Below are 115,343 nucleotides of genomic sequence, written 5' to 3'. Positions count from 1 at the left end.
ATTACGGAAATAAATGGAGCGAATAAATTTCCCCGGGTCGGTTTGCGCCGGGCAATCCTGACTACAGGGGGCATCGTGACATAATAAACAGCGGGAAGCCTCTTTTATTGCTAATAATGGGGTAAAAGCAGGCGTGAGCTCATCCAGATAATTTTGTTGTGGCATATTTTCTTCCTTAATGCTTGAGTAAATTAAGGCAAACCGTTAATAACAAAATATAAAAAGTGAAAGGCTATTCTTAAGGCTAAGCACTGCAGGAAGAGTATTCTGTGAAAGGATTCACAAATAGAAGATAGTTTGAGGGAAATGCTGACGGGCAGCATTAATCCCTTATCTTGAAATGGTAACTATTATCAAAATATTAGCTATTCTCAAACGCTAATATAAAGGCAAATGCGTTATCGATAAAAAACTAAGTAAATAACCATACCGAAGGATAAGCACCCGCATCCAGCATAAACCAGTACGTAAGACCAAAATTGCAGCGGCTCTTGATTGCGATAAGCGAAAACCGGTTCGCGCGCATTCTTTTTAATTTTATCTACGGCTCCCGAGCGCCAGCCTTTCCAGGCTTCACGAAAACAAAACACGGGAATGAGCAGAAAGGCCAACACGACGAAAAGGGTTTGTACATCCATGCTTATTTTCCTTGTTTCTTTTGTAATTCGAGCAGTTGTTCAGGCGTGACTGCCGGATATCCCTGTGCATCGTCCGGTACCTGATGCATGGTAGGGATAGGGACCAGTGGGCCTAAAAAGCGGGGTTCACGTTTAAAAATGTAGAGATCGGCAAGTGCACCAAAACGGGCACCAAATTCACGTACCCGCACGGTGAGCATATCTTTTGGCGAAGGTACGGCGTAGCACTGGGCCTGGATACCCATATGGAGCGCAATAAACAAGGCACGCTCACAGTGGAATCGCTGGGTAATAATGATGAAATCGTTGGTATCGAACACCTTACGGGTGCGCACGATGGAGTCGAGCGTTCGGAACCCGGCGTAATCAAGCACGATGTCAGCGGGATCGACGCCTGCGGCAATCAGATCTTTACGCATCGTCATGGGTTCGTTGTAGCTTTGCTGCGCGTTGTCGCCGCTTAACAGCAGATAGTTTACCTTCCCGCTGTTATAGGCGTTCAATGCGCCCTGAATGCGGTAGCGGTAATACTGATTGATGACGCCGGTGCGGTAATACTTCGCCGTGCCCAGAACCACACCTACCTGGCGGTAGGGTAAATCCTGCAGTTCGTCGTAAATGTAGGGAGCAGTCTTCCAGCTCATCCACCGATCGAGTCCAAGCACAGTCAAAAGCAGCAAGCCTAGCAGGACTAACAGGCTGTAAAACACGCGCTTTAACATGCAGAAAACTCGTTATTTGGATGGAATTTCAATCAGGCTACTTTACCCGAAGACGTAGCGCAAGAAACAGCAATCTGATTGAGGGGATTTTAGTCACTGTTGCCCGATGACGTTACGCCATCGGGCAACACGACTTAGTCGAGTAGCACGCGCTCTATATTGTCGCAGCCCAGTGCTTTCAGCGTGGCAGACGTCGCATCCCACTGAATTAACGGCGCATCGGCTTTTTCAGCCAGCACGGCGCGTTGGATATCTGGATAATCATAACCATTCAGATTCAACAGGTTCAACGCGCCTTGCAGTGGTGGCAGGGTTGGGTTAAAAGCAGCATTTTCAGCATAGCTGCCGCTAAAAATACGACCATCTTTACACTCCAGCGCCACGCCGCTTGGGGATTTGCTGTACGGCATATGACATCTGTTGGCAGCGGTGATTGCTGCCTGGGTCAACGCATCGCCCTGCAGTGCGAAGCCGTGATCCTGATCGTCCATCAGCAGCGTTTTAATCTCCAGATCTTTCGGGCCGAAGGCATCTGGCAGATAATCGCGCAGCACGTGTGGCGCACGTCCCGGCAGATGAATACGTAAATCCAGTCCGCTGTTTAGTTCGTTCATAAACTGGCGACAGTGGCCGCACGGCGTGTAGTTGACGGTGATGGCGGCGAGCCCTTTTTCACCGCGCAGCCAGGCGTGGCTGATAGCGCTTTGCTCGGCATGAACAGTTTGCTGCATGGTCGCGCCCAGGAACTCCATGTTCCCACCGAAGTACCAGTTGCCGCTGATGCCGCGAGAAATAGCCCCAACGTTGAAATTGGACAGTGGAGTACGCGCGCAGGCCGCAGCCAGCGGCAGCAGAGCGAATGCCAGCGCGTCTTCGTCCAGTCCCGATTCGCGTTTCAGCAAAGAGACCTGCTCAGCAGTCAGCATGGCGGGGAAATGCGCATCCGCCAGAACAGGGGCCAGGGCTGATTGCAAGTTATCCGCGAGTTGGGCAAAAGCAGTTTGAAAACGTGGATGCATGGCGATGCCTCATAACAATGTAATGGAATTGTAGTTTACGGACCTGTTATGGCTTTATATGTGATCTAAATCCCATTACGTATGCAACTTATGAAACTTAAATGAAAAATGTGCAACGCATCGCAAATAAATAGCTAAAAAATGAAGGTTAACCCACCACCGCCAGAATAATCGGGAACAGGAATGGGGCAACCAACGAGGTGATAATGCCGCAAATAACCAGCGCCAGAGAGCTAAACGCGCCTTCCTGGTAGTCCAGTTCTGCACAGCGTGCGGTACCCAGGGCGTGCGACGCGGTGCCCATTGCCAGCCCCCGAGCGGCCTTGGTGCGAATGCGCATCGCATTAAGCAACGTATGACCAAATACTGCCCCGAGGATACCGACAAAAATAACGCATACGGCGCTGATAGCCGGAATGCCGCCAATACTGCCTCCCACGGCCATAGCGATAGGCGTGGTGACCGATTTTGGCATGATAGACGCGGCAATTTGCGGTGATGCGCCCATCAACAAAGCGATTGTCGTACCTGTTACCATCGCCACAACGCTCCCGGCAAAACAGATAGCAATGATTGATTTCCAGCGGGCGCGAATTTGGTGCAACTGTTCGTATAACGGATAGGCCAGCGCGACCACGGCAGGTTGCAGTAAATCGTTCAGTACTTCGCTGCCTTTGAAATAGTGATCGTAGGGAATGCCGGTCAGCAGCAGAATGGGAATAATCACCACCATGGCAACCAGCAGCGGGTTCAATAGCGGCATTTTAAATCGTGCAGCCAGCTTACGTGCGCCAAAAAATACCGCCAGCGTAAGAGGTAACGACCACCAGATATACGACATCATTCTTTTGACCCTTTTTGCCCAACGATTTTGCGTTCACCGTGCACAATGTGCGAGCTCCAACTCACCACCAGGAAAACGACCAGCGTACTGATGGTACAGGACACCACTACCGGACCAAATTGTGCGCGGAGCAGGTCAAAGTACTGCATGATCCCCACACCAATCGGGACAAACAGCAGGGCCATATAACGAATCAGCACGTAGCAGCCAGGGTTAACCCATTTTGCCGGTAACACCTGCAAAGCCAGTAAGACAAACAGAATCAGCATGCCGATAATGCTGCCCGGAATGGTGATAGGAAGTAGCGACGCAAGAAAAATACCTGCGTAGAGGCAGGCATAAATCAGGACGAATGCGCGCAAATATTGCCAGATAACGTTCAGTGCTTTGCTCATAGTTGAAACCCTTGACGAGACTGATTCATCATACAATTAAACTTAAAAACGTGCTACCGATCACATCATGAATTCTAAGCATAGAGGAAATAGATATCTGGAACATCGGGCGATGGCCCTAACTCTCCGCGCTAAGCCTGTGCCAGATAATACAAAAAACGATTCAGGGCGGTAGTAGGTGTTTCGTTGTTGCGCCAGAATACGCCGACGCTGCCTTTTTGTTCAATCTTCGGCAGATTCAGAATAGCCAACTGCCCCTGGGCGGCATACCGTTGTGCCAGACGCAAAGAAAGAATAGAGATCATATCGCTACTTTGCAGCAGGTTGGTACTGACGTTGATCGACGCCGATTCAATGATGTTTTCCGGCAACATGACGCCGTTATCAACCAGCGCGTTATCAATGCTTATCCGGATAGGGGTTCCTGTTGGCCAGACAATCCAGCGCCAGTTCGCCAGATCGTGCCAGGTGAGCAAGGGATATTTTGCCAAGGGATGATCGGGACGGGCGACGAAACAGACCGGCTCGGTATACAGCACCTGGTAATTGAGCGGCAACTGAAGCGCCCGGCCACCGACGCGACCGACGACGACATCCACCGAACCCGCGAGCAGATCGTGCAGCAGCGGGGTCATCACTTTCTCTTCGATATTAAGGTTCAGGGTTGGCAACTCTTTGAGCAAACCCAGTATTGCCAGTGAAACGCAGTCGGTCGCTACGGGTGAGCAGCCAATCTTCAGACTTCCCACCAGGCCGCCTTGCTTAAAACGGGCGATTTCATATTGCGAACGTTCCATATCATTGAGCAGGCGTTGGGCATGCTGCAGTAACAGCTTGCCGCCTTCGGAAGGACGCAAGCCTTTGCTGTGACGTTCAAAGAGGGTGATGCCAATCTCATCTTCGAGCTGTGATAACCATTTTGACAACGCTGGCTGGGTGATATTCATCATCCGTGCGACGTGAGTCAGATTTCCCTGTTCGCCCAGCGCGATAAGCGTTTGCAGGTGTTGCAACTTAAGTTTCTGCGCCCAATTTGCCATTTGCTATAACCTCCAGGTTATGCCTCTGCATGAAAAGCCATTGTACATTTCATCTCCAAACATACAAAGTCGCAACATACCTAAAACAAAACAGACATCTACTCTACCTGCACTGAGGCATTCACTATGACTCATCAACGTGATCTACAAGCACTGATCGATTCCGCTCCCGTCGGTAAGACCCAGTGGCGCGTTATCATTTGCTGTTTTCTGGTCGTCATGCTCGACGGATTTGATACCGCAGCTATTGGCTTTATCGCTCCCGACATTCGTACTCACTGGCAGCTGACTGCCGGCGATCTGGCGCCGTTGTTTGGCGCAGGCCTGTTGGGGCTAACCGCTGGCGCATTGCTCTGCGGCCCATTGTCTGACCGTTTTGGCCGTAAACGGGTGATTGAACTCTGCGTGGCGCTGTTCGGCGCCCTGAGCCTGATTTCGGCTTTTTCTCCCGATCTACAAACGCTGGTTATTTTGCGCTTTCTTACCGGGTTAGGTCTGGGCGGCGCGATGCCAAATACCATCACCATGACGTCAGAGTACCTGCCAGCGCGGCGGCGTGGCGCGCTGGTGACCATGATGTTTTGTGGATTTACCCTGGGGTCGGCGATGGGTGGAATTGTGAGCGCGCAACTGGTGCCGGTTATTGGCTGGCACGGCATTCTGGTGCTGGGAGGCGTTCTACCACTCATGCTGTTTGTGGCTCTGCTGTTTGCGCTACCGGAATCCCCGCGCTGGCAGGTTCGTCGCCAACTGCCGCAAAACGTGATTGCCAGAACCGTTAGCGCCATCACCCGGGAACGTTATGACACTACCCATTTTTATCTCAACGAGGACACAGCGATTGCTAAAGGAAGCATTCGCCAGCTGTTCGTCGGGCGACAGCTGCCCATTACCCTGATGCTATGGGTAGTGTTCTTTATGAGCTTGCTGATTATTTATCTGCTCTCCAGTTGGATGCCAACGCTGTTAAACCATCGTGGAATTGATCTGCAGCATGCCTCATGGGTAACCGCCGCCTTCCAGATTGGAGGAACGCTGGGGGCGCTGGCGCTGGGCATGCTGATGGATAAATACAATCCTTTCCGCGTGCTGGCCGTGAGTTATGCACTGGGCGCAGTGTGCATCGTCATGATTGGCCTGAGCGAGAACGGTCTGTGGTTGATGGCTCTGGCTATTTTTGGCACCGGCATTGGTATCAGCGGTTCTCAGGTTGGTCTAAATGCGTTAACCGCCACGCTATATCCGACACAAAGCCGGGCGACGGGCGTCAGCTGGTCTAATGCGGTGGGGCGCTGCGGCGCGATTGTCGGCTCGCTTTCTGGCGGCGTGATGATGGCGATGAATTTCTCATTCGATAACCTGTTTTTCATTATTGCCGTCCCGGCGGCCATCAGCGCGGTGATGCTTACGCTGCTGACGGTTGTTATCCGCCAGTCGGCCTCTGCCTCAAATACTCTGCCTCGCGCAGGTGTTGTGAATGAATAAGGAGAATCCCTATGTCTGAACTGAATCAGGATGTTAAGAACAGCCGTCAGCAGTTTTACCAGCATATTTCCGGGCAGAATCTGACCCCTCTGTGGGAGTCGCTGCACCGCCTGGTGCCGCCAACCCCGAACGCACATTGCGCGCCTGCGTACTGGAACTATCAGGAGATCCGCCCTCTGCTGTTAGAAAGTGGCGATCTGATTGGCGCGAAAGAGGCGATTCGCCGCGTGCTGGTGCTGGAAAACCCAATGTTGCGCGGACAGTCTTCAATCACCCCAACGCTGTACGCAGGATTGCAGTTAATTATGCCGGGCGAGGTTGCGCCGAGTCACCGCCACAACCAGTCTGCACTGCGCTTTATTGTCGAAGGGAAAGGGGCATTTACCGCCGTGGATGGCGAGCGCACCCAGATGCATGAAGGCGATTTTATTCTGACGCCGCAGTGGCGCTGGCACGATCACGGCAACCCGGGCAGTGAACCGGTGGTGTGGCTGGACGGTCTGGATTTGCCGCTGGTGAACCTGCTGGGCTGCGGCTTTGCGGAAGACTACCCGGAAGATCAGCAGCCGGTCACGCGCCAGGAAGGGGATTACTTACCGCGCTACGCGGCCAATATGTTGCCGCTGCGTCATCAGAAGGGTAACTCATCGCCGATTTTTAACTATCGCTACGATCGCAGCCGTGAAGCGCTACATGACCTGACCCGTATGGGCGACGCCGATGAGTGGGACGGTTACAAGATGCGTTACGTCAACCCGGTAACCGGCGGTTATCCCATGCCTTCGATGGGAACCTTCCTGCAACTGTTGCCGCAGGGCTTTTCCTCACGAATGGCGCGTACCACTGACAGCACTATCTATCACGTGGTGGAAGGAAGTGGGCAGGTCACCATCGGTAACGAGACCTTCAACTTTTCGCCAAAAGATATTTTTGTGGTGCCGACCTGGCACGGCGTGTCGTTCCAGACCCACGAAGATACCGTCTTATTCAGTTTTTCGGACAGACCGGTTCAGGAAGCGCTGGGGCTGTTCCGTGAAGCACGCTATTAATTTGGGAGAGAGAAAATGACGCAATATGTATTCGAACCACAAGCGCCTGTTACCGTTCCGGTGGTTGGTAGTGATGAACAATTTCCCGTACGCCGCGTTTATTGTGTGGGCCGTAACTATGCCGCTCATGCGCGTGAAATGGGCTTTGATCCGGATCGCGAACCCCCGTTCTTCTTCTGTAAACCTGCTGATGCGATAGTCCCGGTGGCAGCTGGTCAGATCCTTGAACTGCCGTACCCATCGCAGACCGATAACTATCACTATGAGATAGAGCTGGTGGTGGCGATTGGTAAAAAGGGCAGCGATATTCCGCTGGAAAAAGCGCACGAATATATCTGGGGCTATGCCACCGGTCTGGATATGACCCGCCGTGACCGGCAGATGGAGATGCGTCAGATGGGGCGTCCATGGGAAATCGGCAAAGCGTTTGATCTCTCCGCGCCCATCGCGCCGTTGCATAAAGCCAGCGAAAGTGTGGATGTTAACCATGCGCCAATCTGGTTGCAGGTCAACGGCGACGATCACCAGCGTAGCGATATTCGCCACCTCATCTGGTCTGTGAATGAAACCATCAGCTATCTGTCAGGCTTTTTCGAACTGCAGCCAGGCGATCTGATCTACACCGGTACACCCGAAGGCGTAGGGGCGGTAGTGAAAGGGGATGTGATCACCGGAAACGTAGACGGTTTAACCCCCATCGCCGTGAAGATTGTCTGAGGTGGATAATGAAGCTGTACAGTTTCTTTAATAGCTCCGCGTCATATCGTGTACGCATTGCGCTGGCGCTGAAGGGGCTCGATTACCAGACGGTGGGCGTCAATATTCGCATTGGTCAGCAGAACGAACTGGCCTACCGGCGAATGAATGCGGTGGGACTGGTGCCGACGCTGGTGACCGATGACGGAGAATCACTCGGGCAGTCTCTGGCGATAACCGACTGGCTGGATGGCCACTTTCCACAGTCGCCGCTGCTGCCCGCCGATTTCCCGGCGCGTAGTAAGGTGCTGGAAATCGTTTATGCCATCGCCTGCGATATTCACCCTGTAAACAATCTACGGGTGCTGCGCTACCTGAGCGAAGAGCTAAAGGTCAGTGAAGAAGATAAAAAACGCTGGTATGCCCACTGGATCCAGCAAGGGTTAAGCGCGGTGGAACAGATGTTGCGCCAGAGTCACTCGGGGACGTTTTGCGTGGGGGACGCACCGACGCTGGCGGATTGCTGTCTGATCCCGCAGTGGGCAAACGCGTTGCGGATGGGTTGCGATCTGAGCGGATATCCACGCTGTAAGGCGGTATATGATGCCTGTACCCAGCTTCCGGCGTTTATCGCCGCCGCGCCCGAGAATCAACAAGACAAAATTCCAGCCTGATAAGGAGAACGACAATGGCTAAAGTGACACGCGCAATTATCGTGGGTGGCGGGATTGGCGGCGCGGCGACCGCGCTATCGCTGGCCCGTCAGGGCATTAAAGTGATGTTGCTGGAGAAAGCGCACGAAATTGGTGAAATTGGCGCGGGTATTCAGCTCGGGCCGAATGCATTCTCTGCTCTGGACAGCCTTGGCGTGGGGGAAGTTGCCCGTCAACGCGCCGTTTTTACCGACCACATCACGATGATGGATGCGGTAAATGCGAAAGAGGTAGTACGGATAGAAACCGGGCAGGCGTTCCGCGATCACTTTGGCGGTCCTTATGCGGTTATCCATCGGGTTGATATTCACGCCAGCGTTTGGGAAGCGGCACTGGTGCATCCTAACGTTGAGTATCGCACTTCAACTAACGTGGTTGATATTCGCCAGACAGAGAATGACGTGACGGTATTTGACGAGCACGGCAACAGCTGGACGGCAGATATTCTGGTGGGCTGTGACGGTGTAAAATCGGTTGTTCGTCAGTCTCTGATTGGCGATGCTCCGCGGGTTACCGGGCACGTGGTCTATCGCGCCGTGATTGATTGCGATGATATGCCGGAAGATTTGCGCATTAACGCGCCGGTATTGTGGGCCGGACCGCATTGTCATCTGGTGCACTATCCACTGCGCGGCGGCAAACAGTACAACCTGGTGGTGACCTTCCACAGTCGTCAGCAGGAAGAGTGGGGGGTGAAGGATGGTAGCAAAGAGGAAGTGCTCTCCTATTTTGCGGGTATTCATCCACGCCCTCGTCAGATGCTGGATAAACCGACGTCATGGCGGCGCTGGTCAACCGCCGATCGTGAGCCGGTAGAGAAATGGGGAACCGACCGCATCACGCTGGTGGGAGATGCCGCGCACCCGGTGGCGCAATATATGGCGCAAGGAGCCTGTATGGCGCTGGAAGATGCTGTCACGCTAGGTAAAGCGTTACAGCAGTGTGACGGCGATGCGGCTGATGCCTTCGCGCTGTATGAGTCGGTGCGTATTCCGCGTACCGCACGCATCGTCTGGTCAACCCGCGAAATGGGACGCGTCTACCATGCCGCAGGCGTCGAGCGTCAGGTGCGTAATCTGTTGTGGAAAGACAAGTCGCTGGCGGAATTTTATCGCGGTATGGAGTGGTTATACGGCTGGAAAGAAGATAACTGCCTGCTGCCACGCTGAGCCTCTTTAATCTCCCGAACGGAGGCGCTACCATAGCGCCTCTTTTTTTGCGGGTGACGATATGCGTGTTTTACTGGCGCCGATGGAAGGCGTGCTCGACTCACTGGTGCGCGAGCTGCTGACTGAAGTGAATGATTACGATCTGTGCATCACCGAGTTTGTGCGCGTGGTGGATCAGCTCCTGCCGGCAAAAGTATTTCATCGACTCTGCCCGGAACTGCTTAACAACAGCCGGACGCCATCCGGCACGTTGGTTCGCATTCAGCTGTTGGGGCAGTACCCGCAGTGGCTGGCGGAGAATGCGGCGCGTGCGGTAGAACTGGGATCGTACGGTGTCGATCTGAACTGTGGTTGTCCGTCGAAGCTGGTGAATGGCAGCGGCGGTGGCGCAACGTTACTGAAAGATCCTGAGCTTATCTACCGGGGCGCAAAAGCTATGCGCGAGGCGGTCCCGGCTCATCTCCCGGTGACGGTGAAAGTGCGTCTGGGCTGGGATAACAGCGATCGGCAGTTTGAAATTGCCGATGCCGTGCAGCAGGCTGGCGCCAGCGAACTGGCGGTGCATGGTCGAACCAAGGAACAGGGCTATAAGGCAGAACATATTAACTGGCAGGCGATTGGCGAGATCCGCCAGCGACTGACTATTCCGGTTATCGCGAATGGCGAAATCTGGGACTGGCAGAGCGCCCAGGATTGTATGGCCATCAGCGGATGCGATGCGGTGATGATCGGACGTGGCGCATTAAATATTCCAAACCTGAGCCGCGTGGTGAAATACAACGAACCGCGTATGCCGTGGCCTGATGTCGTGACGCTGTTGCAAAAATATACCCGTCTTGAAAAGCAGGGGGACACCGGGCTGTATCATGTAGCGCGGATTAAGCAGTGGTTAGGGTATCTGCGAAAAGAATATTCAGAGGCAACCGCGCTGTTTCAGGAAATTCGTGCGTTAAACAATTCGCCGGATATCGCGCGTGCGATTCAGGCTATTACCCTTTGAACACAGCTGATGCGCCAGACCGGATTAAATGCTAATGCCTTATCCGGGCTGGCTGATAGGCAGCAATATCAAAAAATCATCTTAAACACGCCTGTTACCACCAACAGTCCAATCAGAAAAATAATCAGAATAACCCACAGCAGAATTTTCATTAACTTTCCTTTTTTTGGTAAGTTCAGATTGAGTATAGGAAAGTATTAATCATTCTGCTTGGAGGCGCTGTTATGCTGGTTTACGTGCGCTGAGCAGAAACACCATCGGCCGCTCTTTTTCTTCATCTAACGCTGGGTTTTCAGCAATCTGTTGCGCGGAAGGTCCCCATTCATCGACACAAACGATGTCGAATCCGGCCCCAATCAGCGCATTAATCCAGGTCGCCAGCTTACGGTGCTGTTTTTTGACGCCCTCAGCAAACCAGTTACTGATGCGCTCACCTTCCTGCTGATAATGATTAATCGGCCAGGAGAGTTGCCCGGTTTTATCTTTGATCCAGCCCTGGTTAAGCGGTGCGGTATAAATTGGATGCTCAGCAGAGAAAACCAACATACCTCCCGGTGTTAATGACTGGTAAATGGTTACGAATAATCGTTCTATATCGTGCAAATAGTGCAGGGCAAGCGAGCTATAAACCAGATCAAAGGAATTTCGGGACAAGGTAAGCGTTTCGAGATCTTCACGCTGATAAACGATGCCATTACCCTGCGTCATGCTGTGCGCCTGAGTTAACATTTTTTGTGAAATATCCAGTCCCATTACACTGGCAGCCTGATTATCGCGTGCGTAGCGGCAAAACCAGCCATATCCACAGCCCAAATCAAGAATGTTTTTGCCTTGAAGAGAGGGGAGCATCGCTTGTATTGTCGGCCATTCTGGCGCGCCGTCGAGCCCCTTTACTGAACGATCCAGCGTGGCATATCCGGCAAAGAACTCAGGATCGTCATAGATATTCTGTGACATAAAATCTCCATCCATTAATTATTAAAACTATTTAACCTATATTATTCGCGAGGTGTATATTTTTCTGATTTTATATTTTTATTGCCAAAGATGTATTGCCACGCGTAACTAAAAAAGCAAAAGCCACAAGTCGTAATCTCTGCACATCTTTTCTTACCTGTATATCTCCATGAATCGTAATTCTGTGTTTATCACCACGGCATTGTTGCCGCTTATTGTTCTGATGGCAGGCTGTGCGCCTATGCATGATGACCGCCAGTCTCTGTCACAGCAGACCCCTGCTGCGAATGTCGATACCACATTGCCTGCCGCGTTAAAAAATGGCTGGCCGGACAGCCAGTGGTGGAGGGCATATCACGACCCACAACTTAATGCGTTGATTGACAGCACGTTGCGAAATTCTCCTGATATGCAGGTAGCGGAACAGCGCATTCAACTGGCGGAGGCGCAGGCTAAGGCTGTGGAAGCACAGGATGGCCCGGAGATCGACTTCTCCGCAGACGTTGAGCGTCAGAGAATGTCAGCTGAGGGGCTGATGGGACCGTTTGCCATTACCGATCCGGCCGCCGGAACAACAGGACCGTGGTACACCAATGGAACCCTTGGTTTAACCGCTGGCTGGAATCTGGATCTGTGGGGTAAAAATCGGGCTGAAGTGACGGCGCGTATTGGGGCCGTTAAGGCACGTGAGGCTGAGCGCGAGCAAACCCGGCAGCTGCTGGCGAGCGGTGTCTCCCGCCTTTACTGGGAATGGCAGACGCAGGCGGCGCTGAAAACCGTACTGACGCAAATCGAAAACGAGCAGCAAAATGTGATAACCGTCGATCGTCAGCTGTATCAAAACGGTCTAACTTCTTCAGTGGAAGGCGTTGAAACTGATATTGATTCCAGCAAAACAGAGCAGCAGTTGAATGATGTCAGCGGTAAAATGAAGGTGATTGAAGCACGGCTGAGCGCGCTGACCAATGCCCAGTCCACTGCCCTGAAGCTCCATTCGACCCCACTGCCCGCGGTCGAAAGCCAGCTCCCGTCACAATTGGGTTACTCGCTACTGGCCCGTCGCCCGGATTTACAGGCGGCGCACTGGTACATTGAATCATCGCTGAGCAGCATTGATGCGGCGAAAGCGGCGTTTTATCCCGATGTGAATCTGATGGCATTTTTACAACAGGATGCGTTACATCTGAGTGACCTGTTCCGCCATTCCGCGCAGCAAATGGGCGTAACCGCCGGGCTGACACTGCCTATCTTTGACAGCGGCAGGCTGAACGCGAATCTCGATATTACGAAAGCGCAAAGCAATCTGACGGTGGCGAATTACAACAAAGCGGTGGTGGATGCGGTGAATGACGTGGCACGTGCCGCATCGCAGGTAGAAACATTAGCGCAGAAAAATCAGCATCAGCAGCAGATTGAACATGACGCTCAGCGCGTAGTGGGGCTGGCTCAGGCACGCTTTAATGCGGGTATTATTGCGGGCTCCAGGGTCAGCGAGGCAAAGATCCCGGCATTACGTGAGCAGTGCAACGGTCTGCTTTTGCAAGGCCAATGGCTGGATGCCTCAATTCAGTTGACCAGTGCGCTGGGCGGCGGTTATCACGCGTCCTGATTAATCGGCCCGACGGTGTTCCGCTGTCGGGCCATCTTCATTGCGCTTTACGCGTGCTTCGCCGTTTCATCCACCAGCGGACGCCCGCGACAATCCCGATAACCAGCACCAGCCAGATGCCATGCTTGATATGCTGGTCAAGGCTGTGCAGCCACGGCGCTATCACTTCACCACCGATGTAGCCCAGAGTAGTAAATAACGATGCCCAGACAAACGCGCCAAGAATATTTAGCGGTAAAAAGATCTTCGGCGGCAGGTGACTGGCGCCAATCAGTAAGGGACCAATAACGCGAAAGCCGTACATAAAGCGCGTACCGACCACAAACAGGTAAGGACGTCGCTGGATCATCTTCTGTGCGTAATCAATTTTCGCCTGGTGGCGCGAGAAACGCTGCAAAATTTTGCCGCCAAAACGACGTCCGAGTAAATAAAGCAACTGATCGCCAATCATCCCGCCCAGCGCGACCGAGAGTACCACCAGGGGAAATTTCAGGACGCCCTGATGCGCCGCAACGCCGCCTAACAGGGTAATGGTTTCGCCTTCCGCCAGACTGCCGATGATTAACGCAGCATAGCCGTATTGCGCAACATAATGATTTATATCCATACGATTGTATGACCTCCACTACTAATAGCATACACCCTATGATTATTTGATGCCGGAAAAGCCGCGTAGTAGCGCTTAAGGTCGCTCAGCTCTCCAATGCATGATGGCGCTTCGCTTATCATGCCTACGCCTGAACAAACTTTTTACCCGGCGCTTCGGTATTTTTTCTGTGTACATAAAATAATCAAAAGCTGAATTATACTTGAAGTGTTGAGGTCCGGAGCTGACAACAAGGGGGCGGTATGAACCATGTCTGGGGGCTGTTTTCCCATCCCGATCGTGAAATGCACGTGATCAACAGCGAAAACGAAAGCGTTTCGCATCACTATACCCACCATGTACTGCTGATGGCGGCAATCCCGGTGGTTTGCGCGTTTATCGGTACTACACAAATCGGCTGGAATTTTGGCGATGGCAATATCCTGAAGCTATCTCTGTTGACCGGATTTGCGATGGCAATTCTGTTTTACGGGGTGATGCTGGCGGGCGTCGCCGTTATGGGGCGGGTTATCTGGTGGATGGCGCGTAATTACCCGCAGCGCCCGTCGCTGGCGCATTGTATGGTTTTTGCAGGATATGTCGCGACGCCGCTGTTTTTAAGCGGACTGGTCGCACTTTATCCGCTGGTCTGGCTGTGCGCATTGGTGGGGACCATCGCGTTGTTTTACACCGGCTATTTACTTTATCTCGGCATACCGACATTCCTGAATATCACACGCGAGGAAGGGTTAAGTTTTTCCAGTTCGACGCTGGCGATCGGTGTGTTGGTGCTGGAAGTTCTACTGGCTATTACGGTAATCCTGTGGGGTTACGGCTACCGATTATTCTGACGGATAAACCTGTCTGCGCTGCGTTGTTGACGTAAAAGTCAGCAACGCAGCATTTCGAGACGATTCTCCTGTGGCGGCAAACCTGCCGGATCGCTATGATGCCTGAGCTAGCTTGAGATAATACTTAGTCTCTGGCGGTGTGCGTTGTGACGTGCGTGAACCATTATCAGAAATCTCATCATGCTGAAATTCCGAGTTTCATTATTAAGCCTTGCCCTGGTGCTGGCCGTTCCTTTTGCACCCCAAGCCGTGGCGAAAACGGCAACTACCGCAGCGGCTTCTCAACCTGAGATAGCGTCCGGTAGCGCGATGATTGTTGATCTGAATACCAACAAAGTTATCTATTCGAACCACCCGGACCTTGTGCGTCCGATTGCGTCGATTACCAAATTAATGACCGCGATGGTGGTGCTTGATGCACGACTGCCGTTGGATGAGAAACTGAAAGTTGATATCAGTCAGACACCGGAAATGAAAGGCATCTACTCTCGTGTGCGACTGAACAGTGAAATTAGCCGTAAAGACATGCTACTGCTGGCGCTGATGTCGTCAGAAAACCGTGCGGCAGCCAGTCTGGCGCACCATTACCCTGGCGGTTATAACGCGTTTATTAAAGCCATGAATGCCAAAGCGAAAGCGCTCGGCATGACTCAGACACGCTTTGTGGAACCAACCGGCTTATCGATTCATAACGTCTCGACAGCTCGTGATTTAACCAAGCTGCTGATCGCCAGCAAGCAGTATCCGCTGATTGGCCAGTTAAGCACTACGCGTGAAGATATGGCGACCTTTGCCAACCCGGCTTATACGCTGCCATTCCGTAACACCAACCATCTGGTATACCGCGATAACTGGAATATTCAGTTAACCAAAACCGGATTTACCAATGCGGCAGGCCACTGTCTGGTGATGCGCACCGTGATCAATAACAAACCGGTGGCGCTGGTGGTGATGGATGCGTTCGGTAAATATACCCACTTTGCCGATGCCAGCCGTTTACGCACCTGGATTGAAACCGGCAAGGTGATGCCGGTTCCGGCGGCAGCGCTGAGCTACAAAAAGCAAAAAGCGGCGCAGATGGCGGCGGCAGGTTCAGCTACGGGTGAGCAAACCGCGCAAAACGATTAAACCGTAGGCTGGCCAAGCGAAGCGCCCCCGGCAACGTGCCCGATGGCGCTTACGCTTATCGGGCCTACGATTCTTTCCAGAACTTTTGCTTACTCGTTTTACCAATACCCGGATTCATACTGTTGGTGGGGTCATTCTCGCGGTAAAAACGGGTTAATGTTTCCGGTGCTTTATACAGATGTCCGACGTTATGCTCTGCCGGATACTGTGCTCCGCGCTCGTGCAGAAGCTCCAGCATCTGCTCTTTTAGCGCATGTGCATCCACGCCTTTTTTCACGATGTAATCCTGATGGAATACATAGCACATAAAGTGACCGTAATAGAGCTTATGCACCAGTTGACTGTCGATTTCTGGCGGCAGATGCTCATACCATTCGGTGTCGTTACGACGCAGCGCGATATCCAGCGCCAGAATATCTTCTACTTCATCGGCATGTACGGCCTGATAACGAATCGCCGCGCCAGCCGCCGCAAAGCGATGCAAAAACGCCTTGCTGCCTTCTTCTGGGGTACAGGCAAAGAAGTCGCCTTCAGCGGTTTTGAAATACTCGCTGAGCCAGTTTTGCGCTTCAGCCACGCCGCCACCGGCCATTTTTAACAGCAGGTGATGCTCGTACTTATCGCGCCAGCTTTTCATGCGTGCCGGTAAGTGGCTGGGGAACAAATGACCAAATTTCTGCATTGCCCGGTCGGTGAAATGCGGACGGAAAATTTTCACTTTTTCCAGCATCGCATCGGTGCGACCTTTCAGGGTGAAAAAGAACGGCATTTTGTCGGTGCCGAGCTTGTAGATCATCAGAAACGTATCTTTGCCATATTGCTCGGCGATGTCGTAAATATCGCGGTGCATATATTCACCAGCGACCGGCAGGTGCTCGAATTTTGCCAGAATATGACGGCGGATTTCCGTCAGCACTTCAGGCTGATTGGTACCGATGTAAAAGACCTGCTGATTTTTTTCGGCTTCGAAGGTGTCCAGACGCACGGCGAAAACCGCGAGCTTACCTGCACAACCGGATGATTCAAACAAGCGATCCGGATCGGCGTTATAGCGGGCGGGCGTGTCCGCCTCAATATCTCTGACGCGGGTGACATAGTCGTGATCGTGCGCGTGTCGCCCGTCGTGGCGGACATCGTCATCTTTAATCCGCTCGTCATCAAGTTTGCTCAGGATCTGTTCCGGGGTCTGGCCCAGCTCGATACCCAGATGGTTGACCAGCTGCAATTTACCTTGTTCGTCAATACGCGCAAACAGCGACATCTCGGTATATGCCGGGCCGCGCTGTACCAGCGAGCCGCCGGAGTTGTTGCAAATGCCGCCAATTACCGAAGCGCCAATACAGGATGACCCGATCACAGAATGTGGCTCACGGCCAAACGGTTTGAGCGCCTTTTCCAGCGAATACAACGTTGTACCGGGATAAGCCAGCACTTGTTCGCCTTTGCCGATGACGTGCAGTTTATCCAGGCGCAGGGTGCTGATAATGACAATTTCGCGGTCGTAATCATTTCCGCTCGGCGTAGAGCCTTCGGTCAGGCCGGTATTGGCGGCCTGCATCAGGATAATTTTATCTGCGGCGACGCAAGCATTGAGAACGCGCCACAGCTCTAAAAGCGAGCCGGGGAACACAACGGCGAGCGCTTCGCCCTGGCCGGAGCGGAATCCCTTGCGATAGCGGGCTGTTTTAGCAGGTTCAGTGAGCAGGTGAGAATGACCAACCAGACGGGTCAGTTCATTCAGGAAAGCTTTATTATCTGTTGTAATGGAAGACATTCTCCACTCCTTGTGGTGGGACTCAATATCAGGAACAAGCATAGCGCTTTGTATGACAATACGCTTTCTCATTCATATTGTCTCTGGTTCGTCTTCTAATGATTTGCGCTGGTTTTGAAAATTAGGAGAATAACCTTAGCTTTCTTTATCGCTCCCGTTTAGTCTTACGGCAAACTGCGGTTTTTGTTATATTTTCGCTGCCTCGTCGGGAAAAAATAAAGAGAGAATCAACATGAAATGGCTATGTTCTGTAGGTGTCGCGGTGAGTCTGGCGTTGCAACCAGCGCAGGCGGACACGCTGTTTGGTAACCATCCTCTGACGCCAGAAGCGCGGGATGCATTCGTTACCGATTTACTTAAACAGATGACCGTGGATGAGAAAATTGGGCAACTACGCTTGATAAGCGTCGGGCCTGATAACCCGAAAGAAGCCATCCGCGAGATGATCAAAGACGGGCAGGTTGGGGCAATTTTTAACACCGTCACGCGCCAGGATATCCGCAAAATGCAGGATCAGGTGATGGAACTCAGCCGCCTGAAAATTCCTCTCTTTTTTGCCTACGACGTATTGCACGGCCAACGTACCGTGTTCCCGATAAGTCTCGGCCTGGCGTCCTCTTTTAATCTCGATGCGGTCAGAACCGTTGGCCGTATTTCCGCGTATGAAGCTGCCGATGATGGTCTGAATATGACCTGGGCGCCGATGGTCGATGTCTCTCGCGATCCGCGTTGGGGCCGTGCTTCAGAAGGTTTTGGTGAAGACACGTATTTAACGGCTACGATGGGGAAAACCATGGTTGAAGCGATGCAGGGTAAAAGCCCGGCGGATCGCTATTCGGTGATGACCAGCGTCAAGCACTTCGCCGCTTATGGCGCGGTTGAAGGTGGCAAGGAATATAACACCGTCGATATGAGCCCACAGCGTCTGTTCAACGACTATATGCCGCCGTATAAAGCCGGGCTGGACGCTGGTAGCGGTGCGGTAATGGTAGGACTTAATTCGCTAAACGGTACGCCTGCAACCTCAGCTGCATGGCTGCTCAAAGACGTGCTGCGTGATGAATGGGGCTTTAAGGGTATTACCGTTTCCGATCACGGCGCGATTAAGGAGCTGATTAAGCACGGTACTGCCTCCGATCCTGAAGATGCGGTGCGTGTGGCGATCAAGTCCGGCATCAATATGAGTATGAGCGATGAGTATTACAGCAAATATCTTCCGGGCTTGATTAAATCCGGCAAAGTGACAATGGCGGAGCTGGATGACGCCGCGCGCCACGTGCTGAACGTGAAATATGATATGGGGCTGTTTAACGACCCGTACAGTCATCTGGGGGCCAAAGAATCTGACCCACAGGACACCAACGCGGAAAGCCGTTTGCACCGTAAAGAGGCGCGTGAAGTAGCGCGAGAAAGCCTGGTGCTGCTGAAAAACCGTCTGGAAACGTTGCCGCTGAAAAAATCCGCCACCGTGGCAGTCGTCGGTCCGTTGGCCGACAGCAAGCGTGATGTGATGGGCAGTTGGTCCGCTGCCGGTGTTGCCGATCAGTCGGTAACGGTACTGACGGGGATTAAAAATGCCGTCGGCGATCAGGGCAAAGTGCTGTACGCCAAAGGGGCGAATATCACCAACGACAAAGGCATTGTCGATTTCCTCAATCTATATGAAGAGGCGGTGAAGGTTGACCCGCGCTCGCCTCAGGCGATGATCGATGAAGCCGTGAACGCAGCGAAGCAGTCTGACGTGGTGGTTGCGGTAGTCGGCGAAGCGCAGGGTATGGCGCATGAAGCTTCCAGCCGCACCGATATCACTATTCCACAGAGTCAGCGTGACCTGATTGCCGCGCTGAAAGCCACCGGTAAACCTCTGGTTCTGGTACTGATGAACGGACGTCCGCTGGCGTTGGTTAAAGAAGATCAACAGGCCGATGCGATCCTCGAAACCTGGTTTGCCGGGACGGAAGGTGGTAACGCCATCGCCGATGTGCTGTTTGGTGATTACAACCCTTCAGGCAAGCTGCCGATGTCTTTCCCGCGCTCTGTCGGACAGATCCCGGTCTATTACAGCCATCTCAATACCGGTCGCCCGTATAATGCGGACAAGCCGAACAAGTACACGTCGCGCTACTTTGATGAAGCGAATGGTCCGTTGTATCCCTTTGGTTATGGCCTGAGCTACACCACGTTCACGGTTTCTGATGTGAAGCTCTCTTCTCCAACGATGAAGCGTGACGGGACCGTGACGGCCAGCGTGCAGGTGACCAACACCGGCAAGCGCGAAGGTGCGACGGTGATTCAGATGTACTTGCAGGACGTGACCGCTTCCATGAGTCGTCCGGTAAAACAGCTGAAAGGTTTTGAGAAAGTGAATCTTAAGCCGGGTGAAACCCAGACCGTCAGCTTCCCGATTGACATTGACGCGCTGAAGTTCTGGAATCAGCGTATGCAATACGATGCAGAACCGGGCAAGTTTAACGTTTTCATCGGCGTGGATTCCGCCAGAGTGAAGCAGGGCGAATTTGAACTGCTGTAATTGATTAGCGAGTAAAGGCCGGGTTTCCGGCCTTTATCTTTAGACGTACGCGCCGCGTCTGCTTCTTATTTCTCATCACGTTATTGCTAACGAATCCCTCTCTTACTCCCCAATTGCCAGGTTAAGCCCTGATTTTTCGACTATGCTTTTTCCTCAAGTCTCTGAAAAGGGCTGCAAAAGGATGAGGAGTACAGCATGATAATCTCAAAAGTATCGGTGGGGTCGCTGGCGCTGTTAGCTGCGATAAGCCTACCCTTACAGGCCGCGTCACCCGTCACGGTCGGTTCAAAAATAGATACCGAAGGGGCGCTGCTCGGCAACATTATTTTGCAGGTGCTCGAAAGCCATGGCGTGAAAACCGTCAATAAAATACAGCTTGGTACCACCCCAGTGGTTCGTGGGGCAATCACCTCCGGTGAGCTGGATATTTATCCGGAATATACCGGTAATGGCGCATTCTTTTTTAAAGATGAAAATGATCCCGCGTGGAAAAATGCGCAGGCTGGATTCGACAAAGTGAAAAAGCTGGATGCGGAGCAAAATAAGCTGGTCTGGCTAACCCCTGCACCCGCCAACAACACCTGGACCATTGCAGTACGCCAGGATGTCGCGCAAAAGAACAAACTTGAGTCCCTTGCTGATTTAGGCCGTTACCTGAAGGACGGAGGAACGTTCAAACTTGCCGCCTCTGCGGAATTCATCGAACGGGCTGACGCGCTGCCAGCGTTTGAAAAAGCCTATGATTTCAAACTGAATCAAAATCAGCTGTTGTCGCTGGCTGGGGGGGATACCGCGGTGACGATTAAAGCGGCGGCGCAGCAGACTTCTGGAGTCAATGCGGCGATGGCTTATGGCACTGATGGCCCAGTTGCGGCGCTCGGTCTGCAAACTTTAAGCGATCCAAAAGGTGTCCAGCCCATTTATGCGCCAGCACCCGTCGTACGTGAATCTGTGCTGAAAGACTATCCGCAAATGGGAGAGTGGCTACAGCCGGTTTTTGCCAGTCTGGATGAAAAAACGTTGCAGCAGCTGAATGCCAGTATTGCCGTGGAGGGGCTGGATGCGAAAAAAGTCGCAGCAGATTACCTGAAGCAAAAAGGATGGGTGAAGTAACGGCGTTTGCAGCGGGTGGGTGTTTTGTCGAATATTTCAGTCAATCGGGTGCTGTTGTTGCTGGTGCTTCTTACTTTCGCGGCGGCAGCGCTACCTTTCATTAGCTATGCCCCTAATCGTCTGGTGTCCGGCGAAGGTCGTCAACTCTGGGATATCAGCTCCGACACGGCATGGGGATTGGCGGTGGCCTGTTTGCTGCTGTGTCTTCTGAGCGTTGTACCGGGAAGGTCCGGCAATATATTGGCGCTTATCGTTTGCCAACTGTTGGTGATCGCCGCGCTGGTAACCGCAGGTACAACGGCAACGTATCTGGCGAAGACGGGGAGTCCGCTGGCCAGAACCAGTCTGGGCAGTGGATTCTGGTTGGGCGTGGGGCTGATACTGCTGGCCGCCAGTGACGCTATTCGTCGCATCACCGCTCAGGCACTGTGGCGTTGGGCGCTGCATGCTCAAATATTCATTGTGCCGCTGGTGCTTTTGTTCTCCGGCACGTTTAACGATCTTTCTCTGCTTAAAGAATATGCCAACCGCCAGGATGTCTTCAACGACGCGCTGGCGCAACATTTGACGATTCTGTTCGCTACCGTGATGCCCGCGCTGCTTATTGGTGTGCCACTGGGCATCTGGTGTGCTTTCTCTGTCGCCCGTCAGGGGCCGGTATTTGCACTACTAAATATCATCCAGACCATTCCCTCCGTCGCGCTGTTTGGCCTGTTAATTGCGCCGCTTGCCGGGTTGGTGAAGCACTTTCCTTTATTGGGCAAGTTCGGTGTCGCGGGAACCGGTATGACGCCTGCGCTTATTGCGTTGGTGCTGTATGCGTTGTTACCGCTGGTACGTGGCGTTGTGGCTGGGTTGAATCAGGTACCGCGGGATGTACTGGAAAGCGCTCGAGCGATGGGAATGAACACTTTCCAGCGATTTGTCTCGGTGCAGTTCCCGCTGGCATTGCCGGTCTTCTTACGCAGTTTACGGGTAGTGATGGTGCAAACCGTGGGAATGGCGGTGATTGCTGCGCTGATTGGAGCAGGGGGATTTGGCGCGCTGGTCTTTCAGGGATTGCTCAGTAGCGCCGTCGATTTAGTGCTGTTGGGCGTGATCCCAGTCGTTGTGCTGGCAGTGTTGATTGATGCGCTGTTTGATTTAGGTCTCGCGCTGCTAAAGGTATCGAATAATGATTGAATTTCGCCACGTCAGTAAAACCTATGGTCAGCAAAAAGCCGTTGATGACCTTAACCTGCATTTAGGGGAGGGCAGCTTTTCGGTGTTAATCGGCACGTCAGGTTCGGGGAAGTCCACCACGCTAAAGATGATCAATCGGCTGGTTGAACACGACAGCGGGCAGATCCGCTTTGCCGGAGAAGAAATTCGTAGCCTGCCGGTGCTGGAGCTACGACGGCGCATGGGGTACGCGATTCAGTCTATTGGCTTGTTTCCCCACTGGACCGTCGCGCAGAACATCGCCACCGTACCGCAACTGCAAAAGTGGTCGCGCTCACGTATTGATGACCGAACAGATGAACTGATGGCGCTGCTGGGTCTTGAGGAAAGTTTGCGCCACCGTTATCCGCATCAGCTTTCCGGCGGACAGCAGCAGCGGGTCGGGGTTGCGCGTGCGCTTGCGGCAGATCCGCAGGTGCTATTGATGGATGAGCCTTTTGGCGCGCTGGACCCGGTCACCCGCGGTGCGCTGCAGCAGGAGATGACGCGTATTCACCGTCTGCTCGGGCGTACCATTGTGCTGGTGACGCATGATATCGACGAGGCGCTAAGGCTGGCGGAGCATCTGGTGCTGATGGATGCAGGAAAGGTCGTGCAGCAAGGCACGCCGCTGTCGATGCTCACTGCGCCAGCGAATGATTTCGTACAAACCTTTTTTGGCCGCAGTGAACTGGGCGTACGTCTGTTGTCGCTGCGTACGGTAGGCGATTTTATCCGTCGAGGAGAACACTCAGACGGCGAGCCGCTGGTGGATGAGATGACGCTTCGTGATGCGTTATCGGTGTTCGTGGCGCGCGGTTGCGACGTTTTACCGGTCGTGACGCTGCAGGGGTTACCCTGCGGAACGCTCCATTTTCGCGATTTGCTTTCGGAGATGCCGACCCGTGAAACGTCTTGCTGATCCACTGCTGTGGCTTGTTACGTTGTTTCTGATCCTGTTGGTTGGATTGCCTCACAGTCAGACCCTGTTTAGTTCGCTGTTTCCTGAGTTGCCACGTCCCGTGTATCAGCAGGAAAGTTTTACGGCGCTGGCTTTGAGCCATTTTACACTGGTGGGGATCTCAAGCCTTATCGCCGTATTGATTGGCGTTGGGGCGGGAATTGCGGTAACCCGGCCCTGGGGCGCGGAATTCAGGCCGGTAGTGGAAACGATTGCCGCCGTGGGGCAGACCTTTCCGCCAGTTGCAGTGTTGGCGATCGCCGTACCAGTGATGGGGTTTGGTCCTGAACCGGCAATTATTGCGCTGATCCTGTATGGGGTATTACCGATCTTGCAGGCAACCCTGGCGGGACTCGGCGGTATTTCTCCCAGCGTGATTGAGGTAGCCAGCGGAATGGGCATGAGTCAGGGGCAGCGGCTGCGTAAAGTAGAGTTACCGCTGGCCGCCCCGGTTATTCTGGCCGGGATTCGCACGTCGGTGATTATTAATATAGGCACCGCAACCATCGCCTCAACCGTTGGAGCGAACACGCTGGGTACGCCGATTATTATCGGGCTGAGTGGGTTCAATACCGCCTATGTGATTCAGGGGGCGCTGTTGGTCGCGCTGGCAGCGGTAATTGTTGACCGCGGTTTTGAGAAATTAGCGAGACATCTTACCCGGCACGTAAAATAAAGGTATAACCTGCCAGCATGACACCGCCGATACCGCCGATGGCCATCAGCAGGAAGAGGGTAATGACACCGATTTTAGCTGCGCTCATTATGCACTCCTTATGTGAATCCAAGGATTGTACACGTTTGTTAATAGAATATTAAATACCGAGTGGATAAATATCGTGACCCAACGCGCGCCATTCATTCAGCTGTTGTTGCTGAGCGGGCGTTTGGTTCTCGCCGCACCAGACAAGCAAGGTGCGACCTTCAAACAGCTCCGGTCGCAGTTGGTTCAGCGAATGAGCAAGGACGTCGATGCGCCACCCCTGCTGGCTGGCGACCCAACCTTCCAGCCATAAGCGGGTCGTATCCTGAATGTTCCAGCCAACCACCAGAGCATCTTTGCCCTGTTTCTTGCGTGCTGAGGCAAGACAAATCGCGATGTAGTTGATCAGTACGCCGTCGAGGATCCCCAGTAACGCCTGGAGGATCGGCTGCTGACATTGCAGACGTCGGCGTAACGGAATGAATAAATGGGTGTTGAGCGTTTGTGCGGGATAATCCTGACCACGCTCTTTGATCCACAGTCTGAGGCTATGCAGATTATTACTTTGCAAATAGCTCAACAGCGTCTCTTGTTGTTCACGCCAACCGTTATGCACATCAATGCTCTCATTGCTGAGCAACATTTTAACCTTGCTGACCTGGACACCGTTGTTGATCCAGCGTTTTATCTCACGGATCCTGTCGATATCCGCGTCGTTAAACAGGCGATGTCCGCCGTCTGTCCGTTGCGGTTTCAGTAATCCGTAACGCCTCTGCCACGCGCGTAAAGTGACAGGGTTGATATCACAAAGCAAAGCCACTTCACCTATTGTGTAAAGCGCCATCGTCGTCTCACTTATGCTTGCGAGGTCCCAGTTTTACTTTAGACGCTCTTTTGCGAACCAGGTAGTTTTGCCTGTTTTTTGATCAATAAATGGGTGAGTTTGTAGTCATGCTCGCGCTTTCGAGTGATCGTTCTCACAAATTCCTTTTTTTTTGCAACACTTCAAAGAAAGTTACGCGCAGCCCATGTATGTTACGCGCTTTTAAGAGATGTGTGGTTGGCGGGTATGTACGAGTTTAATCTGGTGTTGCTGCTGCTTCAGCAGATGTGCGTGTTTCTCGTTATCGCGTGGCTCATGAGCAAAACGCGTTTGTTTATTCCGCTGATGCAGGTGACTATCCGGCTGCCGCACAAACTGCTTTGCTACGTTACCTTTTCCATTTTCTGCATTTTGGGCACCTATTTCGGGCTGCACATTGATGACTCCATTGCGAATACTCGCGCTATTGGTGCGGTAATGGGCGGGCTGCTTGGCGGCCCTGTGGTTGGCGGCTTAGTCGGTCTGACCGGTGGTTTACATCGTTATTCAATGGGCGGCATGACGGCGCTTAGCTGCATGATCTCGACCATTGTGGAAGGGTTGCTCGGCGGACTGGTGCACAGCGTGCTCACCCGTCGTGGTCGTACCGATAAAGTATTCAGCCCGCTGACGGCGGGCGCCATTACCTTTGTTGCTGAACTGGTGCAGATGTTGATCATCTTATTGATCGCCAGGCCGTTTGATGATGCCTATCGACTGGTCAGCAATATTGCCGCGCCTATGATGGTGACCAATACTGTCGGCGCCGCCTTATTTATGCGTATTTTGCTCGATAAACGGGCGATGTTTGAAAAATATACCTCCGCTTTTTCCGCCACCGCGCTCAAAGTTGCCGCTTCAACGGAAGGGATTTTGCGCCAGGGGTTCAACGAGGTTAACAGCATGAAGGTTGCTCAGGTGCTGTATGAAGAGCTGGATATCGGTGCGGTGGCGATTACCGATCGTGAGAAACTGCTGGCATTTACCGGTATTGGTGACGACCATCATCTGCCGGGCAAACCTATCTCTTCCTCGTACACCCAGCGGGCGATTGAAACCGGAGAGGTGGTTTATGCCGACGGCAATGAAGTCCCTTATCGCTGCTCTTTGCATCCGCAATGCAAATTAGGTTCGACGCTGGTGATCCCTCTGCGGGGTGAAAACCAGCGGGTGATGGGGACCATCAAACTGTATGAAGCCAAAAACCGTCTCTTTAGCTCAATCAACCGCACGCTGGGGGAAGGGATCGCCCAACTGCTTTCGGCGCAGATTCTGGCTGGACAGTATGAGCGGCAAAAAGCGATGCTCACGCAGTCGGAAATAAAACTCCTGCACGCCCAGGTCAATCCCCATTTTCTGTTTAATGCGCTCAACACCATCAAAGCTGTGATCCGACGTGATAGCGAGCAGGCCAGCCAACTGGTGCAGTATCTGTCGACGTTCTTTCGTAAAAATTTAAAACGCCCGTCGGAAATTGTGACGCTGGCCGATGAAATTGAACACGTTAATGCTTATCTGCAAATTGAAAAGGCACGGTTCCAATCGCGTCTTCAGGTGACCTTGACGGTGCCAGAAGAACTTTCGCATCAGCAATTACCCGCTTTTACTCTGCAACCCATCGTGGAGAATGCTATCAAACACGGTACTTCTCAGTTATTAGATACCGGTGAAGTATCGATTACCGCCCGTCGAGAAGGGCAATATCTGATGCTGGATATCGAAGACAATGCCGGGCTGTATCAGCCAACATCAGAAGCCAGTGGACTGGGTATGAATCTGGTCGATAAACGACTGCGCGAGCGGTTTGGCGATGATTTTGGCATCAGCGTAGCGTGTGAACCTGACCGCTTTACCCGAATCACTTTACGACTTCCTCTGGAGGAACTGGCATGATCAAAGTGCTAATTGTCGATGACGAACCGTTAGCCCGGGAGAATCTGCGGATCCTGTTGCAGGAGCAAAGCGACATCGAGATTGTCGGCGAATGTTCGAATGCGGTGGAAGCCATTGGCGCGGTACATAAATTGCGTCCGGATGTTCTGTTCCTTGATATTCAGATGCCGCGAATCAGCGGCCTGGAAATGGTTGGCATGCTTGATCCCGAGCATCGTCCGTACATTGTTTTTCTGACCGCCTTTGATGAGTATGCGGTGAAAGCCTTTGAAGAACATGCGTTTGATTATCTGCTCAAACCGATCGAAGAAGCTCGACTGGAAAAAACGCTGATCCGTTTGCGTCAGGAGCGCACGAAGCAGGATGTATCACTCCTGCCAGAAAATCAGCAGGCGCTGAAGTTTATTCCGTGCAGCGGCCACAGCCGAATTTATTTGCTGCAAATGGATGACGTGGCGTTTATCAGCAGCCGTATGAGTGGCGTATATGTGACCAGCAGTGATGGTAAAGAAGGCTTCACTGAGCTGACGCTCAGGACGCTGGAGAGCCGTACTCCTCTGCTGCGTTGTCATAGACAATATCTGGTAAATATGGCGCAATTGCAGGAGATCCGTCTGGAAGACAACGGCCAGGCGGAACTGATTTTGCGTAACGGGCTGACCGTTCCGGTGAGTCGTCGTTATCTTAAAAGTCTAAAAGAGGCGATTGGACTGTAAAACTGATACACTGCGCGCCATTGCATCACCGACTGTTGAAGGCTCTATGCTAAGTAACGATATTCTTCGTAGCCTGCGCTACACCCTGAAAGCGAACAATAACGACATGGTGCGTATTCTTGCGCTTGCTGACATGGAATCCATCTCCGCAAATTTCGATACCTGGACGACAAAAGAAGATGAAGACGGGTTTGTTCGCTGCCCGGATATCATTCTCTCCGGTTTTTTAAACGGTCTGATTTATCATCTGCGTGGTAAAGATGATTCTGCACCGGAACTGGCGCTTGAGCGTCGTGTTAACAATAATACGGTGCTGAAAAAACTGCGTATCGCTTTTTCACTGAAAACCGATGATATTCTGGCAATTATGACCGAGCAGAAATTCCGTGTGTCGATGCCGGAAATTACCGCCATGATGCGCGCGCCGGACCATAAGAATTATCGCGAATGCGGCGATCAGTTCCTGCGTTATTTTCTGCGTGGTTTAACGTCGCGAGAGCATAAAAAGAAAGCGTAAAGCAGCGCTGGCGACCACGATCAAAATCGGGTCGCCGATGCTTTACTTCACTTCTTTAAAACCCGCCGATTCCATTACCGTTTGCATTTGCTTCATGCTGATGTTTTTATCGGCGTTTTCAGATAGTTTCATCCCTGAAATGGCCTGCAACGCTTTTATATCAACTTTTTCCATATCGATAGTGACATTTTCTTGCGCGTAGGTATCTGAATAGGTGAGTTTTTCTTCTATACCAGTAATGTTTTGATATTTGGCGCTTAATGCGTCGAATACTTTTGCTGCTTCTTCTTTATTGCTGGCACCGACTGACGCATAGCTGATTTTACTTTCAGAGATTTGCTTCAGGACCTTATCACCTTTATAGGTGTAAGAGACAGTGATATCCGAACCGTTGAGGTTGGCATTAAATGTTTTTGTCTCTACTTTATCACCGCATCCTGCCAGGGAAAAAAACACAACCGATACCACGGCGAGAGTGAAAAATTTATGTAACGCTTTCATGTAAAACTCCATTTCATGAATATCGGATGTTAAACAATAACCTCCACGAATCTGGTAAGCCCGGACTATCTTGATCCCAGTGCAGTATAGAATAAATCTAATATTAACAACTGAGCAGTCCGAAAATGGATTAAGGGTTAAGATTAGAGGAAGCACTCACGTAGCAAAAAAAAAGCGCTGCGGTTGCAGCGCTTGAGATACTTGACTTACTTCACCTGTTGGCCTGGTTTTGCACCTTCATCCGGGCTTAACAGGAAGATATCTTTCCCGCCAGGACCTGCGGCCATTACCATCCCTTCAGAAATGCCGAAGCGCATCTTACGAGGAGCCAGGTTAGCAACCATAATGGTCTGGCGGCCAATCAGGGTTTGTGGATCCGGATACGCAGAACGAATACCAGAGAAGACGTTTCGTTTCTCACCACCGAGATCCAGCGTCAGACGCAGCAGTTTGTCGGAACCTTCCACGAATTCGGCGTTTTCAATCAACGCTACGCGCAGGTCAACTTTGGCGAAATCGTCAAAGGTGATGGTTTCCTGAATCGGGTCATCCGCCAGCGGACCGGTTACTGGTGCGGCAGCGGCTTTCACTTCTTCTTTCGACGCTTCCACCAGCGCTTCAACTTGTTTCATGTCGATGCGATTGTACAGCGCTTTAAAGGTGTTGACCTTGTGACCGAGCAGTGGCTGCTCAATGGCATCCCAGCTCAGTTCGCAGTTAAGGAACGCTTCCACACGTTCAGCAAGCGTTGGCAGAACCGGCTTCAGGTAGGTCATCAGCACACGGAACAGGTTAATGCCCATGGAGCAAATTGCCTGCAGGTCGGCATCGCGGCCTTCCTGTTTAGCCACAACCCACGGTGCTTGTTCGTCAACGTAGCGGTTTGCCACGTCGGCCAGCGCCATGATTTCACGAATAGCTTTACCAAATTCACGGCTTTCCCATGCTTCGCCGATCACTGCTGCGGCGTCGGTGAAGGTTTTATACAGCGCCGGGTCGGCCAGCTCAGTCGCCAGAATGCCGTCAAAACGCTTAGCAATAAAGCCTGCATTACGGGATGCCAGGTTGACTACTTTGTTGACGATATCGGCATTAACGCGCTGGACAAAGTCCTCCAGGTTCAGGTCGATGTCATCAATACGTGAAGATAGTTTCGCCGTGTAGTAATAGCGCAGACTGTCGGCATCGAAGTGCTTCAGCCAGGTGCTTGCCTTAATGAAGGTGCCACGAGATTTAGACATCTTCGCGCCGTTCACCGTCACATAACCGTGGACAAACAGGTTGGTCGGCTTACGGAAGTTACTGCCTTCCAGCATGGCAGGCCAGAACAGGCTGTGGAAGTAAACGATATCCTTACCGATGAAGTGATACAGCTCGGCGTCGGAATCTTTCTTCCAGTATTCATCAAAGCTGGTGGTGTCACCGCGCTTATCGCACAGGTTTTTGAATGAACCCATATAGCCAATTGGCGCGTCCAGCCAGACGTAGAAGTATTTGCCAGGCGCATTCGGGATTTCAAAACCGAAGTACGGGGAATCGCGGGAAATATCCCACTGTTGCAGGCCGGATTCGAACCATTCCTGCATTTTGTTGGCGACCTGCTCCTGTAACGCGCCGCTGCGCGTCCACGCCTGCAGCATTTCGCTGAATGACGGCAGATCAAAGAAGAAGTGTTCGGAGTCACGCATCACCGGCGTCGCGCCAGACACAACGGATTTCGGCTCGATAAGTTCGGTCGGGCTGTAGGTTGCGCCGCAGACTTCACAGTTATCGCCGTACTGATCCGGAGACTTACATTTCGGGCAGGTGCCTTTAACAAAACGATCCGGCAGGAACATGCCTTTTTCCGGATCGTAAAGCTGGGAGATTGTACGGTTCTTAATAAAACCGTTTTCCTTCAGGCGCGTGTAAATCAGCTCAGACAGCTCACGGTTCTCTTCGCTGTGCGTCGAGTGGTAGTTGTCATAGCTGATGTCAAAACCTGCAAAATCAGTCTGATGCTCCTGACTCATTTCACCGATCATCTGCTCTGGCGTGATCCCAAGCTGCTGTGCTTTCAGCATGATTGGCGTACCGTGTGCGTCGTCCGCGCAGATGAAGTTAACCTGGTGGCCGCGCATTCGCTGGTAACGGACCCAGACATCAGCCTGGATGTGCTCCAGCATATGGCCGAGGTGGATTGAGCCGTTGGCGTACGGCAGCGCGCACGTTACCAGAATTTTCTTCGCGACTTGAGTCATAGTGGGCAATTACTTCTTTTGTAGTGAAAAGGGCTTTGATAGTACCAAAATGGTAATTACTGCGCCAAGCGATAAGGGCATTTATCCGTAAATGAATAATTGTTGCGGTTGGAGTAAACTACCTGGTGACTATTGTATATTCAGAACAACAAAAAGGAGTCGGGATGAACGCACAATCCCAGGCCAAATCACCAGAGACCCTGCGCGCCATGGTTGCCGGGACGCTGGCGAATTTTCAGCATTCAACCCTGAAGCATAATCTGACGACGCTTAAAGCGTTGCACCACGTCGCCTGGATGGATGACACGTTGCACGTTGAGCTGGTCATGCCGTTCGTTTGGCATAGCGCGTTTGAGGACTTAAAAGAGCAATGTAGCGCCGATCTGCTGCGTATTACCGGCGCGAAAGCGATCGACTGGAAACTGTCGCATAACATCGCGACGCTGAAACGCGTGAAAAATCAGCCAGGTATTAATGGTGTGAAAAACATCATCGCCGTCAGTTCAGGTAAAGGTGGCGTGGGTAAATCCTCTACCGCCGTGAACCTGGCGCTGGCGCTGGCTGCAGAAGGGGCGAAGGTGGGGATTCTGGACGCCGATATTTATGGTCCGTCTATCCCGACAATGCTTGGCGCGGAAAACCAGCGTCCAACCTCGCCAGATGGTACCCACATGGCGCCGATCATGTCTCATGGTCTGGCAACGAACTCCATTGGTTATCTGGTCACTGACGATAACGCGATGGTGTGGCGCGGACCGATGGCCAGTAAAGCGCTGTTGCAGATGTTGCAGGAAACCTTATGGCCGGATCTTGATTATCTGGTACTGGATATGCCGCCGGGCACTGGTGACATCCAGTTGACGCTGGCGCAGAACATTCCGGTAACGGGCGCGGTTGTTGTCACTACGCCGCAGGATATCGCGCTGATCGATGCGAAAAAAGGCATTGTGATGTTCGAAAAAGTCGAAGTGCCGGTATTGGGTATTGTTGAGAATATGAGTATGCATATTTGCAGCAACTGTGGTCACCATGAGCCAATCTTTGGCACCGGTGGCGCGCAGAAACTGGCCGAGCAGTACCACACCCAACTGCTGGGACAAATGCCGCTGCATATTTCTCTGCGTGAAGACCTCGATCGCGGTACGCCGACGGTTATCAGCCGTCCAGACAGCGAATTTACCGCCATTTACCGCGACCTTGCAGGGCGTGTGGCGGCACAGCTGTATTGGCAGGGAGAAGTTATTCCGGGCGAGATTGCTTTCCGCGCGGTGTAATTTATAGCGTTACAGATATTCACCGCATTAATGTATTATTGATGCGGTGAATATATTAAATTTAAAAATATTACGATATTGTTCATTCTGTGTTTATAATTCATACCTTTTTCCGAATAAATCATCTCAATGCATCATTGTAATTGATCAAATCTATCTCATTAATCTACAATTTCAATTGGATCAAACAGGGTAGTTAACCCATAATTCACAGTGCAGGCAGTTTGTATGCTGTTTTCCACCCATTACAGGAATAATGAACACAATGAAGAAAAGTTTATTCTTGGGAGTTATTACTCTGGCTTATGGAATGAGTTTGCAGGCTTTGGCTTCTGATACAATCGATGGAAAGCTAACAATCATCGGGCATATTGTTGAGTCCACATGCCATATCGATATGACAGGTGGCGAGCCTCAAAATGATTGCCAGTCAGATGCGGCTCGATTGACGGCTGGAAACGACAAACCAAACTACCAAGGGGTCAATACGAAACGTGTGATGTTACCGGGTGATACGACACGGCAAATAGTGCTCAATACCTACGATTAATGACCTCAGAATGAATCTTGTCAAACGGCAGTTTTACCCAGCGTAATACTGCCGCTTCTTTAATTTTTCCTTCTATTACATTTGCTTTCCGTTATTTATTATTATCGTCAATTACTTAAATATGTATTATCTAATTCTTGAATAATGCTTAGTGAAATTTGCTTTAAATCAAATAAAACATCATTTCACATTGCGGTAAAATTATTCTCGTGACATTTTGATTTCGAAGTTGTTAAAAGGATGTGTTTATTAAAATTAATAAGGAATGACCTATGAAAAGATCCATTATTTTTTCGGCAATGTTACCATTTTTATCTGTCGGAATGGCGCATGCTGCGGATATCACTGATGAGGGACAGTTAATCATTCAAGCGACTGTAGAAGGGTCTTCTTGTCATTTTAATTCCAATGGTGGTGACTCGGCAATTATTGACATGGGTACAATTTCAACTTCTGATGTGTATAAAATTGGTATCGGAGCTATTAGCAATACAAAAGTTTGGAATACCGATGCAGATTCAATTGAAATTATTTGTCCGTCTACGGTAGAGTTAAAAAATATTACCTTTTCACCAACTAAATTCTCGGAACATCCGGGACTATTACAGGATGATGGGGACGATACTACCGGCGTAGGGTTCGCTGTTGATTTTTATAACACCACCACGAGTTTCGTTAATATCAACGAGAAACACCAGGTTGTGGATGTTAGCGGGTTGAAAGGTGAGTCCATTGGAAATGAAGGTGTCAAGTACACCTTAAAATTTGATGCCCGATGGGCACGACTGGCTCAGGTTGTTAACGCTGGCGATGTAAAATCTACGATAAAATTTACTGTTGAAACTGATTAATTCTAAATGGCTATATTGTCGGGATGACTCGACAATATAGCGCTATCAATAAGGTAGTGTATTATGAAACGGATTTTACTTTCAGGCCTGATAGCATTGACGCTCCCGGCACACGCTGATATCGTGATTTATGGCACCCGTGTTATATATCCGGCAGAGAAAAAAGAGATTATCGTTCAGTTGATGAATGAGAGTACCAGGGCATCACTGGTACAATCCTGGATTGATGATGGCGATACTACATTACCTCCGGAAAAAATAGATGTACCATTTTTGCTGACTCCGCCAGTTATCCGTGTTAAAGGTAATTCAGGGCAGCAAATAAAAATCAAAAAAATTGCCAATAACTTACCAAGTGATAAAGAAAGTCTTTTTTATTTTAATGTGCTGGATATACCCCCAAATACAAATAATCAAGATGGGAAGAATACGCTAAAATTTGCCATGCAGAACAGATTGAAATTGCTGTACCGACCTAAGAGCGTCGAGTCAGTCACACAAAATAGTATTAAAAAGTTAAGTTTTTCTCGCAGCAACGGTGGGCTAAATTTAAATAATGCTACTGCGAATTGGATTACCATTCCCAAGATTGAAGCGAACAGAAATCAGCTAAATGGTAAAACTATTTTATTACCACCGTTATCCAGTCAACTGCTCCAACTGAGAAATAATGGTAGCAATCAGTATGTTGTGACCATTATTGATGATCGCGGTAATTATGTTAGCGATACGCTCAGAGTTAAATAATATGAGGTGTGGCCATGTTAAGGATAACTCCACTTGCTTCCACGATATTTTTTCTGTTGTTCTCGGGTCAGCTATTTGCTGAAGAAGAAACATTTGATACCCATTTTATGATGGGGGGATTAAAGGGTGAAAAGGTCAGTGATTTTAGATTTGATGGTGAAAAACCGATTTCTGGAACCTATGATCTAGATATCTATCTTAACAACCAATGGCGTGGAAAATATGAGTTGAATGTCAAAGATGAACCTGATGACACGTGTTTGACATGGGATCTCATTCATCGTTTTGGGATTAAGTCTGAAGGGATTAAAGTCGATAAAGAAGCACAATGTGTGCCTTTAAAAACTGCACTTAAAGGGGGAACTTCGACTTTTGATGTGAGCCGATTTCGCCTTGATCTCAATGTCCCGCAGGCTTTTGTCAATGAACTTGAATACGGTTACGTCGAGCCTGAAAACTGGGACCGGGGGATTAATGCGCTGTATACTTCCTATTATGTGAGCCAATACTATAGCGATTATAAAGACTCCGGTAAGAGTAAAAATACTTTTGCTCGTTTTAATAGCGGGTTGAATTTATTTGGTTGGCAACTACATTCTGATGCCAGTTACAATAAGACTGATGATAGTAATGGTGAGTGGAAGAGTAATACGCTTTATCTGGAGCGCGGCATCCCGGAAATATTGGGCACATTGCGCGCGGGTGATATGTACACATCATCAGATATTTTTGATACCGTTCGGTTTTGCGGGGTGCGCTTGTATCGCGATATGCAGATGCTGCCGAACTCAAAACAGAATTTTACGCCGTTAGTTCAAGGGATTGCACAAAGTAATGCCCTTGTCACTATTGAACAAAATGGTTTTGTTGTCTATCAAAAAGAGGTACCGCCGGGCCCCTTCTCGATTGCCGATTTGCAGTTAGCAGGCGGCGGGTCGGACCTCGACGTTAGCGTGAAAGAAGCGGATGGTACCGTTACGACCTATCTGGTTCCTTATTCGTCTGTACCTAATATGTTACAGCCTGGCGTGTCTAAGTATGATTTTGTCGCGGGTCGCAGCCATATTGAAGGCGCCAGCAACCAAAGTGATTTCGTTCAGGCCAGTTATCAGTATGGCTTTAATAATCTATTAACGCTGTATGGCGGTACAATGCTGGGGGATAACTATAATGCTTTTACGCTGGGAACTGGCTGGAATACGCGCATTGGTGCTGTTTCTTTTGACGCCACGCAGTCACATAGTAAACAGGATAATGGTGACATTTTTGATGGCCAGAGTTACCAGGTTGCGTGGAATAAATATCTTACGCAGACAGGGACGCGATTTAGTTTAGCGGCATACCGATATTCTTCTCGTGACTATCGTACATTTAACGATCACGTATGGGCGAATAACAAAAACAGTTATCATCGTGATGAAAATGATGTCTACGATATTGCTGATTATTATCAGTATGATTTCGGTCGTAAAAACAGTTTTACAGCCAACATCAATCAGTCGCTTCCTGAGGGGGGGGGAGCCGTATCGCTAAGCACATTATGGCGTGACTACTGGGGACGTAGCGGTAGTAATAAAGATTATCAACTGAGCTACACCAATAGTTGGCAACGGATTAGCTATACGCTTTCTGCTAGCCAAACCTACGATGAAGATCATAATGAAGATAAACGTTTCAACATCTTTATCTCCATACCCTTTAACTGGGGAGATGGCATATCCACGCCACGGCGACAGGTATATCTCTCGAACTCGACCACATTTGATGATGATGGTTTCGCATCAAATAATACCGGTATCAGTGGGATTGCAGGCGATCGCGATCAATTTAACTATGGTTTAAACCTGAGCCATCAGCGACAAGACAGCGAAACCAGCGCTGGGGCAAACGTTACGTGGCGTGCTCCTGTTGCAACGGTTAACGGTAGTTATAGTCAATCTACAAAATATAAACAAAGCAGTGGCAGCATCTCCGGTGGGGTTGTGGCGTGGGCTGGTGGTATAAACCTGGCAAACCACCTTTCTGAGACTTTCGCCATCATAAATGCCCCCGGACTTGAAGGTGCTTATATCAATGGGCAGAAATATCGGGAGACCAACAGTAAAGGTACGGTGGTATATGATGGGATGAGTGCGTACCGTGAGAATATGCTGACACTGGATGTCTCTAATACCAATAGTGAAACAGAATTACAGGGTAACCGTAAAAGTGTTGCGCCATATCGTGGGGCAGTGGTCAAAGCGCAATTTGATACCGACCAGCGTAAGCCCTGGTATTTTAAAGCACTGCGACCGGATGGTTCCCCATTAACCTTTGGTTATGAAGTGGAAAGCGAACAGGGCGAAAATATTGGTCTGGTTGGGCAAGGCAGTATGTTGTTTATTCGTACTAATGACGTACCTGCAAAAATAAAAGTTGCCATTGATAAACAACAAGGACGTTACTGCACAATCTCCTTCAATCAGGAAATTGATGTCAGTAAGACATACTCATGTCAATAAAAGGATAATGATGATGAGATGGATACTGTTAACGGTATTAACATTATGCTCTTTTTGGGCACAGGCTGATAAATGTGATTTTGTTCCTCCGCCAAATATTACGGGAGCATATTCTTTCACCCCAGATTCGATGTCCGGTGTACTTGATGGTAGCGTTTTTGCTTCTGGCCAGGATGGCACTGTTGTACTGGACTGTAAGTCACAGGAGAGGGCATGGTTGAAGGCCGCAATGGGGTAATGACTCCAACTTATTGATAGTGTTTTATGTTCAGATAATGCCCGATGACTTTGTCATGCAGCTCCACCGATTTTGAGAACGACAGCGACTTCCGTCCCAGCCGTGCCAGGTGCTGCCTCAGATTCAGGTTATGCCGCTCAATTCGCTGCGTATATCGCTTGCTGATTACGTGCAGCTTTCCCTTCAGGCGGGATTCATACAGCGGCCAGCCATCCGTCATCCATATCACCACGTCAAAGGGTGACAGCAGGCTCATAAGACGCCCCAGCGTCGCCATAGTGCGTTCACCGAATACGTGCGCAACAACCGTCTTCCGGAGCCTGTCATACGCGTAAAACAGCCAGCGCTGGCGCGATTTAGCCCCGACGTATCCCCACTGTTCGTCCATTTCCGCGCAGACGATGACGTCACTGCCCGGCTGTATGCGCGAGGTTACCGACTGCGGCCTGAGTTTTTTAAATGGCGGAAAATCGTGTTGAGGCCAACGCCCATAATGCGGGCGGTTGCCCGGCATCCAACGCCATTCATGGCCATATCAATGATTTTCTGGTGCGTACCGGGTTGAGAAGCGGTGTAAGTGAACTGCAGTTGCCATGTTTTACGGCAGTGAGAGCAGAGATAGCGCTGATGTCCGGCGGTGCTTTTGCCGTTACGCACCACCCCGTCAGTAGCTGAACAGGAGGGACAGCTGATAGAAACAGAAGCCACTGGAGCACCTCAAAAACACCATCATACACTAAATCAGTAAGTTGGCAGCATCACCCGCAATGGCCATCTTGCATAGCAGTGAATATGCTTTTAAGGTAGGCAGTCAATATTATATTGTTTCCTTTTCAGTGAGTTATCAAGCAAAGGATATTGTTGCAAATAAAGCAAAGTATACATTGTCAGATTTTTTTGACATGGCGGGTTTAGTACTGAACTATTCAATTGTTGCGGCCCCAGACCGCGGGGCCGCAACGATCATCGCCCCTGGTGCGACTATCCCTCTCGTTACTGAGTTGAGCCTTGAATACTGTCAGGGAAATAAGGATAACTGTAGTTCAAAAAAATTAAATTATAATTTAAATGTTACGATTATGGTCGATATCACAACCTGCTATTTTGGTAATCAGGAAATTGATCTGGGGAGGATAAATATTAATGATCTTGATAAGAAAGAATTTGAGCTTCACCCGGTAATATTCACCTGTCAGGCAAGTGGGGCCGGGAATCTGAAGTTTACGCCTGTTAATCTATTATTTTATTTTGAACCGATGAGTCCGTTGGCGGAGGATTCGATAACCCTGACCAACGATTATGGTACTGCGGCGAATAGCGCAGGGTCGGTAGGATTTCAGTTATCAATGGACGGTTCAACCAGTATTGGCTATGGCAGAAGTAACCTGTATCGTTCTGACACTGTGAAAGGGAATACAGTACCAATCAATATTTACGCCCGCACCAGAACGTATGCAGGGAAAGTCACTGCGGGAGAAACAATGAGTCGGGTAAAGGTCGTTATTGACTATAATTAAAAAGTAAGCAAAGCAGGAAATTCACGCACCCAACTATACTGGGTGCGTTTATTTTACCGGTGATAAAAAATCTCGCCATCGTAAGCTTTAATGATCTTAGCATCGGCATCATTGACCAGCACATACGCGCCGCCCATGTAGGTCCAGTGGGTGCCTGCCGTCGGCGCGGGCAGATTGCGTAGATTCCACTGTTTAATGGTGTATTCTTCGGTGAGATACAGTGGTGGGACCTTGTCACCGGGTTTGAAATGGGTGAAGTCAGCAATAAAGCTGCTCAGTTCATATTTATCGATACCGGTGGGGGCAGCTGTTGCGGTTGGCGCGGCCCAGACGACGCTGCTTGCAAGCAGAAGTGCACCCAGCAACATTTTATTCTTCATACCCATCCTCTCTACCTCTTCGGGTCATCAAAATCAGTCATGTATCATTCCTGGCATACCGGATGTCTGACAAGCACTATTTTGTGATCACTCCAGTCATTTCGTAAAAAGTGTAAATGAAAGTACAGAATTGCAGCAACCTTGACCAGTAGTTTCACTGTGGGGGCGGGTAGTACGCCAATTTACATCGCTAAGCACAGGCAGTATCCTGTTACTGAAACCAGCATATTACGTTTGTGTTTCAACGACTCGGGGTGCCCTTCCTGGTGAAGGCTGAGAAATACCCGTACCACCTGATCTGGATAATGCCAGCGTAGTCCTGGCGATTATCCAAGATAAGAATCAAAGACTTATCTGCGATTTTCGAACCGTTTTGTTTAGCCGATCACATTGAGGCTCACGAAATGGGACACAAAACCATACGTCACACCATCACTCGCAACGGGATTTATTACGCTCGCTTTCGCCTGCCGGGTAATAGATATTTTCGCAAGTCTCTGGAGACTGACAGCTACGCCCAGGCTCATTTGCTGATGTCTTTTGCTTTTCCTGTAATTCCGCTGGTTCAACGTGGAAGCATCAACCCGGGCTTGTTTGCGGATCGCCTGTCTGAATTCAGTTGCCATCTAAAGCAACAGAACGAAAACTGGTTAATGCAGCAATTTCTTAATGACAACTTCAGTAAACACCAACCGCTGGCTGTACAGGAATATCGAGAGGTGGTCGCCTCAACCATCGTTACAATGCGAGAAGAGCAGGCCGAACCAAAAGAAGTGTTAACGCTGGCTGGCGCGTGGAATATGTACAAAAAGGAGAAGGCTAAGAACTGGACGAAGGCAATTTCACAGGCCAATGAGCGCTTTATGGAAGTCATGTTGATTGTCCTCGGTGCATCAACAGACGTAACGACGATAACCAAGCAGGACATCAAGCAAGTGATGGAAGTTGTTGAAAACTTGCCAAAGCGTGTTGTACAGCCTTATCGGACGATGACTGTTCAGCAATTGATCGAATGTGATGATGTGCCGCCTGAAGATTTGGTTGGAGCTGAGTCTATCCACAAACATTTGAAAATTTATAAATCGCTGTTCAAAACCTTCCTCACTGACAACAAAGATATTCTGGAAAAGTCTCCGACTGATGGAGTGGTGGCTGCGCCGTCCAAAGCGAGATTTGGCGCATACAGTGCAACAGAAATGAGAAAGTTTGTGGGTTGGGCGCTCAAGCAGCCTGACGGCTGGGAGAAGTGGGTCACCTTGTTGTTGGCATACACCGGAGCCAGAAGGGGAGAGATCGCCAAACTGGAGAAATCGCAGATCAAGTATGACGAGGACAGTCAGCGGCATTATCTCCTGATAGCAGAAGGTGGACAGGGGAAAACCGAGAATGCAACGCGACAAGTTGCGATCCACCCCAAACTGATCGAGTGGGGTTTCCTCGATTTCGTTAATCGTCAGTGGAAAGAGAAAATATTCTCGCCAGTGTCTGGTAAGAACATGCCGAAGATCGGCAAAGTGTTAGCTGACGTTCGCGACCAGCTTGGTATTCCATACCTTGATGATTACGGACAGCGCCGCTTGGTGCATAGTTTCAGGCACACAATGATCTCAGCTTGTTTAGCTGGCTGGGTTGGTAACCTGGCGCACTTGCAACAAGTGGTAGGACATGAGAAAAGCGGTTCAGGGATTACCAGACGCTATTTGCACACTTTTCCTTTACGTTCAGTTTGTTACGTGATTGATGGTTTGGACTGGTTAAATTGAGGTGATATTCGTAATAGGGTTGAATAAATAGAGAAAATCATGTTGTTACCTCATTGACTGGAGATATAATGACCATATTGTCATCTTGAGGAACATAAGCATGGCTGCTCGTTCTAACCTTGTAAATTTAGATGCACTGATTAAGCGTGCTGATTTAGGTTTAAAGATCCAAGATAATTCTTCATTTGAAACTCTAAACAGTATTCCTGCAAGAGAATTGAAATCAGGAAATGGAATTGCAGCGCTTCTGAGGAAACCAGATTTCCAACGTGAAACAAATCATTGGGGGCCTGAGCAGGTTGTATCGCTGCTCGAATGCTACATAAATGGTGATTTGATACCTTCCGTTATTCTTTGGCGATCATCAACCAATCTTTTTGTGATCGATGGTGGTCACCGTTTAAGTGCATTACGTGCCTGGGTTGAAGATGATTATGGCGACGGTCATATATCTCATCAACTTTTTGGGCATGATATTCCTCGTGAGCAACGCCGCGCTGCTGATAGAACGAGGAAGCTTGTGAGGGACAGGGTCGGCAGTTGGGAATATTATCAGAAGCTGCTTGCCGATGATGCTTCATTGACCGAGGAACAACAGAGAAGAATCAGTGTACTAACATCCCGTGGCATCTCAGTCCAATGGGTAGTTGGCGATGTAGATAAGGCTGAAACCTCATTTTTTAACATCAATATGAAGGGTACTCCTCTTGATGCTATCGAAGAGATGCTTCTAAAGAATCGCAAGAAAAGTATTCCAATAGCAACCCGAGCAATTATTCGTGCTGGTAGAGGTCATCGCTACTGGTCGGAGTTTGATCAGGGTATTGCCCTGCAACTTGAAGATAAATCTGCAAAGCTGCATCGTTTGCTCTTCGAACCAGAGGTTGATCGCCCGATTAAAACTCTTGATCTTCCTTTAGGCGGTTCTAGAGGAGTCAGGACAGCGATCCAAGTTTTGAAAGATTTTTTACTGATCACTGATTGTAACCAGAATGGTGTTTTGAAAAAAATCGAAGATTATCCTGATGATGTTTCGGGCACCGATACATTAAGAATCCTTTCCAAAGCCACAACATTGAGCAATAGAATTACAGGCAATGGGGATGGTAGCCTGGGGCTGCATCCAGCGATTTATTTTTATGGTCCGACTGGAATCCACTCAACGCCTATGTTTTTAGGAACCGTGCTACTGGTAGCAAAACAACTCTCCAACAATAACGGTCAATTCTTTAAAGACTTCATAACAATCAGGTCTAGGCTTGAGAGAATAATGATCGAATTTAAGGACTTGATCGCAATGATAGTACAAAAACCAGGCAGCAATGTCCGAGTGACTCGCTACTGTGATTTTTTAAATGCGGTGATCAAATCACTCAAGCAGGGAGAGAATATTGATGAGAGTAAGCTCATCGAACTGGCCGAATTGGAGGGGAGAATTCTCTCTGGCGATTTTAAGAGAACTTCTGCAAAAATCAGCGATGAACAAAAAAGTAAGGTGTTCATTGACGTGGCTCTGCGCAACGCTCTGAAATGTCCGATTTGCCAAGGTTACCTTGATACTGAAAAATCAGTTTCTTATGATCATATCGTACGTGTCCGTGAAGGTGGTGATGGTAACTCTGACAATGTACAGTTGACACATCCCTACTGTAACCAGTCAGTGAAGTGTTGAAATTACGTTTCACTTTTCATTCTCATTTGTATCGAACGTTTTTGAGAAAGGGCAGGATTGCGAGCGAGTCACCAACGTGAACAAGTAAATGCTGTTTTCGTAAGTGCAAAGTCTCTTCCCGCCCTTTAACTCTTGATCGTCGGGGTTGCTCATGGTGATTTTTCCTGCATGAGTCGCCAGCGGCAGCAGAGTTAGCACACACCACAATGTAAACAGTCTCTTCATCATCATGTCCTCAATAATTGCCTTGCGATTTGCGAAGCAAAACCGTAAACGGTCGTTAATAATCGATGGTCTGGAATACGTCTTCGACATCCTTTTCCATGATCCCACAATACGCCAATGTGACTGCCTGCGATGAATGCCCGTACAGCTTAGTGAGTGTTGGCAGACTTACCCCACGTTTCAGAGCGTGGTAGCCTAAGTTCTTGCGGGGGCTGTGGGCGGCAATGTGAAGGTTGAGCATATCCCCGGCCTCTTTAAACTTGGCTGAGACCGTCACACGGCTGATCGGTTTTCCTTTAGCCCGGTTGCTGTCCACTTCAAATAGATATTCATGACCGGGATTGTCAGCACGACGTTGTGCTACCAGTTCAAGCGCTTTGGCAGTCAGCATGATCGAGCGGATTTTCCCTGTCTTCTGTTCCTTCAGGTTCAACACGTTCCCTTCGATGTGATTGAAGTCGGCATAACGTAACCTGAGGGCATCACCAACTCGCGCCGCTGTCTGGTTCAGGAATACCCACAAATCACCGTAAATCGGGCTTGTATTGTGTTTACGTAGCAGAGACTCAACCTCGGCGATCTTCTCTTTGTCTCTGACTGGCTCGACTCTCTTCATTTCGTCCCTCACTGTTATCTCGTTTTGTAAGTTACAAGGAGAATATTGATCGTAATATGATCATTGTAAAGGTTTTTTTATATTCTTATTCACTCACTCCCGCTCGAAAGAAAACGAAAGTTGGGGCCAATTTACAGGTTCCAGTGTCGGAAAATATCTCAGCGTATGGGCTGATGTGCTAGGCGTGGCTGAGAGTGTGTCAATAAAAATGAACCATTATTTCAAAATGTCGCAAGGTAACTCTTTGCACACACACCACAGATGCATAGAACGTGCATAAAGGATGCATAAGACAGCGTTTAGACACTTCTTTGACGTTTATCCACAATGCAATCTATAAGAATCAATGGGTTGCTATATTACACTTTCACATTGTGTAAGTTAGGGGGCATGCCCGTCACCAGTCCACAACATCATCCACCAACGGGCGATTTTCTCCCGGTCAGGCCGTCACCGTTCGTACCTTTTCCCACACTAGCGCAAGCAGTCCCACCAATAGCCCCGTATGCTCTACCATTACCCGTTGTCGGGTTAGCAACCTTGTTGCTAATCGCCATAGGCGATACCAGAAGCCTGTAGCGGCGTTATCTCCACACAATCGTGACTTGGCTCACCGATAGAACAGCGCCCCACTGAGAGGCTCTCACAGGCCTATAAATGGAGGGTTTTCAGTTGTTTCTACGAAGAAACTTTATTTTTTCGGTATGGAAGGGTGGATCGGTGATTGTGTTTAGCCACACCCTGAGTGACAGATTTGACTAGGCCGTGCCATTACTGGCTTTGTTATGTATCCGATACCATAACTGTCACTACATCCGACAGGCGGAGCCATGATGCAAGGTCGGATTAATGACAAAATTTGGTTGATTAACGACTTATTTCCGGGGATTTATTTTCATTATTCCTTGGTGATAAACAAGCCTGTACATACCAAAGGATGATGTGGTTAAGGATTAACCAACCCTGGACACTGATGACCACACACCCTGGACATGGGTGTCCAACGATATAATAAAGAACTAAATAATAAAGATCTCTTAAAACCTAAGATCTAGATCTTTTAAAAGATCTTAGTAAAAAGGCTTGTTTTTTGGTTTCGTTGGTGCAGGGCTGAGTGGTCGAACATGGCAAGGTGTCTTCTGTCAGAGGGGGAGTGTCTTCTACTGGAGGGGGGGGTGTCTTCTGAGAGACGTAGTATAAGAGCATCATAAAAACATTAATAAAAACACCTATAAGATCTTAAAAGAATTTAAGGTCAAAGGCCGGGTGAACTGGTGTTCACTGGTGTGTTTAAAGAATTAGCAGGCAAGCCTGCATGATACATCTGTGGCTATGCCACTTCAGATTTGTGTGTGGTAATAAGCTATGCCTGTGAACAGTCACACCTTATAACCCTCATTACCCATTCTGTGATAACCCCACCCATCAACAGACCTTTGGTCTGTCTCTGTGTGTGGATATCCCAATCATGGATTCGGGTAACTCTAAGGCTCCGCCAGCATGTGTGGGAGACAAGCGCTAGCGCATCAGTCAATGTGGATCGAGCATGGCGCAGAGGAGCTAGAAACGCGACGTAACTCCCCCCTTGGTGGGGCGGCGCGAGTATTTGTGAGGAATGCAGTGATAACCGTTGCAGAGAAGCTCTCAGGGCCATCCTGAGCAATTTTTGTGGTGTAGGTAATATGGTGGTACTACCGGAGCGGTATGACCTCTCAAAATGGCTTACAGAGGCTTTTTTAGAATTAGGTAAGTTGCTTGGTGATTAGGTAGTTGCCTGGTGGAATGTCCTTGACAAATGGTATTGATACGCGTATAAGACAGTCCTGCTCTTAATATTTACAAAAATTATATTGACTTCTTCATAAGAATAAAAACAAAAATTGACAAAGGAGTGTTTAACTGTTAATATATACATACTGAATGAATAAATACTAACCTGAATAAAAGGAGACCAATTGAGAACAGCTGCCATCGACTTTCAAGTCGCAACTGCCGAAGAAATCTATAACGCCTTAGTCCATAAGATCACCACCACCTCCGCGCTTTACAGCTTCCAAAATCGTGTTGGAACAAATAAGAGAAACACCAGGAAAGCTCTACAGATGCTCCGCCAGTACAAATTGGAGCAGAGGCGGAATGCTCGTTACCGCCAAGCAATAAAAACCATTCTCAAGCCTGTAAATCCCCGTATAGCCGCAGGGGAAGAGGTAACTGATATCTTCTCAGATGTCATCAATGGGTATATCTGCCTGTACCGTGATCGCGTGGGAATTGCCCTGCATGAGAAACAGGTATTAGCGCTTATTCTCTCCGAGGCTCGCGAAGACCTTAAGAAGTATGGTATTGACCCTGAGAAACACCGCTAACCCTCGTTTTTAACACCCGTTGGCAGCAACGCCACCAAACGAAATCGCCGCAAACACGGCTTCTTACTCCTGATCGCCATCCGCGATAGCAGGAGCGATGACTTTTATGCATTCGGAGGGAATTTTGAGATGAAACTGTCACTAGACGATGAAACATACGCAATTCTACGTGAAGAATCGGATCGTTTGGGGATGCCTGTTCCTAGGATGATCCGCAACATGTGCCAGAACCTGGCGAAACACATTCAGAAACGCAACGAAAAACAGACGAACCCACAGGGAGAGAACAATGACCGAGACAGTAAAAACTAAGCTCTACGAATCTTTACCGCAGCCGAATGAAGACAAACCGATTACCATCGACACTTTTTCTTACTGGTCGATACCTGTCGCCCGTATCAAGCGCTTTAATGGTGTACAAAACAGCCCTGAGATCATGGCTGTCTACAGTCATCTGCTTGGGTGGAAGAAGACGACAGGGGTGATCCGTCCTTCCCAACAGTACATTGCGGATTGCTGTTGCATGGGCCTTTCAACCGTTCAGAAGAAGGTCAAACTTTTGGTGAAAATGGGGTGGATTACTGCAACCTTATTCCGCAAACCTGGAAGCAAAGAAATTTCTTACACTGACTATACCGTAAAAGATCCTGACGTCATTTTGACTGAACTTAATGCGGGAAAATCACAGCAAGGTGAGGCTGTTGTTACCATCGCAAAAAATCAGAAAGTTAAAAGCGGTAAGAATGAACAAAAGCCTGATGTGTTGGAGTCTGGCGTGGTGAAACCTGCCGCACCTGTAGCTGAACAGCGATCTGGATTTTCAAAATATGAACCTGTGTCTGATTATTCAGAGGAAGATTTCTCAATGGAATCAATTCCTTTTTGATGATGGAGGATTGAATTGTGTGAGCAAGTAGCTGGTGACAGCCAAACCGCTAACGGCTTTCAAACCGTGAAAAGCGATAAACTAAAGCGTCTTTTCAAAAATCGACGCAGGGATGAATCGATCCTTAAAACCGCAAAGACTCTTCTTGTGCACGGCATGGCTTCTGGCAGAGTTGCCCTAATCCTCAGACTCGATCCTGAATTTGTTGCTGAATTAGCTAAGACCTGGAATCCACGTTTCCGAAGAGTGAAACATACCAGCCAGCACGCAACGGGGGTCACTGTACGTCAGTATTTCGAATCCGGCGCGATGCTCGAAAACATCTGCGCTGATCTGCAATTGCCGCTGTTTACAGTTGTGCGCTACCTGTCTAATGAAGGTATCCCACTCGCTGAGATTATGGCTCGTTTCCCGGAGGAAACTGATCCGTTGGTTGTTGAGTACAGAAAAACTCTCAGCCGTCACGCACACCGCAAGCAGAAAGCGCCCCGCCTGCACTGACACCCACCAGTGGGTTAACGGTTGCTGTTAATCGCCCTGCGATGCATTAGGCCGCTATAGCACCGAAGGTGTCTCGCATTTGCGAGAGTGCTTCGCACCATGACACTTAGCGGTGAATCATGGATTCATCACTTTGTGATCGGATTATTAACACGCAATACCCTATCTTGAATACTTATCGCTGATCCCCGTATTGGCAATGGTCGCCCATTGTCTGTTGTCCGGGATTGGCTTGTTCCATAATTTGCTTTGGAGACACCACAATGACACTGGACAGCATTAAAAATGCTCTGTTTGCCGCCATGCTCGGCATGACACCAGAAGAGCACACCCTACAGAAGGCGCGGGAAAACCTCGCAAGCGTCACCTCTGGATTTCTGAGGAAAAATCCCGAATATCTCCGAGGGCGATTTGCCGAAGGCAAACCCGCTAACGGGTTGGAATGCCTCAAAGCTCCTACAGACTCACCAGTTAATAAAACGACTGATAAAAAAAGCAACAAAACAAAAATTATCAAGATGTTGGGTGCTGATGCTGGAGTTTTCAAACCTCATGATATCGATCCTGATGCGCTCGAAAGAGCACAGGTCGCTTGTCGAAGACTGGTCGCTGATGATCCGGAACGTTATGGGCATATTATCAAACCGCAGGGGGTTTAATGGCACAAAGTGTTTTGACCAAGCGTCAAACCTCCAAAGGAGGCAAGAATGGCTAACATTATAGTGACGAAAACCATCAACATGGTGGAATGGTCCGTAGATAAAACATCCTACGGTAAGGCACTCAAGGCCATTAAGAGCCTGAAAGCAGCCCAGGAGAAGCCCGCTAAAGCGCTGGAGGCGGCGAAGAAACGCACTGCCCAGAGTGAAGGCAAGGCTGCTTTAGCAGCGGCAAAGGCCCATACAACCAGAATAAAGCAGCAACAACGTCTGGTTGCGGAGCAACAAAAACAGGCACAAGTGCAGGCAAAAATTGCCAATCAGGAACTGGCCCACAATAAAAAAATGGCGGCATTGTCTGCGAAGAATGCAGCGCAGGCGCTGACTCAGGATGAGGCCCGTGCACGTCAGGACCTCCGTCTGAGCCGTATCAGTGAGAGGATTCGGGCAGCGGCAGCCAGTCGTGCGGTAATGTACAACCCCAATATGGGAGGCACAGCACCAGAGCCAGGATTAGCAACAGCACAGACAGCAGCCATGAACCGGGGCCATAAACGGATCTCCGATGATATTGTAGCCGCGAAACGCCGTATTGCTGTTGAAGAGAAACGCGAAGCGGCATTAAAGCGGGAGGTCGTTTATTACAATGCTCTTCGCAAATCGGCCTTAACCCTGGCTAATGTAAACGGGGCTGATATAGCAACACGGTATAAGGCGATCAGTGCTGCAAAAGAAGCTCTAAAAGCCCAGAAAGAAGAGCGCTACACGGTAGAAGAGACCCGCTTCGAAATGGCCCGTATAACATCGGAATTACGCAAGCAGGCTCGACTGCAACAGCGTATCACCCGTGAACAGAAAGCCGCAGGTGTTCGTGCTGGCCGTGTTCGTACTGAGAGGCTGACAGGGCGCGGTATAGGTGGTGGGATTGTTGCCGGAGGTGCAATCGGTGGAGCAACACTGATCGGCAGCATGGGAGTTGCCCGTGTTGGTCAGACGCTTCAGGGAAGCCTTGAGCGCTCTCGTGATATTAAAAAACTAGAGCAATATGGTCTGGGGCAATTAGAGTTCGCAGCTATCCAGGATTTAGCTATGAGCAGGGCGGGTTATTCGCTAAGCGCTGATAAACTGGCTGATCTGAACAAGGATACGACAGAAAAAGCCGGAGAATTGCTGAATACCGGTTCTTTCAAACGCAACAAGAAGACAGGTGAAGTAACTTTCTCTGGCGGTGGTGAGTTTGCCGATATCATTAATAATGTGTTGAAATCCACTAACGGGAACCAGAAGGTAGCCCAGAAAGTGATTGGCGAGATTCAGACCATGAACTTTCCTGAATTCATACTGTACCTGAAACAGTTGCAGAAAACATTCAAATGGACTGATAACGCAGTTCGTCACCTCTCTGAGGCAGTTAATGATGGTTCGGTCTTCCTCGAAGTATTCAATGATGAAGGGCATGGGGTTATTGATCGCATGCGTCAACTGGCCTCTGAGGGTTGGACCTTGTCTGATGCACAGCAGTCCAATCTCGACAAACTGGCAGAATTAGGTGCTGAGTACAACCGAGTGCAAACCAGCCTCGCTGACCACTTCAGCGCCTCATTCGTTGAGGGGCTGGGACAATATGCTACCAATACGGACACTCTACGACAGAGCATGACGGGCCTTATCCCTATCGCTGACAATCTTGGACAGTCGTTAGGTGAGTTGACCACCAACATCTTAGCCTGGGCCAGCAGCATTGGTGAAGAGCTAAGGAAGGGGTCAACGTTACCGGATGCCGTTTACAACACCACAGTAGACGAGGGAGGCAATGCCGCCGCCGAGTGGGTAAAAGAGAATATAGGCTTCGACCCTCGCACTGTAGGCCAGACACTTAAGCAGATTTATCCGTGGCTTGACAGCTCTTCGCCTAACAATATTGGCACAGGCACTGCCTGGGACGGGTTAGCGTTGAATGTTCCAGGCCTGAACTATCAGGGCCAGCAATCGCAACCATTACTAAAACCGACATTCTCAATCCCCACAATTGCGGATACTGCAACACGAGGACCGATCCCTGTCAGTGTTACAGGGACAGCAGACCTCAGCCTGCATCAGGATGTTGACATCAATATCAATGACGGGGCAGTGAAAGGTCTTATTGATGCAAAAATCCGAGAGAATGAAGTCTACAATACGAACCTTATTCTCGGGGTCCCTCAGTAACGTTATCAGATTTAACGGTAACCATCTGATTTTTCGTCAATATCGTCAAGTCTTTGTTGCAAAAGTAAATTGTTCATGGTAAAATAGTTCATAAGGGGAATTACTACTGACAATTGTTTTCCCTTTCCTTGTTATATCAAAGTGGCTGTGTGATCTGGTCTTGATTCTCCGGTTTCAAATGCCGGAACAGGAATCAAGATGAACGGTAACGTTCACCCTAACGGGCCTTGGTGTTCACCACGCGGCCCTTTTCTAAATACAGCCAATAATCCGCAACCTCTGGTCACTATGTGATGAATCCATGATTCACCGCCGGATGATCGACTCTCACGGGAAGGTTTTAGCCAGCCGCTGGTTGTATTCAGAAAAGCAAGAAGTAACAGCATCCAGATTTCTCCGATCCCGGATCGGGGTTTGCCAAAGTCCCGTCCTCCTCGTCGGGCTGTCACGTTGGACACTAAACAACATCAGGTGGCAACGTTTTTGGGTCTCCTTGCCCATCTTTGGAGCGTTGCCACCTCCTCATTCCTGCCCGCAATTAGCGGGTGCTAAAACCCTATTCGAAAGGCTGGCCCTGTCGCCGTTTACGGCTCAAGCAGGCGCTGGCCTTTTGTTTACATAGCTATGTGAAATTTAACGGGAGTTAATCATATGAAAATGGCAATAACAGAACGTTCTTACAATTCGGTGATCGCGTATGCAGTCGATCCAAACTTTGACCGCAAGACAATTACTGTCGATTTGGCAGTAGAAGTTCAGCCGGGTAGCTGCATTACCAGTGCCGGGACTACATATGTCTCTGGGGATGATTGCCTGCTGGTTCTTAGCCACCACAGGGCGGCAGATGATGCTCATGTCATCGTTGCTGATCGCGGTGTGTACATCAAACAGGACACCATCATCGCTGTTATGGGCGCGACCGCTGGCGTTAATGCTGTTGCAGCACTAACTAAAACAGGTGCAATCCGTACCAGCGCACCGGACACAGAATAATAAGGAGAAAAACAAATGGGATTATCAACCAATTTCAGCTTTGCTGATTACACCAACACTTTTGTAAACGTGGAAGCAAAGAATACACTGCTCTCAACGCTTAACGTTTTCAGTGACCGCCAGACTTCCATGAGTCCAAAGGTGAGCCTTGATATCATTGATGAAGTTGCCCAGAAGGTGGCAAGCTCTGTCAATCGTTATGGTTCCGAGTGGTCAGCTATTCCCAAGCGTAGTGCCAGCAATCACCTGATTGAAGCGCCGCTTTATGCTTATCAGGACCGTATTACTGCTGCTGACGTGCAACCTTACCGAAAACCAGGTTCAAACCTGCAAATGTCTGTGATGGACGCTGTGACAGCCTCTGCTCTCGCAATGCATGATAAGTAAATGCGTACCAAGGAAAAGATTTTCGCTGACGCACTTTTCCGAAATACTGTTGAAGCAACTTACACCCAGCAACCGATTATTTCGTGGGAAGATGAATTTGGTTACCAACAGGCGACCGGAACTATCAAAACTAACGTTAGCTCTGGTGACCCGCTTCGTAGCCTGGATGACGCTGTGACTGCTGCTAAAGTGCGTATGGGGGGGCTGGCTGGTCAGCTTGATGGTTTTATCCTGTTCGCTGGTAGCAACGTCTATCGCGGCATCAAATATCACCCTGATATCCGTCAGAATGTTCAGTTTGGTGTGCTCGACCGAGATGTGCTGTTTAACAAAGAGGTGCTTCCGGCATTCTCAACATTCATCATCGAGAATGTTCGCGTAGTGGAAGTCACTGATCAGGCACTTTATGGAATTGGCCCGGATGAATCCTTCCTGGTTCCGCGCTTCAGCAAGCCGCTATCTTCTGAAATCGCATTACCTTTCGGTTATGTAGCAACAGCAACCAGCCGAAATCTTGATCTGGCCTTTGCTGATCCGGTTGATTTCCGTATCTGGAGTGTGCAGGACAAGTTTAAGAACGTTGAGCTATTCGCGGAAAGCTCAATTTTGCCTGTGGTGTACCGTCCAGACTTTGTGACCAAACTGACGAACGACGCAGCTTAACGATCAGTAAGCAGTTATTGGGGACGCATTGTCCCCGCTGCTGGCGAGGCAAAGGAAAGGAGATACATATGAAATTAGCTTTGATCGGTACTGGCAACATGCCGCTGATGCAGTGGATTCTGGACGGTAAAGGCGATGATTCGATCATCAACATGTCTGCATTAGCACGCAGGCTTGGGTGTAGCAGGTCAAGCCTGTTGGACCGGATTCAAACCTACGGATTCGACAGCGCCGTGAAGTTTTACCTGAATGAACAGCGACAACGAAAAATCAAAACCAAATGAGGCTGGGGTAACCCGGCCTTTTTTGTATCTGAAATTCACCTACAGTTATAAAAGCCTGTGGGATACATTTTGGGACCCAAACTGGGACACATGATGATTTTTAGCCGAAAACATCGATTGCAAAGGGGTTGTGTCTTAGGCTTTCCGCTGGCATGATCCTGATTAGGGATTAACGGAACGTTAATCGCAAGTTTTTGATTTTGAAGTACATGACTCGGGGTGCCCTTCTGGTGAAGGCTGAGAAATACCCGTACCACCTGATCTGGATAATGCCAGCGTAGGGAAGTCTGACACTGTCCGTGTCCCTTCTTCGCGCGGGCAGGAGCTGAACCATGCAGCCTGACCTGCACAGCCGCGCGCTCGCGGCTCACACTTTGCACCAATTTAGAACCCTATCCCCGCTCACACACTGTATGACCAATGAGGTCGTGCAAAGCTTTACTGCCAATACATTACTGGCACTGGGCGCATCGCCGGCGATGGTGATCGAACCTGAAGAAGCCAGCCAATTCGCCGCTATTGCCAGTGCATTGCTGGTTAATGTCGGCACCTTAACTCAGGAGCGGGCCACGGCGATGCGCGCCGCCGTTGAGCGGGCTTATCATGCTAAAACCCCGTGGACGCTCGATCCCGTTGCCGTAGGCGCGCTTGAGTTTCGCCGCCGCTTTTGTCTGGATTTACTGTCGCTACAGCCTGCTGCTATTCGTGGCAACGCTTCGGAAATACTTGCTCTCGCCGGCATGAACGGTGGGGGACGCGGCGTGGATACAACCGATACAGCTGTCGCTGCGCTTCCGGCAGCGCAGGCGCTGGCTCGTCAGATTGGGACCATTGTCGTGGTTACCGGCGAAGTGGATTACGTCACCGATGGTCAGCGTACCGTTGGCGTGGACGGCGGCGACCCGTTAATGACTTGCGTGGTGGGCACCGGATGCGCGCTATCAGCGGTTGTTGCAGCCAGTTGTGCCTTGCGTGGTGACCGACTTGATAACGTCGCCTCCGCCTGTAGCTGGATGAAACAGGCCGGGCAAATCGCCACCGAGCAATCAAACGGACCGGGCAGCTTTGTCCCGGCATTTCTCGACGCCCTCTATAACCTGAACGCCCAGGAGTAAGCATGAAACGGATTAACGCATTAACGATCGCCGGAACCGATCCAAGTGGTGGCGCGGGTATTCAGGCCGATTTAAAAACCTTCTCGGCGCTGGGCGCATACGGCTGTTCCGTTATTACGGCGTTGGTGGCGCAAAATACGCGCGGGGTGCAGTCGGTGTATCGTATTGAACCTGACTTTGTCGCTGCGCAGCTGGACTCTGTGTTGAGTGATGTGCGTATCGACACCACAAAAATTGGTATGTTGGCGGAGACGGATATTGTTGAAGCGGTCGCCGAACGTTTGCGTCGCCATCGGGTACAAAATGTGGTGCTGGACACGGTGATGTTGGCAAAAAGCGGCGATCCGTTGCTGTCACCCTCGGCGGTAGAAACGCTGCGTACCCGTTTGCTGCCACAGGTTTCGATTATCACCCCTAATTTACCCGAAGCTGCTGCACTGCTCGGGGCATCGCATGCCCAGACTGAGCAGGAGATGTTAGAGCAGGGAAGAGCGCTACGGGCGCTGGGTTGCGAGGCGGTGTTGATGAAGGGCGGTCATCTGGATGACGCGCAAAGCCCCGACTGGCTCTTTACTCGCGAAGGCGAGCAGCGTTTTACCGCGCCGAGGGTGATGACCAAAAATACCCATGGCACCGGCTGTACGCTATCGGCGGCGTTGGCAGCCCTGCGTCCGCGCCATAACAACTGGGCCGATACCGTACAGGAAGCCAAACTGTGGCTTTCAGCGGCGCTGGCACAGGCAGACACGCTGGAAGTTGGCGAGGGAATTGGTCCGGTGCATCATTTTCACGCGTGGTGGTAATGGGTATACTGGCTGCAGAAACGGCGGCCAGGGAAAAGATAAATGGAACAAGCGCATACCCAGCTTATCGCACAACTGAATGAACGTATTTCAGCGGCGGATAACACGCCGCTGTATATGAAATTTGCGCAGACGGTGAAGAATGCTGTGCGCAGTGGGATCCTGGAGCACGGCAATATCCTGCCCGGCGAGCGCGACCTCAGCCAGTTGACCGGCGTTTCTCGGATTACGGTACGCAAGGCGATGCAGGCCCTGGAAGAAGAGGGGGTAGTAACACGTGCCCGCGGTTACGGAACGCAAATCAACAATATCTTCGAGTATTCGCTCAAAGAAGCGCGCGGTTTTTCTCAGCAGGTGGTGTTGCGCGGTAAAAAACCGGATACGTTGTGGGTTAACAAAAGAATTGTACCTTGCCCGGAAGAGGTGGCACAGCAGTTGGCAGTTGTCACAGGAAGTGATGTCTTTCTGCTCAAACGCATTCGTTACGTTGACGAAGACGCAGTATCTATTGAAGAGTCTTGGGTACCCGCACATCTAATTCATGATGTGGATGCCATTGGTGTTTCTCTGTATGACTATTTTCGTAGCCAGCATATTTTCCCACAGCGTACGCGCTCACGCGTTAGCGCCAGAATGCCGGATGCAGAGTTCCAGGCGCACATTCAAATGGATAGTAAAGTGCCGGTACTGGTGATCAAGCAGGTAGCGCTTGACCAGCAGCAACGGCCTATTGAATACAGCATCAGTTACTGTCGTAGCGATCTATACGTTTTTGTGTGCGAGGAGTAGCGCCTCGCGTGATGGGGCGCAATCGCCGCCACGATGCCCAACTACCCAGGACGCCACCGCGTTACCTAACAGCACTGAGTCGGCCAGCGTCCAGCCAGACGCTAGTCCGGCCAGCATGCCACCGGCGTGGCTGTCTCCTGCGCCGATAGTATCAATGACCGCCGTTGCAAATGCCGGTACGCAGCCGGATGTCTGTGCGCTGAAATACCATGCGCCGTCTTTATCGTGACGCACGACCACTGGTGCGGTGAAACGCTGCACCCATTCTACGCCAAAACCTTCCACATCCTGACTCAATGCAAATCGCTCGGCAGCAATTTCCGCCTCCTGACGATTAAGTGACACCAGCGGACGGCAGGCCATAATTCGTACCAGTAAGGGCTCAGGAATGTCGCCGATGCGCGGACCAAAATCGATAAACGGTGTCACCTCTTCCAGACCTTCCAGCCACTGCACCAGCAATTCACCGCACGGGGACGCTAGCTGATAACCCGAGAGATACACCAGGCTATGACGCGGGATATCCAGCTGTGCCAGCCAGGCGGCATTCCACTGATTCTCAACGCCGCTAAAGGACATAAAGGTACGTTCGCCATCCGGTTCCACCAGCGCCAGACACCAGCCGTTATCGCCTTCGGCGTTGTCGATCAGGCTGTGCAGCCCCTCTTTTGCCATCCGATTGCGGATAATGTCGGCCCACACCCCCTGACCCAGCGGTAACGCATTACTGGCGTCGATACCTAAACGCTTGAGCGCTACGGCAATATTGAGTGCGCAGCCGCCAACGTTCACGCCTTGCTGTTTGAGTTCGATATCACAGCCTCGCCAGGGGAGGGCATACGCATCGGCAATGACATCAATCACCGCTGCACCCACCACCGTTACTGGCCGCTGTGTTCGTAACTGCGAGAGAAGTTGTTGCAGGCGCATGGTGCTCATAGCGCCTCCCGCTGCTCACGCAGTCGTATTAACCCGTTGGCGTAGCGGGTAAAGTCCAGCTCATTAACCGCATCCAACTCCTGCTTCAATGCCGGGTCAATCGCGTCGACGCCGTGCAGCGCGCCACAAATGGCGGTTGCCATCGCTCCGATGGTATCGGTATCGCCGCCGAGGTTCGCGCACAGAATGGCGCAGCGGTTGGGATCGGTCTGCGCCAGTTCGACCATCGCGATGGCGCAAGGCACAGACTCAATGGTGCTGGTTCCTGCCCCCACAACCTGATACAACTGCTCGCTGGCGGACTCAATGCCGTCGGCGTTACGGACGATTTTCAGCGCCATCTCAAGGCGTGCAGAGAGAGAGGCGCTAAAGGTAGTGATCCGCTTTTGCTGCGCATGCAGGGCAATGGCAGGCAGCGCATCAACAATCTCTGACCATGTTCCTCCGTCGATGGCGCGCGATACCGCCCACGCGACGACAACGGCTCCCGCGATAGCCAGATCCGATTTATGCGTCGGGCTGGAGGCCAGTGCCACATCATCGATAAAGGCATCAAGATTGCGAGCGGGTAGCAGGCATCCCAGTGGCGAAACGCGCATTGCCGCACCGTTGGTCACGCCATTATTCTCCAGTTCGGCGACAGGTTTGCCGTCGCGAATGGCTTTGAGCGCAATTTTTGAGGTCGGGCCGAGCACGTTTTTATTAAAGGCATCAAAACGCTCTGCCCAGGCCAGAATATTGCGACCAATAACGTCGGGTACAATCTCTCCGTCGCACTCAAGCAGGGCATCTGCCAGACACAGCGCCATAGACGTGTCATCAGTAAACTCTGCCTGGTTAAAGTAGCAGGCGGCATTATTTTCCGCCGGACCAGGCAAAAAACTGTCGATCCAACCGAAATGGGCTTTAACCCGGGTTCTTGGCCACAGTTCCGACGGCATACCCATCGCATCCCCTAACGCCTGCCCATAAAGAGCACCGAGAATACGTTCTGCTTTCATTTTACTTCCCCTTGTTTCAACGCTACATCGCGATCGTCCACCTTAATGGCGGTGATTTCTTTGTCAGATTCGCGAAAGAAAATCATAAACATCACGGCAATGACGGCAATCATGACCGCGCCAAATCCCCACATGCCAGCCCAGTTAAAGGTGAGACCATTAACCGGTTCCTGGTAAGCAAACATTTTTTCCATCATCACGCCGCCCAGACGGTAACCGAGCAGGCTGCCGAATCCCTGACAGCAGAGGGTGATAAGCCCTTGCGCTGCGGTGCGCATGTGAACCGGCGCTTTTTTATCGACATAGATGTAGGCCGTGACGTAATAGAAGTCGTAACTGACACCGTGCAGCAGAATGCCGAGAAACAGCAGGGCGTAAGTGAAATATTCTTCCGCACCACCGTAAACGAAAAATCCGTAGCGGATCGCCGCAGTAATAAGACCAAGCAATAATACCTTTTTAATGCCAAAACGTTTGGTGAAAAACGGTAGTGCCAGCATAAAGAATATTTCAGAGAACTGGCCCAGCGTCATCCAACCGGTGGCGTTTTTCATTCCGACTTCTGTCAGGTAGCCGTTGGCGAAGATGTAATAGAACGCCAGTGGCATCGCAAACAGGAAAGAACAAAAGAAAAAGACGAGGAAATTTTTATCGCGCAGCAGGATCAGCGCATCCAGACCCAGCATGACTTTGAAATCCATTTTGCCGGTACTTTTTGGCGGCGTATCCGGTAAGAAGAACGCAAAGACGCCCAACAGTGCAGAGCTTCCGGCAGTGATCAGCAGAGGAATATTGGTGGGTGAAATGTCGCTATAGCCAAGCATTTGCGGTAAGAAACCGCAGGCCAAACCAGAGGCAATCCAGCCGATGGTTCCCATCACTCGGATGCGCGGGAAATCACGCTCAACGTCCGGTACGTTGGCAAAAGCAATACTGTTAGTCAGCGCAATCGTCGGCATATAGGTCAACGAATAGGCCAGTAACAGCGGGAAGAACCCGCTGAAGGTGGTTTGCTGGGCGGCGAAGTACATCAGAATAGCGCCGACGAACATCAACACCGCCAGCACTTTTTGCGCGGAGAAAAAGCGGTCAGTGATTGAACCGACCAGAATGGGCGACAGGATCGCGGCGATCGCGGTACAGGCGTAGGACCAGCCGATCTCCCCGGCGCTAAAGCCGCTTTTACTCAGCCACAGCCACAGCGGTACAAACCAGGCGCCCCAGATAAACCACTCTACAAACATCATGAACGACAGCTTAACTGTAGTTTTCATCTTTAAATCCTTCATGACAGGTAAGGTACGCATTGATAGTACCATCAGATAATACCTTTAAAATACCTTTGAGGTCTAAATTTGACCGCCTTAACATTATTTCTTCCTGAATCGAGCCAGCAGAAGTTGCTGAAAAGTGCGCTAAAGATGGAAAAAAAGCGCAGTCGGTACCAGGCTTAATGCTGCCCGCAAAAAGGCGGGTCAGGACAATCCACATTCCGGTTTCAAATCGGAAATTACGGGAGCATAGCTATGACTGATATTGCGCAGTTGCTTGGCAAAGACGCCGACAACCTTTTACAGCATCGTTGTATGACCATTCCTTCTGATCAACTTTACCTGCCTGGACATGATTACGTCGACCGTGTGATGGTGGATAACAATCGGCCGCCTGCCGTGCTGCGTAACATGCAGACGCTGTATAACACGGGGCGACTGGCCGGGACAGGGTATCTGTCGATTCTACCGGTGGACCAGGGGGTAGAGCACTCCGCTGGCGCATCGTTTGCGGCTAACCCGCTGTACTTTGATCCGAAGAATATTGTGGAGCTGGCTATCGAAGCAGGGTGCAACTGCGTGGCATCGACCTATGGCGTGCTGGCTTCTGTCTCCCGCCGCTACGCGCACCGTATCCCGTTCCTCGTTAAAATTAACCACAACGAAACGCTGAGTTATCCGAATACGTTCGACCAGACGCTGTATGCCAGCGTAGAGCAGGCGTTCAATATGGGCGCGGTTGCGGTAGGGGCAACAATCTATTTCGGTTCTGAGGAATCTCGCCGCCAGATTGAAGAGATTTCTGCAGCGTTTGAGCGCGCCCATGAGCTGGGTATGGTTACCGTGTTGTGGGCGTACTTGCGTAACTCCGCGTTTAAAAAAGATGGTGTGGATTACCATGTTTCCGCCGATTTAACCGGGCAGGCTAACCATCTGGCGGCCACTATCGGGGCGGATATCGTTAAGCAGAAAATGGCGGAAAATAACGGTGGGTATAAAGCGGTTAATTTTGGCTACACCGACGATCGCGTCTACACCAAGTTGACCAGCGAAAATCCAATTGACCTGGTACGTTATCAACTGGCGAACTGTTATATGGGGCGCGCCGGGTTAATTAACTCCGGCGGCGCGGCTGGCGGCGAAACCGATCTCAGTGATGCGGTACGTACGGCGGTGATTAACAAACGAGCAGGCGGCATGGGGCTGATTCTTGGACGCAAAGCATTCAAGAAAACCATGGCCGACGGCGTTAAGCTGATTAACGCCGTGCAGGATGTTTATCTGGACAGCAAAGTTACCATCGCCTGATTATAGCCGGGGTGTCGTTGTGTTAGCGCAACAGTGGACAACCCGGCGGCAGTCTGCAACGTAACGCCTCAGGCAGGATTTCAATATGAAACTCCTGTCCGCTGAGCGGTTCGCCGTCAAGATTAAAGGTAATTTCGTGTGGGGCGCGGATATCAAACCACGATGATGCGCCCTCGATGATGTTAGGGTTGTCTTCGGATTGCGTTAACGCCGAAAGCAGCCCTGGCAACAGTTCTTCGCCGGTAAAAATGCGCAGTTGCAACAGACCATCGTTGATCAGCGCCGTTGGGCAAAGCTGTTGCCCGCCACCAGCCTGACGACCATTACCGATACCAATCACCAGCGCCTTACCCTGCCAGTGAAAATCTTCCCCACGAATATCGCAGACGTCGGGTTTGAGCGTATCCATGCGCATTAATCCGTGGATAAAGTATGATACGCCACCCAACGCAGCTTTGAGTTTTTCCGGCGTCTCGGTAGTGATGCGTGTGCCGAAGCCGCCGGTCGCCATGTTGATAAAACAGGTTTTATCATTGACCTGCACCATATCGATCGCTGTCGCATTTGCGGCGATAGCCAGCTTTAACGCCTTATCGAGGTCGTCGGGTATCCCCACGCTGGTGGCAAAATCATTTGCCGTTCCCAACGGTAAAATACCCAGCGCCGGAATATTGTCGCCCTGCGACTGGATCAGCGCCGTCGAAACTTCGTTGATGGTGCCGTCGCCGCCGCCGGCAATCACCGTTTCAACGCCTAGCTGACGAGCTTCATCAACGTAGCGTTGGGCATCGCCTTTTTCCCAGGTCACGCGAACATGGATTTCCACGCCTTCATCGCGAAGCTTCGCAATGGCATCACGCAGGGGGAGATTATCAGCACTTTTTCCATTGAGGATCAGTAAACTGGCAGGGAACGCTATCATCCGTTTGCCTCACTTTTTTTCGTTTTAACAAGTGTATGCCAGGAAAGTGTTTATGGCGTAAGAACTGACTGAAAGCGCAGGCGAAGAGATAAAAAAAGCCGCAGAGCGCGGCTTTTCAGATTGGGCAGACGTTACTGCGGGAACCACTGATCGCTGATTTTCTGGTACGTGCCGTCAGCTTTGATTGCCGCCAGCGCGCTGTTCAGTTTTTCCAGCAGGGCTTTGTTATCCGGGCGAACCGCGATGCCAAGGCCAGTACCGAAGTATTGCGGGTCGGTTACTTTGTCAGTGGCTACGCCTAACTGCGGGTTGGTTTTCAGCCACTCGTTAACCACAGCAGTATCGCCAAATACGCCATCAATACGGCCATTTTTCAGGTCGATAATCGCATTCTGATAGCTATCGTAGGCCACGGTTTTCACCTCAGGATGTTTATCCTGCAGGTATTTCTGATGGGTGGTGCCGTTTTCCATACCGATGCGCTTACCTTTCAGGTCGGCAAAGGTTTTATAGGTGTCTTTTTTCGCAATCACCAGCGCGGAGTTGGCATAGTAAGGCTGAGTAAATGCAACCTGCTTGCTACGCTCAGGTGTGATATCCATTCCGGAAATAACCGCATCATATTTCTTGAATTTCAGCGCGGGGATCAGGCTATCGAAAGCGTGATTGGTGAAAGTACATTCTACCTGCATTTGTTTGCACAGCGCCGTTGCCAGGTCGATGTCAAAACCGACAATCTTATTGCTGGCGTCCAGTGATTCAAATGGCGGATACGTGGCTGATACACCGAAACTAATTTTATCAGCAGCTGAGGCGCCAGCGGCGAAAGTAGCAAGTAATGCGGCCAGTACTAACTTTTTCATGGTGGAACTCCCGTCTGTCAATCTTATGATTATTTACCGTGTCTGCGGCGTGGATTAACAATGCCATTTAATGAATTTGTATGCAATAAAAATGATTAAATATTTTTAATGGCATAAAAAAAGACGGACAATTTAGGTTGTTGTCCGTCTTTATTATTTTGCTTTATGCATATTTGCTGGATGGCGGTGCTAGCACCTTATCCGGCCTACAAAAGGTGCATGAACCGTAGGCCTGATAAGCGTAGCGCCATCAGGCATATGCTTAATTCCGATGTTCAAACGCCAGCGCTTTACGCTCTATTAAGCGCATCATCAGCGTCAGCAAGCCGTTGACGATCAGGTAAATCACACCCGCCGCACCGAAGACCATAACGTCGTATGTGCGGCCATATAGCAGTTGGCTATAGCCCATGACTTCCATCAGGGTGATGGTGTAAGCCAGTGAGGTACTTTTAAATACCAGCACCACTTCGTTGGAATACGAGGAGAGGGCGCGTTTAAAAGCGTACGGCAACAGAATCGCCAGCGTATCCTTTTTGCTCATCCCCAATGCACCGCAGGACTGCCACTGGCCTTCCGGGATTGCACGGATAGCGCCGTAGAACAGTTGCGTAGTGTAGGCCGCACTGTTTAACGACAGCGCAATTAAGGCGCATAACCAGGGTTCAGAGAGCAGATGCCACAGTACCGGATATTCTTGCAATGCCGGAAACTGTCCTGGTCCGTAGTAGATCAGGAAGATTTGCACCAGCAGCGGTGTACCGGTGAACAGCGTGATATAAGCGCGAACCAGCCACACCAGTACCGGCGTTTTCAGCGTCAGGATGACGGTGAAGATCAGCGCCAGTACCAGAGCAACCACGATGGAGGCGACCGTCAGCGTCAGGCTTGTATGCAGCCCTTTCAACAATTCAGGTAAATACTCAAGCATCAGCCTGGTCTCCGCTCAAAACGTGTCGCGCGCAGGTCAATGCGTTTGAGAATGTACTGACTCACCAGCGTAATCACCAGGTAAATAGCGGCCGCCACAATGTACCAGGTAAACGGCTCCTGGGTACGGGTAGCGATGCTCTTGGTTTGCAGCATCAGATCGTTCACGCTGATAAGGCTGACCAGCGCGGTATCTTTCAGCAATACCAGCCACTGGTTACCCAGTCCCGGTAAGGCATGACGCCACATCTGCGGCATCACCAGACGAAAGAAGATCGCGGCTTTAGACAAACCTAACGCCTGACCTGACTCCCATTGCCCGAGTGGCACGGCCTTCAGCGCGCCACGCAGCGTTTGCGACGCGTAAGCGGCATACAGCAATGACAGTGCAATGACACCGCACAGGAACGGGCTGACGTCGAAGTTTTCGATCTGCATCTGAACCGGGATTTGTACAAACCCGAGATTGATCGTAAAGCCATCGGCCAGCGTCAGCAGCAGTTGTGAGGAGCCGAAATAGATAAACAGAACCACCAGAATTTCTGGCAGACCGCGCAGGATGGTGACCAGGGCCGAGCCCGCCCATGCCACCGGGCGCCATTTTACTGACTCCCAGACGGCAAAAAACATGGCGAGTGCAAGGCCAATAATCAGCGCACAAACGGCAAGGCCGACGGTCATCCCGGCGGCGCTTGCTAAAGGAAAAAATTCATTCATCAAATATTACTTCTGGAACCATTTGTTGTAGATGGTCTCGTAAGTCCCATCTTTCTTCACTTTTTCCAGCGCAGCGTTAAATTTCTGCTGCAGCTCGGTATTGCCCTGGCGCACAGCGATGCCCAGACCAGTACCGAAGTAATCTTTATCCGTGACTTTGTCGCCAACCGCGGCCAGTTTTGGATTGTCTTTCAGCCACTCTGTTACTACTGCGGTATCACCAAAGACGCCGTCAATACGACCGTTTTGCAGATCGAGTTTGGCATTCTGATAGCTGTCATACGGCACGGTAGTCACTTCCGGATGTTTATCCATGATGAATTTCTGGTGCGTCGTCCCGTTTTGAACGCCGACTTTTTTGCCTTTCAACTGATCAATGCTGGTGTATTTACCCTGTTGGCCAACAAACAGCGCAGAGTTGTCGTAGTAAGGGGTGGTGAACAGAACCTGTTTTTCACGCTCAGGCGTGATGTCCATACCGGCCATCACCGCGTCAAAACGACGGAATTTCAGGCTCGGGATCAGGCTGTCGAAGGCCTGATTGGTGAAGGTACAGGTAGCGTCAATCTCTTTACACAGCGCATTCGCCAGATCAACGTCAAACCCTACGATCTTGTTGTTAGCATCGATCGATTCAAACGGAGGATAAGACGCTTCGGTGGCGAAACGAATGGTTTGGGCTGCGGTAGCGGAAAGGCTAAAACCTGCGATTAGCGCGGCAATCAGAACTTTTTTCATTGTATTGTCCCGAATCTTAGTGAGAAAGATAGTTTTTAAACGCTTCGGTTTGCGGGTTGGCAAAGCAGCTCGCATCCCCAAACTCGACGATATGACCGTTTTCCATGTACACCACGCGACTGGCCGTTTTACGAGCAACTTCCACTTCGTGGGTGACGATCACCTGAGTAATATTGGTTTCCGCCAGCTCACGAATGATGCTGACGATTTGGGCGGTGATTTCCGGGTCAAGCGCTGCGGTAGGCTCATCAAACAGCAGCACCTGTGGTTCCATCATCAACGCGCGGGCAATGGCCACACGCTGCTGCTGGCCGCCGGACAGATGCAGTGGATAGCGATCGCTGTACGGCTTCAGACGCAGTCGTTCCAGCAGTTTCTCGGCACGCGCCATCGCTTGCTCTTTTGTCAGACCCAGTACGCGGCAGGGCGCTTCAATCAGGTTCTGCACCACCGTGAGATGCGGCCAAAGATTATATTGCTGAAAGACCATGCCGACGTTTTGACGCAGATCCCGAATGGCTTTATCTGACGGAGTTTTCGTGAAGTCGAAACGGTTACCCGCAATAGAGAGCGTGCCCGAGCGCGGCATCTCAAGCAGGTTGAGTACGCGCAGTAGCGAGCTTTTCCCGGCTCCACTTGGGCCAAGTAACACCAGTGTTTCACCCTGAGGGCAATCCAGCGTGATATCGAACAGCGCCTGATGCGCGCCGTAGAAGCAGTTAATGCCGTTTAATTGAATACTCATTGACACTCGATACTGGCAGTCTGATAGCTATTGAAGCCGCAGATACTACCTTTGACAGAATAGTTATGCAATATTTATGCGTTAAAAGTTAAATGCAAACCGCATTCTTCTCTAAACATAGCACAAAATAGCGGGGCCACCAGTGGGCAAGAATAATTGTCGGCATTCTATGCAGAATGCCAGACAATTAATGGGGGTTATGATTTGGGCGAGTAAATGGCGCGATTAACGGTTTTCGACAGACTGGCGCAACGTCCCGGCTGGCGCGTGTACGCTGCCGCCCAGATAGCGGACATCATCAACGACCCAGCACTGGCCTTCGCGGATCATCAGCACTTCATCACGCCAGCTCTGGTCACCCTGTTTCAGCTCTACGCGTAGCGGAATGTTGCGTGCATCACTATTTGGAATAGTCGATGCGCTGGCGACGCTGGCACTGTCCGGTAACGTAGCCCGACTGGAGAACGGATCGCTGTTAAACAGGTCGCGGTGTGCGTTATCGCGGCTGGCATCGTTCAGCAGTTTAGCCAGGTTGTCGCTAAGGTATGGACGAAGTGGGGTAAGATCATTGTTTCGATGCTGAATACGGTAATCATAGAATTGTTGAGCCACGCTGTCTGGCCCGCCTTCTACGCATGAACCGCTACGCGTGCCGTTATCTTTATAGACCGGCGTCACGGTCGTACAGGCGCTGAGAAGTAGTGCAAATGGAACCAGCAGAGAGAGTTTCGAGTAGCGCATAATGATTTCCTTATTAGCTTTCTACTATTAGTGTTCTACGTTGATAGAATATATCCTTTCAATGATAGTGGATCGGTTCGATAATGCTTTTGAGATCGTGCTCTTAGCGCAAAAAGGAGATTAACCATGCAGTTTTCGACTACCCCTACGCTGGAAGGGCAGAGCATCGTGGAATACTGCGGTGTTGTGACTGGCGAAGCCATTTTAGGCGCGAATATCTTCCGCGATTTTTTCGCCGGCATTCGCGATATTGTCGGCGGTCGCTCCGGCGCGTATGAAAAAGAGCTGCGTAAAGCGCGTGAAATTGCTTTCCAGGAGCTGGGCGAACAGGCCAAAGCGCTGGGTGCTGATGCAGTGGTCGGTATTGATATTGATTACGAAACCGTGGGCAAAGACGGCAGTATGCTGATGGTGAGCGTCAGCGGTACCGCGGTGAAAACTCGCCGATGAAGCGTCTGTTGTGTCTGCTGGCATTTACGCTGTTGCTGGTGGGATGTGCTGGCGAAAAAGGGATTGTCGACAAAGACGGGTATCAGTTAGATACCCGCCGTCAGGCACAGGCTGCTTATCCACGCATTAAAGTGCTGGTTATCCATTACACGGCCGATGATTTTGACTCTTCTCTGGCTACGCTGACCGATAAAAACGTCAGCTCGCACTATTTGATCCCGGCTGTGCCGCCGCTCTACCACGGCAAACCGCGTATCTGGCAACTGGTGCCGGAAAAAGATCTGGCCTGGCATGCGGGGATTAGCTTCTGGCGTGGCGCTACGCGTATTAACGATACCTCAATTGGCATTGAGCTGGAAAACCGCGGCTGGCAAAAATCGGCAGGGATAAAATATTTTGCGCCGTTTGAGCCCGCGCAGATTCAGGCGCTGATCCCATTGGCGAAAGATATTATCGCCCGCTACGACATAAAACCGCAGAACGTGGTAGCCCATGCGGACATCGCGCCGCAACGTAAGGACGATCCTGGACCGCTTTTCCCATGGAAAGTGCTGGCCGAACAGGGAATTGGCGCGTGGCCGGACACTCAGCGCGTAGCGTTTTATCTTGCCGGGCGAGCACCTCATACGCCGGTAGCAACCGAATCTTTACTCGATCTGCTGTCGCGTTACGGCTATGAGATAAAATCTGATATGACGCCGCGCGAACAGCAGCGGGTGATTATGGCCTTCCAGATGCACTTCCGCCCGACGCTGTGGAACGGCGTGGCGGATGCGGAAACTCAGGCGATTGCCGAAGCGTTACTGGAAAAATACGGGCAGGGTTAACGCAGAACACCAATGCCCGATGGTGCTTAGCTTATCAGGCCTACGGCTAATTTAGGCTGGATTTTGTAGGCCGGATAAGGCGCTTGCGCCGCCATCCGGCAATGGTTAACGCGGCAGCTTACCGTGGTCGCGCAGCCAGGCCGCGGTACGTTCAATCCCTGCATCCAGCGTCACAATGGGCTGATAACCCAACTCTTCCTGAGCGCGGGTAGTATCCAGCGTAAAATCAAAATTTAGCTTCGAGACGCCGTAATGCGTCAGCTTTGGCTCTTTTGCCGATTTATTGCCTAAGCGCTCCATGCTGCGGGCAATCATGTCCAGCATCGGGTAGGGAACGGAGCGGATCCGACAATCAATATTCAGCTCGTCGATGAGTTTCTGCACAATGCTGCGCAGAGTGCGATGCTCGCCGTTGGTAATGTTGTACGCGCGACCTGACGGCAGCTTATCGCAGGCTTGCTGACTTGCCAGCCACATCGCGTGCACTGCATTTTCGTAGTAGGTCATATCTACCAGCGCACTTCCGCCGTGCGGCAACAGGATGCTGCCATAGTGGTACATCATATGGGCCAGGCGCGGGATAAAGACCTTATCGTGTGGTCCGAACAGGCTTTGCGGACGCAATACCGTAAAACGCGTCTGCGGGTTGGCCTGCGCCAGCAACGCGATCACGTCTTCGCCAGCTGCTTTGCTGCGGGCAAATTCATTGGCGAAGCGGTGCGGACGAAAGTCCTCTTTGATATCGCGATGGTGGTGATAATCAAAATAGAGCGACGGCGAGGAGATATGAATGAAGTTGCGAACGCCCCAGGCCACGGCCCACTCGCCCAGACGGCGAGTTGCGCGAACGTTGGCCAGATCGAAGGCTTCCTGAGTTCCCCACGGTGAGGTAAAACTGGAGCAGTGCCACAGCGTGTCGATGCCGGCAAGCATTACTTTTGCTTGCGAAGAAACCAGTTCGGTCAAATCCGCATGCACAAATTCTGCGCCCATTTTCTCCAGCAGCTTGCCCATCGCTTCGTTGCGACCGGTGGCTCTGACGCTGACGCCTTTGCTGCATAAAAACTCAACCGCGTTTCGGCCCAAGCCGCTGGTGGCTCCGGTAACCAGTACCTTCATATCAATCCACTGTGTTTAAAAAACGTCGTGCGCATTCTTCCGTGAAATACGCCTGTATGCAATGGGAAACATGAAAGAATACAGGCTCTTTTTATCATTAGTCTGTGATTTGTTCTGCAAGTTTGGCTATACGCTTCGCCATCCCCCTGAAAATGAACAGGTGCGCGGGGATCATCAACAGCCAGTAGAAGAGTCCAGGCATACCGTGCGGATGCCACCAGGCGCGTACATCAATGCGTCGATGATCGCCTTTATCTTCCAGTGTGAAGCTCAGGCGACCCAATCCCGGCGCTTTCATCCCAAACAGCAGCGTCAGCTGTTTCTCCGGCTCAACGATGATGACTTTCCAGCTATCAACGGTGTCGCCAACTTGCAATAGTGGGTGTTCGGGACGACCTTTTGCCAGCTTATGGCCGACCAGCAGGTCCAAGGCCGCGCGCGTCTTCCATAGAATATTGCCAAAGAAATAGCCTTCTTTGCCGCCGAGTCGATTCACTACCTGCCACAGTGCTTTTTTGCTGGCGGCGGTTTCAACGCTAAAGCCAGCTTGTTTGGCGAAATAGCCATATTCTGGACGCCAGCGGGCAAACGCCTGCGCGTCGTAACCCCAGTCGCTGGAGTTGACCAGCTTTTCTTCTTCCTTCAACGTACTGCGCACCGCGTCATCAAAGGCAATCAGCTTTTGCGGGATCAGCGCACGTAGTTTGGTGTCATCGGCCAGCAGGTCGTGTTTTAAGCCCTGGATCAGCGCCTTGGCCGTGGTTGGCGGCACTGACGTAATGACGTTTAAAAACCAGACCGAAATCCAGCGGGTAGGGAAGGGGATGGGGATGAGCAGGCGATGTTTACCGCTGACCGCCATAAAATGCTCGAACTGTTCCTGATAGCTCAACACCTGCGGGCCGGCTGCTTCGAGTACGCGGTGATGTTGCGTGGGATGATCCAACAACGCCACCAGGTAGTACATCAAATTCACCAGCGCGATAGGTGTGGTGCGCGAACGTACCCAGCGCGGAGGGGTGAGTACCGGCAGGTTGTAGACCATGTCGCGCATCACTTCAAAGGCAGCGGAACCTGCCCCCACGATAATGCCCGCACGCAATTCCGTCATTGGCACGCCTGATTCACGCAGAGTATCTGCGGTTATCTGTCGCGCACGCAGATGATCGGATTGTTCATGCCGGGGAGCCTGTAATGAGCTCAGGAAAATAAGCTGTTTGATTGGTGTATTACGCAGTGCATCGCGGACGTTCATCGCCACCTGACGTTCGTGGGCGATAAAATCACCGCCTTCACCCATACCATGGACCAGGTAATAAACCGTATCAACACCCGCCAGCAGCGGGGGGAGGTTATCTGGCCAATTCAAATCGACCTTATGGCAACTGACGTTGGCCAGTTGCTGCTTTTCCAGTCGTTCAATGCGACGTGCCGCAGCCAATACCTGATGCCCTTGCTGACTGAGCGCCTGTACCAAATGTTGACCAATGTAGCCACTGGCGCCAAGAACCAAAATCCGTTGCGGCACGCCCATCTCCTTATTGGGTTAAAAAAGCGCGCCAGTGGGCGACGACTTCAGCAAGTTGTTCACGTGATACGTCCAGATGCATCACCAGGCGCACAATCGGGGAGGCGTTAATCAGCACACCCTGCGCTTTCATATATTCACCCAGCGCGGCCGCGTGCTGTTCGCCAACGCGAACAAACAGCATGTTGGTGTCGTGGCGCATGACGTCCGCCCCTGCTTCGCGCAGTTGCTCCGCCATCCAGGCGGCGTTGTCATGGTCTTCCTGCAAACGCGCCACGTTATTTTTCAGCGCATACAGTCCGGCCGCCGCCAAAATACCCGCCTGGCGCATTCCGCCGCCGGTCATTTTGCGCCAGCGAATGGCACGCTTGATGTACTCGTGGCTGCCGACCAGCAGCGAGCCTACCGGCGTTCCCAGACCTTTGGAAAGACAAATGGTGAACGAGTCGCAGTATTGCGTGACATCTTTAAGCTCACAGCCATAGGCGACGATGGCGTTAAAAATACGCGCGCCGTCGACGTGCAGGGCAAGATTGCGCTCCCGGGTGAATTCCCAGGCCTCTTTCAGATACTCGCGCGGCAGCACTTTTCCGTTATGCGTGTTTTCCAGACTGAGCAGACGGGTGCGGGCAAAATGGATATCGTCTGCTTTGATTTTTGCTGCCACTTTGTCCAGTGGCAGGGAGCCATCCGGCGCGGCATCGATGGGTTGCGGTTGAATGCTGCCGAGCACCGCTGCGCCACCCGCTTCGTAGAGATAGTTATGCGCGCCCTGACCGGCGATATACTCTTCGCCGCGCTGACAATGGCTGAGCAGTGCAACCAGGTTCGCCTGAGTGCCGGTAGGTAAGAAAATGGCGGCTTCTTTGCCAGAAAGCTCGGCCGCGTATTGCTGGAGGGCATTAACGGTAGGATCATCACCGTAGACGTCGTCCCCGACCGGGGCGGCCATCATCTCTTCGAGCATGGCGCGACTGGGTCGGGTGACAGTATCACTGCGTAAATCAATCACGGGCATTCCTTTTTAAGTGAGGTAATGCCCTCTGTTTTACCTGAGCCAGTTAGTTTTCGCTAGTTCGATCACTTCATCACCGCGTCCGCTGATGATTGCGCGCAGCATATACAGGCTAAAACCTTTGGCTTGTTCGAGCTTGATCTGCGGCGGGATCGCCAGCTCTTCTTTCGCCACCACCACATCGACCAGCACCGGACCGTCAATTGACATCGCCCTTTGCAGCGCCTCATCAACCTCTGAAGATTTCTCCACGCGAATGCCCGTGATGCCACAGGCCTCGGCAATCCGCGCGAAATTCGTGTCGTGCAGTTCGGTGCCGTCAGTCAGATAACCACCAGCTTTCATCTCCATCGCCACAAATCCCAGCACGCTGTTGTTGAAGACAATAATCTTCACCGGTAACTTCATTTGTACCACCGACAGAAAATCGCCCATCAGCATGCTAAAGCCGCCGTCACCGCACATTGCCACAACCTGACGTCCTGGTTCGGTCGCTTGTGCGCCGAGTGCCTGCGGCATGGCATTAGCCATCGACCCGTGGTTAAACGATCCGAGCAGGCGACGTTTGCCGTTCATTTTCAGATAGCGTGCTGCCCACACCGTTGGCGTGCCAACGTCGCAGGTAAAGATGGCATCGTCAGCGGCAAAGTGGCTGATCTGTTGCGCCAGATATTGCGGGTGAATGGCTTTATCGCTGGGTTTGGCTAAATCATCCAGCCCTTTGCGCGCCTCGCGGTAGTGCTCCAGTGCTTTGTCCAGGAACTGCCGCTCGGTTTTCTCTTCCACCAGAGGTAGTAGGGCACGTAACGTGGATTTAATATCGCCTACCAGCGCCATATCAACTTTACTGTGCGCGCCAATACTCGCCGGATTGATATCAATCTGAATAATTTTGGCGTCGGTGGGGTAGAACGGGCGATAGGGGAACTGGGTGCCGAGCAGGATCAGCGTGTCGGCATTCATCATGGTATGGAAGCCGGATGAAAAGCCAATCAGCCCGGTCATACCCACGTCATAGGGGTTATCGTACTCAACATGCTCTTTCCCGCGCAGAGCGTGCACGATCGGGGCTTTGATTTTAGCCGCAAACTCAACCAGCTCTTTATGCGCACCGGCGCAGCCGCTGCCGCACATCAGGGCGATGTTGCTGGAGTAGCGCAGCAGTTGCGCCAGTTTTCTCAGCTCTTCCTCTTCCGGGGTGACTACCGGGAGCGGCGCATGATACCAATGCGTGGTGGCGCTTTCAGGGGCGGGCTTCAGCGCCACGTCACCGGGTAATACCACCACGGAGACGCCACGGTTGAGCACCGCTTTACGCATAGCTATAGCCAGCACCTGGGGGATCTGCTCAGGGCTGGAGACCAGCTCGCAATAGTGGCTACATTCACGGAACAACTCCTGCGGGTGGGTCTCCTGAAAATAACCGCTGCCTATCTCACTGGAGGGAATATGCGCGGCAATCGCCAGCACCGGGACATGGTTGCGGTGGCAATCAAACAGGCCGTTAATCAGGTGCAGGTTTCCCGGTCCGCATGAGCCGGCACAGACGGCCAGCTCACCGGTCAGTTGGGCTTCTGCGCCTGCGGCAAAAGCGGCAACCTCTTCATGGCGGGTTGGCATCCAGTCAATCGTGCCCATACGATTCAGACTGTCACTAAGGCCATTGAGCGAGTCTCCCGTCACACCCCAAATACGTTTAACGCCAGCTTGTTCGAGTGTTTTAGCAATAAAAGCGGCAACCGTTTGTTTCATGGTTTTCCTTCTCCTCTAATGTGATACCGGTTACAAGTTTAGATGAAGATAATCGTTATGCTTCTCATTACCCCTTATTTCCGGCAGGTTTCATTTAATCTGTATTAAGCGTAGTTTGTTATTGGACATGGTGAAACAAGGAATAAATTCAAATGGTTATAAAACTATTAAATACAGTTAACCGGATACTGGCTCACGAAGATTTTGGCAAGTTTTTGTTACGCCTTGCCGTCGGTGGGCTGATGCTGTTTCATGGGCTGCATAAACTGTTTGCTGGTATTGATGGCATCAGCGGTATGTTGATAGCGAAAGGTTTCCCGGGCTTTATTGCGTACGGCGTTCTGCTGGGAGAGGTTGTAGCGCCGTGTCTGATTATTCTAGGCATCCTGACGCGTCCGGCAGCGTTGGGGCTGGCGTTTACGATGGTTGTGGCATGGCTGATGGTCGGGATGGGCGAAACCTGGACACTGGATAAAACCGGTGCATGGGCGATTGAAAGTCTGGTGTATTTCTTCATCGGTGCGCTGGCCGTGGCGTTTTTGGGGGCGGGGCGTTACTCCGTTGCAGGAAATTCTGCCTGGCGATAGTTACCATTTGAGAGTCAATACCGAGGCGGGGGGCGCTAACGGTTTGCCCGCCTCGTCGTTCAATCTGTCGCTAATCTATATGTCATCACTGTTCCATGGTTTGTGCCGACGTCTCAGCGCTCGCTGCGTCAATGCCCTTGCCATCGCGGCGCCTATTTCAGCACTGACAACCAGTCCCTGAATAAACGGACGATCGTGCATCAACCACGGCAGCCCGCCAAAAGCGATGCGATTGCGGGCGTTTTCCGGCGCTTGCAGCGTGTAATCTTCGCCGATGTCCGGGATCTCATCGCCACAGGCCAGCAGTTGATGGCGTAGCGTTGGGAAAGGGATATCTTTGCTCTGCAATGCCCGTTGCCCTCGGGCATCAATAAACACATCGAATTCGCTGCGTCGACCGTGGTGGTAAATTACCGTCATTTCCTGCTCATTCGTACGCTCATAATCCGCACCAAGTGTGAGGATCTCAATCAGCCCGGCGTCGTGCAGCGCCAGCAGTCGGCGGACTGATTCAGACGGGATTGCCGCATAATTATCGATAAACACGCGCGCCAGTCCTTGCTTAAAGCGCTTTTCATCAGGCGGATCAAGATGTGGGACGATCTCTTCGATTACCTCGTGTAGCCGCAGCAGGGTATAGCGCCACGCGACGGTACGCTGTTCCTGTTTGTTACGTTCAACTTCAATCAGGTTGCGCTTCGCCCATTCAAAAGGTTCGTGCTCAAGCCTGTCGGCAAAGTAGGCCTCGGGGAATGTATCGGCGTTGAGCGTCTCAAGTGCTATCTCTTGGCTCCATTGCGGGGCTGCATCTTGCAGTTGTTGTACAATAATCCGGAAAATGCGGTCCAGTAATCTTTTTTGCCCATAGACAATGACGTCTTCAATTGCTTCAGGCGTTGCGATATTCAACGATTCATAGGGCAGAGGGCAGTAAAAATCCGCTTCAGGCAGCACACCGTTGCGCGACATTAGGGTCAGCTTCAGGCTTTGGCTGTCGGATTTACAGATAAACTGGAGTGCGTTATCAGCCCCGGTGGTGAAGGCACCGTGTTGGCAGGCCACGGCCATCGCTGCGTCAATCGCGCTGAGCGAGGTGCCGAGAATTCCTACCCGGCAAGCGCTAATCTGGACGTCCATCAGACCGGTCCACGGGCTGGGGAAAAACTTCCGTGTCTGTACATCCGTTTCAGGCCACAGATGACCGGTGGCGATAGCGGCGAAGTCCACCTCGACAGGCTGTAAAGCATGATTGATCCACAGAGAGACCCCATTCGGGGTCGCTTGCAGGTCGGTGACTTTGCTTAATTCGTTTATGCTAATCGCGAAGCCTGAGCCTCGCGCTTTCTCGACGATAGCGAATAAACGATCGCGATAATAGTCACCGAGGATCACGCGGGGCAAAAATTGCCGTTCATGCAAAGAATTACGTTCAATCCGAAACTGCGCCAGATAGTCATCACTTTGATTCTGTAGCCACGTCAGATAACTGATATAAATCGGTGGGATCTCTATGCTGGCTATATTTGCCAGCATGAAGTCTGCGTTGTTGTCGCTGTTATAAGGCATGCCAACGCCCGCCTGTTCAGCTTGCTCATAAAGCTCTATTTCCAGCGGTTCACCGCGCTCAACCAGGGCATGAAACGTATAAATGCCGGTGGGACCGACGCCGACAATGGCCACTTTTTTCATGGGGATCCTTGTAGAAAGTTCGACGTGGTAGTCGGAGATTATGCTTAATCTGCGAAGTGTAAGTGTGGTCGATAATTTACGGGGGGAAGGAGGTATTTTGCCGGGGAGAGTGAAAATATCAGAATTTTGTAGCGCCTGAGAGCATAAAAAAAGGCCACCCGGTACAGCCAGGCAGCCTTTTGCACATCAGATACCGGCCAATTACGCCAGCACTAAATCACCCTGCGGATGGCAGGAACAGGCCAGCACATAACCTTCAGCGATTTCTGTGTCGGTCAGCGTCATGGTGCTGCTGACCGTGTAGTTACCGTCAACCACTTTGGTTTTGCAGCAGCCGCAAACGCCTGCACGGCATGCGGCGACAACCAGAACCTTGTTGCTTTCCAGCGCTTCCAGCAGCGTACTGCCCACCGGCGCATAGAACTCTTTCGCCGGCTGTAGCTTAGTAAACTTCAGACCACTGGTGGCGGCTTCGGCAACAGGTGTGAAGAACTGCTCTTTAAAGAAGCGCGTCACACCCAGTGCTTTGACTTCTTTCTCGACCAGATCCATATACGGTGCCGGGCCACAGGTCATCACGGTACGCGAGGTCAGATCCGGTACGCTTTTCAGCAGTTCGGTAGTCAGTCGGCCAGAAACAAAACCTTCGGTGGCATTGTTTTCAGCAACTAATGTCACCGGATATTCACGCCACTCGTCGGCAAAAATGACATCTTGCGGCGAGCGAACGTTAAAGATTACCTGTACATCCGCTTGCGGGCGGTACTTTGCCAACCAGCGACGCATTGACATGATTGGCGTAACGCCACAGCCTGCGGCCAGCATCAGGAACTTGTCTTCCGCTTTATCTTCACAGGTGAACTCACCCATGGCATCGGACAGCCAGATATAGTCGCCGCGCTTCACGTCGCGGGTTAGCCACTGTGAGCCTGCACCATCGTCAATCCGGCGGATGGTCAACGTAATGTACTCGCTAACGCCCGGCGTTGAGGAAATGGTGTAAGCACGCAGCGTATCCGCTGAATTACGTACGCTGACCAGTGCATACTGCCCGGCGCGGTAAGGATAATAATCGTGGCACAGCAACGAAATTGTCCATACATCCGGCGTTTCCTGATGGATGTGGTGAACCTGCATCCGCCATGGGCACTGATGAGTTGGCATTGTCATTCTTTACTCCTTACGCGCTCAGCAGTTGCTTCATGTCTTCTTCAACGGTGGTCACGGAACGCAGACCAAATTTCTCGTTGAGAACTGCCAGCAAATCCGGTGTGAAGAAACCAGGCGCAGTCGGGCCAGTGACGATGTTTTTCACGCCCAGAGACAGCAGGGTCAGCAGAATAACAATCGCTTTCTGTTCGAACCAGGAGAGCACCAGAGACAGCGGCAGATCGTTCACGCCACAGCCCAGTTTCTCTGCCAGGGTGACCGCCAGGATAATGGCAGAGTAGGCATCGTTACACTGACCGGCATCGACCAGACGCGGCAGACCTTCGATATCGCCGAATTCCAGTTTGTTGAAACGGTATTTACCGCAAGCAAGGGTCAGAATCAGGCAGTCGTCTGGTACGCTGGTGGCGAAGTCGGTGAAGTAGTTACGTTCACCACGTGCGCCGTCACAACCGCCAACCAGGAAGATGTGACGCAGTTTTTCGCGGCTCACCAGGTCGATCAGGGTATCAGCAGCGCCCAGCAGGGTCTGACGACCGAAACCTACGGTGATCAGGTGCGGAATTTCACTGTACGGGAAGCCAGCCATCTGCTGCGCCTGTGCGATAACCGGACCGAAATCGTCACCTTCAAGGTGGCTCACGCCCGGCCAGCCGACGATGCTACGGGTCCAGATACGGTCGTCGTAGGCGCCAACGGTTGGGTCGATGATGCAGTTAGAAGTCATCACGATTGGGCCAGGGAAGCGGGCGAATTCAACCTGCTGGTTCTGCCAGCCGCTGCCGTAGTTACCGATTAGGTGTTTGAACTTACGCAGTTCCGGATAGCCGTGTGCTGGCAGCATTTCACCGTGGGTATAAACGTTAACACCGGTGCCTTCAGTCTGCTCAAGCAGGTTGTACAAATCTTTCAGGTCGTGACCGGAGATCAGGATGCACTTACCTTCGGTTGCTTTTACGTTGACCTGAGTCGGGGTCGGGTGACCGTATTTAGTGGTTTCACCGGCGTCCAGAATGCTCATCACTTTGAAGTTCATCTGACCGATTTCCATTGAACACTCCAGCAGAGCGTTCATATCGGAAGGCCAGGTACCCAGCCACGCCATGATTTTGTGGTACTGAGCATAGATATCGTTGTCGTACTGACCAAGAACGTGGGCGTGCTCCATGTAAGCTGCCGCACCTTTCAGGCCGTACAGACACAGCAGACGCAGGCCGAGGATATTATCGCCGATGGTCGCTTTGTCTTTATTCGGGGTGAATTCAGCGGCCTGACGTTGCAGGTCGCCCAGATCGTCGCTGACCAGTTGCAGATCGGCCATCGGGTTGGTGACAGCTGCGTTCGCGTCGATGTTCAGGCATTGTGCTTTCAGGGCGTCGCGCATGGCGATAGCTTCACGGGCATAGCCAACAATACGCGGGGAATCGAAGTTTACGTTAGTCAGCGTGGAGAAGAACGCACGCGGCGCAAAGTTATCAACCTCATGGTCGATGATGCCGTATTCACGTGCTTTAACAGCCCATGCAGACAGACCTTGTAGGGAAGCAATCAGCAGATCCTGCAAATCGGAGGTTTCAGCCGTTTTACCGCACATACCCTGCGCGTAAGAGCAGCCGTTTCCTGCCGGAGTACGGATGGTTTGTTCACATTGCACACAAAACATGGTCACACCTTTTAAAGTTATATTTAATATACATGTTTAAGATTATGCCTGTGCGCGTAGGGATAAAAGGGATTTCTGCTACTACTTGCAGGGAGATTGATTTAGCGCAATTTTGGCGGTAGCTGACTACCGCCAGAGAGGTATTTGCCCGGGCGTCAGGCGGAGAAAAACGCCATCAGCAGAGGCACTAACAGACTCAAAATAAAGCCGTGGACGATGGCTGCCGGGACCATTTCCAGGCCGCCGCTGCGTTGTAAAACGGGCAGGGTGAAATCCATTGATGTCGCGCCGCATAATCCCAGTGCGGTAGAGCGGCTGCGGCCCACCATTCCTGGAATCAACATAATGGCGATCAGTTCACGGGCCAGGTCGTTAAAGAAGGCGGCACTACCAATTACGGGTCCGAACGATTCGGTCAACAGAATACCGGACAGGGAATACCAGCCAAAACCTGATGCCATCGCCAGCGCGGTTTTCAGCGGCAGACCGAGGATCAATGCATTGATAACCCCCGCCAGCATCGAACTGGCGACGACGACGACGGCCACGATCATCCCCCGACGGTTTAGCACAATTTGCTTTAAGGTCATACCGCTGTTGCGCAGTTGGATCCCCACCAGGAACAGTAAAAAGATTAACGTATATTCGCTGGCTTCGGTGGCATGCTGCAGAATGGAAAGCCCAGTGAGGCCGAGCAGGAAACCGATGACGACGACGCCGCAAAGCTGGAGCGACGCAAGCGCCATTGCAATTCGCGAGGGGAGCTTTTCTTGCTTGTGGTTGTGTCTCCAGGGCAGCGAACGCTCCAGCCAGAACAGCGCCGCAATATTACACAGTATAATGACCGTCACGCTGACTGCAGAATAATGAAGAATAGCTAACAGGTTGCTGGCGAGATTATCCAGAAACGCCAGGCTAATACCCATAAAAAAGAGAATAAGGTAGACGATCCAGCTCAACAGGCGATTGATAAGTTGTAATGCAGTCCTGTGCCGGAGCGGAATAAGGTAGCCCACAATAAGGGGAACCAGAATGATTAACAGCCCTGAAAACATGAAAACCAGATCCTTGCTGAGAAGTAAGACGAAATGCGCTAGCACACACTACTCAAAGCAAAGAGGGGAGTAAAGTTGCAAATAAAAGGAAATATAGAGAGGATAAAAAAGACCTGACTTGCGCCAGGCCTTTTTTGTTAGCGATTAATCGCGTTTTTCCAGCAGAGTGCGGTAAATAAGGCCGCCGAGTACCCCACCGATAATCGGCATAACCCAGAAGAACCACAATTGTTGCAATGCCCAGCCGCCCTGGAAAATGGCTACTGCGGTACTACGTGCCGGGTTTACGGAGGTGTTGGTGACTGGAATACTAATCAAGTGGATCAGAGTTAACGCCAGACCAATTGCGATAGGTGCAAAACCTGCCGGAGCATGTTTATCGGTCGCGCCGTGGATCACTAATAAGAAGCCTGCGGTCAGAATAATTTCAATGACGACGGCAGAAAGCATGGAATAACCGCCTGGTGAATGTTCACCAAAGCCGTTTGATGCAAAACCACTGGCCGTTGCATCAAAACCCGCTTTACCGCTGGCAATAAGATACAGTGCCGCTGCTGCAACAATACCGCCTACAACCTGAGCAATAACGTAACCAATAACATCTTTTGCCGGGAAACGACCGCCAGCCCATAAACCGAAGGTTACCGCCGGGTTAAAATGCCCACCTGAAATATGACCCACGGCGAATGCCATGGTTAATACGGTCAGGCCGAATGCCAGCGCGACACCGGCAAATCCAATTCCCAATTCCGGGAATGCGGCTGCCAGCACTGCACTACCGCACCCACCAAAAACGAGCCAAAACGTACCGAAGAATTCAGCTGCTAATTTCCTGAACATAACCACCTCAATTAAAAGTTCCGGGTTCGTATTCCTTGCCCGGTAATTCATCGCTAAAAGGGACGATGATGAAAGAGCGGGTATTTTAGAAAAAAATATCATCCCTTCGCCAGTTAAATTGATGAAAAAATTTGATTTAAGGCAATATGTTGCGATTCCTTTTTGAATCTTGGGTGAATGAAGCATAGTCCAATTAGCGAAAGGACGATGATTAAGTTCTGAAATTATATTCAGGAGAAAACATAAGAAGAATATTCTTATTTTTTTTGCTTTTGCGATTCACGCCAGATTGATATCGGGTGTCCTGAGCCTCCGCTTGCCGTTATACTCCTGATAACTTGAAGGAAAAAGTTAGCATTTCCGGAGGCTATATGATTCTCGAACGCGTTGAGATTGTTGGATTTCGTGGTATTAACCGTCTGTCGTTGATGCTGGAGCAGAGCAACGTGCTGATTGGGGAGAACGCGTGGGGTAAATCCAGTCTGCTGGATGCCTTAACCCTGCTGCTGTCGCCGGAGCCAGACTTGTATCATTTTGTCCGCGAGGATTTCTGGTTCCCGCCGGGCGACATACAGGGCCGGGAACACCACCTGCACATTATCCTGACGTTTCGTGAATCCCAACCGGGGCGTCACCGGGTACGTCGCTATCGCCCTCTGGAAGCCAGCTGGACGCCGTGCCAGGATGGCTATCACCGCATTTTTTATCGTCTGGAAGGCGAGTGTGCGGATGACGGTAGCGTTCTGACATTGCGCAGTTTTCTTGACGGCGACGGCCATCCATTACCTCTCGATGACATTAACGATCAGGCGCGGCATCTTGTGCGCCTGATGCCGGTACTGCGTCTGCGCGACGCGCGATTTATGCGCCGGATCCGCAACGGTACCGTGCCGGATTCGGCGGACGTCGAAGTCACCGCCCGCCAACTGGATTTTCTGGCGCGTGAGCTGGCTACCCGACCGCAAAATCTGACCGACGGACAGATCCGCCAGGGGTTATCGGCCATGGTGCAGTTGTTGGAGCACTATTTTTCCGAGCAAGGGGCTGGCCAGTCCCGCTACCGTCTGATGCGCCGTCGCTCCAATAACGAACAACGGAGCTGGCGCTATCTGGACATTATTAACCGCATGATTGATAAACCCGGCGGACGTACGCACCGGGTTATTCTGTTGGGCCTGTTTTCGACCCTGTTGCAGGCCAAAGGCACGCTGAGGCTGGATAAAGACGCCCGACCTTTATTGCTGGTGGAAGATCCGGAAACGCGTTTACATCCCATCATGCTGTCGGTGGCCTGGCACTTGTTGAATTTACTGCCTCTGCAGCGAGTGGCGACAACCAATTCCGGTGAGCTGTTGTCCCTTACGCCCGTGGAACATGTTGTTCGTCTGGTTCGTGAATCATCCCGCGTCGCCGCCTGGCGGCTGGGGCCGGGTGGGATCAGTGCAGAAGATGGTCGGCGAATCGCATTTCATATTCGTTTTAATCGTGCGTCATCGTTGTTTGCCCGCTGCTGGTTGCTGGTAGAAGGCGAAACGGAAACCTGGGTTATTAACGAACTGGCCCGTCAGTGCGGACATCACTTTGATGCAGAAGGGATTAAAGTTATTGAATTCGCCCAGTCCGGCCTTAAGCCGCTGGTTAAATTCGCCCGCCGGATGGGTATCGAGTGGCATGTGCTGGTCGATGGTGATGAAGCCGGGAAAAAGTATGCGGCCACGGTACGTAGCTTATTGAATGACGACAGAGAGGAAGAGCGTGAGCATTTGACCATGCTCCCCGCGCTGGATATGGAACACTTTATGTATCGCCAAGGGTTTGCTGACGTCTTTCACCGGGTGGCGCAAATCCCGGAGAACGTGCCCATGAATATGCGCAAAATTATCTCCAAGGCGATACATCGTTCGTCAAAACCGGATTTAGCCATTGAGGTAGCGATGGAAGCCGGGCGGCGCGGCGTTGACGCAGTGCCAACGCTGCTGCGAAAAATGTTTTCCCGCGTGCTGTGGCTGGCACGCGGCAGAGCGGATTAGTGGCGAAACATCGACGACAGCTGCGAATGGATGCTGTCCAGTAGCTGATAGCGGCGGCGGTATTCTGCGCGTTTTTTGCTGGCAATATCCGCCTCGCTTTTTCGCGCCAGCGTGCGCGGAATATGATAGTACCCGTGTCTGTCGCACTCGCCACCAACCGATTCCCAAAATGCGTTGTAGTCGGAATGAATTACCTTATTTTTGTCGTGGTAGCGTTGGCTGCGAAAGATATGCTGTTCATTGCTGACTGCCATAACATTATCGATATTCAATCGCTCTGCTAACCGGCAAATGGCTTCCATTACAATACGTTTTGGGAATATCCCGTGACAAGACTTGGTCGCTTTTTGGATTGCTTCGTGAGGAAGTTGCGCATTGCCCTGCACACCGCCAATAAATAATGTACTTGTGCCATTATATTCGCAGAACGTAAACGTCATTTTAGTCAGTACGTCGCCGTCGCCATTTTGCACCTGAATAGTGCTCTCTCCCTCTTTATCCAGCACCGGGAACATCATCATGGTTACGGTAAATATATCGCCATCTTTGCCTTCAATTTGCGCCAGTTGTAAGCCGTCATTGCTTAATAAGGCGTTAAATTCTGCGGGTAAAAATGCATGGCGGATAACATTATAATGAAAACGCACCGCGTCTAAACGCATTTTACGGGTGAAGTTTGCGGCAAGGTAAGGACGATGCAAACGCACCGGCAATCGGGGTTGGTGGGATAGCAGGTTTTCAAGATCCGGCCATTGGGACAGTTCTGTCATCCATTCCTGGGTGAGGCGAGGTATCAAGAGTGAGCGCCAGATAAACTTACGACGAAAGCTCCGCTTATCCCAGCAATGTGCGGGACGTAAATGACCGCTGCTCAGGCTGTAAAAAAGACCAAAGCTGGTGACGGGTTTGGTGGAAAGAAAAGTGCTTTCAGTTAGTTGACTCATAATATAAATCCGATTGATACCCTGGTACTAATTTCAGCACAGCGGATCTTAACCATTCATCAATAACTCTGTTATTCTTGCGCTTTTCAACGGCGATTTATTTAACGTTGATGTTTAGCACTCCACTCTGGTGGACGTATTGGGGGAATTGGGACATTTATGAAGCTCAAGGGAAAAATCAAAAAACGCTATTTTCTGTTCGCCATCATCCTTATTGTGGCGGTAATTGCACTTTGGCGAACGCTTAATGCGCCTTTACCTCAGTATCAAACATTAATTGTTCGTCCGGGCGATCTGCAGCAAAGCGTGCTGGCTACCGGTAAACTGGATGCGCTGCGTAAAGTTGACGTCGGGGCGCAGGTCAGCGGGCAGTTAAAAACGCTGTCGGTCGCGATTGGCGATAAAGTCAAAAAAGATCAGTTGCTCGGCGTAATCGATCCTGAACAGGCGCAAAACCAAATCAAAGAGGTTGAAGCGACGCTAATGGAATTGCGCGCCCAGCGTTTACAGGCAGAAGCTGAGTGGAAACTGGCGCGGGTAACGCTTTCCCGTCAGCAACAGCTGGCAAAAACCCAGGCCGTTTCACAGCAGGATCTCGACACGGCGGCCACCGAAATGGCGGTCAAACAGGCGCAAATTGGCGCAATTGACGCGCAAATTAAACGTAATCAGGCTTCTCTCGATACGGCAAAAACCAACCTTGATTACACCCGCATTGTCGCGCCAATGGCAGGCGAAGTAACGCAAATTACTACCCTACAAGGGCAAACCGTTATTGCCGCTCAGCAGGCACCTAATATTCTGACGCTGGCGGATATGAGCACCATGCTGGTAAAAGCGCAGGTTTCTGAGGCTGATGTAATTCACCTGCAACCTGGGCAAAAAGCCTGGTTTACCGTACTGGGCGATCCGCAGACACGCTACGAAGGCACGCTGAAAGATGTTCTTCCGACGCCAGAGAAAGTGAATGATGCGATTTTCTACTATGCCCGCTTCGAAGTTCCCAATCCGAAAGGGATCCTGCGTCTGGATATGACCGCGCAGGTCCATATCCAGCTCACTGATGTCAAAAATGTTCTGACGATCCCGCTGTCGGCACTGGGCGATCCTATTGGTAACAACCGCTATAACGTCAGGCTACTGCGTAACGGCGAAACCCGCGAACGTGAAGTGGTTATCGGCGCGCGGAATGACACCGATGTGGAGATCGTGAAAGGGCTGGAAGAGGGTGATGAAGTCATTACCGGCGAGGGCAACGCTGGAGCTGCAAAATGACAGCATTGCTTGAACTGAGCCATATCCGCCGCAGCTATCCCTCAGGTGAAGGCCAGGTTGAGGTGTTGAAGGACGTATCCTTGAGCATTCAGGCCGGGGAAATGGTGGCGATTGTCGGGGCGTCGGGTTCGGGTAAATCGACGCTGATGAACATTCTCGGCTGTCTGGACAAACCTACCAGCGGTACGTATCGGGTTGCCGGACGGGATGTCTCCACGCTGGATAGCGATGCGCTGGCACAGCTGCGCCGTGAGCATTTCGGCTTTATCTTCCAGCGCTATCATTTGCTGTCACATTTAACCGCGGCGCAAAATGTCGAGGTGCCTGCGGTCTACGCTGGCACCGAGCGTAAGCAGCGCCTGGCGCGTGCGCAGGAATTACTCCAGCGGCTGGGTCTGGGCGACAGGGTTGATTATCAACCTTCTCAACTTTCCGGTGGTCAGCAGCAGCGGGTCAGTATCGCACGTGCACTGATGAACGGGGGACAGGTTATTCTTGCCGACGAACCCACCGGTGCACTGGATAGCCATTCCGGCGAAGAGGTGATGGCGATTTTGCATCAGCTGCGCGATCGCGGACACACGGTAATTATCGTCACGCACGACCCGCAGGTTGCCGCACAGGCCGAGCGGGTCATTGAAATTCGTGACGGCGAGATTGTGCGCAATCCGCCGCCACAGAAACCCTCTGGCGGACGCGATATCGCGGAGCCAACGGTGAAAACGGCATCCGGCTGGAGCCAGTTTGTCAGCGGTTTTCGTGAAGCGCTTACCATGGCCTGGCTGGCAATGGCTGCGAATAAGATGCGAACGCTACTGACCATGCTTGGGATCATCATCGGTATTGCTTCTGTGGTGTCGATCGTGGTGGTAGGCGATGCGGCTAAACAACTGGTTCTGGCAGATATTCGCGCTATTGGTACTAACACCATTGATATCTATCCTGGCAAAGATTTCGGCGACGACGATCCGCAATATCAACAGGCATTGAAGTATGACGATTTGACGGCGCTACAGAAGCAGCCCTGGGTCAGTTCGGTAACACCTGCAGTATCGAAGAACCTGCGGTTACGCTATGGCAATATCGACGTTGCTGCCAGTGCTAACGGCGTGAGCGGCGACTATTTCAACGTCTATGGCATGACATTTAGCGAAGGGACCACCTTTAACGCCGAGCAACTGGCGGGGCGCGCTCAGGTGGTGGTGCTCGACAGTAATACCCGGCGCCAGTTGTTCCCCAATAAAGCGAAAGTTGTCGGCGAAGTCGTGCTGGTGGGAAATATGCCGACCACGGTAATTGGCGTTGCAGAAGAGAAACAGTCGATGTTCGGCAGTAGCAAGATCCTGCGGGTCTGGCTGCCCTACAGCACCATGTCCGGACGAATTATGGGGCAGTCGTGGCTGAACTCGATCACCGTGCGAGTAAAGGATGGTTTTGACAGTGCCCAGGCCGAACAGCAACTGACCCGACTGTTGACGTTGCGCCACGGTAAGAAGGATTTCTTCACCTGGAATATGGACGGTGTCTTGAAAACCGCTGAAAAGACCACACGTACATTACAACTCTTCCTGACGCTGGTGGCGGTGATTTCGCTGGTGGTTGGTGGGATTGGCGTGATGAATATTATGCTGGTTTCGGTAACCGAACGAACGCGTGAGATTGGCATTCGTATGGCGGTAGGCGCGCGTGCCAGTGATGTGCTGCAACAGTTCTTAATTGAAGCGGTGTTAGTGTGTCTGGTTGGCGGCGCGTTGGGCATTAGCCTGTCGATGCTGATCGCCTTTACACTTCAGCTATTCCTGCCGGGCTGGGAAATTGGATTCTCACCCGTCGCGCTGTTGACGGCGTTCCTGTGTTCGACTGCAACCGGGGTGTTGTTTGGCTGGCTACCGGCGCGGAATGCGGCACGTCTGGATCCAGTAGATGCTCTGGCGCGGGAATAATGCCACAGAGATAAAAATGCCAGCCGCAAAGGCTGGCATTTTGACTGCGGGATGTACACAATGAGACAGAAGAGCTATGCGACAGCTTCTGCTTCAATGACAGGCACGATGACACTGGCATGATTGCCTTTTGGCCCCTGGTGGACATCAAACTGGACAGACTGTCCGGCTTTTAGCGTTCTGTAACCATCCATCTGAATGGTGGAATAATGGGCGAAAATATCTTCGCCGCCGCCTTCGGGGCAAATGAAACCAAACCCTTTGGCGTTGTTGAACCACTTAACAGTACCCGTTTCCATACTTCGACATCCTTCGTAAATCTTATATAAGTAAGATGGAATGAACCGGTGGCGGAGTGGGGGCTGTTCAAAACCTCGCCAACTCTCGAAACTACAATTTAGAGAAATCAGGCGGGGCGTCAAGCGCCAGGCAGACAGAATAGGGTAAAAATGCATCAAAATTTGAAGCAGTTAACGCTATTGTCGGTTATGTGACAGATGTCGCGGATGGCACTAATAGATGATAGTTATCTAATACTTGAGGTAGATTGATTGTGCGCATAGGCTGCTTGTCAGCGGCAAGATTTTCTGCCGGAAACCGTAACTGAAGATGACGACTGACAATGGGTAAGACGAACGACTGGCTGGATTTCGATCTGCTGGCGGAAGACAAATTGCGCGACGCGCTAAAACCGCCATCTATGTATAAAGTGATATTAGTCAATGATGATTACACTCCGATGGAGTTTGTTATTGACGTGTTACAAAAATTCTTTTCTTATGATGTAGAACGTGCAACGCAACTGATGCTTGCAGTTCACTATCAAGGCAAAGCGATTTGCGGCGTGTTTACTGCCGAAGTGGCTGAAACCAAAGTAGCGATGGTGAACAAATATGCGAGGGAGAACGAGCATCCGTTGCTGTGTACGCTGGAAAAAGCCTGAATGCAGGCATAAACATTGGGGGAGGTGCCTATGCTCAATCAAGAACTGGAACTCAGTTTAAACATGGCTTTCGCCAGAGCGCGCGAGCACCGACATGAGTTTATGACCGTCGAGCACTTGTTACTGGCGTTGCTCAGTAACCCGTCGGCCCGCGAAGCGCTGGAAGCGTGTTCTGTGGATCTGGTGGCGCTCCGTCAGGAACTCGAAGCCTTCATTGAACAGACCACACCTGTATTGCCTGCCAGTGAGGAAGAGCGCGACACGCAGCCGACGTTGAGTTTTCAGCGTGTACTGCAACGTGCGGTCTTTCATGTTCAGTCCTCCGGACGCAATGAAGTTACCGGCGCAAATGTGCTGGTTGCTATCTTCAGCGAGCAGGAATCTCAGGCGGCTTATCTGCTGCGTAAGCATGAAGTAAGTCGTCTTGATGTGGTGAATTTTATCTCTCATGGCACGCGTAAAGATGAACCCAGCCAGTCTTCTGACTCTGGGAATCAGCCAAATAACGAAGAGCAAGCTGGCGGGGAGGACCGTATGGAGAACTTCACGACTAACCTTAACCAGCTTGCCCGAGTGGGCGGAATTGATCCGCTCATTGGCCGGGACAAAGAGCTGGAGCGCGCCATTCAGGTACTGTGCCGTCGCAGAAAAAACAACCCGCTGTTGGTGGGAGAGTCTGGTGTCGGTAAAACCGCCATTGCCGAAGGCCTCGCCTGGCGTATCGTCCAGGGTGATGTGCCTGAAATCATGGCTGATTGTACCCTTTACTCCCTGGATATCGGCTCGCTGTTGGCTGGCACCAAATATCGCGGTGATTTTGAGAAACGCTTTAAGGCGCTGCTGAAACAGCTGGAACAGGATACTAACAGCATTCTGTTTATCGATGAGATCCACACCATTATCGGTGCGGGTGCGGCATCGGGCGGCCAGGTGGATGCGGCTAACCTGATCAAGCCGCTGCTCTCCAGCGGTAAGATCCGTGTTATAGGCTCCACAACCTATCAGGAATTCAGCAATATCTTTGAAAAGGACCGTGCGTTAGCGCGCCGTTTCCAGAAAATCGATGTCACTGAACCATCGGTAGAAGAGACCGTGCAGATAATCAATGGTCTGAAGCCGAAATACGAAGCACACCATGACGTCCGCTATACCGCCAAAGCGGTGCGTGCAGCGGTCGAACTGGCGGTGAAATACATTAACGATCGTCATCTGCCGGATAAAGCGATTGACGTGATTGATGAGGCGGGCGCGCGTGCGCGTCTGATGCCGGTCAGTAAGCGCAAGAAAACCGTCAACGTGGCGGATATTGAGTCCGTAGTGGCCCGCATTGCGCGGATCCCGGAGAAGAGCGTATCGCAGAGCGATCGCGACACGCTGAAAAACTTGGGCAACCGTTTGAAAATGCTGGTATTCGGACAGGATAAAGCCATTGAGGCGCTGACTGAAGCGATCAAAATGAGCCGTGCCGGTCTGGGACATGAGCATAAGCCGGTCGGTTCGTTCCTGTTTGCCGGACCAACTGGCGTCGGTAAGACCGAAGTCACGGTGCAGCTCTCCAAAGCCCTCGGCATTGAACTGCTGCGTTTTGATATGTCCGAGTATATGGAACGCCACACGGTCAGCCGTCTGATTGGTGCGCCTCCAGGATATGTCGGTTTTGACCAGGGCGGTTTGCTGACTGATGCTGTTATTAAGCATCCGCATGCGGTACTGCTGCTGGATGAAATCGAAAAAGCGCACCCGGATGTCTTTAACCTGTTGCTGCAGGTGATGGATAACGGCACGCTGACCGACAATAACGGGCGTAAAGCGGATTTCCGCAACGTGGTGCTGGTCATGACCACCAACGCTGGTGTACGTGAAACTGAGCGTAAATCGATTGGGTTGATTCATCAGGACAACAGTACTGATGCGATGGGCGAAATCAAAAAAGTGTTTACGCCGGAATTCCGTAACCGTCTCGACAACATTATCTGGTTCGATCATCTCTCTACCGAGGTGATTCATCAGGTTGTTGATAAGTTTATCGTCGAGCTTCAGGTTCAGCTGGATCAGAAAGGTGTCTCTCTTGAAGTGAGTCAGGAAGCTCGTGACTGGCTGGCAGAGAAAGGCTATGACCGCGCAATGGGCGCACGCCCAATGACGCGTGTTGTCCAGGATAACCTGAAAAAACCATTGGCTAACGAACTTCTGTTCGGTTCGCTTGTGGATGGCGGTCAGGTGACCGTTGCGCTGGATAAAGAGAAAAATGAGCTGACCTATGGTTTCCAGAGTGCACAAAAGCACAAGCCAGAAGCAGCACATTAATCTTTAATCACCTAATGAGCCGGGCGTAATGCCCGGTTTTTTTTCGCCTGAAAGTAAAGATTTGAATTGGGGAGATTCGGAGAGTTTAAACGGCAGGCAAAAAATAAGCCTGCGTAAGGGAGATTACGCAGGCTAAGGAGGTGGTTCCTGGTACAGCTAGCATTTATGGGTTATGTTTTTCAGCGGAGGGGATAATACCCTTAATGAACGAAACGGTATGTGATCGATTTCTAAGAATCTTCCGAACGCTGAAAAATAACCGTAATTAACTACTTAGCATGCGGGTTTCGTGTGGACTCGCTGGCAAAATTACGCATCAACAATGCATAATTCAGATCGATATCCTCTGGTACAGGCATCCACACGGTGTAACCATCGCCCGGCGCAACTGGCATGGCTTCGCCTTTCGCGTTTTCCATCTGCTCGAGAGTAAAGTTGATGTTGCCCTGTGGGGTCATCAGCTCCAGGCTGTCGCCGACGGTGAATTTGTTTTTTACCTGCACGGCCGCCAGTTCACCTTTACGTTCGCCGGTGAATTCGCCGACAAACTGCTGACGCTCGGAAACAGAGAAGCCGTATTCGTAGTTTTGATAGTCGTCATGTGTATGGCGGCGCAGGAACCCTTCGGTGTAACCACGATGCGCCAGGCCTTCCAGCGTTTCCAGCAGTTGCGGGTCGAACGGTTTACCGGCTGCGGCATCATCAATGGCTTTACGATAGACCTGCGCGGTACGTGCACAGTAATAGTACGACTTGGTGCGGCCTTCGATCTTCAGGGAATGCACGCCCATCTGCGTCAGGCGCTCAACGTGGGCAATGGCACGCAAATCCTTCGAGTTCATGATGTAAGTGCCGTGTTCGTCTTCGAATGCGGTCATGTACTCACCCGGGCGCTGGGCTTCCTCAATCATAAAGACTTTGTCTGTTGGTGCGCCAATACCCAGCGTGGGTTCGACGTTTTGTACCGGGATAGGCTCGTACTTATGCACGATATTGCCCACTACATCTTCTTTCCCTTCCTGCACGTTGTATTCCCAGCGGCAGGCATTGGTACAGGTACCCTGGTTTGGGTCACGCTTGTTGATGTAGCCAGAGAGCAGGCAACGGCCGGAGTAGGCCATGCACAGCGCGCCGTGAACGAAGATCTCAAGCTCCATATCCGGCACCTGGGTGCGGATCTCTTCAATCTCTTCCAGCGACAGCTCACGGGAGAGGATCACGCGGGTCAGCCCCATCTGCTTCCAGAACTTCACCGTCGCCCAGTTTACGGCGTTAGCCTGTACCGAAAGGTGAATGTCCATGTCAGGGAAGTTTTCGCGCACCAGCATAATCAGACCAGGGTCTGACATGATCAGTGCATCCGGCCCCATTTCCACCACCGGTTTCAGATCACGAATGAAGGTCTTCAGCTTGGCATTATGTGGGGCAATGTTAACCACCACATAGAATTTTTTACCCAGTTCATGGGCTTCATTAATACCGAGCTGCAGGTTTTCGTGGTTGAATTCGTTGTTGCGTACGCGCAGTGAGTAACGCGGTTGGCCCGCATACACAGCGTCTGCGCCATAGGCGAAAGCGTAACGCATGTTTTTCAGCGTTCCCGCCGGGGAAAGGAGTTCCGGTTTAAACATAATTTTCTCGTTCTGATGACAGGTCAGACTCGCCTCACTCAATGAGGCGGTTAGGGGAGTGCCCCCATATTAAGGGCGGGCATTGTAGCGCTGCAGGGAAGGCAGGTAAAGAAAAACGCCGGGCGACAGCGTTGCGTTACCCGGCTGAGCGAGTAATTATCAGGTCTTATCTTTTATCGTCTGACTGACACCATTGGTCTTAACCGAAGTAATACCGGTCTCGCGTGACTGTTCATTCGCATACAGTTGACCGCTACCAATAATCTGGTGGTTTGCAGCTTTCAGGTTGAAATGTAATTTTCCATTAGCCGCTGTTTTTTTCTCATAACGCTCATCCAGAGGGCTGTTAGCCTGGACAGATGCGATCCCTTTTTCCGCAGCGCTTTTGGTAGTGTAAAGCTCACTGGTAAGGATTATTTCCCCGTTCCCAGCTTTAAGAACAAAGCGGTACTGATCATCGCTACTCTTACTTAATTCAAACCAACCAGCCATATGAACTCCTTGATTAAAAGTTTTAGATCAAACAGTTATTGACGACAGTGTTGTCAGAAAGAGTATGAGCGATATTTGGAGAGTTGCTAGTCACCAGGGCCCCATGAAGCAGCGGGCCCTGAAGGGCAGGAGTGTTTAAGCAATTCGGCAGGCGTCGGCTTCCCAGCGATACCCCACGCCATAGACCGCGCGGATAAACGACTGCTCAGCATCCAGCGACTCCAGCTTGCGTCGCAGGTTCTTAATATGGCTGTCGATGGTGCGGTCGGTAACGACGCGATAATCGTCATAGAGATGGTTAAGCAATTGTTCTCGGGAGAATACTTTTCCCGGCTCATGTGACAACGTTTTAAGTAAGCGGAATTCAGCGGGTGTTAAATCGAGCATCTTCCCACGCCAGGAGGCCTGAAAACGGCCTTCATCGACGATAAGCGGGCTTTCTGCATCCATTTGTTGTAGTTCGCGCTGCGGTTTGCATCGGCGCAGGATCGTTTTAACACGCGCGACGACTTCGCGCGGGCTGTACGGTTTACAAATATAATCATCTGCACCGATCTCCAGCCCCAGCAGGCGATCAATCTCTTCGATTTTAGCGGTTACCATCATGATGGGGACTTCTGAGAAGCGGCGGATTTCCCGACACAGGGTCAGACCATCGGTACCGGGCAGCATCAGATCCAACAAGATCAGGTCGGGCGGTGTTTGGCGCACGTAAGGCAGAACCAGGTCGCCGTGACTGATGAGCGTAGGAGCGTAGCTCGCTGCCCGCAGGTAGTCGATGAGCAGTTGCCCCAGCTTGGGTTCGTCTTCCACGATCAGAATACGCGGCGTGTTTTCATCAATGGGTAACTCAGTCATACATCTCTCTGTAAATCGCGTTCCAGCGGTAACTCTACTGTAATGCTAACCCCACCAAAAGGCGAATGGGCGGCGCGGATCAGACCATTATGCGCTTGTACGATATTGACGCAAATCGCCAGCCCCAGTCCGGAACCTCCGCTGGCGCGGTTACGCGAGCCTTCGGTGCGATAAAATCGTTCAAACAGCTTCTGTAACTGCTCGTCACTTACGCCGGGAGCGGAATCTGCGAAGGTTAATAACACCATACGTTCGCGTTGTTCGGCGCTGATGTGCAGCCCGCCACCGCTGTCGGTATAACGCAGACTGTTTTCCAGCAGATTGTTGAACAACTGCATCAGACGATCCCTGTCGCCAAATACCGTCATGCTGTCCGGGAGCGAGAGTTGAAGCGTTAGTCCACGACTGGCAAAGCGTTCACGAAATGCGCCGCTTGCCACCTCAAGCAGCGGGATAAGATCCAGCGATGATTTCTGATAGGCCAGCGCACCTTCATCTGACATGGAGAGCTGATGAAGGTCGTCAACCAGTTTGGTGAGCGTACCCACTTCAGCCTGCAAAGAGGCAACGGAGTCGGGCGTGAACTGGCGGACACCATCCTGAATGGCCTCCAGTTCACCGCGCAACACCGCCAACGGCGTGCGCAGTTCGTGAGAAATGTCGGCCATAAAGTCACGACGCATCTGCTGGTTTTTTTCCAACGTACTGGCGAGCTGGTTGAAGTCCTGCGCCAGCTTGCCTAGCTCATCCGTACTGGTTGGCGTAACGCGAGTGGTGAAATCGCCCGCCGCCAGTTTGTGCGTGCCTTCCACCAACCGTTTAACCGGGGCCAGCAGGCTGCGCGCCAGCGTAAACGTTGCCAGCGCAGCCAGGATCGTGGAGAGCGCGACGATAAGCCAGCTGGAACGTCTTTGCTGCATGTCGAAATTGATATCGGTATTACGCGTTAAACGCTCCACCGGAGAGGCAATCACAGCACCCACTTCGCTACCGTTGACGCGGATGGGATGGCGCATACCGTCGCGGGGGACAGGAGCCCGCGGGCCGACCAGTACGTGGGCATTTTGATCGACAACCCAAAACTGTGTACGCCAGCCGTGTGGCGGCATGCCTGGACCCGGTTTATCATCGTCGTTGTCGTGTTCAAAAGAGCGCAGGATCTGGAAAACGAAACGATCGTTATTGCGTAAGAATCGCCAGTTGCCGTGCTGCGCGTACTGCTCGCTTAACGCGTCGCTGAGCATTTGCAGCCGCTGTTCGTTACCGTGCTTAATATAGTCGATAAAACCGCGTTCGAAGCTTATGCGTACGGCCCAGTGCATGCTGATCAGCAACACAATGCAGGTGGCGAAAATCGCCAGAAACAGTTTGCCGGTGATACCGGGCCGCCAGAACTTCATCAGATGCTCCTTTTGCGTCGTGAAATCACCGCATTGGTTTGCGTGTCGTTCGGCACGCGGGCAAAAATAATGGCGGGCAGCGCAATAATGAATGCAATGCACAACCAGGTATACATAAAGACGCTATGCGTACTACCGCTGTCGATGGCGATATGCTGCTGGCCAAACATGCCTAACAGCAGGCCCGCGATGGTCACCCCGATACTCATCGACAGCTGCATGATCATCGACAGCAAGCTGTTGCCGCTGCTGGCGAGATCGTCAGGCAGATCTTTTAATGTCAGGGTATTCATGGATGAAAAGCGCGTTGAGTTGACCATTCCCTGTAAAAACAGCACGAAGGGCAGGGCGTAATACCAGCCCAGCAGTGCCGTGGTCATTAGCAACAGACTGACCAGCGACAGGCCAAGCGTGGTGGTAATCAGTACGCGACGGTAACCAAAGCGGTTAACGACCTGCACCACAATGCGCTTCATGCCCATACTGCCCAGCACCATCGGGATCATCATCAGTCCGGCATGAAACGGTGAAAAACCGAGGCCAATCTGTAAAAACACCGGCGTCATAAACGGCAGCATACCGCTGCCGATGCGTCCGGCAAAACTGCCGAACAGACCTAGCGAGAAGGTCGATGTGCGAAACAGATTCAGGCTAAACAGCGCGCGGGGATTTCGATGGGCGTGTTTCAGATACAGCGCAATAGCCAGCACCCCGCAGATGACCAACGCCGCCAGCGTGATACTGGAGAGTCCGGTTCCTTTGCTGCCATCGAGCGCCAGCGTCAGAACCGCCATACCGACCGCCAGCATCGCGAATCCGGAGAGGTCGAAGCGTCGGGTTTGCATGGTGTAGTTGGGCATCAACATTAACGTCGCTATCGCGCCGACAATGCCTACCGGAATGTTAATCAAAAAGATCCAGTGCCAGGAGGCGTATTCAACCAGAATTCCGCCTAACGCTGGGCCCAGCAGCGGGCCGATTTGACCGGGTAAAGTGACAAACGTCATCGCCGCCATATATTGCTCACGCGGGACGATTTTCATCACCGTCAGCCTGCCGACTGGCACCATCATCGCACCGCCAACGCCTTGTAAGACGCGCGCCATCACCAGCTCGTTGAGCGTGCTGGACCCGGCGCAAAACAGCGAACCAAGCGTAAACAGGATAATGGCGGTGAAGAAGATATTACGCACGCCAACTTTGTCCGCCAGCCATCCGCTGGCGGGCAGCATCACGGCAACGGTTAGCACATATGACACTATGACCATATGCATGTGTAACGGGCTTTCCCCGAGGCTTGCCGCCATCGAGGGAAGCGCGGTATTAACGATGGTGGTATCCAGCGACTGCATAAAAAAACCAAATGCCACAATCCAAAGTTGCCAGCGGGTGCTGTCGGGAAGTTCTGTCATAACTCTGCTACCGGTTTGCTGTTTTTACGCGAAAAACGCAGACGCAGACGGTCGAAAAAGAGATAGACCACAGGCGTGGTGTACAGCGTCAGGAGCTGGCTCACGACCAGCCCACCGACAATGGTTATCCCCAACGGCTGGCGCAGCTCAGAGCCATCCCCTGCGGATAACACTAACGGCAGTGCGCCAAATAACGCCGCCAGCGTGGTCATCATGATTGGGCGAAAGCGCAACAGGCAGGCCTGGAAAATAGCTTCTTCCGGCTGCAGCTTACCGTTTCTCTGCGCTTCCAGTGCAAAATCGACCATCATGATGGCGTTTTTCTTCACAATTCCAATTAATAGCATGATCCCTATCAGGGCGATTAGGCTGAATGGGGCATTGAACAGCTCCAGCGCCAGCAAAGCCCCGACCCCTGCCGAAGGTAGCGTGGAGAGAATGGTCAGCGGATGTACATAGCTTTCATACAGCATACCCAGCACGATATAGACGGTGGCGATGGCGGCGATAATCAGGATCACCTGCGAGTTCATAGTGTCCTGAAATACCTGGGCGGTACCGGCAAAGCTGCCACGAACCGTGGAGGGGACGCCGAGCTGGGTCATGGTTCTGTTGATGGCCTCTGTCGCTTCTGACAGTGAAGAACCTGTCGGCAGGTTAAACGACACGGTTGAGGCGGCAGATAATCCCTGATGGTTTACCGACAGTGGGGCATTCGCTGGCTGCCATTTGGCAAAGTACGATAACGGGATCGCTTTACCGTCATTGTTGATGACGAACATTTTGTCCAGTGCGCTGATGTCCTGGGTGTAACGTCGATCGACCTCCATCACCACTTTGTACTGGTTCATCGGCTGATAGATGGTTGAAATTTGTCGCTGACCAAAGGCGTTATTCAGCAGGCTGTTGGCGGCTGCCACGTCGATCCCAAGACGAGACATGGTGTCGCGATCGTAAATCAGATTCATCTCCGCGCCATTGTCCTGCTGATCGGAGTTGACGTCCGCCAGTTGGGGCAGGGCGGCAAGCGCCTTACGGATCTTCGGTTCCCACTCACGCAGCGCCGCCAGATCGTCGGACAGCAATGTGTATTGATAGCTGGCGTTGGCCTGGCGTCCGCCAACGCGGATGTCCTGCACCGCCATCAGAAACAGATTCGCACCTGGTTCTTTTGAAAGCGCAACGCGCAGGCGGTCGATCACCTGCTGAGCGGTTTCACGGCGCTCATCGCGTGGCTTGAGGGTAATAAACATCATCCCGCTGTTAACCCGTGACCCACCGGTAAAGCCGGTGACATTGTTCACCGCCGGATCGTCGCGGATGATCTTCATAAAATCCTGCAGTTTACCGCGCATCGCCTGGAAAGAGATGCTCTGGTCAGCCTGGATCCCTCCCATCAATACGCCCGTATCCTGCTCCGGGAAGAAGGTTTTGGGGATGGAAATATAAAGCCAGATATTCAGCGCAATGGTGCCGAGTAATACCACGCCCACCAGTCGCGTGTGGCGCAGTACCCATTTAAGTGAAGTGCCGTAGCTTTGCTGCAGCGCTACCAGCACGCGACCAAATCCCCGTTTACGCGACTGTTCACGCGGGGCGCTGGATTTAAGCATCCAGCCGCACATCATTGGCGTTAATGTCAGCGACACCAGCAGCGAGATACCGATGGCAACCGACAGCGTGACGGCAAATTCGCGCAGCAGGCGTCCAGGCAATCCGCCCATTAACAGCAGCGGCAGGAATACCGCCACCAGCGACAGGCTCATGGAAAGCACGGTGAATCCCACTTCGCGCGTACCCTGTAACGCCGCCTGGAGTGGCTTCATTCCTGCTTCCAGGTGGCGGGCAATATTTTCCAGCACCACGATGGCGTCATCTACGACAAATCCCGTGGCAATGGTTAACGCCATCAACGACAGGTTGTTCAGGCTGAATCCGCACAGATACATGGCGGCAAAGGTACCGATCAGCGAGACCGGAACCGCTACCGCGGGGATCAGAGTCGCATGCCCGGATCGCAGGAAAACAAAGACCACCAGGATAACCAGCGCCACGGAGATAATCAGCGTCTGTTCAACTTCCTCTAATGAAGCGCGAATGGTCGGTGAACGGTCCTGGGCGATTTGCAGATCGATGGCGGCCGGGACCAGCGTTTGTAGCTCCGGTAATTTGGCGCGAATGCTATCTACAGTCTGAATAATATTGGCTTCCGGCAGCTTGCGGATCATCAGCAGAATGGCCGGTTTGGCGTTGGTCATCCCCGCGTTACGAACGTCCTGTACAGAGTCGGTTATAGACGCAACATCACCCAGTCGCACCGCTGCGCCGTTGTTATAGTGGATGATAATCGGTTGATAATCGGCGGCGGTTTTCAGCTCATCGTTAGTTTGTACCTGCCAGCGATGGGTATCATTCTCGATAGCGCCCTGCGGCTTACGCACGTTGGCATTGTCGATCGCGCTACGCACGTCGTCCAGTGACACGCCCTGGTTAAACAGCGCCTGCGGGTTGAGTCCTACCCGCACGGCAGGCAGAGAACTGCCTCCAACGTCCACGTCGCCCACACCGTCGATTTGCGCGATGGTCTGCGCCAGTTGTGTTGATGCGAAATCGTACAGTTCCCCCTGCGAGTAAGTGTCCGACGTCAGCGTCAGGATCATGATTGGCGCATCGGAAGGGTTAGCTTTGCGATACGTTGGTCGGCTCGGCATCCCGCTGGGCAGCAGGCTTTGCGCGGCGTTAATCGCGGCCTGAACGTCCCGCGCCGCGCCATTGATGTCACGGTCGAATTTGAATTCGAGAATAATACGCGTACTGCCAAGCGAACTACTCGAAGTCATTTCGTTTACGCCCGCGATGCGGCCCAGCGAGCGCTCCAGCGGAGTTGCGACCGAAGACGCCATCGTTTCAGGGGAGGCACCGGGTAATGATGCGCTGACCATAATCACCGGAAAATCCACCTGCGGCAGCGGAGCGACCGGCAGCAGACGAAAGCCCAGAATACCGCACAGGGTGATAGCCACCGAAATGAGAATGGTCGCCACCGGCCGATGAATGAAAAGCGCGAAAAATTTCATTTACGCTTCCTCTTCCTGACGCGGGAAACGGCTTTTCACATACAGCGACAGACGGTCAAACAGCAGATAAATTACCGGAGTGGTAAATAGGGTTAATACCTGACTCACAAGCAGTCCACCGACCATGCCAATGCCTAACGGACGGCGTAACTCTGCGCCCACACCGGTACTTAACATCAGCGGCAACGCGCCGAGCAGTGCCGCCAGCGTAGTCATCAGAATTGGGCGGAAACGCAGCAGACAGGCCTGGAAAATAGCATCGCGCGGTGCCATGCCTTGTTCGCGCTCCGCGGCAAGGGCAAAGTCGATCATCATGATGGCGTTTTTCTTGACGATACCGATGAGCAAAATAATGCCAATAATCGCGATGACGTCCAGTTCGCTGCCGGCAATCATTAACGCCAGCAGTGCCCCGACGCCCGCCGTCGGCAGCGTGGAGAGAATAGTAATTGGGTGAATAAAGCTCTCATACAGCACGCCGAGGACGATATACATCGCCACAACCGCAGCCACAATCAACCAGATGGTATTTCCCAGCGCGGCCTGGAAGGCGAGCGTGCTACCCTGGAACTGGGTCGTAATATTTGCGGGCAGGTTAAGCGTTTTTTCGGCGTCCAGAATCGCCTGTACCGCATCACCCAGCGAATGTTCGTCTGGCACGTTGAACGAGATGGTGGTGACCGGGAACTGATCGAGGTGGTTAATCGACAGCGGGGCAAAACGCTGTTCAATACTGGCGATCGCGCTGAGCGGTACTATGCCACCGTCGCTACTGGTCAGACGTATTGTATCCAGTGCCGCAAGCCCCGGCGCATTGTTGGTGTTATGTTCTAACACCACGCGATATTGATTTGCCTGGGTGTAAATAGTCGAAATCAAACGCTGGCCGAAGGCGTTGTACAGGGCGTTGTCGACATCTGACATGCTGATGCCCAAACGGCTTGCGCTGTCGCGATTGACGTTCACATACGCTACCAGCCCTTTGTCCTGCCAGTCGCTGCTGACGTCGGACAGTTGCGGTAGCTGATTTAGTTTTGCTATCAGCTGTGGAACCCAGGTGCTGAGGGCATCAAGGGATGTCGCTTGCAGCGTGAACTGATATTGCGTCCGGCTCACCTGAGTATCAATCGTCAGATCCTGAGTAGGCTGAAGATAAAGGTCAACTCCGGGAACCCTGTCAACCGCGTCCTGTAAGCGCGCAATCACTTTCTGCACCCGATCGTCACGTTCATACAGCGGTTTAAGGTTGATTTGCAAACGTGCGCTGTTCAATGCCGGATTAGTACCATCCACGCCGACAAAAGCGGTCAGGCTCTCTACCGCCGGATCTTTAAGGATGACATCTGAAACCTGACGCTGGCGCTCGGCCATGCTGGCGAATGAGCTGGACTGCGGTGCCTGTAGCGTACCCTGGATAATGCCGTTGTCCTGGATTGGGAAGAAACCTTTGGGGATAAAAACCCATAGCATGACGCTCAATGCCAACGTGCCGAGCGCTACGCTCAGCGTCAGCCACGGGTGGTTAAGTACTTTTGCCAGCCAATGACCGTACCCGGCGATGACGCGATCAAACACTCGCTCTGAGGCGCGGGAGAAGCGATTCTGCTTACGCAATGAGGCCTGATTCAGCATACGCGCGCACATCATCGGCGTAAGAGTGAGCGAGACAACGGCGGAAATCAGAATCGCCACCGCCAGCGTAACGGCGAATTCACGGAACAAGCGCCCGACGATATCGCCCATGAATAGCAGTGGGATCAATACCGCAATCAATGAAAACGTCAGAGAGATGATGGTAAAACCAATCTCGCCTGCGCCCTTCAGGGCAGCAGTCAGCGGTTTTTCGCCTTTTTCGATATAGCGTGAAATATTCTCGATAACCACGATAGCGTCATCCACAACAAAGCCTGTCGCGATGGTTAGCGCCATTAAGGTCAGGTTGTTGATGGAGAAATCAAGAAATACCATCACCGCGAAGGTGCCGATTAACGACAACGGTACGGCGACTGCAGGAATAATCGTCGCCGGAACATTGCGCAGAAACAGGTAGATAATCATCACCACCAGCGCTATCGCCAGCATCAACTCGAACTGGGTGTCTGCAACAGAGGCACGAATATTGGTGGTGCGATCGGAAAGTACGCTGACCTTAACCGATTTGGGCAGGCTTTCGGTGAGCTGTGGCAGCATCTGGCGGATACTGTCTGCCGTGGCGATGATGTTCGCCCCAGGCTGGCGCTGCACATTCATCACTATAGCTTGTTGCTTATTTGCCCATGCACCCAGCCAGCTGTTTTCTGCTCCTTGTTCGACGGTAGCAACATCGCCCAGACGAACCGGCGCACCGTTTTTATAGGCAATAATGAGCTGACGATATTCATCTGCGGACTGCATCTGGTCGTTAGCTGAAAGGGTAACGGCGCGCGTTGGGCCATCAAGACTCCCTTTTGCTGAATTGACGTTGGCACCGGTAATGGCCGTACGGATGGTTTCGCTGGTAAGACCGAGTGCGGCAATGGCCTGAGCGTTAAGTTTCACGCGGACCGCCGGACGTTGCCCACCGGAAAGTGTTACCAGACCCACGCCGGATACCTGAGAGATTTTCTGCGCGACGCGGGTTTCGACCATATCTTCCACCTGCGTCATCGGCATGGCGCTGGAAGTGACCGCCAGCGTCATGATCGGCGGATCTGCCGGGTTTACCTTGCTGTAGACCGGAGGGTTAGGTAGATCGCTGGGTAATAAATTGGTGGCGGCGTTAATCGCGGCCTGAACTTCTTGCTCGGCAACATCCAGCGGGAGTGTCAGTTGAAACTGTAACGTAACGACCGATGCGCCACCGGAGCTTTGTGATGACATCTGTTTTAAGCCAGACATCTGGCCAAACTGACGTTCAAGCGGCGCGGTTACCGCCGAGGTCATGACGTCCGGGCTGGCGCCAGGGTAGAGCGTAACGACTTGAATCGTGGGGTAATCCACTTCAGGTAAGGCGGCGATTGGCAGGAAGCGATAACCGATAATACCGGCAAGCAAAATCGCGACCATCAGCAGCGTAGTGGCGACGGGGCGCAGAATGAACAGGCGCGATGGTCCGCCTGTGTTGTCCGGAGGTAACACCTGCATCAGGAGTTGGCTCCTTTTTTGCCGTATCCGCGTGGCGCTGTTTTCTCATCGGAAACAGAGGCGTCGTGCGCCTCAACGACTTCGACTTTTGCGCCTTCCGTCAGACGATCAATACCGTCAGTAACGACCCGATCGCCTGCGGACAACCCAGCGGCGATCACCACTTTTTGGCTGTCCTGAATACCCGGTTTAACCAGATGCTTGCTGACTTTATTGTCGCTGTTCAGTACCCAGACAAAGTGCCCTTCGTTGCCCATCTGCAGGGCTGCTGTTGGGATCACAACGGCATTTTGCTGCGTGTCGACCAGCATGCGGGCGTTGACGAACTGGTTAGGGAATAACGCATCATCCTGATTGTTAAAACGGGCTTTAACTTTGATGGTTCCTGTAGTGGCATCAATCTGATTGTCGAGACTGAGCAGGACGCCTTCACTCAGTTTTTGTGAATTGGTTCGGTCCCAGGCTTCGACCTTCAGCTGGCGCCCCGATTTTTGTGCCTGCAACACGGTAGCAATGTCGTTTTCAGGCAAAGTAAATATCAGGTCGATGGGATGAGTTTGCGTAATGACGACGATCCCGGTGGTATCGCCGCTGGAAATTTGGTTACCGACATCGACCTGCTTCAGGCCGACACGACCATCGACAGGTGCGGTTATCCGACTCCAGTCGAGCTGCAACTGAGCGCTGGCGACACTGGCTTCATCCGCTTTGATTGTGCCTAACGTCTCATTGACCAGCGCCTGCTGGGCATCCAGCTCCTGGCGGGAGACCAGATTGGTTTTAACCAACTGTTGATAGCGGGCAAGATCGCGACGGGCATTCGCCAGCGTGGCTTTATCTTTTGCCAGTTGTCCCTGCGCCTGAGCCAGAGCGACTTTGAACTGGCTGGGATCTATCTCTGCCAGCAGGTCGCCGGCTTTTACCTGTTGTCCTTCCTCAAAGTGTAAGGCAATGAGCTGACCGTCCACCCGGCTACGTACCGTGGCGGTATTGGCGGCAGTAATGGTACCCAGCCCTGTCAGGTAACGTGGAACGGCTTCCTCGGTGGCGGTGGCAGCCTGCACGGGAGCCAACGGTCCGGAGCGCATTCCACGGCGTGCCGACCCAGGCGTGTGCTGCGCTGGTTTGGTAGCGCCCGGTGCGGTTTCCTGGGAAGCGCTGTGGCTTTGCCAGAACCAGATAGCGGCGACGGCGGCCACGACGATCACGATTGCTATCACCCAGCGGGATTTATTACTGCCTTTCATTGTTATGAGTTTCTCATCCTGAAACGATTCGCGGAATGATACTAGTTTAGCCAGCGAACAAGGGAGAAAAATGGAGGAATTATGAAACACTGTCGGGATTCGTCTGAATGCTGACGCGGCTTTGCGAGGCGTTACGCAACAATTTGCGGCGAAAATAGCGAATGCGTCATTGTGCGTTAGAGTGCGGTCAAGGCAAAAGGAGGTAAGCCAGAGATTTCAGCGGGACGCTGGAACGGGAAAGCCCCTCCCGAGGAAGGGGCCAAAATAAGGAAAGGGTTATGATGAAGTACGTCATCATACTGGTGATACTCTTAGTCATTAGCTTACCGGCTTACTAAGACACCAGGGGGAGGGGAAACCTTCCCTAACCCTCACTCCTGAAAATAAGTCACAGCAACGGTGATGTCAATACGCACACCTTTCAGCTTGCGAGCGGCTTAGCGGAAAACAACGTCAGCCCAGCGGGCCAGACCGGCGGTGACAGAACCGAAGTCATCGCCACCCGCGATAGGGATCCCAGGAAGCTGCTGGGCGAGGGCTTTTTTAATCAGCGGTGAACGCGCGCTGCCGCCGGTCAGATAAATCACGTCCGGTTTTTCCTGCGCGTTGTCCAGCGCCAGTTTGACCTGCTCCAGAATGCGCGCCAGGGGCTGATTGAGCGCGGCCTCCAATCCATGTTGACTAATATCGGTTGCCAGCGTGTCGCTGATAAACGGTATCGCAGCCGTTACAATGGTCTGGTCGGAAAGCGCGATCTTGCTCTCTTCTGCGCTGCGCACCAGGCGATAGCTCAGACGCTCGCGCCAGACTTTAAGCAGCAAGGCTACTTTATCGGCTTCTTTCGCGTCGCGGACAAGATCGTTCAGTAAACGACCGTTGGCGCTGCTGTAGAAATCACTTTGCGCGGGAACATCGTTGATCGCGACCGCGTTCCACCAGGGGAGAATCGGTAAGGCGATCCCTTTTTCAGTCTCACCGCCCATACCTAGCAGCGGCATCAGGTGTTTAAACGCCAGCGCGATATCCAGATCGTTCCCGCCTACACGGCAGCCACTGTGTCCCAGCAGGCTGTTTTCGCGATCGGCGCGCTGATGCCATTGCGGCCCCATCAGCAGTAGTGAACAGTCGGTCGTACCCCCGCCAATATCTACCACCAGCACGCGTTTCTCATCCTGCAGTGTGGCTTCGTAATCCAGCCCCGCTGCTACCGGCTCGTACTGGAAGACGACATCCTGAAAACCGGCTCGTTTGGCTGCACGTTCAAGAATCCCCTGCGCCTGGGTGTTGGCGTTATCGCCGCCTAATCCCTGGAAGTTGATGGGGCGACCAATTACGGCCTGAGTGATAGCTTCCGGCAGTTGGCTTTGCGCCTGGTTGCGAATGTGCAGCATCATTGCACAGACGAGATCTTCAAACAGCGCAACTTGCTGCGGCTTCAGACCGCTGGCGCCCAAAAATGATTTTGGCGATTTAACGAAGTACACCTCTTCCGGGTCTTCAATATACTGACCCAGCGATGTCAGACCGAACTGCACGCTGTTGGCGTTAACGTCGATGTCCTCTTCGCGATTGTAGCGCATCGCACGGCGAAGCAGCGCCTGTGTTTCATCGTCCGTGGTTGGAACGTCGTGATGGCGATACAGCCATTCGCTAACCGCTTCGCGCGTTGGTGCACACAGCATTGAGGGTAGCAGCGTGCTGTTATTTTCCATTTTGAGCAGGTGGGGCTGCCCATCACGCATAACGGCCACTGAACAGTTTGCCGTACCGTAGTCAAAACCAATAAACACCGTAAAAATCCCCATGCCAGTGAAGAAGGGGCGTGACTTTAACGAATAGTTGACGCCCCGACAACTGGAATATGAAAGCAAGGCGTACTGATTGAATACCGTTTATGCTGTAAGTTTGCTTTAAAAGGAAAACCGAATGTTCACGCTGAGCTGGCAACCGCCTTATGACTGGCCCTGGATGCTGGGATTTCTTGCCGCCCGTGCGGTTGAAGGTGTCGAAACCGTAGAAGAACTGAGTTATGTCCGAAGTCTGTCCGTAGGGGAGCATCGTGGTCTGGTAAGCGTTGTCCCGGATCTGCACGCCAACGTGCTACACGTGACGTTGAGCTCAGGGTTACAGCCTGTAGCCTCTGAGTGCCTGGCAAAAATAACGCGCTTGTTCGATCTTTCCTGTTGCCCGCAGCAAATTGTCGGCGCGCTGGGTAACCTCGGCGCGGCGCGTCCGGGATTGCGCCTGCCGGGATGTGTCGATGCTTTTGAGCAAGGGGTACGGGCGATTTTAGGGCAGTTAGTCAGCGTGGCGATGGCCGCAAAACTGACAGCGAAAGTAGCGCACGCTTATGGCAATACGCTGGAGGATGCGCCCGAGTATGTGTGTTTTCCCTCTCCAGAAGAGCTTGCCAACGCCGATCCGCTGCACCTGAAAACGTTAGGAATGCCGCTCAAACGCGCTGAAGCGTTGATTCACCTTGCTCATGCAACCCTTGAAGGAACGCTCGCGACAACAGCCCCTGCCGATATCGAACAAGGCGTTAAGCAGCTACAAACATTTCCCGGGATAGGGCGCTGGACCGCCAACTACTTTGCGCTGCGCGGCTGGCAGGCGAAGGACGTTTTTCTGCCGGATGATTATCTGATTAAGCAGCGTTTTCCCGGCATGACACCAGCCCAGATCCGGCGGTATGCAGAGCGCTGGAAACCCTGGCGCTCCTATGCGCTGTTGCATATCTGGTATACGGATGGTTGGCAACCGTCAGTTGATGGCGAAATTGCTGGTATTCAGTAGCAGATCCAGCGGTTGGGCGTCGGCAATAATATCGCCATAAATCATATCAATACCGATGCCTGAAAGCGTATCCATGATGAGCGGCAGTTGCACCGGACCGGCGATGGTTTTTATGTCCAGGCGCTGAGCATGACCCTGGATAATGGACACCCACATTTCGTCGATCAGGTTGCCGGGAGCGCTGGCACTTAGCTCGCTGTCGAGCAACAGGTAATCGACAATGTGATATTTCAGGTTGTCAAAAAGCTCTAAGTCGCGACCAACCTGACTTAACACAATTCGACAACCGTACTGGCGCAGTCGATGCAGTGCGGATACCGCCTGCGTTGGGTTTGTTTTGATGACGCTTGATGGAACGGTCAGATGCAGCAATCGTGGCGGTAGCGGGCTGCGTTGCAAGTGCTCCAGCAGCTCATCTACCAGCTCTGTGTTGAGCAGGCCGGCGGCGGAAAGGGGCAGGGCAATACTGAGGCCCTTGTTGGCGACAGCCGGGGCAGCACTCTGGAAGAACTCGCCGAATACCCGACGATCGAGCGCTTGACTCAACGTGGGATCGACCAACCCGGCATGGAAGGCTTGATCTTCAATGACTTCACCCTCAGCGGTGCCTAAGCGAAGCGAGATAATCCAGAAGCTAAAAGTCTCCGGTATACGCGGAGAAGCAACGCCTCTGGCGATCATCAGCATAGGGTTGTGTGTAATAGTGTGTCTTTGTTCATCCAATGACAGTTGGCTACGCGCGGCATGGGCCTGGCTTTGCTGAGGTTCATAGACACAGACTCGCCCACGGCCGCTGTTTTTCGCCGCGTAGCAGGCGATATCGGCCTGAGACATAACGTCAGTCGCGACATGGTTTTTCTCATCAATCAGCGTAATTCCCGCACTGGCGCCAATACGGTGCAAACGGCCTTCCCACATAAATTGGTAATTGTTAATAGCACTGATGATGCGTCCTGAGATAAAGCGGGCGCTTTCGATATTACAATCCGGCAGCAACAGACCAAACTCGTCGCCGCCAAGGCGCGCCAGCATATCGCTGGATCGCAACATGCTGAGCATAAGCGCAGAGAGTTCACGCAGCAGGGCATCGCCGGCGGCATGACCCGCGCTGTCGTTCACCGCTTTAAAACGATCCAAATCGATAAAAACCAGTACATGGCACTGGCGCGTGTCGTGTACTGAATGCAGCAATTGTTTTAGATGGTTTTCGAAGCTGACCCGGTTTGCCAACTGCGTCAGGTCATCATGTGAGGCACTGTAGCTAAGCTGGCGGAGCATCTTCCGTGACTCTGTGACGTCCTGAATAACCAACACCGAACCAATGCTGCCGCCGTCAAGGGTGCTGAGGGGCGTGATGCTGTACTGAATGTCATAACTGTTGCCATTACGACAATGCAGGACCACTTCCTGCTCGATTGCCGTACGCGACATGTCAGCACTGTAGATATTTTCCATCAGCGGACCGTTCTCGCCAAAAGTAATATGTAGTACCGTCAATAGCGGAATGCCGATGGCACTGTCCTGCTGCCAGCCGCTCATTTTCTCAGCGACCGGATTCATAAAGGTCACGTTCATATAGACATCAATACAAATTACCGCTTCGCCGATTGAGTCCAGCGTAATGTGCAGGCGCTCTTTTTCCTGATACAGCGCTTCGTTAAGCTGCTTCACTTCGGTCATATCCATATTGATACCAAGTAAGCGTTCAACTTCACCGTCTTTATTCAGCACCCGGTTGGCCAACGAGCGGATATGGCGTATGCCATCTTTTACTGCGATACGAAACTCAAGCTTAAACGGAACCCGCGCGGCCAGCGAATCACGAATCACATTTTCGGCGTACTCGCGATCTTCGGGTACAACGCACTCATACCAGACTTGCCAACTGGGTTTGATATGTGCGGGAACTTCATACAGATCGAACATCCGTTTATCCCAACTGATCACGTCAGGCTGCAGTTCCCATTCCCAAATCCCAATACCCCCGGCTTCATTGGCGAGGGTAATGCGTTCCATCAACCGTTTGTTAATCCACTCGGTATGCTTCAGGTCGTTAATGTCCTCAACCTGCGCGATAAAGTAGAGTGGAGTGTTGTCGCTATGACGCACCAGCGAAACGGCCAGCAACGCCCAGACGACGTCGCCCGCGCGGGTGTAATAGCGTTTTTCCATGGAATAGCTATTAATCTCTCCGCGTGCCAGCATGTTGAGCTGTTCAAGGTCGTTGTTCAGATCTTCCGGCCAGGTTAACTGCTGGAAGGTCAGCGAACGTAGCTCCTCCTGGCTATAGCCCAGAAACTGGCACAAGGCTTTATTGGCCTGTAGCCATTGCCCCTCGGTGCCAACCAGTGCCATGCCAATCGCGGAATATTCCATGGCGTTGCGAAAGCGTGACTCGCTTTCTGAAATGTTCTTGCGTTCGGCTCGAAACGCGTACATCACCATGGTCATCATGTTGGCGGGCAACAGGATCATCAAAAACGGCAACCAGGGGATGTCCGTCATCATGTTCTGTTTCGGGGTGTAAAGCAGTGAAGGGGCGGCGGCCAGCATCAGCGAAACCATCATCACGGTGCTGAGGAATATTAAAAACGCCTCCATACGCGGCAGACGGACAGCGCTCCACATCAGCAGGACAATAACGCAGGTAAATGGCCATGGAATGTACATCATGGATAGCCAACTGAACGTTAAGGTCACCAGAAGCGTAATCAGGGTCTCAAGCAATAATCGCGGGTCGCGATGGCGCAGCAGGTAATGTGGTTTAAACAGCAAACCTAACGGCACCAACGCCAGTGCGCCAATGGATTCTGACAGTACCCAAATGAGAAAGGTATTTAACGTAGTTTCCTTCGGCAACAACATCCACATCAATACGCCGCCCAGCAGTGGCGGAACAACCGCGCTGCCAAATGCCAGACGCGCCCAGTCGTTAAGATTTTGTAAGGGATTGTACCAGGGCAGCAGTTTACGCAATAACATTGCGCCAACAACAGCCTCAATAATGTTAATGACCGTATAGGAGAAATTAAGCGACTGTCCGGGGAAGAAGAGTAAAGAGGCGCCGATGCTACCGAATGAGCAAGCCAGCGCGATCCCAGGCCACATCTTTCCAGCGTGACGGTAAAAAGCCACCATCATGATAGAGGTTGGAAACCACAGCGGTGCAAGCTGTGCGCCGTAACGTGACAGTTCCAGCGAAAACAACGTAAAGATGAAAGCCACCAGACCTAAACTGGCCAGGCGCAGTAGAGGATGGGGTAAGGTAACTAAAACATGTTGGGATTGTTTACTCATTACCACTCTACCCAAATAGCCGTTGTCGCCCAGCAGAGATGCCGGACGCATCACATTTAATCTGGGATTATGCTAGTACAAACAATTTACAATTTATACGCCAGCTGCTCATAAATTAACACTCCCAAGCTATTAATTCCTAAGGCAGGTGAATAAATATAGCGGCTGTTCTAAATCTGACCATTTTAATTTGCGACAGGGACAGCATTGGTGCAGCCTGGGGTGGCATCGCGCCGCTGAAATCCCTATAATTGCCGCGTTTGGCGTTTCGGCGCCGCCCTTCCTTACATCCAGGTTAATCAGGTCGCTAAATTTATGACTGATCAGTCCCATCAGTGCGTCATTATCGGCATTGCCGGCGCATCGGCTTCCGGCAAGAGCCTTATTGCCAGTACTCTTTATCGCGAATTGCGTGAACAAGTCGGTGACGAACATATTGGCGTTATTCCCGAAGACAGCTATTACAAAGATCAAAGCCATCTGTCGATGGAAGAACGTGTAAAAACCAACTACGACCATCCGAACGCGATGGACCATAGCCTGCTGTTTCAACATCTGCAAACGCTGAAACGCGGCTCTGCCATTGAACTGCCGGTATATAGCTATGTTGAGCACACGCGTACGCAAGACACTATTCATATCGAACCCAAGAAAGTCATCATCCTGGAAGGCATTTTGCTGCTGACGGATGCGCGTTTGCGTGACGAGATGAACTTCTCTATTTTTGTTGATACGCCGTTGGATATTTGCCTGATGCGCCGTATCAAGCGGGATGTGAACGAACGTGGTCGTTCAATGGATTCGGTGATGGCGCAATACCAGAAAACCGTCCGGCCAATGTTCCTGCAATTTATTGAGCCTTCAAAACAATACGCCGACATCATTGTGCCGCGCGGGGGTAAAAACCGCATCGCCATCGATATTCTGAAGGCTAAAATCAGTCAGTTCTTTGAATAAGTTCAGCGAATTGTGTACCGTTCAGTGATAACCTGGTTCACCCTTAACGCACCTGGCATTAAGGGTTTGAAGCACGAAAGGAGAAAGTGCCATGCGTTTATGTGACCGAGATATTGAAGCCTGGTTGGATGAAGGTCGCCTGTCGATCAATCCACGCCCTCCTGTCGAGCGAATCAATGGCGCCACGGTAGATGTGCGCCTTGGCAACAAATTCCGTACGTTCCGCGGTCATACGGCGGCGTATATCGATTTAAGCGGACCGAAAGATGAAGTCAGCGCCGCGCTGGATCGCGTGATGAGTGATGAAATCGTCCTTAAGGACGGCGAAGCATTTTTCCTGCATCCGGGGGAACTTGCACTGGCGGTAACATTCGAATCCGTGACACTGCCTTCCGATCTCGTCGGTTGGTTAGATGGCCGTTCTTCGCTGGCTCGTCTGGGACTGATGGTACACGTCACCGCTCACCGTATCGATCCGGGCTGGTCTGGCTGTATCGTACTGGAGTTTTACAACTCCGGAAAATTACCGCTGGCTCTGCGTCCGGGGATGCCGATTGGCGCGTTAAGTTTCGAACCGCTTTCCGGTCCGGCAGCGCGACCCTACAACCGTCGTCAGGATGCGAAATATCGCGACCAGCAGGGCGCCGTTGCCAGCCGGATCGATAAAGACTGAGTGTTTATCAGTCTATTGGGGATAGCATGAGACGATTTCTGACGACGCTGATGATTCTTCTGGTCGTGCTGGTGGCCGGTTTTTCTGCGTTAGTACTGTTGGTGAATCCGAATGATTTCCGCGCGTATATGGTCAAGCAGGTTGCCGTACGTAGCGGGTATCAGCTGCAGTTGGATGGCCCCCTGCGTTGGCACGTATGGCCGCAACTGAGTATCCTCTCAGGGCGAGTGATGTTAACGGCTGAAGGCGCCAGCGACCCCCTGGTTCGTGCTGATAATATGCGTCTCGACGTTGCATTGTGGCCGCTGTTGAGCCACCAACTCAGCGTGAAGCAGGTGATGCTCAAAGGCGCAGTGATTCAATTGACCCCGCAAACTGAGGCGGTACGCGGCAAAGATGCACCCGTTGCCCCAAAAGACAATATGTTGCCCGATCTGGCGGAAGACAAAGGATGGTCGTTTGATATCGCCCGTCTGCGTGTTGCCGACAGTGTTCTGGTGTTCCAACATGAAGACGATGAACAGGTTACCGTTCGCGATATTCGTCTGGAGATGGAACAAGATAGCCAGCACCGCGGCACGTTTGATTTCTCCGGGCGTGTGAACCGCGATCAGCGCGATCTCGCGTTATCCTTTAACGGTACGGTCGATGCCTCCGATTACCCGCACAACTTATCTGCGAATATTGAACAGTTAAGCTGGCAACTGCAGGGGGCCGATCTGCCGCCGCAGGGGATCAACGGTCAGGGACATCTTCAGGCGCAATGGCTGGAAGAGAAAAAACAGCTTTCATTTAGCCAGATAAATTTGACCGCTAATGACTCTTCTTTCTCCGGGCAAGCGCATGTGGCCGTGTTGGAAAAACCGGAATGGGCCGTTGACCTAAAATTTGGTCAGCTCAATCTGGATAACCTGCTCGTACAACATGACGCAGCGGTGACAGCAAAAGGTGAAGTTCAGCAAGGTCAGAGTCAGTCAACGCTGGCGCGCCCCGTTATTGCTTCCCAGGTTGATGCTGTTTCGTATCAGGGACTCAAGGGTTTTTCGGCAGACATCGCTTTGCAGGCTGACAAGGTGCTGTGGCGGAAAATGGCGTTTGAGAATGTCTCGGCAAAAATAGACAACCGGTTCGGCTTACTGAACATTGCACAGTTGCAGGGAAAAAGTGATGGCGGGCTGATCTCATTGCCCGGTACGCTGGATGCCAGAAAGGGAGAACCGCGAGCGGTATTTCATCCGCGCCTGGAAGGTGTTGAAATTGGCACTATTCTGAAGGCCTTTGATTACCCCATCGCACTCACCGGCAAGCTGTCGTTGGCGGGAGATTTTTCCGGCTCGGATATTGACGCCCAGGCGTTTCGTCACAGCTGGCAAGGGCAGGCCCATGTCGAAATGAACGATACGCGAATGGAAGGGATGAACTTCCAGCAGATGATACAGCAGGCCGTCGAGCGTAGCGGTGGAGATGCTAAAGCCCAGCAAAATATGGAGAACGTGACCCGTCTGGATCGTTTTGTAACCGATATGACGCTGGATAACGGTGAGGTAACGCTGGATAACATGGTAGGGGAGTCCGCTATGTTGGCACTGACCGGCAAAGGAACGTTAGATCTGGTGAAGCAGAATTGCGACACGCTGTTTAACATTCGCGTTCTGGGCGGTTGGGATGGCGAAAGTAAGTTGATTAATTTCCTGAAGGCCACCCCGGTTCCTCTCAGAGTCTATGGTCAATGGCAGTCACTGAACTACAGTCTGCAAGTTGATCAGCTTTTGCGTAAACATCTGCAGGATGAAGCAAAACGTCGCCTGAATGACTGGGCCGATCGCAATAAAGATTCCCGCAACGGCAAAGATGTTAAAAAGTTGCTGGATAAGCTCTGATTCATATTGCCGGATGGTGGCTAATGCCCCATCCGGCTCGTGACTTACACCTCGTAATCCATCTCTTCTTCACTGTGTAGCGGTATCAGCTGGACTTTTTGCACGCGATGATTTTCCACCTGCAGGGTTTTTAGCCGATAGTCGCCAACCTGGACTTCCTCCCCGGTTTTTGGGATGCGCTGCAAATATTCCATTAAAAGCCCGGCAATGGTGTGATACTCACGTTTTTCATCTAATGGGATAGGGACGTACTGCACAAGGTCTTCCAGCGGCATATGCCCGTTAGCGGTCCATGAACCATCGGCGTTTTTCTGAATATCATGGCGGGCGTCGATTTCCTCTACCTCGTTTGGCAGATTGCCGGCGATGGTTTCCATCACATCACTCAGCGTCACAATCCCTTCGACGGAACCAAATTCATCGGCTACAAACGCGAAGTGCGTCCGGGCGTTTCGGAACTGCTCAAGCGCCGGAAGTAGCGGCAGAGTTTCCGGGAACACCAGCGGCTGGCGAATCAGGACGCGCAGGTCGAGCGGCTCGCCGCGCAGAGACTGTTGCAGCAAATCGATGACATGCACCACGCCAAGCAGTTCTTCCTGCCCGTCTTCGCCAGTGACCACCAGACGCGTATGCTGGTTTTTTTCCAGTAAGGCGCGGATTTCTGCTTCGGGAGCATTGAGGTCGATGTGTTCAATATCGTGACGCGAGGTCATGATACTGCTGACGGTACGCTGATTAAGGTTCAGCACACGTTCAATCATCCTCCGCTCCTGAGGCGCGAAAATCTGACCTTCATGATGGTCCGCCAGCATTGCCGCGGTTTCGGCATCCAGTTCGGCATCTTCTTTTTGCCCGCTCAGCAGCCGCATTACCGCTTCGGCGGTGCGCTGGCGCAGAGTATGGTTGGCTGAGAGGAAGCGACGACGGTTAAAAATAGCCAACTGGTTCAATGCTTCGATCATCACCGAGAAGCCGATGGCCGCGTACAGGTAACCTTTCGGGATATGGAAACCAAACCCTTCGGCCACCAGGCTAAAACCAATCATCAGCAAGAAGCTCAGGCACAGAATAACGATAGTTGGATGACTGTTGACAAAGCGCGTCAGCGACTTGCTCGCCAGCACCATCAGGCTGATGGCAATAATCACCGCAGCCATCATCACGGCCAGGTGATCGACCATCCCAACAGCGGTAATGACGGAATCGAGAGAGAATATGGCGTCCAGCACCACGATCTGCGCGACCACACCCCAGAATTTAGCGCCTTTACGCTGGGTGGGATTGTCGCTGTCTTTTCCTTCCAGCCGTTCGTTGAGCTCCATAGTGGCTTTAAACAGCAGGAAGAAACCGCCGAACAGCATGATCAGATCGCGGGCGCTGAAGCTGAGATCGCGAATGCTGAACAGCGGCGTGGTCAGTGTTACCAGCCAGGATATTGATGCCAGCAGCAGCAGGCGCATAACCATCGCCAGCAGTAGCCCGGTAATACGCGCCTTATCCCGCTGGGCAGGAGGTAGTTTCTCCGCGAGGATGGCAATAAAAACAAGATTATCAATGCCAAGAACAAGTTCGATCACGATTAACGTGACCAGTCCGGCCCAGATTGACGGATCGGCAATCCATTCCATAGTAAATGCTATACCCATAGTTGTATGACAATTGTCACAATTCGATCATGGGTAAAACTGGCGAAAAATGCAATGGCGAGAGGGGATTTCTCTGTCGGTTATATCAGAACAGATGCAGGATAATAGCCTTAATGTCACTACAGGAAATTATTTTATTAATCTAGATATATTTAGGAAATATCGCAGGTGGGATGTTTTTATATCAATGTTGTCAACATCAATAAAATCCTAAAAATATAAAAATCCAACACTTAATATTAATCTTAAAAGCTTGGTGTGGGTGGTTTGTTATCTTGCCTGATATTCGCTTAGCTGCAACAATTCTTGCGGTAATAATCAAAAGATAAATATTTCCTCATTAACCAGTGGCACGTATTCCCGATGCGTTGCCGCTGTAAATGTGATGAAAATAAAGGAGGAGATAAAAATTTAAATTAATCAGTGCATTGGTAGCTAGTGAAGCCAGGGGCGGTAGCGTGTCTGGTCGCCTGAAACAAGCCTAAATTATTCTGTCAAGAGACCGCAGATGAATTCATTTTTTTTAGGACTGATGCCAGTTAAATTCCATTTCAATTAACGGCAAGGTAAATACGTACAGGCGAAGTCGCTATTTAGATTGCATGTGATAATTACTCTGCCAAAGTGATAAATAATCAATGATGAAATCCAAACTTAAATTGATACCAGTATTGGTATCGGTAATCTTGATAAACGGTTGTACCGTGCTTCCGGGCAGCAATATGTCTACGATGGGCAAAGATGTGATTAAACAGCAGGACGCTGATTTTGATATCGATCGCATGGTGAATGTTTATCCACTCACCCCACGACTGGTAGAACAATTACGCCCTCGACCAAATGTTGCACAACCTAATATGTCGCTGGACCAGGAGATTGCCGGGTATCAGTACCGAGTCGGTCCGGGGGATGTCCTGAATGTGACCGTCTGGGACCATCCTGAACTCACCACGCCAGCCGGGCAGTACCGTAGCTCAAGCGATACCGGCAACTGGGTACAACCTGATGGCACGATGTTTTACCCCTACATCGGCAAAGTCAGCGTGGTAGGGAAAACGTTGGCAGAGATTCGTAGTGATATTACCGGGCGCTTAGCGAAGTACATTGCTGACCCGCAGGTGGACGTTAATATCGCCGCTTTCCGCTCGCAGAAGGCCTATGTCTCCGGACAGGTGAACAAATCTGGTCAGCAGGCCATCACCAACGTGCCACTTACCGTTCTCGATGCCATTAACGCCGCAGGCGGTCTCACCGAAGCGGCAGACTGGCGCAACGTTGTGCTGACTCATAAAGGGCAGGAGCAACGCATTTCACTGCAAGCACTGATGCAAAATGGCGACCTGAGCCAGAACCGACTGCTCTATCCTGGCGACATTCTGTTTGTCCCGCGTAATGACGATCTGAAAGTCTTTGTAATGGGGGAAGTGAAAAAACAGAGCACCCTCAAAATGGACTTCAGTGGCATGACGCTTACCGAAGCGCTGGGCAATGCCGAAGGTATTGACCTGACCACCTCCAATGCCAGCGGTATTTTCGTTATTCGACCATTGAAAGACGAGGGCGGGAACAACGGCAAGATCGCCAATATCTATCAGCTTGATATGTCCGATGCGACGTCGCTGGTGATGGCAACATCATTCCGACTCCAGCCATACGATGTGGTGTACGTCACTACTGCGCCGGTTGCTCGCTGGAACCGTTTGATCAATCAGTTGCTGCCGACTATTAGCGGTGTTCGCTATATGACGGACACGGCCAGCGACCTTCACAACTGGTAATCGTCATGTTTAACAAAATCTTAGTTGTCTGTGTGGGGAACATTTGCCGTTCTCCGACGGCAGAGCGCTTGTTAAGGCAATTTCACCCGGCGTTGACGGTCTCTTCTGCCGGTCTTGGGGCGCTGGTGGGGAAAGGCGCGGATCCGTGCGCCATTAGCGTGGCGCAGGCGCACAACCTGTCACTGGATAATCATTGTGCCCGGCAGATCTCGGGACGAATGTGCCGGGAGTATGACCTGATCCTGGCCATGGAAAAGCGCCATATCTCTGCCCTGTGTGAAATGGTGCCGGAGATGCGCGGCAAAGTGATGCTTTTTGGTCACTGGGACAGCGAGCGCGAAATTCCCGATCCATATCGTAAAAGCCGTGATGCGTTTGACGCGGTGTACACATTACTTGAACGGTCTGCCCGCCAATGGGCTCAGGCACTGAACGCAGAGCAGGGAAAACGATGACAGAAAAAGTAAAACAGTCTGCTGCGCCAGTAACGGGCAATGATGAAATCGATATTGGTCGTCTGGTCGCAACGGTGGTGGAAGCCCGCTGGTGGGTACTTGGCATTACCGCGGCTTTTGCATTGTGTGCCGCGGTCTACACACTGTTCGCCACCCCCATCTATAGTGCGGACGCGCTGGTGCAAATTGAGCAAAATACTGGAAATTCATTGGTGCAGGATATTGGCTCGGCGTTGTCGAACAAACCCCCGGCCTCGGAAGCGGAAATTCAGCTCATTCAGTCACGACTGGTATTAGGGAAAACGGTAGACGATCTCAACCTCGATATCGGCGTTACCAAAGATACGTTCCCTATTTTTGGCGCGGGCTGGGACCGGCTGATGGGCCGTCAGAACGAAACGGTTAATGTG

At 51.6% G+C, this 115,343-nt stretch carries 104 protein-coding genes and 1 riboswitch (2 of these 105 running past the window's edge); of the genes, 54 read left to right on the top strand and 50 right to left on the bottom strand.

Annotation, left to right across the window (positions count from 1 at the left end):
• From C2U41_RS13290 to C2U41_RS13260, 7 genes are all read right to left on the bottom strand, one after another.
• Positions 1 to 165, bottom strand: partial view of an NAD(P)-dependent oxidoreductase gene (locus tag C2U41_RS13290; protein ID WP_103848655.1) — the beginning only. It extends 1,077 nt beyond the left edge of the window; only the first 165 of its 1,242 coding nucleotides appear in the window; it begins with the start codon at positions 163 to 165; the stop codon falls past the left edge of the window.
• A 233-nt stretch (positions 166 to 398) separates the two neighbouring features.
• The gene (locus C2U41_RS13285; protein ID WP_003027385.1) at positions 399 to 638 is read right to left on the bottom strand and encodes a DUF2542 family protein; all 240 of its coding nucleotides are present in this window, start codon (positions 636 to 638) and stop codon (positions 399 to 401) included.
• A gap of 2 nt (positions 639 to 640) precedes the next feature.
• Positions 641 to 1,360: an outer membrane permeability protein SanA gene (gene sanA, locus C2U41_RS13280; protein WP_003027383.1), complete on the bottom strand. Its 720-nt coding sequence runs from the start codon at positions 1,358 to 1,360 to the stop codon at positions 641 to 643.
• A 134-nt stretch (positions 1,361 to 1,494) separates the two neighbouring features.
• Positions 1,495 to 2,379, bottom strand: a complete 885-nt coding sequence (gene cdd, locus C2U41_RS13275) for a cytidine deaminase (protein WP_003027381.1) — start codon at positions 2,377 to 2,379, stop codon at positions 1,495 to 1,497.
• 148 nt (positions 2,380 to 2,527) lie between these two features.
• On the bottom strand, positions 2,528 to 3,223 hold the full coding sequence (locus tag C2U41_RS13270) for a CidB/LrgB family autolysis modulator (protein WP_003027380.1): 696 nt from the start codon (positions 3,221 to 3,223) through the stop codon (positions 2,528 to 2,530).
• Entirely contained in the window at positions 3,220 to 3,618 is a 399-nt protein-coding gene (locus C2U41_RS13265) for a CidA/LrgA family protein (protein WP_003027379.1), read from the bottom strand. The genes C2U41_RS13270 and C2U41_RS13265 overlap by 4 nt, the downstream gene beginning before the upstream one ends.
• A 131-nt stretch (positions 3,619 to 3,749) precedes the next feature.
• A complete protein-coding gene (locus C2U41_RS13260) occupies positions 3,750 to 4,658 on the bottom strand; it encodes a LysR substrate-binding domain-containing protein (RefSeq protein ID WP_003840122.1) in 909 nt (302 codons plus the stop codon).
• Positions 4,659 to 4,784: 126 nt separating this feature from the next.
• Between C2U41_RS13260 and mhbT the strand changes: the two genes are divergently transcribed.
• The 6 genes from mhbT (at position 4,785) to dusC (ending at position 10,770) form a co-directional block, all read left to right on the top strand.
• On the top strand, positions 4,785 to 6,143 hold the full coding sequence (gene mhbT, locus C2U41_RS13255) for a 3-hydroxybenzoate transporter MhbT (RefSeq protein ID WP_003845195.1): 1,359 nt from the start codon (positions 4,785 to 4,787) through the stop codon (positions 6,141 to 6,143).
• An 11-nt stretch (positions 6,144 to 6,154) separates the two neighbouring features.
• Positions 6,155 to 7,192 (top strand): gentisate 1,2-dioxygenase, encoded by a 1,038-nt coding sequence (gene gtdA / locus C2U41_RS13250; protein ID WP_003840127.1) that lies wholly within the window; start codon positions 6,155 to 6,157, stop codon positions 7,190 to 7,192.
• A gap of 15 nt (positions 7,193 to 7,207) precedes the next feature.
• Positions 7,208 to 7,909: a fumarylacetoacetate hydrolase family protein gene (locus tag C2U41_RS13245; RefSeq protein ID WP_016150651.1), complete on the top strand. Its 702-nt coding sequence runs from the start codon at positions 7,208 to 7,210 to the stop codon at positions 7,907 to 7,909.
• Positions 7,910 to 7,917: 8 nt separating this feature from the next.
• Complete coding sequence (maiA, locus tag C2U41_RS13240) at positions 7,918 to 8,562, top strand: maleylacetoacetate isomerase (RefSeq protein WP_032936672.1); 645 nt, start codon at positions 7,918 to 7,920, stop codon at positions 8,560 to 8,562.
• A 14-nt stretch (positions 8,563 to 8,576) separates the two neighbouring features.
• Positions 8,577 to 9,770 (top strand): 3-hydroxybenzoate 6-monooxygenase, encoded by a 1,194-nt coding sequence (locus C2U41_RS13235; RefSeq protein ID WP_032936673.1) that lies wholly within the window; start codon positions 8,577 to 8,579, stop codon positions 9,768 to 9,770.
• 61 nt (positions 9,771 to 9,831) lie between these two features.
• The gene (dusC, locus tag C2U41_RS13230; protein ID WP_032936675.1) at positions 9,832 to 10,770 is read left to right on the top strand and encodes a tRNA dihydrouridine(16) synthase DusC; all 939 of its coding nucleotides are present in this window, start codon (positions 9,832 to 9,834) and stop codon (positions 10,768 to 10,770) included.
• Between the two features lie 68 nt (positions 10,771 to 10,838).
• On the opposite strand, the gene yohP is transcribed toward dusC, so the two are convergent.
• Positions 10,839 to 10,922 carry a small membrane protein YohP gene (gene yohP / locus C2U41_RS30145; protein WP_015572324.1) on the bottom strand — a complete coding sequence of 28 codons (84 nt, stop codon included), beginning with the start codon at positions 10,920 to 10,922 and terminating at the stop codon, positions 10,839 to 10,841.
• Between the two features lie 70 nt (positions 10,923 to 10,992).
• Positions 10,993 to 11,727, bottom strand: coding sequence for a class I SAM-dependent methyltransferase (locus C2U41_RS13225; RefSeq protein ID WP_060854723.1), 735 nt, complete (start codon positions 11,725 to 11,727; stop codon positions 10,993 to 10,995).
• Positions 11,728 to 11,896: 169 nt separating this feature from the next.
• Between C2U41_RS13225 and mdtQ the strand changes: the two genes are divergently transcribed.
• Positions 11,897 to 13,336 (top strand): multidrug resistance outer membrane protein MdtQ, encoded by a 1,440-nt coding sequence (gene mdtQ, locus C2U41_RS13220; RefSeq protein ID WP_103848654.1) that lies wholly within the window; start codon positions 11,897 to 11,899, stop codon positions 13,334 to 13,336.
• 37 nt (positions 13,337 to 13,373) lie between these two features.
• On the opposite strand, the gene C2U41_RS13215 is transcribed toward mdtQ, so the two are convergent.
• The gene (locus C2U41_RS13215) at positions 13,374 to 13,943 is read right to left on the bottom strand and encodes a DedA family protein (protein ID WP_016150646.1); all 570 of its coding nucleotides are present in this window, start codon (positions 13,941 to 13,943) and stop codon (positions 13,374 to 13,376) included.
• 242 nt (positions 13,944 to 14,185) lie between these two features.
• Here C2U41_RS13215 and C2U41_RS13210 point away from each other — a divergent pair, with 242 nt between their 5' ends.
• Positions 14,186 to 14,773: a Yip1 family protein gene (locus C2U41_RS13210; protein WP_003840142.1), complete on the top strand. Its 588-nt coding sequence runs from the start codon at positions 14,186 to 14,188 to the stop codon at positions 14,771 to 14,773.
• Positions 14,774 to 14,953: 180 nt separating this feature from the next.
• On the top strand, positions 14,954 to 15,901 hold the full coding sequence (pbpG, locus tag C2U41_RS13200) for a D-alanyl-D-alanine endopeptidase (protein ID WP_003027363.1): 948 nt from the start codon (positions 14,954 to 14,956) through the stop codon (positions 15,899 to 15,901).
• 64 nt (positions 15,902 to 15,965) lie between these two features.
• On the opposite strand, the gene dld is transcribed toward pbpG, so the two are convergent.
• Entirely contained in the window at positions 15,966 to 17,675 is a 1,710-nt protein-coding gene (dld, locus tag C2U41_RS13195) for a D-lactate dehydrogenase (RefSeq protein ID WP_103849462.1), read from the bottom strand.
• Positions 17,676 to 17,907: 232 nt separating this feature from the next.
• On the opposite strand from dld, the gene bglX reads away from it, so the two are divergent.
• The 5 genes from bglX to C2U41_RS13170 all read left to right on the top strand — a co-directional run bounded on the left by bglX (position 17,908) and on the right by C2U41_RS13170 (position 24,155).
• Positions 17,908 to 20,205, top strand: a complete 2,298-nt coding sequence (gene bglX / locus C2U41_RS13190; RefSeq protein WP_103848652.1) for a beta-glucosidase BglX — start codon at positions 17,908 to 17,910, stop codon at positions 20,203 to 20,205.
• Between the two features lie 195 nt (positions 20,206 to 20,400).
• Positions 20,401 to 21,318 (top strand): glycine betaine ABC transporter substrate-binding protein OsmF, encoded by a 918-nt coding sequence (osmF, locus tag C2U41_RS13185; protein WP_003840148.1) that lies wholly within the window; start codon positions 20,401 to 20,403, stop codon positions 21,316 to 21,318.
• A gap of 15 nt (positions 21,319 to 21,333) precedes the next feature.
• A complete protein-coding gene (locus C2U41_RS13180; protein ID WP_032939153.1) occupies positions 21,334 to 22,500 on the top strand; it encodes an ABC transporter permease in 1,167 nt (388 codons plus the stop codon).
• A complete protein-coding gene (locus tag C2U41_RS13175) occupies positions 22,493 to 23,440 on the top strand; it encodes an ABC transporter ATP-binding protein (RefSeq protein WP_016150643.1) in 948 nt (315 codons plus the stop codon). The genes C2U41_RS13180 and C2U41_RS13175 overlap by 8 nt, the downstream gene beginning before the upstream one ends.
• Positions 23,424 to 24,155 (top strand): ABC transporter permease, encoded by a 732-nt coding sequence (locus C2U41_RS13170; protein ID WP_103848651.1) that lies wholly within the window; start codon positions 23,424 to 23,426, stop codon positions 24,153 to 24,155. The genes C2U41_RS13175 and C2U41_RS13170 overlap by 17 nt, the downstream gene beginning before the upstream one ends.
• Here C2U41_RS13170 and C2U41_RS13165 read toward each other — a convergent pair.
• A complete protein-coding gene (locus C2U41_RS13165; RefSeq protein ID WP_003027354.1) occupies positions 24,136 to 24,243 on the bottom strand; it encodes a protein YohO in 108 nt (35 codons plus the stop codon). The two genes, C2U41_RS13170 and C2U41_RS13165, sit on opposite strands and share 20 nt — an antisense overlap.
• A 51-nt stretch (positions 24,244 to 24,294) precedes the next feature.
• A complete protein-coding gene (mlrA, locus tag C2U41_RS13160) occupies positions 24,295 to 25,026 on the bottom strand; it encodes an HTH-type transcriptional regulator MlrA (protein ID WP_003027351.1) in 732 nt (243 codons plus the stop codon).
• Positions 25,027 to 25,251: 225 nt separating this feature from the next.
• Between mlrA and C2U41_RS13155 the strand changes: the two genes are divergently transcribed.
• Genes C2U41_RS13155 through C2U41_RS13145 form a run of 3 tightly spaced genes read left to right on the top strand, consistent with a single transcriptional unit; the run spans position 25,252 to position 28,170 of the window.
• On the top strand, positions 25,252 to 26,937 hold the full coding sequence (locus C2U41_RS13155; protein ID WP_003027348.1) for a sensor histidine kinase: 1,686 nt from the start codon (positions 25,252 to 25,254) through the stop codon (positions 26,935 to 26,937).
• A complete protein-coding gene (btsR, locus tag C2U41_RS13150) occupies positions 26,934 to 27,653 on the top strand; it encodes a two-component system response regulator BtsR (RefSeq protein ID WP_003840155.1) in 720 nt (239 codons plus the stop codon). The genes C2U41_RS13155 and btsR overlap by 4 nt, the downstream gene beginning before the upstream one ends.
• A 46-nt stretch (positions 27,654 to 27,699) precedes the next feature.
• The gene (locus C2U41_RS13145) at positions 27,700 to 28,170 is read left to right on the top strand and encodes a DUF1456 family protein (protein WP_003027346.1); all 471 of its coding nucleotides are present in this window, start codon (positions 27,700 to 27,702) and stop codon (positions 28,168 to 28,170) included.
• Between the two features lie 42 nt (positions 28,171 to 28,212).
• On the opposite strand, the gene C2U41_RS13140 is transcribed toward C2U41_RS13145, so the two are convergent.
• Complete coding sequence (locus C2U41_RS13140; protein ID WP_003840158.1) at positions 28,213 to 28,671, bottom strand: YehR family lipoprotein; 459 nt, start codon at positions 28,669 to 28,671, stop codon at positions 28,213 to 28,215.
• A 206-nt stretch (positions 28,672 to 28,877) separates the two neighbouring features.
• On the bottom strand, positions 28,878 to 30,911 hold the full coding sequence (gene metG / locus C2U41_RS13135; protein WP_003844377.1) for a methionine--tRNA ligase: 2,034 nt from the start codon (positions 30,909 to 30,911) through the stop codon (positions 28,878 to 28,880).
• A 164-nt stretch (positions 30,912 to 31,075) separates the two neighbouring features.
• Between metG and apbC the strand changes: the two genes are divergently transcribed.
• From apbC to C2U41_RS13110, 5 genes are all read left to right on the top strand, one after another.
• Positions 31,076 to 32,185 (top strand): iron-sulfur cluster carrier protein ApbC, encoded by a 1,110-nt coding sequence (gene apbC, locus C2U41_RS13130; protein ID WP_003027343.1) that lies wholly within the window; start codon positions 31,076 to 31,078, stop codon positions 32,183 to 32,185.
• 265 nt (positions 32,186 to 32,450) lie between these two features.
• The gene (locus tag C2U41_RS13125) at positions 32,451 to 32,735 is read left to right on the top strand and encodes a DUF2574 family protein (RefSeq protein WP_032936871.1); all 285 of its coding nucleotides are present in this window, start codon (positions 32,451 to 32,453) and stop codon (positions 32,733 to 32,735) included.
• Positions 32,736 to 33,007: 272 nt separating this feature from the next.
• Entirely contained in the window at positions 33,008 to 33,586 is a 579-nt protein-coding gene (locus C2U41_RS13120; protein WP_032936683.1) for a fimbrial protein, read from the top strand.
• Positions 33,587 to 33,649: 63 nt separating this feature from the next.
• Entirely contained in the window at positions 33,650 to 34,333 is a 684-nt protein-coding gene (locus C2U41_RS13115; protein WP_048240680.1) for a fimbria/pilus periplasmic chaperone, read from the top strand.
• Positions 34,334 to 34,347: 14 nt separating this feature from the next.
• On the top strand, positions 34,348 to 36,834 hold the full coding sequence (locus C2U41_RS13110) for a fimbrial biogenesis outer membrane usher protein (protein ID WP_103848650.1): 2,487 nt from the start codon (positions 34,348 to 34,350) through the stop codon (positions 36,832 to 36,834).
• 248 nt (positions 36,835 to 37,082) lie between these two features.
• On the opposite strand, the gene C2U41_RS13105 is transcribed toward C2U41_RS13110, so the two are convergent.
• Positions 37,083 to 37,780 (bottom strand): IS1-like element IS1B family transposase gene (locus C2U41_RS13105; RefSeq protein WP_095033700.1). Its coding sequence is split into 2 segments (ribosomal slippage): positions 37,083 to 37,531 and positions 37,531 to 37,780, totalling 699 coding nucleotides; the frame shifts between segments, so codons are not numbered across the junction.
• Positions 37,781 to 37,839: 59 nt separating this feature from the next.
• Here C2U41_RS13105 and C2U41_RS13095 point away from each other — a divergent pair.
• Positions 37,840 to 38,589 carry a hypothetical protein gene (locus C2U41_RS13095; RefSeq protein WP_103848847.1) on the top strand — a complete coding sequence of 250 codons (750 nt, stop codon included), beginning with the start codon at positions 37,840 to 37,842 and terminating at the stop codon, positions 38,587 to 38,589.
• Positions 38,590 to 38,642: 53 nt separating this feature from the next.
• Here C2U41_RS13095 and C2U41_RS13090 read toward each other — a convergent pair whose 3' ends face one another.
• Complete coding sequence (locus tag C2U41_RS13090; RefSeq protein WP_016150637.1) at positions 38,643 to 38,975, bottom strand: RcnB family protein; 333 nt, start codon at positions 38,973 to 38,975, stop codon at positions 38,643 to 38,645.
• Between the two features lie 398 nt (positions 38,976 to 39,373).
• Here C2U41_RS13090 and C2U41_RS13085 point away from each other — a divergent pair, with 398 nt between their 5' ends.
• A complete protein-coding gene (locus C2U41_RS13085; protein ID WP_088903276.1) occupies positions 39,374 to 40,732 on the top strand; it encodes an integrase in 1,359 nt (452 codons plus the stop codon).
• A 100-nt stretch (positions 40,733 to 40,832) separates the two neighbouring features.
• Complete coding sequence (locus tag C2U41_RS13080; protein ID WP_088903277.1) at positions 40,833 to 42,404, top strand: GmrSD restriction endonuclease domain-containing protein; 1,572 nt, start codon at positions 40,833 to 40,835, stop codon at positions 42,402 to 42,404.
• A gap of 280 nt (positions 42,405 to 42,684) precedes the next feature.
• On the opposite strand, the gene C2U41_RS13070 is transcribed toward C2U41_RS13080, so the two are convergent.
• Entirely contained in the window at positions 42,685 to 43,245 is a 561-nt protein-coding gene (locus tag C2U41_RS13070) for a tyrosine-type recombinase/integrase (RefSeq protein ID WP_008321055.1), read from the bottom strand.
• Positions 43,246 to 45,200: 1,955 nt separating this feature from the next.
• Here C2U41_RS13070 and C2U41_RS13065 point away from each other — a divergent pair.
• The 12 genes from C2U41_RS13065 (at position 45,201) to C2U41_RS13010 (ending at position 54,899) form a co-directional block, all read left to right on the top strand.
• Positions 45,201 to 45,611, top strand: a complete 411-nt coding sequence (locus C2U41_RS13065; protein ID WP_088903278.1) for a hypothetical protein — start codon at positions 45,201 to 45,203, stop codon at positions 45,609 to 45,611.
• A 289-nt stretch (positions 45,612 to 45,900) separates the two neighbouring features.
• Positions 45,901 to 46,497: a hypothetical protein gene (locus tag C2U41_RS13055; protein ID WP_103848846.1), complete on the top strand. Its 597-nt coding sequence runs from the start codon at positions 45,901 to 45,903 to the stop codon at positions 46,495 to 46,497.
• A gap of 15 nt (positions 46,498 to 46,512) precedes the next feature.
• Positions 46,513 to 46,998, top strand: a complete 486-nt coding sequence (locus C2U41_RS13050) for a hypothetical protein (protein ID WP_088903281.1) — start codon at positions 46,513 to 46,515, stop codon at positions 46,996 to 46,998.
• A 263-nt stretch (positions 46,999 to 47,261) separates the two neighbouring features.
• Complete coding sequence (locus C2U41_RS13045; protein WP_088903282.1) at positions 47,262 to 47,657, top strand: hypothetical protein; 396 nt, start codon at positions 47,262 to 47,264, stop codon at positions 47,655 to 47,657.
• Positions 47,658 to 47,705: 48 nt separating this feature from the next.
• Complete coding sequence (locus C2U41_RS13040; protein ID WP_103848845.1) at positions 47,706 to 49,865, top strand: chemotaxis protein; 2,160 nt, start codon at positions 47,706 to 47,708, stop codon at positions 49,863 to 49,865.
• A 651-nt stretch (positions 49,866 to 50,516) separates the two neighbouring features.
• Entirely contained in the window at positions 50,517 to 50,858 is a 342-nt protein-coding gene (locus C2U41_RS13035) for a hypothetical protein (protein WP_103848844.1), read from the top strand.
• A 15-nt stretch (positions 50,859 to 50,873) separates the two neighbouring features.
• Positions 50,874 to 51,245 carry a major capsid protein gene (locus tag C2U41_RS29730; protein ID WP_233901300.1) on the top strand — a complete coding sequence of 124 codons (372 nt, stop codon included), beginning with the start codon at positions 50,874 to 50,876 and terminating at the stop codon, positions 51,243 to 51,245.
• Positions 51,246 to 51,908, top strand: a complete 663-nt coding sequence (locus C2U41_RS29725; RefSeq protein WP_233901299.1) for a hypothetical protein — start codon at positions 51,246 to 51,248, stop codon at positions 51,906 to 51,908. It begins immediately after the preceding gene.
• Between the two features lie 68 nt (positions 51,909 to 51,976).
• Positions 51,977 to 52,192, top strand: a complete 216-nt coding sequence (locus tag C2U41_RS13025; protein ID WP_088903285.1) for a hypothetical protein — start codon at positions 51,977 to 51,979, stop codon at positions 52,190 to 52,192.
• A gap of 205 nt (positions 52,193 to 52,397) precedes the next feature.
• A riboswitch (TPP riboswitch) is annotated at positions 52,398 to 52,493 on the top strand.
• A 31-nt stretch (positions 52,494 to 52,524) separates the two neighbouring features.
• Entirely contained in the window at positions 52,525 to 53,307 is a 783-nt protein-coding gene (gene thiM / locus C2U41_RS13020) for a hydroxyethylthiazole kinase (protein ID WP_046670053.1), read from the top strand.
• 2 nt (positions 53,308 to 53,309) lie between these two features.
• Positions 53,310 to 54,110, top strand: coding sequence for a bifunctional hydroxymethylpyrimidine kinase/phosphomethylpyrimidine kinase (gene thiD / locus C2U41_RS13015; RefSeq protein ID WP_003027328.1), 801 nt, complete (start codon positions 53,310 to 53,312; stop codon positions 54,108 to 54,110).
• A gap of 42 nt (positions 54,111 to 54,152) precedes the next feature.
• Positions 54,153 to 54,899, top strand: coding sequence for a GntR family transcriptional regulator (locus C2U41_RS13010; RefSeq protein WP_003027325.1), 747 nt, complete (start codon positions 54,153 to 54,155; stop codon positions 54,897 to 54,899).
• Here C2U41_RS13010 and C2U41_RS13005 read toward each other — a convergent pair.
• The 3 genes from C2U41_RS13005 to C2U41_RS12995 are packed head-to-tail and all read right to left on the bottom strand — an operon-like array spanning position 54,873 to position 58,113.
• Positions 54,873 to 55,838: a PfkB family carbohydrate kinase gene (locus C2U41_RS13005; protein ID WP_103848843.1), complete on the bottom strand. Its 966-nt coding sequence runs from the start codon at positions 55,836 to 55,838 to the stop codon at positions 54,873 to 54,875. The two genes, C2U41_RS13010 and C2U41_RS13005, sit on opposite strands and share 27 nt — an antisense overlap.
• Positions 55,835 to 56,839 (bottom strand): ADP-ribosylglycohydrolase family protein, encoded by a 1,005-nt coding sequence (locus tag C2U41_RS13000; protein WP_016150633.1) that lies wholly within the window; start codon positions 56,837 to 56,839, stop codon positions 55,835 to 55,837. Before C2U41_RS13000 ends, C2U41_RS13005 begins: the two co-directional genes overlap by 4 nt.
• Positions 56,836 to 58,113 carry a nucleoside permease gene (locus C2U41_RS12995; RefSeq protein WP_003027315.1) on the bottom strand — a complete coding sequence of 426 codons (1,278 nt, stop codon included), beginning with the start codon at positions 58,111 to 58,113 and terminating at the stop codon, positions 56,836 to 56,838. The genes C2U41_RS13000 and C2U41_RS12995 overlap by 4 nt, the downstream gene beginning before the upstream one ends.
• Positions 58,114 to 58,365: 252 nt before the next feature.
• Here C2U41_RS12995 and fbaB point away from each other — a divergent pair, with 252 nt between their 5' ends.
• A complete protein-coding gene (fbaB, locus tag C2U41_RS12985; protein WP_003027312.1) occupies positions 58,366 to 59,418 on the top strand; it encodes a class I fructose-bisphosphate aldolase in 1,053 nt (350 codons plus the stop codon).
• A 22-nt stretch (positions 59,419 to 59,440) separates the two neighbouring features.
• Here fbaB and yegS read toward each other — a convergent pair whose 3' ends face one another.
• The 7 genes from yegS to C2U41_RS12950 form a co-directional block, all read right to left on the bottom strand.
• Positions 59,441 to 60,340, bottom strand: a complete 900-nt coding sequence (gene yegS / locus C2U41_RS12980; RefSeq protein ID WP_003027310.1) for a lipid kinase YegS — start codon at positions 60,338 to 60,340, stop codon at positions 59,441 to 59,443.
• Between the two features lie 131 nt (positions 60,341 to 60,471).
• Positions 60,472 to 61,203 carry an arginine ABC transporter substrate-binding protein ArtJ gene (gene artJ, locus C2U41_RS12975; protein WP_103848841.1) on the bottom strand — a complete coding sequence of 244 codons (732 nt, stop codon included), beginning with the start codon at positions 61,201 to 61,203 and terminating at the stop codon, positions 60,472 to 60,474.
• Between the two features lie 262 nt (positions 61,204 to 61,465).
• The gene (artM, locus tag C2U41_RS12970) at positions 61,466 to 62,134 is read right to left on the bottom strand and encodes an arginine ABC transporter permease ArtM (protein ID WP_003840185.1); all 669 of its coding nucleotides are present in this window, start codon (positions 62,132 to 62,134) and stop codon (positions 61,466 to 61,468) included.
• Positions 62,134 to 62,850 (bottom strand): arginine ABC transporter permease ArtQ, encoded by a 717-nt coding sequence (gene artQ / locus C2U41_RS12965; RefSeq protein ID WP_003027301.1) that lies wholly within the window; start codon positions 62,848 to 62,850, stop codon positions 62,134 to 62,136. Before artQ ends, artM begins: the two co-directional genes overlap by 1 nt.
• Before the next feature lie 6 nt (positions 62,851 to 62,856).
• Positions 62,857 to 63,588, bottom strand: a complete 732-nt coding sequence (gene artI / locus C2U41_RS12960) for an arginine ABC transporter substrate-binding protein ArtI (RefSeq protein WP_003027298.1) — start codon at positions 63,586 to 63,588, stop codon at positions 62,857 to 62,859.
• 16 nt (positions 63,589 to 63,604) lie between these two features.
• Positions 63,605 to 64,333 (bottom strand): arginine ABC transporter ATP-binding protein ArtP, encoded by a 729-nt coding sequence (artP, locus tag C2U41_RS12955; protein ID WP_003027295.1) that lies wholly within the window; start codon positions 64,331 to 64,333, stop codon positions 63,605 to 63,607.
• 225 nt (positions 64,334 to 64,558) lie between these two features.
• The gene (locus C2U41_RS12950; protein WP_048217339.1) at positions 64,559 to 65,074 is read right to left on the bottom strand and encodes a lipoprotein; all 516 of its coding nucleotides are present in this window, start codon (positions 65,072 to 65,074) and stop codon (positions 64,559 to 64,561) included.
• Positions 65,075 to 65,200: 126 nt separating this feature from the next.
• On the opposite strand from C2U41_RS12950, the gene C2U41_RS12945 reads away from it, so the two are divergent.
• Both C2U41_RS12945 and C2U41_RS12940 read left to right on the top strand, forming a co-directional pair.
• The gene (locus tag C2U41_RS12945; RefSeq protein WP_001160725.1) at positions 65,201 to 65,524 is read left to right on the top strand and encodes a heavy metal-binding domain-containing protein; all 324 of its coding nucleotides are present in this window, start codon (positions 65,201 to 65,203) and stop codon (positions 65,522 to 65,524) included.
• Complete coding sequence (locus C2U41_RS12940) at positions 65,521 to 66,351, top strand: N-acetylmuramoyl-L-alanine amidase (RefSeq protein WP_003027275.1); 831 nt, start codon at positions 65,521 to 65,523, stop codon at positions 66,349 to 66,351. Before C2U41_RS12945 ends, C2U41_RS12940 begins: the two co-directional genes overlap by 4 nt.
• A 105-nt stretch (positions 66,352 to 66,456) precedes the next feature.
• On the opposite strand, the gene C2U41_RS12935 is transcribed toward C2U41_RS12940, so the two are convergent.
• The 4 genes from C2U41_RS12935 to poxB all read right to left on the bottom strand — a co-directional run bounded on the left by C2U41_RS12935 (position 66,457) and on the right by poxB (position 71,765).
• Complete coding sequence (locus C2U41_RS12935) at positions 66,457 to 67,470, bottom strand: NAD-dependent epimerase/dehydratase family protein (RefSeq protein WP_003840192.1); 1,014 nt, start codon at positions 67,468 to 67,470, stop codon at positions 66,457 to 66,459.
• Positions 67,471 to 67,567: 97 nt separating this feature from the next.
• On the bottom strand, positions 67,568 to 68,998 hold the full coding sequence (locus C2U41_RS12930) for an SDR family oxidoreductase (RefSeq protein WP_103848848.1): 1,431 nt from the start codon (positions 68,996 to 68,998) through the stop codon (positions 67,568 to 67,570).
• Positions 68,999 to 69,008: 10 nt separating this feature from the next.
• On the bottom strand, positions 69,009 to 70,010 hold the full coding sequence (gene ltaE / locus C2U41_RS12925) for a low-specificity L-threonine aldolase (RefSeq protein WP_071685247.1): 1,002 nt from the start codon (positions 70,008 to 70,010) through the stop codon (positions 69,009 to 69,011).
• A gap of 36 nt (positions 70,011 to 70,046) precedes the next feature.
• Positions 70,047 to 71,765 carry a ubiquinone-dependent pyruvate dehydrogenase gene (gene poxB, locus C2U41_RS12920; RefSeq protein WP_003027264.1) on the bottom strand — a complete coding sequence of 573 codons (1,719 nt, stop codon included), beginning with the start codon at positions 71,763 to 71,765 and terminating at the stop codon, positions 70,047 to 70,049.
• A 152-nt stretch (positions 71,766 to 71,917) separates the two neighbouring features.
• Between poxB and C2U41_RS12915 the strand changes: the two genes are divergently transcribed.
• Positions 71,918 to 72,352, top strand: coding sequence for a DoxX family protein (locus C2U41_RS12915; RefSeq protein ID WP_044701888.1), 435 nt, complete (start codon positions 71,918 to 71,920; stop codon positions 72,350 to 72,352).
• A 75-nt stretch (positions 72,353 to 72,427) separates the two neighbouring features.
• On the opposite strand, the gene C2U41_RS12910 is transcribed toward C2U41_RS12915, so the two are convergent.
• The 5 genes from C2U41_RS12910 to aqpZ all read right to left on the bottom strand — a co-directional run bounded on the left by C2U41_RS12910 (position 72,428) and on the right by aqpZ (position 78,769).
• Complete coding sequence (locus C2U41_RS12910) at positions 72,428 to 74,041, bottom strand: FAD-NAD(P)-binding protein (RefSeq protein ID WP_103848840.1); 1,614 nt, start codon at positions 74,039 to 74,041, stop codon at positions 72,428 to 72,430.
• A 201-nt stretch (positions 74,042 to 74,242) separates the two neighbouring features.
• Positions 74,243 to 75,211: an NADH oxidoreductase gene (gene hcr / locus C2U41_RS12905; RefSeq protein WP_103848839.1), complete on the bottom strand. Its 969-nt coding sequence runs from the start codon at positions 75,209 to 75,211 to the stop codon at positions 74,243 to 74,245.
• A gap of 10 nt (positions 75,212 to 75,221) precedes the next feature.
• Positions 75,222 to 76,874, bottom strand: coding sequence for a hydroxylamine reductase (gene hcp, locus C2U41_RS12900; protein ID WP_003840204.1), 1,653 nt, complete (start codon positions 76,872 to 76,874; stop codon positions 75,222 to 75,224).
• A 155-nt stretch (positions 76,875 to 77,029) separates the two neighbouring features.
• Positions 77,030 to 77,929, bottom strand: coding sequence for a lysine exporter LysO family protein (locus C2U41_RS12895; RefSeq protein ID WP_103848838.1), 900 nt, complete (start codon positions 77,927 to 77,929; stop codon positions 77,030 to 77,032).
• A 144-nt stretch (positions 77,930 to 78,073) separates the two neighbouring features.
• Entirely contained in the window at positions 78,074 to 78,769 is a 696-nt protein-coding gene (aqpZ, locus tag C2U41_RS12890; protein ID WP_003840208.1) for an aquaporin Z, read from the bottom strand.
• 371 nt (positions 78,770 to 79,140) lie between these two features.
• Here aqpZ and C2U41_RS12885 point away from each other — a divergent pair, with 371 nt between their 5' ends.
• Complete coding sequence (locus C2U41_RS12885) at positions 79,141 to 80,799, top strand: ATP-dependent endonuclease (protein ID WP_003036822.1); 1,659 nt, start codon at positions 79,141 to 79,143, stop codon at positions 80,797 to 80,799.
• On the opposite strand, the gene C2U41_RS12880 is transcribed toward C2U41_RS12885, so the two are convergent.
• Positions 80,796 to 81,743 (bottom strand): VirK/YbjX family protein, encoded by a 948-nt coding sequence (locus C2U41_RS12880; RefSeq protein ID WP_103848837.1) that lies wholly within the window; start codon positions 81,741 to 81,743, stop codon positions 80,796 to 80,798. The genes C2U41_RS12885 and C2U41_RS12880 overlap by 4 nt on opposite strands.
• A 159-nt stretch (positions 81,744 to 81,902) precedes the next feature.
• On the opposite strand from C2U41_RS12880, the gene macA reads away from it, so the two are divergent.
• Together macA and macB are read left to right on the top strand one after the other, a co-directional pair.
• On the top strand, positions 81,903 to 83,018 hold the full coding sequence (gene macA / locus C2U41_RS12875; RefSeq protein ID WP_016150621.1) for a macrolide transporter subunit MacA: 1,116 nt from the start codon (positions 81,903 to 81,905) through the stop codon (positions 83,016 to 83,018).
• Positions 83,015 to 84,961: a macrolide ABC transporter ATP-binding protein/permease MacB gene (gene macB, locus C2U41_RS12870; RefSeq protein ID WP_103848836.1), complete on the top strand. Its 1,947-nt coding sequence runs from the start codon at positions 83,015 to 83,017 to the stop codon at positions 84,959 to 84,961. Before macA ends, macB begins: the two co-directional genes overlap by 4 nt.
• A 74-nt stretch (positions 84,962 to 85,035) precedes the next feature.
• Here the strand turns inward: macB and cspD are convergent, their stop codons facing one another.
• Positions 85,036 to 85,260, bottom strand: a complete 225-nt coding sequence (gene cspD, locus C2U41_RS12865; protein ID WP_003036813.1) for a cold shock-like protein CspD — start codon at positions 85,258 to 85,260, stop codon at positions 85,036 to 85,038.
• Between the two features lie 323 nt (positions 85,261 to 85,583).
• Between cspD and clpS the strand changes: the two genes are divergently transcribed.
• Positions 85,584 to 85,904 carry an ATP-dependent Clp protease adapter ClpS gene (clpS, locus tag C2U41_RS12860; protein WP_003036810.1) on the top strand — a complete coding sequence of 107 codons (321 nt, stop codon included), beginning with the start codon at positions 85,584 to 85,586 and terminating at the stop codon, positions 85,902 to 85,904.
• 30 nt (positions 85,905 to 85,934) lie between these two features.
• Positions 85,935 to 88,211, top strand: a complete 2,277-nt coding sequence (gene clpA / locus C2U41_RS12855; RefSeq protein ID WP_003036804.1) for an ATP-dependent Clp protease ATP-binding subunit ClpA — start codon at positions 85,935 to 85,937, stop codon at positions 88,209 to 88,211.
• A gap of 269 nt (positions 88,212 to 88,480) precedes the next feature.
• Here clpA and trhP read toward each other — a convergent pair whose 3' ends face one another.
• The 8 genes from trhP to C2U41_RS12815 all read right to left on the bottom strand — a co-directional run bounded on the left by trhP (position 88,481) and on the right by C2U41_RS12815 (position 101,451).
• Entirely contained in the window at positions 88,481 to 89,842 is a 1,362-nt protein-coding gene (gene trhP / locus C2U41_RS12850) for a prephenate-dependent tRNA uridine(34) hydroxylase TrhP (RefSeq protein WP_044701894.1), read from the bottom strand.
• A 159-nt stretch (positions 89,843 to 90,001) separates the two neighbouring features.
• A complete protein-coding gene (locus tag C2U41_RS12845) occupies positions 90,002 to 90,334 on the bottom strand; it encodes a YegP family protein (RefSeq protein WP_032936697.1) in 333 nt (110 codons plus the stop codon).
• 135 nt (positions 90,335 to 90,469) lie between these two features.
• Complete coding sequence (gene baeR / locus C2U41_RS12840) at positions 90,470 to 91,192, bottom strand: two-component system response regulator BaeR (protein ID WP_003036797.1); 723 nt, start codon at positions 91,190 to 91,192, stop codon at positions 90,470 to 90,472.
• Entirely contained in the window at positions 91,189 to 92,592 is a 1,404-nt protein-coding gene (baeS, locus tag C2U41_RS12835; RefSeq protein ID WP_003841761.1) for a two-component system sensor histidine kinase BaeS, read from the bottom strand. The genes baeR and baeS overlap by 4 nt, the downstream gene beginning before the upstream one ends.
• A complete protein-coding gene (locus C2U41_RS12830; protein WP_103848835.1) occupies positions 92,592 to 94,004 on the bottom strand; it encodes an MFS transporter in 1,413 nt (470 codons plus the stop codon). The genes baeS and C2U41_RS12830 overlap by 1 nt, the downstream gene beginning before the upstream one ends.
• Positions 94,001 to 97,081, bottom strand: coding sequence for a multidrug efflux RND transporter permease subunit MdtC (gene mdtC, locus C2U41_RS12825; RefSeq protein ID WP_103848834.1), 3,081 nt, complete (start codon positions 97,079 to 97,081; stop codon positions 94,001 to 94,003). The genes C2U41_RS12830 and mdtC overlap by 4 nt, the downstream gene beginning before the upstream one ends.
• Positions 97,082 to 100,204, bottom strand: a complete 3,123-nt coding sequence (locus C2U41_RS12820) for an MdtB/MuxB family multidrug efflux RND transporter permease subunit (RefSeq protein ID WP_103848833.1) — start codon at positions 100,202 to 100,204, stop codon at positions 97,082 to 97,084.
• Positions 100,204 to 101,451, bottom strand: coding sequence for an MdtA/MuxA family multidrug efflux RND transporter periplasmic adaptor subunit (locus C2U41_RS12815; protein WP_103848832.1), 1,248 nt, complete (start codon positions 101,449 to 101,451; stop codon positions 100,204 to 100,206). Before C2U41_RS12815 ends, C2U41_RS12820 begins: the two co-directional genes overlap by 1 nt.
• A 278-nt stretch (positions 101,452 to 101,729) precedes the next feature.
• Between C2U41_RS12815 and C2U41_RS29335 the strand changes: the two genes are divergently transcribed.
• A complete protein-coding gene (locus C2U41_RS29335; RefSeq protein WP_106672390.1) occupies positions 101,730 to 101,789 on the top strand; it encodes a type I toxin-antitoxin system Ibs family toxin in 60 nt (19 codons plus the stop codon).
• Positions 101,790 to 101,888: 99 nt separating this feature from the next.
• Here the strand turns inward: C2U41_RS29335 and yegD are convergent, their stop codons facing one another.
• Positions 101,889 to 103,241 (bottom strand): molecular chaperone, encoded by a 1,353-nt coding sequence (yegD, locus tag C2U41_RS12810; protein ID WP_103848831.1) that lies wholly within the window; start codon positions 103,239 to 103,241, stop codon positions 101,889 to 101,891.
• 136 nt (positions 103,242 to 103,377) lie between these two features.
• On the opposite strand from yegD, the gene alkA reads away from it, so the two are divergent.
• Positions 103,378 to 104,247, top strand: coding sequence for a DNA-3-methyladenine glycosylase 2 (gene alkA / locus C2U41_RS12805; protein WP_003841772.1), 870 nt, complete (start codon positions 103,378 to 103,380; stop codon positions 104,245 to 104,247).
• On the opposite strand, the gene C2U41_RS12800 is transcribed toward alkA, so the two are convergent.
• Positions 104,215 to 107,544, bottom strand: a complete 3,330-nt coding sequence (locus C2U41_RS12800) for a diguanylate cyclase (RefSeq protein ID WP_032948115.1) — start codon at positions 107,542 to 107,544, stop codon at positions 104,215 to 104,217. The two genes, alkA and C2U41_RS12800, sit on opposite strands and share 33 nt — an antisense overlap.
• Positions 107,545 to 107,859: 315 nt before the next feature.
• Here C2U41_RS12800 and udk point away from each other — a divergent pair, with 315 nt between their 5' ends.
• The 3 genes from udk to asmA all read left to right on the top strand — a co-directional run bounded on the left by udk (position 107,860) and on the right by asmA (position 111,054).
• Entirely contained in the window at positions 107,860 to 108,501 is a 642-nt protein-coding gene (gene udk / locus C2U41_RS12790) for a uridine kinase (RefSeq protein WP_003036776.1), read from the top strand.
• A gap of 91 nt (positions 108,502 to 108,592) precedes the next feature.
• A complete protein-coding gene (gene dcd, locus C2U41_RS12785; protein WP_003036774.1) occupies positions 108,593 to 109,174 on the top strand; it encodes a dCTP deaminase in 582 nt (193 codons plus the stop codon).
• A gap of 26 nt (positions 109,175 to 109,200) precedes the next feature.
• Positions 109,201 to 111,054, top strand: coding sequence for an outer membrane assembly protein AsmA (gene asmA, locus C2U41_RS12780; RefSeq protein ID WP_103848830.1), 1,854 nt, complete (start codon positions 109,201 to 109,203; stop codon positions 111,052 to 111,054).
• A gap of 44 nt (positions 111,055 to 111,098) precedes the next feature.
• On the opposite strand, the gene C2U41_RS12775 is transcribed toward asmA, so the two are convergent.
• A complete protein-coding gene (locus C2U41_RS12775; protein ID WP_003841782.1) occupies positions 111,099 to 112,682 on the bottom strand; it encodes a TerC family protein in 1,584 nt (527 codons plus the stop codon).
• A 656-nt stretch (positions 112,683 to 113,338) separates the two neighbouring features.
• Here C2U41_RS12775 and C2U41_RS12770 point away from each other — a divergent pair.
• The 3 genes in view from C2U41_RS12770 to wzc are tightly spaced (at most 5 nt apart) and all read left to right on the top strand, a layout consistent with a single transcriptional unit that may run on beyond the window.
• The gene (locus tag C2U41_RS12770; protein ID WP_096878442.1) at positions 113,339 to 114,478 is read left to right on the top strand and encodes a polysaccharide export protein; all 1,140 of its coding nucleotides are present in this window, start codon (positions 113,339 to 113,341) and stop codon (positions 114,476 to 114,478) included.
• Between the two features lie 5 nt (positions 114,479 to 114,483).
• Positions 114,484 to 114,933 (top strand): low molecular weight protein-tyrosine-phosphatase Wzb, encoded by a 450-nt coding sequence (gene wzb, locus C2U41_RS12765; RefSeq protein WP_003036763.1) that lies wholly within the window; start codon positions 114,484 to 114,486, stop codon positions 114,931 to 114,933.
• Positions 114,930 to 115,343: the 5' end (the start) of a tyrosine-protein kinase Wzc gene (gene wzc, locus C2U41_RS12760; RefSeq protein WP_103848829.1), read on the top strand. 1,749 nt of this gene lie beyond the right edge of the window; 414 of the gene's 2,163 nt are visible here — the first part of the coding sequence; it begins with the start codon at positions 114,930 to 114,932; the stop codon falls past the right edge of the window. Before wzb ends, wzc begins: the two co-directional genes overlap by 4 nt.

The organism is Citrobacter freundii complex sp. CFNIH4, from assembly GCF_002934505.1.
GTDB classification, from domain to species: Bacteria; Pseudomonadota; Gammaproteobacteria; order Enterobacterales; family Enterobacteriaceae; genus Citrobacter; species Citrobacter freundii.
Note: the sequence above shows the minus strand (reverse complement) of the source record. Positions and strands in the feature narration are given on the sequence as shown.

Coding starts and splice junctions, on each gene's coding strand:
- C2U41_RS13285 (WP_003027385.1), bottom strand. CDS start 638: ATGGATGTACAAACCCTTTTCGTCGTGTTGGCCTTTCTGCTCATTCCC.
- sanA (WP_003027383.1), bottom strand. CDS start 1,360: ATGTTAAAGCGCGTGTTTTACAGCCTGTTAGTCCTGCTAGGCTTGCTG.
- cdd (WP_003027381.1), bottom strand. CDS start 2,379: ATGCATCCACGTTTTCAAACTGCTTTTGCCCAACTCGCGGATAACTTG.
- C2U41_RS13270 (WP_003027380.1), bottom strand. CDS start 3,223: ATGATGTCGTATATCTGGTGGTCGTTACCTCTTACGCTGGCGGTATTT.
- C2U41_RS13265 (WP_003027379.1), bottom strand. CDS start 3,618: ATGAGCAAAGCACTGAACGTTATCTGGCAATATTTGCGCGCATTCGTC.
- C2U41_RS13260 (WP_003840122.1), bottom strand. CDS start 4,658: ATGGCAAATTGGGCGCAGAAACTTAAGTTGCAACACCTGCAAACGCTT.
- mhbT (WP_003845195.1), top strand. CDS start 4,785: ATGACTCATCAACGTGATCTACAAGCACTGATCGATTCCGCTCCCGTC.
- gtdA (WP_003840127.1), top strand. CDS start 6,155: ATGTCTGAACTGAATCAGGATGTTAAGAACAGCCGTCAGCAGTTTTAC.
- C2U41_RS13245 (WP_016150651.1), top strand. CDS start 7,208: ATGACGCAATATGTATTCGAACCACAAGCGCCTGTTACCGTTCCGGTG.
- maiA (WP_032936672.1), top strand. CDS start 7,918: ATGAAGCTGTACAGTTTCTTTAATAGCTCCGCGTCATATCGTGTACGC.
- C2U41_RS13235 (WP_032936673.1), top strand. CDS start 8,577: ATGGCTAAAGTGACACGCGCAATTATCGTGGGTGGCGGGATTGGCGGC.
- dusC (WP_032936675.1), top strand. CDS start 9,832: ATGCGTGTTTTACTGGCGCCGATGGAAGGCGTGCTCGACTCACTGGTG.
- yohP (WP_015572324.1), bottom strand. CDS start 10,922: ATGAAAATTCTGCTGTGGGTTATTCTGATTATTTTTCTGATTGGACTG.
- C2U41_RS13225 (WP_060854723.1), bottom strand. CDS start 11,727: ATGTCACAGAATATCTATGACGATCCTGAGTTCTTTGCCGGATATGCC.
- mdtQ (WP_103848654.1), top strand. CDS start 11,897: ATGAATCGTAATTCTGTGTTTATCACCACGGCATTGTTGCCGCTTATT.
- C2U41_RS13215 (WP_016150646.1), bottom strand. CDS start 13,943: ATGGATATAAATCATTATGTTGCGCAATACGGCTATGCTGCGTTAATC.
- C2U41_RS13210 (WP_003840142.1), top strand. CDS start 14,186: ATGAACCATGTCTGGGGGCTGTTTTCCCATCCCGATCGTGAAATGCAC.
- pbpG (WP_003027363.1), top strand. CDS start 14,954: ATGCTGAAATTCCGAGTTTCATTATTAAGCCTTGCCCTGGTGCTGGCC.
- dld (WP_103849462.1), bottom strand. CDS start 17,675: ATGTCTTCCATTACAACAGATAATAAAGCTTTCCTGAATGAACTGACC.
- bglX (WP_103848652.1), top strand. CDS start 17,908: ATGAAATGGCTATGTTCTGTAGGTGTCGCGGTGAGTCTGGCGTTGCAA.
- osmF (WP_003840148.1), top strand. CDS start 20,401: ATGATAATCTCAAAAGTATCGGTGGGGTCGCTGGCGCTGTTAGCTGCG.
- C2U41_RS13175 (WP_016150643.1), top strand. CDS start 22,493: ATGATTGAATTTCGCCACGTCAGTAAAACCTATGGTCAGCAAAAAGCC.
- C2U41_RS13165 (WP_003027354.1), bottom strand. CDS start 24,243: ATGAGCGCAGCTAAAATCGGTGTCATTACCCTCTTCCTGCTGATGGCC.
- mlrA (WP_003027351.1), bottom strand. CDS start 25,026: ATGGCGCTTTACACAATAGGTGAAGTGGCTTTGCTTTGTGATATCAAC.
- C2U41_RS13155 (WP_003027348.1), top strand. CDS start 25,252: ATGTACGAGTTTAATCTGGTGTTGCTGCTGCTTCAGCAGATGTGCGTG.
- btsR (WP_003840155.1), top strand. CDS start 26,934: ATGATCAAAGTGCTAATTGTCGATGACGAACCGTTAGCCCGGGAGAAT.
- C2U41_RS13145 (WP_003027346.1), top strand. CDS start 27,700: ATGCTAAGTAACGATATTCTTCGTAGCCTGCGCTACACCCTGAAAGCG.
- C2U41_RS13140 (WP_003840158.1), bottom strand. CDS start 28,671: ATGAAAGCGTTACATAAATTTTTCACTCTCGCCGTGGTATCGGTTGTG.
- metG (WP_003844377.1), bottom strand. CDS start 30,911: ATGACTCAAGTCGCGAAGAAAATTCTGGTAACGTGCGCGCTGCCGTAC.
- apbC (WP_003027343.1), top strand. CDS start 31,076: ATGAACGCACAATCCCAGGCCAAATCACCAGAGACCCTGCGCGCCATG.
- C2U41_RS13125 (WP_032936871.1), top strand. CDS start 32,451: ATGAAGAAAAGTTTATTCTTGGGAGTTATTACTCTGGCTTATGGAATG.
- C2U41_RS13120 (WP_032936683.1), top strand. CDS start 33,008: ATGAAAAGATCCATTATTTTTTCGGCAATGTTACCATTTTTATCTGTC.
- C2U41_RS13115 (WP_048240680.1), top strand. CDS start 33,650: ATGAAACGGATTTTACTTTCAGGCCTGATAGCATTGACGCTCCCGGCA.
- C2U41_RS13110 (WP_103848650.1), top strand. CDS start 34,348: ATGTTAAGGATAACTCCACTTGCTTCCACGATATTTTTTCTGTTGTTC.
- C2U41_RS13095 (WP_103848847.1), top strand. CDS start 37,840: ATGGCCATCTTGCATAGCAGTGAATATGCTTTTAAGGTAGGCAGTCAA.
- C2U41_RS13090 (WP_016150637.1), bottom strand. CDS start 38,975: ATGGGTATGAAGAATAAAATGTTGCTGGGTGCACTTCTGCTTGCAAGC.
- C2U41_RS13085 (WP_088903276.1), top strand. CDS start 39,374: ATGGGACACAAAACCATACGTCACACCATCACTCGCAACGGGATTTAT.
- C2U41_RS13080 (WP_088903277.1), top strand. CDS start 40,833: ATGGCTGCTCGTTCTAACCTTGTAAATTTAGATGCACTGATTAAGCGT.
- C2U41_RS13070 (WP_008321055.1), bottom strand. CDS start 43,245: ATGAAGAGAGTCGAGCCAGTCAGAGACAAAGAGAAGATCGCCGAGGTT.
- C2U41_RS13055 (WP_103848846.1), top strand. CDS start 45,901: ATGACCGAGACAGTAAAAACTAAGCTCTACGAATCTTTACCGCAGCCG.
- C2U41_RS13045 (WP_088903282.1), top strand. CDS start 47,262: ATGACACTGGACAGCATTAAAAATGCTCTGTTTGCCGCCATGCTCGGC.
- C2U41_RS13040 (WP_103848845.1), top strand. CDS start 47,706: ATGGCTAACATTATAGTGACGAAAACCATCAACATGGTGGAATGGTCC.
- C2U41_RS13035 (WP_103848844.1), top strand. CDS start 50,517: ATGAAAATGGCAATAACAGAACGTTCTTACAATTCGGTGATCGCGTAT.
- C2U41_RS29730 (WP_233901300.1), top strand. CDS start 50,874: ATGGGATTATCAACCAATTTCAGCTTTGCTGATTACACCAACACTTTT.
- C2U41_RS29725 (WP_233901299.1), top strand. CDS start 51,246: ATGCGTACCAAGGAAAAGATTTTCGCTGACGCACTTTTCCGAAATACT.
- C2U41_RS13025 (WP_088903285.1), top strand. CDS start 51,977: ATGAAATTAGCTTTGATCGGTACTGGCAACATGCCGCTGATGCAGTGG.
- thiM (WP_046670053.1), top strand. CDS start 52,525: ATGCAGCCTGACCTGCACAGCCGCGCGCTCGCGGCTCACACTTTGCAC.
- thiD (WP_003027328.1), top strand. CDS start 53,310: ATGAAACGGATTAACGCATTAACGATCGCCGGAACCGATCCAAGTGGT.
- C2U41_RS13010 (WP_003027325.1), top strand. CDS start 54,153: ATGGAACAAGCGCATACCCAGCTTATCGCACAACTGAATGAACGTATT.
- C2U41_RS13005 (WP_103848843.1), bottom strand. CDS start 55,838: ATGAGCACCATGCGCCTGCAACAACTTCTCTCGCAGTTACGAACACAG.
- C2U41_RS13000 (WP_016150633.1), bottom strand. CDS start 56,839: ATGAAAGCAGAACGTATTCTCGGTGCTCTTTATGGGCAGGCGTTAGGG.
- C2U41_RS12995 (WP_003027315.1), bottom strand. CDS start 58,113: ATGAAAACTACAGTTAAGCTGTCGTTCATGATGTTTGTAGAGTGGTTT.
- fbaB (WP_003027312.1), top strand. CDS start 58,366: ATGACTGATATTGCGCAGTTGCTTGGCAAAGACGCCGACAACCTTTTA.
- yegS (WP_003027310.1), bottom strand. CDS start 60,340: ATGATAGCGTTCCCTGCCAGTTTACTGATCCTCAATGGAAAAAGTGCT.
- artJ (WP_103848841.1), bottom strand. CDS start 61,203: ATGAAAAAGTTAGTACTGGCCGCATTACTTGCTACTTTCGCCGCTGGC.
- artM (WP_003840185.1), bottom strand. CDS start 62,134: ATGCTTGAGTATTTACCTGAATTGTTGAAAGGGCTGCATACAAGCCTG.
- artQ (WP_003027301.1), bottom strand. CDS start 62,850: ATGAATGAATTTTTTCCTTTAGCAAGCGCCGCCGGGATGACCGTCGGC.
- artI (WP_003027298.1), bottom strand. CDS start 63,588: ATGAAAAAAGTTCTGATTGCCGCGCTAATCGCAGGTTTTAGCCTTTCC.
- artP (WP_003027295.1), bottom strand. CDS start 64,333: ATGAGTATTCAATTAAACGGCATTAACTGCTTCTACGGCGCGCATCAG.
- C2U41_RS12950 (WP_048217339.1), bottom strand. CDS start 65,074: ATGCGCTACTCGAAACTCTCTCTGCTGGTTCCATTTGCACTACTTCTC.
- C2U41_RS12945 (WP_001160725.1), top strand. CDS start 65,201: ATGCAGTTTTCGACTACCCCTACGCTGGAAGGGCAGAGCATCGTGGAA.
- C2U41_RS12940 (WP_003027275.1), top strand. CDS start 65,521: ATGAAGCGTCTGTTGTGTCTGCTGGCATTTACGCTGTTGCTGGTGGGA.
- C2U41_RS12935 (WP_003840192.1), bottom strand. CDS start 67,470: ATGAAGGTACTGGTTACCGGAGCCACCAGCGGCTTGGGCCGAAACGCG.
- poxB (WP_003027264.1), bottom strand. CDS start 71,765: ATGAAACAAACGGTTGCCGCTTTTATTGCTAAAACACTCGAACAAGCT.
- C2U41_RS12915 (WP_044701888.1), top strand. CDS start 71,918: ATGGTTATAAAACTATTAAATACAGTTAACCGGATACTGGCTCACGAA.
- C2U41_RS12910 (WP_103848840.1), bottom strand. CDS start 74,041: ATGAAAAAAGTGGCCATTGTCGGCGTCGGTCCCACCGGCATTTATACG.
- hcr (WP_103848839.1), bottom strand. CDS start 75,211: ATGACAATGCCAACTCATCAGTGCCCATGGCGGATGCAGGTTCACCAC.
- hcp (WP_003840204.1), bottom strand. CDS start 76,874: ATGTTTTGTGTGCAATGTGAACAAACCATCCGTACTCCGGCAGGAAAC.
- C2U41_RS12895 (WP_103848838.1), bottom strand. CDS start 77,929: ATGTTTTCAGGGCTGTTAATCATTCTGGTTCCCCTTATTGTGGGCTAC.
- aqpZ (WP_003840208.1), bottom strand. CDS start 78,769: ATGTTCAGGAAATTAGCAGCTGAATTCTTCGGTACGTTTTGGCTCGTT.
- C2U41_RS12885 (WP_003036822.1), top strand. CDS start 79,141: ATGATTCTCGAACGCGTTGAGATTGTTGGATTTCGTGGTATTAACCGT.
- C2U41_RS12880 (WP_103848837.1), bottom strand. CDS start 81,743: ATGAGTCAACTAACTGAAAGCACTTTTCTTTCCACCAAACCCGTCACC.
- macA (WP_016150621.1), top strand. CDS start 81,903: ATGAAGCTCAAGGGAAAAATCAAAAAACGCTATTTTCTGTTCGCCATC.
- macB (WP_103848836.1), top strand. CDS start 83,015: ATGACAGCATTGCTTGAACTGAGCCATATCCGCCGCAGCTATCCCTCA.
- cspD (WP_003036813.1), bottom strand. CDS start 85,260: ATGGAAACGGGTACTGTTAAGTGGTTCAACAACGCCAAAGGGTTTGGT.
- clpS (WP_003036810.1), top strand. CDS start 85,584: ATGGGTAAGACGAACGACTGGCTGGATTTCGATCTGCTGGCGGAAGAC.
- clpA (WP_003036804.1), top strand. CDS start 85,935: ATGCTCAATCAAGAACTGGAACTCAGTTTAAACATGGCTTTCGCCAGA.
- trhP (WP_044701894.1), bottom strand. CDS start 89,842: ATGTTTAAACCGGAACTCCTTTCCCCGGCGGGAACGCTGAAAAACATG.
- C2U41_RS12845 (WP_032936697.1), bottom strand. CDS start 90,334: ATGGCTGGTTGGTTTGAATTAAGTAAGAGTAGCGATGATCAGTACCGC.
- baeR (WP_003036797.1), bottom strand. CDS start 91,192: ATGACTGAGTTACCCATTGATGAAAACACGCCGCGTATTCTGATCGTG.
- baeS (WP_003841761.1), bottom strand. CDS start 92,592: ATGAAGTTCTGGCGGCCCGGTATCACCGGCAAACTGTTTCTGGCGATT.
- C2U41_RS12830 (WP_103848835.1), bottom strand. CDS start 94,004: ATGACAGAACTTCCCGACAGCACCCGCTGGCAACTTTGGATTGTGGCA.
- mdtC (WP_103848834.1), bottom strand. CDS start 97,081: ATGAAATTTTTCGCGCTTTTCATTCATCGGCCGGTGGCGACCATTCTC.
- C2U41_RS12820 (WP_103848833.1), bottom strand. CDS start 100,204: ATGCAGGTGTTACCTCCGGACAACACAGGCGGACCATCGCGCCTGTTC.
- C2U41_RS12815 (WP_103848832.1), bottom strand. CDS start 101,451: ATGAAAGGCAGTAATAAATCCCGCTGGGTGATAGCAATCGTGATCGTC.
- alkA (WP_003841772.1), top strand. CDS start 103,378: ATGTTCACGCTGAGCTGGCAACCGCCTTATGACTGGCCCTGGATGCTG.
- C2U41_RS12800 (WP_032948115.1), bottom strand. CDS start 107,544: ATGAGTAAACAATCCCAACATGTTTTAGTTACCTTACCCCATCCTCTA.
- udk (WP_003036776.1), top strand. CDS start 107,860: ATGACTGATCAGTCCCATCAGTGCGTCATTATCGGCATTGCCGGCGCA.
- dcd (WP_003036774.1), top strand. CDS start 108,593: ATGCGTTTATGTGACCGAGATATTGAAGCCTGGTTGGATGAAGGTCGC.
- asmA (WP_103848830.1), top strand. CDS start 109,201: ATGAGACGATTTCTGACGACGCTGATGATTCTTCTGGTCGTGCTGGTG.
- C2U41_RS12775 (WP_003841782.1), bottom strand. CDS start 112,682: ATGGAATGGATTGCCGATCCGTCAATCTGGGCCGGACTGGTCACGTTA.
- C2U41_RS12770 (WP_096878442.1), top strand. CDS start 113,339: ATGATGAAATCCAAACTTAAATTGATACCAGTATTGGTATCGGTAATC.
- wzb (WP_003036763.1), top strand. CDS start 114,484: ATGTTTAACAAAATCTTAGTTGTCTGTGTGGGGAACATTTGCCGTTCT.